The sequence below is a fragment of the Neobacillus bataviensis genome (genome assembly GCF_019969725.1).
In genome coordinates this window covers 57,672-156,096 of the sequence record NZ_JAHXYW010000013.1, presented here as the reverse complement: position 1 = coordinate 156,096, position 98,425 = coordinate 57,672, and the positions used below count along the sequence as shown (strand labels likewise).

General features: G+C 37.7%; 106 protein-coding genes and 2 riboswitches (1 of these 108 running past the window's edge). Of the genes, 32 read left to right on the top strand and 74 right to left on the bottom strand.

The annotated features are described in order from the left end of the window. On the top strand, positions 1-888 hold an 888-nt coding region (locus LC455_RS25505; protein WP_223595209.1), incomplete at its 5' end, for an IS3 family transposase. 52 nt (positions 889-940) lie between these two features. Here LC455_RS25505 and LC455_RS25500 read toward each other — a convergent pair. Together LC455_RS25500 and LC455_RS25495 are read right to left on the bottom strand one after the other, a co-directional pair. Beyond that, positions 941-1,213, bottom strand: coding sequence for a UPF0223 family protein (locus LC455_RS25500; RefSeq protein ID WP_223595207.1), 273 nt, complete (start codon positions 1,211-1,213; stop codon positions 941-943). A 38-nt stretch (positions 1,214-1,251) separates the two neighbouring features. After that, positions 1,252-2,211, bottom strand: a complete 960-nt coding sequence (locus LC455_RS25495; RefSeq protein ID WP_223595205.1) for an NAD(P)H-dependent flavin oxidoreductase — start codon at positions 2,209-2,211, stop codon at positions 1,252-1,254. A 184-nt stretch (positions 2,212-2,395) separates the two neighbouring features. Between LC455_RS25495 and LC455_RS25490 the strand changes: the two genes are divergently transcribed. Continuing rightward, the gene (locus LC455_RS25490) at positions 2,396-3,868 is read left to right on the top strand and encodes an aminotransferase class I/II-fold pyridoxal phosphate-dependent enzyme (RefSeq protein WP_223595204.1); all 1,473 of its coding nucleotides are present in this window, start codon (positions 2,396-2,398) and stop codon (positions 3,866-3,868) included. A 53-nt stretch (positions 3,869-3,921) separates the two neighbouring features. Here LC455_RS25490 and LC455_RS25485 read toward each other — a convergent pair whose 3' ends face one another. After that, complete coding sequence (locus LC455_RS25485) at positions 3,922-4,044, bottom strand: GapA-binding peptide SR1P (RefSeq protein ID WP_223595202.1); 123 nt, start codon at positions 4,042-4,044, stop codon at positions 3,922-3,924. Positions 4,045-4,210: 166 nt separating this feature from the next. Further along, positions 4,211-4,510 carry a DUF3055 domain-containing protein gene (locus tag LC455_RS25480; RefSeq protein WP_223595200.1) on the bottom strand — a complete coding sequence of 100 codons (300 nt, stop codon included), beginning with the start codon at positions 4,508-4,510 and terminating at the stop codon, positions 4,211-4,213. A 162-nt stretch (positions 4,511-4,672) separates the two neighbouring features. Between LC455_RS25480 and LC455_RS25475 the strand changes: the two genes are divergently transcribed. Continuing rightward, entirely contained in the window at positions 4,673-5,107 is a 435-nt protein-coding gene (locus LC455_RS25475) for a DUF1885 family protein (RefSeq protein WP_223595199.1), read from the top strand. 30 nt (positions 5,108-5,137) lie between these two features. Here the strand turns inward: LC455_RS25475 and LC455_RS25470 are convergent, their stop codons facing one another. The 6 genes from LC455_RS25470 to LC455_RS25445 all read right to left on the bottom strand — a co-directional run bounded on the left by LC455_RS25470 (position 5,138) and on the right by LC455_RS25445 (position 11,425). Further along, positions 5,138-5,380, bottom strand: a complete 243-nt coding sequence (locus tag LC455_RS25470; RefSeq protein WP_223595197.1) for a hypothetical protein — start codon at positions 5,378-5,380, stop codon at positions 5,138-5,140. Between the two features lie 99 nt (positions 5,381-5,479). Then, positions 5,480-6,895, bottom strand: coding sequence for a dihydrolipoyl dehydrogenase (lpdA, locus tag LC455_RS25465; RefSeq protein ID WP_223595196.1), 1,416 nt, complete (start codon positions 6,893-6,895; stop codon positions 5,480-5,482). Between the two features lie 3 nt (positions 6,896-6,898). Further along, positions 6,899-8,212 (bottom strand): dihydrolipoamide acetyltransferase family protein, encoded by a 1,314-nt coding sequence (locus tag LC455_RS25460; RefSeq protein WP_223595215.1) that lies wholly within the window; start codon positions 8,210-8,212, stop codon positions 6,899-6,901. Positions 8,213-8,289: 77 nt separating this feature from the next. Further along, a complete protein-coding gene (locus LC455_RS25455; RefSeq protein ID WP_223595195.1) occupies positions 8,290-9,267 on the bottom strand; it encodes an alpha-ketoacid dehydrogenase subunit beta in 978 nt (325 codons plus the stop codon). A gap of 3 nt (positions 9,268-9,270) precedes the next feature. Next, a complete protein-coding gene (pdhA, locus tag LC455_RS25450; RefSeq protein WP_223595194.1) occupies positions 9,271-10,386 on the bottom strand; it encodes a pyruvate dehydrogenase (acetyl-transferring) E1 component subunit alpha in 1,116 nt (371 codons plus the stop codon). 379 nt (positions 10,387-10,765) lie between these two features. Then, positions 10,766-11,425, bottom strand: a complete 660-nt coding sequence (locus tag LC455_RS25445) for a YkyA family protein (protein ID WP_223595193.1) — start codon at positions 11,423-11,425, stop codon at positions 10,766-10,768. A gap of 157 nt (positions 11,426-11,582) precedes the next feature. On the opposite strand from LC455_RS25445, the gene def reads away from it, so the two are divergent. Next, entirely contained in the window at positions 11,583-12,137 is a 555-nt protein-coding gene (def, locus tag LC455_RS25440) for a peptide deformylase (protein WP_223595192.1), read from the top strand. A gap of 26 nt (positions 12,138-12,163) precedes the next feature. On the opposite strand, the gene LC455_RS25435 is transcribed toward def, so the two are convergent. Together LC455_RS25435 and LC455_RS25430 are read right to left on the bottom strand one after the other, a co-directional pair. After that, positions 12,164-12,934 carry a Cof-type HAD-IIB family hydrolase gene (locus LC455_RS25435; protein ID WP_223595190.1) on the bottom strand — a complete coding sequence of 257 codons (771 nt, stop codon included), beginning with the start codon at positions 12,932-12,934 and terminating at the stop codon, positions 12,164-12,166. 26 nt (positions 12,935-12,960) lie between these two features. Next, entirely contained in the window at positions 12,961-13,857 is an 897-nt protein-coding gene (locus tag LC455_RS25430) for a DMT family transporter (RefSeq protein ID WP_223595188.1), read from the bottom strand. Positions 13,858-14,352: 495 nt separating this feature from the next. On the opposite strand from LC455_RS25430, the gene LC455_RS25425 reads away from it, so the two are divergent. Next, positions 14,353-14,562, top strand: coding sequence for a DNA-dependent RNA polymerase subunit epsilon (locus tag LC455_RS25425; RefSeq protein ID WP_223595187.1), 210 nt, complete (start codon positions 14,353-14,355; stop codon positions 14,560-14,562). A gap of 3 nt (positions 14,563-14,565) precedes the next feature. Continuing rightward, a complete protein-coding gene (rnjA, locus tag LC455_RS25420; protein WP_223595186.1) occupies positions 14,566-16,233 on the top strand; it encodes a ribonuclease J1 in 1,668 nt (555 codons plus the stop codon). Between the two features lie 42 nt (positions 16,234-16,275). Here rnjA and LC455_RS25415 read toward each other — a convergent pair whose 3' ends face one another. The 10 genes from LC455_RS25415 to LC455_RS25370 form a co-directional block, all read right to left on the bottom strand. Next, positions 16,276-16,935 carry a potassium channel family protein gene (locus LC455_RS25415; RefSeq protein ID WP_223595185.1) on the bottom strand — a complete coding sequence of 220 codons (660 nt, stop codon included), beginning with the start codon at positions 16,933-16,935 and terminating at the stop codon, positions 16,276-16,278. Between the two features lie 83 nt (positions 16,936-17,018). After that, positions 17,019-17,927, bottom strand: coding sequence for a DUF4349 domain-containing protein (locus tag LC455_RS25410; RefSeq protein ID WP_223595184.1), 909 nt, complete (start codon positions 17,925-17,927; stop codon positions 17,019-17,021). 111 nt (positions 17,928-18,038) lie between these two features. After that, the gene (locus tag LC455_RS25405) at positions 18,039-18,494 is read right to left on the bottom strand and encodes a TlpA family protein disulfide reductase (RefSeq protein ID WP_223595183.1); all 456 of its coding nucleotides are present in this window, start codon (positions 18,492-18,494) and stop codon (positions 18,039-18,041) included. 67 nt (positions 18,495-18,561) lie between these two features. After that, positions 18,562-19,110 (bottom strand): peroxiredoxin, encoded by a 549-nt coding sequence (locus tag LC455_RS25400; RefSeq protein WP_223595182.1) that lies wholly within the window; start codon positions 19,108-19,110, stop codon positions 18,562-18,564. A gap of 279 nt (positions 19,111-19,389) precedes the next feature. Then, on the bottom strand, positions 19,390-20,514 hold the full coding sequence (locus LC455_RS25395; protein ID WP_223595181.1) for an N-acetyldiaminopimelate deacetylase: 1,125 nt from the start codon (positions 20,512-20,514) through the stop codon (positions 19,390-19,392). A 57-nt stretch (positions 20,515-20,571) separates the two neighbouring features. After that, positions 20,572-21,282 (bottom strand): 2,3,4,5-tetrahydropyridine-2,6-dicarboxylate N-acetyltransferase, encoded by a 711-nt coding sequence (dapD, locus tag LC455_RS25390; protein ID WP_223595180.1) that lies wholly within the window; start codon positions 21,280-21,282, stop codon positions 20,572-20,574. A gap of 85 nt (positions 21,283-21,367) precedes the next feature. Beyond that, the gene (locus tag LC455_RS25385; RefSeq protein ID WP_223595213.1) at positions 21,368-22,246 is read right to left on the bottom strand and encodes a LysR family transcriptional regulator; all 879 of its coding nucleotides are present in this window, start codon (positions 22,244-22,246) and stop codon (positions 21,368-21,370) included. Between the two features lie 61 nt (positions 22,247-22,307). Further along, positions 22,308-22,760: a cyclic-di-AMP-binding protein CbpB gene (gene cbpB / locus LC455_RS25380; protein WP_223595179.1), complete on the bottom strand. Its 453-nt coding sequence runs from the start codon at positions 22,758-22,760 to the stop codon at positions 22,308-22,310. Between the two features lie 114 nt (positions 22,761-22,874). Further along, positions 22,875-23,111: a YkuJ family protein gene (locus tag LC455_RS25375; RefSeq protein WP_223595177.1), complete on the bottom strand. Its 237-nt coding sequence runs from the start codon at positions 23,109-23,111 to the stop codon at positions 22,875-22,877. A gap of 204 nt (positions 23,112-23,315) precedes the next feature. Continuing rightward, entirely contained in the window at positions 23,316-24,527 is a 1,212-nt protein-coding gene (locus tag LC455_RS25370; protein ID WP_223595175.1) for an EAL domain-containing protein, read from the bottom strand. Positions 24,528-24,673: 146 nt separating this feature from the next. Between LC455_RS25370 and LC455_RS25365 the strand changes: the two genes are divergently transcribed. The 4 genes from LC455_RS25365 (at position 24,674) to LC455_RS25350 (ending at position 28,464) form a co-directional block, all read left to right on the top strand. Next, positions 24,674-25,501: a C39 family peptidase gene (locus LC455_RS25365; protein WP_223595174.1), complete on the top strand. Its 828-nt coding sequence runs from the start codon at positions 24,674-24,676 to the stop codon at positions 25,499-25,501. Positions 25,502-25,656: 155 nt separating this feature from the next. Then, positions 25,657-26,532, top strand: coding sequence for a metallophosphoesterase (locus tag LC455_RS25360; RefSeq protein WP_223595172.1), 876 nt, complete (start codon positions 25,657-25,659; stop codon positions 26,530-26,532). Between the two features lie 283 nt (positions 26,533-26,815). Further along, the gene (locus tag LC455_RS25355; RefSeq protein WP_223595170.1) at positions 26,816-27,295 is read left to right on the top strand and encodes a YkyB family protein; all 480 of its coding nucleotides are present in this window, start codon (positions 26,816-26,818) and stop codon (positions 27,293-27,295) included. A 20-nt stretch (positions 27,296-27,315) separates the two neighbouring features. Next, positions 27,316-28,464, top strand: a complete 1,149-nt coding sequence (locus LC455_RS25350; RefSeq protein ID WP_223595168.1) for an aminotransferase A — start codon at positions 27,316-27,318, stop codon at positions 28,462-28,464. A gap of 40 nt (positions 28,465-28,504) precedes the next feature. On the opposite strand, the gene LC455_RS25345 is transcribed toward LC455_RS25350, so the two are convergent. The 14 genes from LC455_RS25345 to LC455_RS25280 all read right to left on the bottom strand — a co-directional run bounded on the left by LC455_RS25345 (position 28,505) and on the right by LC455_RS25280 (position 41,685). Further along, on the bottom strand, positions 28,505-28,684 hold the full coding sequence (locus tag LC455_RS25345) for a hypothetical protein (protein WP_223595167.1): 180 nt from the start codon (positions 28,682-28,684) through the stop codon (positions 28,505-28,507). A 63-nt stretch (positions 28,685-28,747) separates the two neighbouring features. Continuing rightward, positions 28,748-29,644: an NAD(P)-dependent oxidoreductase gene (locus tag LC455_RS25340; protein ID WP_223595165.1), complete on the bottom strand. Its 897-nt coding sequence runs from the start codon at positions 29,642-29,644 to the stop codon at positions 28,748-28,750. A 157-nt stretch (positions 29,645-29,801) separates the two neighbouring features. Beyond that, complete coding sequence (locus LC455_RS25335) at positions 29,802-30,275, bottom strand: hypothetical protein (protein ID WP_223595163.1); 474 nt, start codon at positions 30,273-30,275, stop codon at positions 29,802-29,804. A 90-nt stretch (positions 30,276-30,365) separates the two neighbouring features. Beyond that, entirely contained in the window at positions 30,366-31,151 is a 786-nt protein-coding gene (locus LC455_RS25330; protein WP_223595161.1) for an SDR family oxidoreductase, read from the bottom strand. 112 nt (positions 31,152-31,263) lie between these two features. Further along, positions 31,264-31,899, bottom strand: coding sequence for an FMN-dependent NADH-azoreductase (locus tag LC455_RS25325; protein ID WP_223595160.1), 636 nt, complete (start codon positions 31,897-31,899; stop codon positions 31,264-31,266). Between the two features lie 110 nt (positions 31,900-32,009). Then, positions 32,010-32,156 carry a hypothetical protein gene (locus tag LC455_RS25320; RefSeq protein WP_223595158.1) on the bottom strand — a complete coding sequence of 49 codons (147 nt, stop codon included), beginning with the start codon at positions 32,154-32,156 and terminating at the stop codon, positions 32,010-32,012. 269 nt (positions 32,157-32,425) lie between these two features. Further along, complete coding sequence (ptsP, locus tag LC455_RS25315; RefSeq protein WP_223595156.1) at positions 32,426-34,138, bottom strand: phosphoenolpyruvate--protein phosphotransferase; 1,713 nt, start codon at positions 34,136-34,138, stop codon at positions 32,426-32,428. Then, entirely contained in the window at positions 34,138-34,404 is a 267-nt protein-coding gene (locus LC455_RS25310) for a phosphocarrier protein HPr (protein ID WP_223595154.1), read from the bottom strand. The genes ptsP and LC455_RS25310 overlap by 1 nt, the downstream gene beginning before the upstream one ends. A 305-nt stretch (positions 34,405-34,709) precedes the next feature. After that, the gene (locus LC455_RS25305) at positions 34,710-36,407 is read right to left on the bottom strand and encodes a glycerol-3-phosphate dehydrogenase/oxidase (RefSeq protein WP_223595152.1); all 1,698 of its coding nucleotides are present in this window, start codon (positions 36,405-36,407) and stop codon (positions 34,710-34,712) included. A gap of 121 nt (positions 36,408-36,528) precedes the next feature. Beyond that, a complete protein-coding gene (gene glpK / locus LC455_RS25300) occupies positions 36,529-38,019 on the bottom strand; it encodes a glycerol kinase GlpK (RefSeq protein ID WP_223595151.1) in 1,491 nt (496 codons plus the stop codon). Between the two features lie 82 nt (positions 38,020-38,101). Further along, on the bottom strand, positions 38,102-39,295 hold the full coding sequence (locus tag LC455_RS25295; RefSeq protein WP_223595150.1) for a hypothetical protein: 1,194 nt from the start codon (positions 39,293-39,295) through the stop codon (positions 38,102-38,104). Positions 39,296-39,306: 11 nt separating this feature from the next. Continuing rightward, positions 39,307-40,500 (bottom strand): DUF58 domain-containing protein, encoded by a 1,194-nt coding sequence (locus LC455_RS25290; RefSeq protein WP_223595149.1) that lies wholly within the window; start codon positions 40,498-40,500, stop codon positions 39,307-39,309. After that, positions 40,497-41,447 (bottom strand): AAA family ATPase, encoded by a 951-nt coding sequence (locus tag LC455_RS25285; RefSeq protein WP_223595148.1) that lies wholly within the window; start codon positions 41,445-41,447, stop codon positions 40,497-40,499. Before LC455_RS25285 ends, LC455_RS25290 begins: the two co-directional genes overlap by 4 nt. A gap of 43 nt (positions 41,448-41,490) precedes the next feature. Then, a complete protein-coding gene (locus LC455_RS25280) occupies positions 41,491-41,685 on the bottom strand; it encodes a hypothetical protein (RefSeq protein WP_223595147.1) in 195 nt (64 codons plus the stop codon). A 229-nt stretch (positions 41,686-41,914) separates the two neighbouring features. Here LC455_RS25280 and LC455_RS25275 point away from each other — a divergent pair, with 229 nt between their 5' ends. Continuing rightward, positions 41,915-42,103, top strand: coding sequence for a YkvS family protein (locus LC455_RS25275; RefSeq protein WP_223595146.1), 189 nt, complete (start codon positions 41,915-41,917; stop codon positions 42,101-42,103). Between the two features lie 52 nt (positions 42,104-42,155). On the opposite strand, the gene LC455_RS25270 is transcribed toward LC455_RS25275, so the two are convergent. After that, positions 42,156-42,275, bottom strand: coding sequence for a DUF6254 family protein (locus tag LC455_RS25270; protein ID WP_223595145.1), 120 nt, complete (start codon positions 42,273-42,275; stop codon positions 42,156-42,158). A gap of 110 nt (positions 42,276-42,385) precedes the next feature. Here LC455_RS25270 and LC455_RS25265 point away from each other — a divergent pair, with 110 nt between their 5' ends. Continuing rightward, the gene (locus tag LC455_RS25265) at positions 42,386-43,000 is read left to right on the top strand and encodes a CPBP family intramembrane glutamic endopeptidase (protein ID WP_223595144.1); all 615 of its coding nucleotides are present in this window, start codon (positions 42,386-42,388) and stop codon (positions 42,998-43,000) included. Positions 43,001-43,030: 30 nt separating this feature from the next. Here LC455_RS25265 and LC455_RS25260 read toward each other — a convergent pair whose 3' ends face one another. Next, complete coding sequence (locus LC455_RS25260; RefSeq protein ID WP_223595143.1) at positions 43,031-44,080, bottom strand: YkvI family membrane protein; 1,050 nt, start codon at positions 44,078-44,080, stop codon at positions 43,031-43,033. 189 nt (positions 44,081-44,269) lie between these two features. Between LC455_RS25260 and LC455_RS25255 the strand changes: the two genes are divergently transcribed. Continuing rightward, positions 44,270-46,417, top strand: a complete 2,148-nt coding sequence (locus LC455_RS25255; RefSeq protein WP_223595141.1) for an ATP-dependent Clp protease ATP-binding subunit — start codon at positions 44,270-44,272, stop codon at positions 46,415-46,417. Positions 46,418-46,462: 45 nt separating this feature from the next. Here the strand turns inward: LC455_RS25255 and LC455_RS25250 are convergent, their stop codons facing one another. Continuing rightward, positions 46,463-48,157 carry a M3 family oligoendopeptidase gene (locus LC455_RS25250; RefSeq protein WP_223595139.1) on the bottom strand — a complete coding sequence of 565 codons (1,695 nt, stop codon included), beginning with the start codon at positions 48,155-48,157 and terminating at the stop codon, positions 46,463-46,465. A gap of 94 nt (positions 48,158-48,251) precedes the next feature. Further along, positions 48,252-48,692 (bottom strand): MarR family winged helix-turn-helix transcriptional regulator, encoded by a 441-nt coding sequence (locus tag LC455_RS25245; protein WP_223595137.1) that lies wholly within the window; start codon positions 48,690-48,692, stop codon positions 48,252-48,254. A gap of 130 nt (positions 48,693-48,822) precedes the next feature. Here LC455_RS25245 and LC455_RS25240 point away from each other — a divergent pair, with 130 nt between their 5' ends. Beyond that, entirely contained in the window at positions 48,823-50,331 is a 1,509-nt protein-coding gene (locus tag LC455_RS25240; RefSeq protein ID WP_223595135.1) for an ATP-binding protein, read from the top strand. Between the two features lie 31 nt (positions 50,332-50,362). On the opposite strand, the gene LC455_RS25235 is transcribed toward LC455_RS25240, so the two are convergent. After that, a complete protein-coding gene (locus LC455_RS25235) occupies positions 50,363-50,887 on the bottom strand; it encodes a hemerythrin domain-containing protein (protein ID WP_223595133.1) in 525 nt (174 codons plus the stop codon). A 226-nt stretch (positions 50,888-51,113) separates the two neighbouring features. Here LC455_RS25235 and LC455_RS25230 point away from each other — a divergent pair, with 226 nt between their 5' ends. Further along, positions 51,114-51,461, top strand: a complete 348-nt coding sequence (locus tag LC455_RS25230) for a hypothetical protein (protein WP_223595131.1) — start codon at positions 51,114-51,116, stop codon at positions 51,459-51,461. 134 nt (positions 51,462-51,595) lie between these two features. Here LC455_RS25230 and LC455_RS25225 read toward each other — a convergent pair whose 3' ends face one another. The 4 genes from LC455_RS25225 to LC455_RS25210 are packed head-to-tail and all read right to left on the bottom strand — an operon-like array spanning position 51,596 to position 55,061. Next, a complete protein-coding gene (locus tag LC455_RS25225; RefSeq protein ID WP_098526926.1) occupies positions 51,596-51,880 on the bottom strand; it encodes a ferredoxin family protein in 285 nt (94 codons plus the stop codon). Next, entirely contained in the window at positions 51,880-53,175 is a 1,296-nt protein-coding gene (locus LC455_RS25220) for an FAD-dependent oxidoreductase (RefSeq protein WP_263297903.1), read from the bottom strand. The genes LC455_RS25225 and LC455_RS25220 overlap by 1 nt, the downstream gene beginning before the upstream one ends. Next, a complete protein-coding gene (locus tag LC455_RS25215; protein WP_223595129.1) occupies positions 53,168-54,199 on the bottom strand; it encodes an electron transfer flavoprotein subunit alpha/FixB family protein in 1,032 nt (343 codons plus the stop codon). Before LC455_RS25215 ends, LC455_RS25220 begins: the two co-directional genes overlap by 8 nt. A gap of 37 nt (positions 54,200-54,236) precedes the next feature. Beyond that, positions 54,237-55,061: an electron transfer flavoprotein subunit beta/FixA family protein gene (locus tag LC455_RS25210; RefSeq protein ID WP_223595128.1), complete on the bottom strand. Its 825-nt coding sequence runs from the start codon at positions 55,059-55,061 to the stop codon at positions 54,237-54,239. Positions 55,062-55,447: 386 nt separating this feature from the next. Between LC455_RS25210 and LC455_RS25205 the strand changes: the two genes are divergently transcribed. Then, positions 55,448-56,179, top strand: a complete 732-nt coding sequence (locus LC455_RS25205) for a ZIP family metal transporter (RefSeq protein WP_223595127.1) — start codon at positions 55,448-55,450, stop codon at positions 56,177-56,179. A 12-nt stretch (positions 56,180-56,191) separates the two neighbouring features. Here the strand turns inward: LC455_RS25205 and LC455_RS31555 are convergent, their stop codons facing one another. The 6 genes from LC455_RS31555 to LC455_RS25175 all read right to left on the bottom strand — a co-directional run bounded on the left by LC455_RS31555 (position 56,192) and on the right by LC455_RS25175 (position 61,497). Then, complete coding sequence (locus tag LC455_RS31555; RefSeq protein WP_317851480.1) at positions 56,192-56,434, bottom strand: aspartyl-phosphate phosphatase Spo0E family protein; 243 nt, start codon at positions 56,432-56,434, stop codon at positions 56,192-56,194. A gap of 560 nt (positions 56,435-56,994) precedes the next feature. Beyond that, complete coding sequence (locus LC455_RS25195) at positions 56,995-57,528, bottom strand: 1,2-dihydroxy-3-keto-5-methylthiopentene dioxygenase (protein ID WP_223595126.1); 534 nt, start codon at positions 57,526-57,528, stop codon at positions 56,995-56,997. 23 nt (positions 57,529-57,551) lie between these two features. Continuing rightward, positions 57,552-58,181 (bottom strand): methylthioribulose 1-phosphate dehydratase, encoded by a 630-nt coding sequence (locus LC455_RS25190; protein ID WP_223595125.1) that lies wholly within the window; start codon positions 58,179-58,181, stop codon positions 57,552-57,554. Next, positions 58,175-58,846 carry a 2-hydroxy-3-keto-5-methylthiopentenyl-1-phosphate phosphatase gene (locus LC455_RS25185; protein ID WP_223595124.1) on the bottom strand — a complete coding sequence of 224 codons (672 nt, stop codon included), beginning with the start codon at positions 58,844-58,846 and terminating at the stop codon, positions 58,175-58,177. The genes LC455_RS25190 and LC455_RS25185 overlap by 7 nt, the downstream gene beginning before the upstream one ends. Continuing rightward, on the bottom strand, positions 58,847-60,058 hold the full coding sequence (mtnW, locus tag LC455_RS25180) for a 2,3-diketo-5-methylthiopentyl-1-phosphate enolase (RefSeq protein ID WP_223595123.1): 1,212 nt from the start codon (positions 60,056-60,058) through the stop codon (positions 58,847-58,849). 73 nt (positions 60,059-60,131) lie between these two features. Continuing rightward, positions 60,132-60,240: riboswitch (SAM riboswitch) on the bottom strand. A gap of 78 nt (positions 60,241-60,318) precedes the next feature. Beyond that, on the bottom strand, positions 60,319-61,497 hold the full coding sequence (locus LC455_RS25175; protein ID WP_223595121.1) for a pyridoxal phosphate-dependent aminotransferase: 1,179 nt from the start codon (positions 61,495-61,497) through the stop codon (positions 60,319-60,321). Between the two features lie 195 nt (positions 61,498-61,692). Beyond that, positions 61,693-61,848, top strand: a riboswitch (SAM riboswitch). A gap of 102 nt (positions 61,849-61,950) precedes the next feature. Between LC455_RS25175 and mtnK the strand changes: the two genes are divergently transcribed. Continuing rightward, positions 61,951-63,135 (top strand): S-methyl-5-thioribose kinase, encoded by a 1,185-nt coding sequence (mtnK, locus tag LC455_RS25170; protein ID WP_223595119.1) that lies wholly within the window; start codon positions 61,951-61,953, stop codon positions 63,133-63,135. A gap of 36 nt (positions 63,136-63,171) precedes the next feature. On the opposite strand, the gene LC455_RS25165 is transcribed toward mtnK, so the two are convergent. From LC455_RS25165 to LC455_RS25135, 7 genes are all read right to left on the bottom strand, one after another. Beyond that, positions 63,172-63,756 (bottom strand): metalloregulator ArsR/SmtB family transcription factor, encoded by a 585-nt coding sequence (locus LC455_RS25165; RefSeq protein WP_223595118.1) that lies wholly within the window; start codon positions 63,754-63,756, stop codon positions 63,172-63,174. A gap of 114 nt (positions 63,757-63,870) precedes the next feature. Next, a complete protein-coding gene (locus LC455_RS25160) occupies positions 63,871-66,165 on the bottom strand; it encodes a transketolase C-terminal domain-containing protein (RefSeq protein WP_223595116.1) in 2,295 nt (764 codons plus the stop codon). Beyond that, positions 66,165-67,178 carry a 2-oxoacid:acceptor oxidoreductase family protein gene (locus LC455_RS25155; RefSeq protein WP_223595115.1) on the bottom strand — a complete coding sequence of 338 codons (1,014 nt, stop codon included), beginning with the start codon at positions 67,176-67,178 and terminating at the stop codon, positions 66,165-66,167. Before LC455_RS25155 ends, LC455_RS25160 begins: the two co-directional genes overlap by 1 nt. Positions 67,179-67,505: 327 nt before the next feature. Then, positions 67,506-68,225 (bottom strand): LutC/YkgG family protein, encoded by a 720-nt coding sequence (locus tag LC455_RS25150; protein ID WP_223595113.1) that lies wholly within the window; start codon positions 68,223-68,225, stop codon positions 67,506-67,508. 2 nt (positions 68,226-68,227) lie between these two features. Continuing rightward, the gene (locus LC455_RS25145; protein WP_223595111.1) at positions 68,228-69,652 is read right to left on the bottom strand and encodes a LutB/LldF family L-lactate oxidation iron-sulfur protein; all 1,425 of its coding nucleotides are present in this window, start codon (positions 69,650-69,652) and stop codon (positions 68,228-68,230) included. 52 nt (positions 69,653-69,704) lie between these two features. Beyond that, the gene (locus tag LC455_RS25140; RefSeq protein WP_223595109.1) at positions 69,705-70,421 is read right to left on the bottom strand and encodes a (Fe-S)-binding protein; all 717 of its coding nucleotides are present in this window, start codon (positions 70,419-70,421) and stop codon (positions 69,705-69,707) included. Positions 70,422-70,619: 198 nt separating this feature from the next. Continuing rightward, a complete protein-coding gene (locus tag LC455_RS25135; protein WP_223595107.1) occupies positions 70,620-71,348 on the bottom strand; it encodes a FadR/GntR family transcriptional regulator in 729 nt (242 codons plus the stop codon). A gap of 316 nt (positions 71,349-71,664) precedes the next feature. Here LC455_RS25135 and LC455_RS25130 point away from each other — a divergent pair, with 316 nt between their 5' ends. After that, positions 71,665-73,359 carry an L-lactate permease gene (locus LC455_RS25130; RefSeq protein ID WP_223595106.1) on the top strand — a complete coding sequence of 565 codons (1,695 nt, stop codon included), beginning with the start codon at positions 71,665-71,667 and terminating at the stop codon, positions 73,357-73,359. 296 nt (positions 73,360-73,655) lie between these two features. Continuing rightward, the gene (locus LC455_RS25125; RefSeq protein WP_223595105.1) at positions 73,656-75,395 is read left to right on the top strand and encodes a B12-binding domain-containing radical SAM protein; all 1,740 of its coding nucleotides are present in this window, start codon (positions 73,656-73,658) and stop codon (positions 75,393-75,395) included. Between the two features lie 25 nt (positions 75,396-75,420). Here the strand turns inward: LC455_RS25125 and LC455_RS31550 are convergent, their stop codons facing one another. Both LC455_RS31550 and LC455_RS25120 read right to left on the bottom strand, forming a co-directional pair. Then, positions 75,421-75,555 carry a hypothetical protein gene (locus LC455_RS31550; RefSeq protein ID WP_263297902.1) on the bottom strand — a complete coding sequence of 45 codons (135 nt, stop codon included), beginning with the start codon at positions 75,553-75,555 and terminating at the stop codon, positions 75,421-75,423. A 1-nt stretch (position 75,556) separates the two neighbouring features. Beyond that, positions 75,557-75,718 carry a hypothetical protein gene (locus tag LC455_RS25120; protein ID WP_166257651.1) on the bottom strand — a complete coding sequence of 54 codons (162 nt, stop codon included), beginning with the start codon at positions 75,716-75,718 and terminating at the stop codon, positions 75,557-75,559. Between the two features lie 133 nt (positions 75,719-75,851). On the opposite strand from LC455_RS25120, the gene LC455_RS25115 reads away from it, so the two are divergent. From LC455_RS25115 to LC455_RS25095, 5 genes are all read left to right on the top strand, one after another. Then, a complete protein-coding gene (locus tag LC455_RS25115; RefSeq protein WP_223595104.1) occupies positions 75,852-76,193 on the top strand; it encodes a DUF3905 domain-containing protein in 342 nt (113 codons plus the stop codon). Positions 76,194-76,278: 85 nt separating this feature from the next. Then, positions 76,279-77,400, top strand: coding sequence for a CdaR family transcriptional regulator (locus LC455_RS25110; protein ID WP_223595103.1), 1,122 nt, complete (start codon positions 76,279-76,281; stop codon positions 77,398-77,400). Between the two features lie 104 nt (positions 77,401-77,504). Beyond that, positions 77,505-78,917: a glycolate oxidase subunit GlcD gene (gene glcD / locus LC455_RS25105; protein WP_223595102.1), complete on the top strand. Its 1,413-nt coding sequence runs from the start codon at positions 77,505-77,507 to the stop codon at positions 78,915-78,917. Continuing rightward, positions 78,914-80,239, top strand: coding sequence for a (Fe-S)-binding protein (locus tag LC455_RS25100; protein ID WP_223595101.1), 1,326 nt, complete (start codon positions 78,914-78,916; stop codon positions 80,237-80,239). The genes glcD and LC455_RS25100 overlap by 4 nt, the downstream gene beginning before the upstream one ends. A gap of 112 nt (positions 80,240-80,351) precedes the next feature. Next, on the top strand, positions 80,352-80,555 hold the full coding sequence (locus LC455_RS25095; protein ID WP_223595099.1) for an alpha/beta-type small acid-soluble spore protein: 204 nt from the start codon (positions 80,352-80,354) through the stop codon (positions 80,553-80,555). 44 nt (positions 80,556-80,599) lie between these two features. On the opposite strand, the gene LC455_RS25090 is transcribed toward LC455_RS25095, so the two are convergent. From LC455_RS25090 to LC455_RS25065, 6 genes are all read right to left on the bottom strand, one after another. Beyond that, positions 80,600-81,694, bottom strand: a complete 1,095-nt coding sequence (locus LC455_RS25090; protein WP_223595098.1) for an anti-sigma factor domain-containing protein — start codon at positions 81,692-81,694, stop codon at positions 80,600-80,602. Continuing rightward, a complete protein-coding gene (gene sigI / locus LC455_RS25085; protein WP_223595096.1) occupies positions 81,691-82,437 on the bottom strand; it encodes an RNA polymerase sigma factor SigI in 747 nt (248 codons plus the stop codon). Before sigI ends, LC455_RS25090 begins: the two co-directional genes overlap by 4 nt. Positions 82,438-82,681: 244 nt before the next feature. After that, positions 82,682-83,149 (bottom strand): hypothetical protein, encoded by a 468-nt coding sequence (locus LC455_RS25080; RefSeq protein ID WP_223595094.1) that lies wholly within the window; start codon positions 83,147-83,149, stop codon positions 82,682-82,684. Positions 83,150-83,255: 106 nt separating this feature from the next. Then, positions 83,256-84,794 (bottom strand): aldehyde dehydrogenase family protein, encoded by a 1,539-nt coding sequence (locus LC455_RS25075; RefSeq protein WP_223595093.1) that lies wholly within the window; start codon positions 84,792-84,794, stop codon positions 83,256-83,258. A 15-nt stretch (positions 84,795-84,809) separates the two neighbouring features. Continuing rightward, on the bottom strand, positions 84,810-85,907 hold the full coding sequence (locus LC455_RS25070) for an SDR family oxidoreductase (protein WP_223595091.1): 1,098 nt from the start codon (positions 85,905-85,907) through the stop codon (positions 84,810-84,812). A 138-nt stretch (positions 85,908-86,045) separates the two neighbouring features. After that, on the bottom strand, positions 86,046-87,626 hold the full coding sequence (locus LC455_RS25065) for a peptide chain release factor 3 (RefSeq protein ID WP_223595090.1): 1,581 nt from the start codon (positions 87,624-87,626) through the stop codon (positions 86,046-86,048). Positions 87,627-87,805: 179 nt separating this feature from the next. Here LC455_RS25065 and LC455_RS25060 point away from each other — a divergent pair, with 179 nt between their 5' ends. The 3 genes from LC455_RS25060 to LC455_RS25050 all read left to right on the top strand — a co-directional run bounded on the left by LC455_RS25060 (position 87,806) and on the right by LC455_RS25050 (position 90,465). After that, a complete protein-coding gene (locus LC455_RS25060; RefSeq protein WP_223595089.1) occupies positions 87,806-88,066 on the top strand; it encodes a hypothetical protein in 261 nt (86 codons plus the stop codon). Between the two features lie 125 nt (positions 88,067-88,191). Next, a complete protein-coding gene (locus LC455_RS25055; RefSeq protein ID WP_223595088.1) occupies positions 88,192-89,931 on the top strand; it encodes an AAA family ATPase in 1,740 nt (579 codons plus the stop codon). A gap of 111 nt (positions 89,932-90,042) precedes the next feature. Beyond that, a complete protein-coding gene (locus tag LC455_RS25050) occupies positions 90,043-90,465 on the top strand; it encodes a YkvA family protein (RefSeq protein ID WP_223595087.1) in 423 nt (140 codons plus the stop codon). Positions 90,466-90,493: 28 nt separating this feature from the next. Here the strand turns inward: LC455_RS25050 and LC455_RS25045 are convergent, their stop codons facing one another. Together LC455_RS25045 and LC455_RS25040 are read right to left on the bottom strand one after the other, a co-directional pair. Continuing rightward, complete coding sequence (locus LC455_RS25045) at positions 90,494-90,637, bottom strand: YjcZ family sporulation protein (RefSeq protein WP_440446426.1); 144 nt, start codon at positions 90,635-90,637, stop codon at positions 90,494-90,496. Positions 90,638-90,643: 6 nt separating this feature from the next. Then, positions 90,644-90,751, bottom strand: coding sequence for a YjcZ family sporulation protein (locus tag LC455_RS25040; RefSeq protein ID WP_223595085.1), 108 nt, complete (start codon positions 90,749-90,751; stop codon positions 90,644-90,646). Positions 90,752-90,965: 214 nt separating this feature from the next. Here LC455_RS25040 and LC455_RS25035 point away from each other — a divergent pair, with 214 nt between their 5' ends. After that, entirely contained in the window at positions 90,966-91,778 is an 813-nt protein-coding gene (locus LC455_RS25035; RefSeq protein WP_223595084.1) for a glycerophosphodiester phosphodiesterase, read from the top strand. Between the two features lie 39 nt (positions 91,779-91,817). Here LC455_RS25035 and LC455_RS25030 read toward each other — a convergent pair whose 3' ends face one another. Together LC455_RS25030 and LC455_RS25025 are read right to left on the bottom strand one after the other, a co-directional pair. Further along, entirely contained in the window at positions 91,818-92,648 is an 831-nt protein-coding gene (locus tag LC455_RS25030; protein WP_223595082.1) for an undecaprenyl-diphosphate phosphatase, read from the bottom strand. Positions 92,649-92,748: 100 nt separating this feature from the next. After that, positions 92,749-93,219 carry a response regulator transcription factor gene (locus LC455_RS25025; RefSeq protein ID WP_223595080.1) on the bottom strand — a complete coding sequence of 157 codons (471 nt, stop codon included), beginning with the start codon at positions 93,217-93,219 and terminating at the stop codon, positions 92,749-92,751. 125 nt (positions 93,220-93,344) lie between these two features. On the opposite strand from LC455_RS25025, the gene LC455_RS25020 reads away from it, so the two are divergent. From LC455_RS25020 to LC455_RS25010, 3 genes are read left to right on the top strand one after another with little or no spacing between them, the layout of a single operon-like run. Beyond that, the gene (locus LC455_RS25020) at positions 93,345-93,524 is read left to right on the top strand and encodes a hypothetical protein (protein WP_223595078.1); all 180 of its coding nucleotides are present in this window, start codon (positions 93,345-93,347) and stop codon (positions 93,522-93,524) included. A 41-nt stretch (positions 93,525-93,565) separates the two neighbouring features. Then, entirely contained in the window at positions 93,566-94,009 is a 444-nt protein-coding gene (locus LC455_RS25015; protein WP_223595076.1) for a DUF6114 domain-containing protein, read from the top strand. Positions 94,010-94,044: 35 nt separating this feature from the next. Next, a complete protein-coding gene (locus LC455_RS25010; protein ID WP_223595074.1) occupies positions 94,045-94,605 on the top strand; it encodes a hypothetical protein in 561 nt (186 codons plus the stop codon). 42 nt (positions 94,606-94,647) lie between these two features. On the opposite strand, the gene LC455_RS25005 is transcribed toward LC455_RS25010, so the two are convergent. The 3 genes from LC455_RS25005 to phaQ all read right to left on the bottom strand — a co-directional run bounded on the left by LC455_RS25005 (position 94,648) and on the right by phaQ (position 97,258). Continuing rightward, the gene (locus LC455_RS25005; protein WP_223595073.1) at positions 94,648-95,835 is read right to left on the bottom strand and encodes a coiled-coil domain-containing protein; all 1,188 of its coding nucleotides are present in this window, start codon (positions 95,833-95,835) and stop codon (positions 94,648-94,650) included. A gap of 408 nt (positions 95,836-96,243) precedes the next feature. Next, positions 96,244-96,840, bottom strand: a complete 597-nt coding sequence (locus tag LC455_RS25000; RefSeq protein WP_223595071.1) for a hypothetical protein — start codon at positions 96,838-96,840, stop codon at positions 96,244-96,246. Beyond that, positions 96,821-97,258 (bottom strand): poly-beta-hydroxybutyrate-responsive repressor, encoded by a 438-nt coding sequence (gene phaQ / locus LC455_RS24995; protein WP_223595070.1) that lies wholly within the window; start codon positions 97,256-97,258, stop codon positions 96,821-96,823. The genes LC455_RS25000 and phaQ overlap by 20 nt, the downstream gene beginning before the upstream one ends. Before the next feature lie 148 nt (positions 97,259-97,406). Between phaQ and LC455_RS24990 the strand changes: the two genes are divergently transcribed. Then, complete coding sequence (locus LC455_RS24990) at positions 97,407-98,189, top strand: alpha/beta fold hydrolase (RefSeq protein WP_223595068.1); 783 nt, start codon at positions 97,407-97,409, stop codon at positions 98,187-98,189. A 63-nt stretch (positions 98,190-98,252) separates the two neighbouring features. Here LC455_RS24990 and LC455_RS24985 read toward each other — a convergent pair whose 3' ends face one another. After that, positions 98,253-98,425, bottom strand: the 3' end of a protein-coding gene (locus tag LC455_RS24985; protein ID WP_223595066.1) for an alpha/beta fold hydrolase. The gene runs 907 nt beyond the window's last position; 173 of the gene's 1,080 nt are visible here — the last part of the coding sequence; its start codon lies off the right edge, out of view — the gene reads right to left on this strand; it ends in the stop codon at positions 98,253-98,255.

The window sequence follows — 98,425 nt, the reverse complement described above, 5'->3', positions numbered from 1 at the left end:
TTTAGTTCGAGAACAGGAAAAATTACAAACAAAATCAAAGCGCAAGTAATTTTTGAACTAAAGCATGAATTTGATGTAGTGGAAATAGTTAAAGTCGCAGACATTCCACGTAGTACGTACTATTACTGGGAAAAACGATTAAATAATGAAGATAAATATGCAAAGGTAAAAGAAGCGATTGTAGCTATTTATCATGAGCATAAAGGACGTTATGGTTACCGTCGTATCACAAAAGAATTGGAGAAAAAGAATATTTACCATGATCCCAAGACCATTAATCGAATAATGAATGAGATGGGCTTAAAATGTGAGGTCCGTTTGAAAAAGTACCGTTCATACCGTGGAACAATTGGAAAAGTAGCACCCAATATACTGAATCGCGATTTTAGCGCAGGTAACATGAATGAGAAATGGGTAACTGATGTTACAGAATTTCATTTATTTGGGGAAAAACGATATTTATCGCCTGTTTTAGATTTATGTAATGGAGAAATAATTGCTTACAAAGTTATGAACCGTCCTGTTTATTCTCTTGTTGGAGATATGCTTAATGAAGCAATAAAAAGAATAAAACCTGATGATGAAGTTATCCTCCATTCAGATCAAGGCTGGCATTATCAGATGAGTAAATATCAAAATAAATTAAAAGAACATGGTATACGACAGAGTATGTCCCGTAAGGGTAATTGTTTAGACAACGCAGTCATAGAAAATTTCTTTGGCTTATTAAAGTCTGAACTACTCTACTTACAAGAATTTGAGAGTATGGAGCATTTCGAACGAGAATTAGAAGAATATATTTATTATTACAATCACAAACGAATGAAGGCAAAATTAAAAGACCTAAGTCCAGTCGAATACCGGACTCAGGTCTTGAAAGCAGCCTAAACTTTTTGTCTAACTTTATTGGGTCAGTTCAAAATTCGGGAGCTTTTTCTTTTTACCTCATTAATATGCGTTCTCCAGATGAAGCGTCTTTTGCCTTTTTTATAGTACGGTATGAAGAATAGCCGCTTATTTCCTCAAATTCTCCACAAAGCGTTTTCTCCTGCGCTTTACTTGGGACAATTTCTTTAAAACGGCGGTAAATCCTCATTACCTCATCGCGTTCAATTCCTTTTTCATAAGCCCTCTCAATTGCTTCAAAAAAGTTAATGACATCAACGATTTCATCAGTTGTCCAGTTATAATCAATCGGGTATTGGTACTCCATTTCTTCACCTCTTACTAATCATTCAAGAGTATCATACCTTATTTTCCCCATTTGGCACGAATTTGTTTCGCATCGTTAATCATTCTCTCGAATAGTTCTGCTACTGTTGGTACATCTTTAATAAGGCCCATTACCTGTCCAGCCCATGCGAAGCCTTCATCAACAGTACCCTCGTATATGTACCGTTTATTAGCCAAACCACTAATAAAATCTTTTAACTGATCATAGTCACCCTTATTTTTTTCAATTTCAATGATTTTTTCAGTCCAGCTGTTTGCTATCGCCCGGGCAGGTGCGCCTAAAGAACGTTTAATAACCACCGTATCGGTTTCTGTTCCTGCTACTAGTGCTTGTTTATATACCTCATTTGCATGAACACATTCTTTTGTGGCAATAAACCTTGTTCCCATTTCAATTCCTTCAGCACCTAAACTTAGTGCTGCCATCAACCCTCTGCCATCACCTATTCCCCCTGAAGCAATAACCGGGATTGAAACACTATCAACAACTTGTGGAATTAGCACCATTGTACCGATATCGTCACGGCCAAGATGCCCTCCGCCCTCCTGACCCACTACCATGACTGCATCGGCTCCTAGTTCTTCTGCTTTAACTGCCTGTCTTCTTGCGGCCACGAGTACGAGTGTTTTTATTGATGTTCCTTTTAATTGTTCAAAAATAGGGGCTGGATTGCCGCCTGTCATCGAAACAACCGGTACTTCTTCATCAATGGCTACCTGCAGCATGTCAGAGAATGGCCTGCCGTGCTGACCAATGGCAAAATTAACACCAAAAGGATGATTAGTTAATTGTTTTACCTTCCTTATTTCTTCTCTCAGCTGCTCTGGATTAGCTAAAGACATCGCGGTTATTTGACCAAGGCCCCCGGCATTAGAAACTGCTGCTGCCAATTCGGAATAGGCTAAATAAGCAAGTCCCCCTTGAATAATGGGATAGCGAATGTTAAGAATATCAGTTACCCTTGTTTGCCACTTCAATTTAAATTCCTCCTAAAAAATTTCATGCTTTCTTATTTCGTTCTAAAAGGGTAATTTTCCTTTTAAAAAGGAAAACTAAACAATAAATCTATGCAATGTAAACGATTAGTGCTATAATGCTTTTGTTTTATGTTTATTAAATGAAAAAATGTGTATTTTTTTGATAAAGAGGTGTGGTTATAAATTGTCGCAAAATCAAACACCGTTATTCAGCGGGTTATTAAAGCATGCAAAAAGAAATCCGATTCAATTCCATATTCCTGGCCATAAAAAAGGGGCTGGAATTGATCCGGAATTTCGAAATTTTATCGGTGACAATGCCCTGTCTATTGACTTAATTAATATTGGACCGCTTGATGATTTGCATTCCCCAAAGGGGATGATTAAGGAGGCTCAAGATTTAGCCGCAAAAGCCTTTGGTGCCGATCATACTTTTTTCTCAGTGCAAGGCACGAGCGGAGCTATCATGACAATGGTTATGGCAGTATGTGGTCCTGGAGAAAAAATCATCGTACCAAGAAACGTCCATAAATCCGTCATGTCGGCTATCGTTTTTTCTGGAGCAATTCCTGTATTTATTCATCCAGAAATCGATATAGAACTAGGTATCTCCCATGGAATAACAACTGAGTCTGTTGAAAAGGCTCTCGAGCAGCACCCTGATGCAAAAGGGGTTCTTGTTATCAATCCGACCTACTTCGGCATCTCTGCTGATTTAAAGAAAATAGTTGAGATAGCCCATTCTTATAATGTTCCTGTCCTTGTTGATGAAGCACATGGCGTCCATATTCATTTCCATGATGATCTGCCGCTTTCTGCTATGCAGGCTGGTGCGGATATGGCAGCCACTAGTGTTCATAAGCTGGGCGGCTCAATGACGCAAAGCTCCATCCTAAATGTAAAAGAAGGTCTTGTTTCTGTTAAACATGTTCAATCCATTTTAAGCATGCTGACAACAACCTCAACATCCTATCTGTTGCTTGCTTCACTTGACGCAGCAAGAAAGCAGTTAGCAACGAAAGGAAAAGAATTAATTGATAGAACGATTAGGCTAGCCCAGTCAATCCGAAAAAGAATTAACGAAATTGACCATATATATTGCGTCGGCGAAGAAATATTAGGTTCAAAAGCCACCTATGATTTTGATCCGACTAAGTTGATTATTTCTGTTAAAGATTTAGGTTTAACCGGCTATGATGTTGAAAAATGGCTTAGAGAAAAACATAACATTGAAGTTGAATTATCAGACCTATACAATATCCTTTGCATCATTACATTAGGGGATACCGAGTATGAGGCAGATCTTCTAGTTACTGCCTTAAAAGATTTAGCTGAGGAATGCGCACACCGTGCAGAAAAAGTAGAACCCTTAGAAGTCTTGCTTCCTGAGATCCCTGTGCTTGCATTAACACCAAGAGATGCCTTTTATGCGGATACGGAAGTGATTCCATTTGCCGAATCTGAAGGAAGGATCATTGCGGAATTTGTCATGGTCTACCCACCTGGAATCCCAATTTTTATTCCTGGTGAAATCATTACAAAAGAAAACCTTTATTATATCACGAAAAACCTAGAAGTTGGCCTGCCTGTTCAAGGACCAGAAGATGATGAACTGAAAATGATTCACGTTATTAAAGAATATAAAGCCATAAAATAAAAAGACAGGATTCCAATGACGGAATCCTGTTTTAATTTTATAAAGACAATTATTTATACTTCTTCGTGGCTATGCTGGTCTTCGCAGCAATTGCACTTAGAATAAAGCACAGTTACTTTTTCATCTTCAAAATGATCAATTGTAGAGTTACATGTTTGGCATACTAGAGTACCCATCTGTCCAATCCCCTTTTCATTAATTGAATGACCAATATTTTGAAAGCGTTTAAATATCCCTTAAGACAATAATAATATATCACATTTAATTTTTCAAGCCTAATTTGTATGTCACATTTAAAAAATAAGCATAAAAAAAGACCCTTTTGGGCCTTTTTTTAAATCATTATTCATATTGAGTGACGAAGGGTGCAGCCGGTATTGCTTCTCTAAAGAATTCAGCCAAATCAGAAGCCTGTTGTTTGTCAGGGATACGGAATACGGTTTGAAGGTAATCAATATCTTCAATATCTTTGGGGTCGAGGAGAGTTGAACGGCCAGTTTGCATGCAGATGACAAGAGGTTTTCCGAAAAACATATTCGTGTAAATAATACCAAAGTCATAGCGGGTATGTTCAGTTGTAAAGCCGATAAACCTCACTTTTGCATTTTCGTGCTCATCATAGAGCTTATCAAATAACTCCATTTGACTCCTCCTTTTTATTTAAATATTTAGAATATTATTATAATTTATTTTTAGAAAAATGACAAGAAATCTTGACATTTTATTTGTAAGTGTTGTCATCACTTTTTGTTCAGTGCTAGAATAGAAGGGCATATATTAACGGACTAGTGAGGGGGAATGATGATGGCTGAAAATGCATTTATTAAGCTTGTGCCTTCATCTGCGAAACAAACTATATCTATTGAAGAGGTAAAGGAATTATTTCATTTTTATAAAGACATTACAGCTAAAACAGGTGATCAACTTAACTGGCAGTATGGAGAGTCTGCTTTCCCTTATGAAATTAAAGAAACCAATGAAGGAAAAGGCTCCTGGTTTTACTTATATTCTGACCATGACCGTTACCGAGCTATTTTATTGGGGATAGACAAAGAAACCATTCGAGAGGAAAATGGTCAAGAACGAGAACAATCTTACATACAAGTGACCCTGCCTGAACAATCCACCTTCGGAGATAAAGGGAAGGCTAATGAATTTTGTAAATTCCTCGCAAAGAAGTTACAAGGTGAACTGCATCTTTTTAATGAAAGAGTCATGTATTACTATCCAAGGAAATAAACAATGAAAGCACCCTTAAGGGGGCTTTTTTTAATGGATAAAAAGGGCCATTGTATAGTGAATGGAGGTATAAATAATTAAGCTTAAGGTTGTAATGAAAAGCGTTTTCCGAGCTGATCCAGTTAGTTGATTGCCTATTAAATAGGCTAAATAAAAAAATACAAAGAACATAATAACCTTATAAATTAATTGATCATGTTTTGATAACCATTCAATAAAGGTATATCCACTCCAAATGATAAATTGCAGCATCATGACAATATAGACCCTCATATTTATCACCACACAAAATACATTTATCTATATATTTATTCGCTAAAAAAAAATAAAGTCCTTTCCTTTATGACAAGGAAAAGGACTTTATTTATACTATTACTTCATAATATGGATTGGGCTACCTAGTGCAACCTCAGCTGCTTCCATTGTTATTTCACCAAGAGTTGGATGCGCATGAATGGTCATCGCAAGGTCTTCAGCAGTCATTCCTGCTTCAATTGCCAGACCAAGCTCGGCAATCATATCTGAGGCACTTGCACCAGCAATTTGTGCACCAATTACTAAACCGTCTTCTTTACGGGTAATTAATTTTAAGAAGCCATCACCGCTGTCAAGAGATAGGGCACGGCCATTTGCTGCAAATGGGAATTTAGCAGAAATCACTTCAATGCCTTCCTCTTTTGCCTGTGATTCTGTATATCCAACAGAAGCCAACTCTGGCTCAGAGAAAACAACGGCTGGAATTCCTAAATAATCAATTTCAGAAGGGTGGCCGGCAATCGCTTCAGCCGCAATTTTTGCTTCATAGGATGCCTTATGTGCTAGTTGAGGTCCAGCTACAACATCACCAATCGCATAGATATTACTAATATTTGTCCGGCATTGCTTGTCAATTTCAATAAGACCGCGGTCAGATAATTTTACACCAACTTGTTCAAGTCCCATTTCATCCGTGTTAGGACGACGCCCAACCATGACAAAAACGTAATCAGCTTCAATTTTCTTTTCTTCGCCTTTTGTTTCAAAAGTGACAACCACACCAGTTTCAGTTTCTTCTACACCCTTTGCTAACGCTTTTGTATAGAATTCCGCGCCTTTTTTCTTCATTGTGCGCTTAACAAGTGCTGCCATTTGCTTATCAAATGTGCCAAGTCCTAGAATTTCCTCAGCACCTTCTAGTATTGTTACTTGACTGCCAAAGTTTGCATAGGCTCCACCGAGTTCGATTCCAATGACACCGCCGCCAATGACAACGATTTTTTCAGGAATTTCATTTAAATTTAATGCACCTGTTGAATTAAGAACACGTTTTGAATATTTAAATGTTGGCAGCTCAATAGGACGGGATCCAGTTGCAATAATTGCATTCTTAAAGGTATATGTTTGAGCTGAATCATCATTAATTACCCTTAATGTATTACCATCAACAAAATACGCTTCACCACGTACAATGTCTACTTTATTACCTTTTAATAGTCCTTCTACACCGCCAGTTAACTTATTTACGATTCCAGCTTTAAATTCTTGAACCTTTGTAAAGTCAACTTTTACATTTTCAGCAGTAATACCAAAGCCTTCTGAATGTTTGGCTGTTTCATAACGATGTCCTGCAGCTATTAAAGCTTTAGAAGGAATACAACCTACATTCAGGCATACACCGCCGACATATTCTTTTTCAACTATCGTTACTTTTTGTCCCAGCTGGGCAGCACGAATTGCTGCAACATATCCACCAGGACCTGCTCCAATGACTATAGTATCTGTTTCAATTGGGAAATCTCCTACTACCATTTATTACGCCTCCATTAACAATAGTTCTGGATCGTTCAACAATCGCTTGATGTGATTTAATGCATTCTGTGCTGTTGCACCGTCAATCATACGGTGATCGAAACTTAATGAAAGTGCCAATACCGGAGCAGCGACAATTTCACCGTCTCTAACAATTGGTTTTTCAGCAATTCTGCCTACACCCAAAATCGCTACTTCAGGATGGTTGATTACCGGAGTAAACCATTGTCCTCCTGCAGAGCCAATATTGGAAATTGTACATGAAGCACCCTTCATTTCATTCGGTGCAAGCTTACCATCACGTGCTTTTGTAGCCAGTTCATTTATTTCATTAGAGATTGAGAAAACGGACTTTCGATCGGCATCTTTTACAACTGGAACTAATAAGCCTTTTTCTGTGTCGGCAGCAATTCCAATATTGTAGTAATGCTTATGAATAATTTCACTTGTTGCATCATCTAGAGATGTATTAAGCGCAGGGAACTCACGCAACGCACTTGTTAATGCTTTTACGATGTACGGCAAGAAAGTCAGCTTGATGCCTTTTGCAGCAGCAACTTCTTTGAATTTCTTACGATGTGACACAAGCTTTGTAACATCCACTTCATCCATTAGAGTTACGTGCGGAGCAGTATGCTTGGAATTCACCATTGCTTTGGCAATTGCTTTGCGGATTCCGCTCATTTTTTCACGAGTTTCAGGGTATTCTCCCTGTGGTACTGAAGCAGCTGCTTTTGGAGCTTCTGCTGCCTGAGATTCTTCTTGAACAGGAGCTACTGCGGCAGCTTGTGGTGCTGCTGCTGGTGCGCCGCCAGATAAGAATGCATCAATATCAGCTTTCATAATCCGGCCATTTTTTCCTGTTCCTGCAACTAAAGCAATTTCCACACCTTTATCGCGTGCATATTTTCGAACAGATGGCATCGCAATGATACGGCGGTTTGGATCAACTTCTGCCTGTGGCTGAGCAGGTACTGGTGCCTGAGCAGGAGCAGCTTCTGTCTTTGCTTCTGGGGCAGGTGCTGGTGCTGCAGGTGTTTCCGCCGGAGCAGGAGCTTCATCACCATGATCGCCCTTAAATTGTAAATTTTCATATCCTGGTGCATCAAAGGTTACAAGGACCTGCCCAACAGTTGCTACAGTTCCCTCTCCAACTAATACTTCTAAAACAGTTCCTTCTACGGGTGAAGGAATTTCAACGACTGCTTTGTCATTTTGGATTTCACAAAGAACATCATCTTCCTGAACTTTATCGCCTGGTTTGATGAACCATTTGACAATTTCACCTTCGTGAATACCCTCACCAATGTCAGGCATTTTAAATTGAAATGTGGTTGCGGTTGCGCTCACTTGGATTCATCCTCCTATTTTAATTAGATTTCTGTGGAAAAGAATTAGAATGATAATACTTTTTTCGCTGTCTCAATAACGTCTTTATAATTTGGCAGCCAAACAGATTCTGCTTGAGAGAAAGGATAAATCGTATCCGCTGCAGCAACACGTAATACAGGAGCTTCTAAACTTAAAATAGCTCGATCATTGATTTCGGCAACCACGTTTGCTGCTACCCCCGCTTGCTTTTGTGCTTCTTGAACTACAATTGCCCGTCCTGTTTTTTCAACTGACGCAATAATGGTGTCAATATCAAGAGGACTAATTGTTCTTAGGTCAATAACTTCGACGGAATGTCCCTCTTTTGCTAATTCATCCGCTGCCTTTAATGATTCATGAACCATAGCTCCGTAAGTAATAATGGATAGGTCAGTACCTTCACGCTTGACATCTGCTTTCCCAAGAGGAATAGTATATTCTTCTTCAGGAACCTCTTGGCGGAATGCACGATATAATTTTAAATGCTCAAGGAAAATAACTGGGTCATTATCACGGATGGCAGACAACAATAATCCTTTAGCATCATATGGTGTGGATGGAACAACGACTTTTAAACCAGGCGTTTGTGCCATTAAACCTTCTAAACTGTCTGAATGAAGCTCAGGTGTATGAACTCCCCCGCCAAATGGAGAACGAACAGTTATTGGCATATTATAGCGGCCGCCGGAACGGTAGCGCATACGAGACATTTGACCAGCAATGGAATCCATAACTTCAAAAACGAATCCAAAGAATTGAATTTCAGGGATTGGACGGAATCCAGTCAGCGCCAGACCAACCGCCAATCCTCCAATTCCCGATTCAGCAAGAGGAGTGTCAAACACACGGTCCTCTGTAAATTCTTTCTGTAAGCCTTCAGTTGCACGGAATACGCCGCCGTTTACACCAACGTCTTCACCGAAAACCAATGTATTTGGATCATTCCGAAGCTCTGTACGTAGTGCATCGGTAATAGCTTGAATCATTGTCATTTGAGCCATGACTTACTTCGACTCCTTTGCTTTATAGATTTCATACTGTTCTTTCAGGTTATAAGGCATTTCTTCAAACATGTTGGACATAAGGTCAGTAACCTTTTGCTTTGGTGCAGCATCCGCTTTTTTGATTGCCTCTTTAATATCATCTTTTGCTTGTTCGATTACTTGATTTTCCTTCTCTTCATTCCATAAACCTTTCTTTTCAAGAAACTTACGGAAACGTACTAAAGGATCTTTCTTTTCCCATTCATTATCAAGATCAGCCGTACGATAACGGGTAGGATCATCACCGGCCATAGTATGTGGGCCATATCTGTAAGTTAAAGTCTCGATTAACGTTGGCCCTTCTCCGTTGACCGCACGTTCACGTGCATCACGAACTGCTGCATAGACAGCTAATGGATCCATTCCGTCAACTTGAATGCCAGGGATACCTGCCGCAACCGCTTTTTGAGCAATTGTTTTTGCAGCTGATTGTTTTTCAACTGGAGTCGAAATCGCAAAACGATTATTTTGCACAATAAAAATCGCTGGTGCTTTAAACGCGCCTGCAAAGTTAATTCCTTCATAGAAATCCCCTTGAGAAGCACCGCCGTCACCAGTGTAGGTAATAGCAACAGCTTTCTTGCCGCTCTTTTTATACCCTAAGGCAACTCCTGCAGCTTGAATATACTGTGCACCAATAATAATTTGTGGTGATAGGACATTTACACCCTCAGGAATTTGGTTACCTTGGAAGTGTCCGCGTGAGAATAAAAATGCTTGATATAAAGGCAGTCCATGCCAAATTAATTGTGGTACATCACGGTACCCAGGTAATATAAAATCTTCTTTTTCAAGAGCGAATTGAGAAGCTAATTGTGATGCCTCCTGCCCTGCAGTTGGTGCATAAAATCCTAGTCTGCCTTGACGGTTTAAGGAAATTGAACGTTGATCTAGGATACGTGTATAAACCATACGGCGCATAAGTTCCTGAAGCTGGTCATCCGTTAGTTCCGGCATTGCTGCTTCGTTAACTACTTCGCCTTCTTCATTTAATATTTGAAGAGTTTCAAATTGATTTTCGACAGCCTCAAGTGCGTTCTTCGCATTGAGCTCTGCATTCTTAAGTTTTGAAGCCATTTGATCACATCTTCCTTTCTAATCAAAAGATAAAATAAAAATAAAATCCACTAAGTTAGATTACCCCAAAAACATGAATAAAAGCCTGATGTGTATTTGACATCATTTTTTTCATTCTCTAACATCTTATTCTGTATCAGTTTTTTATGTAACTACATTGATACAACAACTCAACCCATATTCGAGTTTACACCATTCATCTAAACGCGTCAAATCCTTTGCGTAATAATTTTTCACCATAAAGATAATACAAATTACAATCGTCCCAATCACCACTGTACTAATTTATTTTTATTTCTGTTATATAAAATTCCATCATTTTTAACCGTGTTATAATATAGAAAAAAATCGGCCCATGGCCGATTTTAAAGTTGAAATGTTATTTTTTTATTAATTCAGCCTTTTTATAAAAGGTAAGTTTCTTGTCATTATATTGTTCCGTTAACTTATTAAAACTTTCATTGGCCTCAAAAACTTTTTTATATGAATCATTTAGTTTTACTACCTGCCCTTCTAGATCCTCGAGCTGCAAGTTCTTATTCTTAAACATTTCATACAATTGCTGGTCATTTTTTAATGCCTCCGTATAGGCAGTGTTCAGCACATCATGGGCCTGATATCTTTTCATCATAATATCATAAAGTTCATTAGCTAATTTTTTTAGAGACGGTTCGTCAAGCTGTTCTTTAAAATCAGCTATTTTTTTAAATTCTTTTTCAGATTCCTTAATGCTTTTTGTTTCTTTTTCCATATGCTCTTGACGTTGAGCTGCGAGGTCCAGCGCTTCATCTGAAAGCTTAACAATCTCGTCATATTCCTTCATTCCAAGACCGATTATTTGGTCATATAATCCTTTTTCTTTCTTCTCTAATGTTACAAGTGGTTCTTGCTGCTCTTCAAATACCTTTTCTTTAGCTGCCACATTTTCTAGAGTTTCATACATTTTTTCGAGTGAAGACTTTTTATTATTACATCCAGTTAAAATTACGAAGGCTGCTAAAAAAAATAAAACTAACCTTTTTTTTCTGGTAAAAAACATTTATGAACCTCCTATCTATAACATTTCTTACTATATCTATACTTTGTTGGTTTGACAATATAAATAGATGTTTTGGTAAACAATTGTTAACATTTTATACATTGTTTGATAGACTATTGTTGCACTTAATTACATTTAAATTCAGGAGTGAATGTTCATGTTAACGATGGAGGATATCATTCGGGATGGCCATCCTACTCTTAGAAAAGTGGCTGCAGAAGTACATATGCCGCCATCAGAAGAGGATGCACAAATTTTACGAAGCTTATTAGAGTACGTAATGAACAGCCAAAATCCCGAAATCTCGTACCAATATGGCCTGCGTCCAGGAATTGGGTTAGCTGCCCCTCAGATTAATGTATCTAAACGGATGATTGCGGTCCATTTAACGGACGACAAGGGGGTTCTTTACAGTTATGCCTTGTTTAATCCGAAAATTATCAGTCACTCTGTAGAAATGGCTTATTTAACTTCAGGCGAAGGCTGTCTTTCTGTGGACGAAGCCATACCAGGTTATGTTCCTAGATATGCGCGAATCACTGTTAAAGGAATAAACCTTAATGGTGAAGAGATAAAGCTTCGTTTAAAAGGACTGCCTGCTATTTGCTTTCAACATGAAATTGATCATTTAAATGGTGTAATGTTTTATGATCATATTGATAAACAGGAACCGTTAAAAGAGATCCAAGGAGCAATCCCAATCGAAAGATAAAGAAACTCGCCATATGGCGAGTTTTTTTAAATGAGCTGTAATTCTTTTAGTCCATTCCAAATACCATTGTTGGAGACATCGGTTGTGATTAAGTCGGCATGTTGTTTTGCTTCTGGAACGCCATTGCCCATGGCTACACCTGTCCCTACTTCCTTCAGCATTTCTAAATCGTTTAAGCCATCGCCAAAAGCATATACATCCTTTAGTTCAAACCCTAGTTGATCAATCATTTTTTTAATGCCTTCTGCTTTTGAGCCGCCTTTTGGCAGGATATCAACAGAATAAGGATGCCATCTAATAAAATCAAAATTCGGGAAAGCATCTAAATATATATGTTCATCTTGGCTCTCACAAAAAAGGAGCGACTGATACAATTTTCGATTCACATAAAAATGCAAATCCTCTTCCGGATGTAAGAAATTTAGGCTTCCCAAGCTGGTTTCAATAAATGGATGATGTTTTACACTCGACTTCATCGTTTTTTCTGTCATAAATACTAAAGGGTGCTTATTGATCAGTGCTTTTTGATAGAGTTTTTCCATCCCGCTTTCATTCAATGGATTCTCGTATATCGCCTTTTTTTCAAAGACCACATATTGACCATTGAAGCTTACAAAGGAATCTATATCAAGCTCCTCGCGCAGCCCTTCGAACATGAATGGAGCTCTTCCTGTAGCAATTGCGACAAAAACTCCATTTTCCTTTAGTAATCGAATGGCATTTTTCGTGCTGATCGGAAGTTTCTTTTCATGATCAAGTAATGTCCCATCGATATCAAAAAAGACAATTTTTTTCATATTCCATATCTCCTTTAATCAAACACTTATGCTGCATGTGTCACATTTGATTTATCTTTTGGTTTGATAGAGGCAATATAAACGCCAATAAAAATTACTGCTAAGCCAATGATCATTGATAAGTGAATATTCTCTTTTAAAAGCATTGCTCCCCAAAAAACAGCAGAAATTGGTACTAGATAGGTAACAAGTGAAGCAAATTCAGGACTTCCCTTTTTAACCAGATAATAAAACAATAGATAGGCGATCCCTGAACCAAGTGCTCCTAGGCCAATAAAAGGGCCCACCGTCTCTATAGTAATAAAAGAAGAAATAAATCTTGGATTCGTAGACCAAACAATAATAAAGCTCATTATAGTGGAAATTAATAGCGTAAAGAATGAAGTTTCCAACACTGATAAATCGGTTAAATGTTTTTTGGTTAAGTGTGATGCCAATCCATAACAAAAGGTGGCACCGGTCATTAGCAATATCCCAGTTAAATTGCCTGAATAAAGCTCACCTAATTTGACATCAGATAAAATAAAAATCCCTATAAAACCAACGAAAATACCAATCCATTGACTTTTCCTTAACGAAGAAGAAAAGAAGATAAAACCAATAATTAATGTCCAAATCGGTGTTGTTGCATTAATAATTGAGGCCATACTGGAGGTGAGCTTCGTTTCACTTGAACAAATTAACAACCATGGAAGCACGTTATTGGTCATGGCAACCAGGATCAGCTTAAACCAAGGCAGTTTCTTAAGGATTATTTTTTTCTTTTGCAGGATAATGATAACAAAAAGTATAATCGTTCCAAAAAGGCAACGGCCAAATACTATTGAAATCGGCCCCAAAGAAGTTAATAGAACTTTTATAAATAAAAAGGATGTTCCCCAAATAATGCTTAATCCAATCAAAGCAGTATATAATTTCCCCATTCCCCTTAATTCCTTTTCCTTTTATCTCTTTTATTTATTCCTTTAAAACACTAAACCTTCTTCATGTAAATGTCAATTTGTTTCAACTTTAGCAATTCCATGTTTAACCATGAAAGAATCAGCATTTTCATCATATAATAATAGTAAAAAAACTATCATTTAAAAAAATTTCAATTATCTGCCATTGCTTGCTTTACTTTGGACAAGGAATGTTTAAAATAAGAATTAAGGAGATGATCCACTATGTTAAAGAAGCTAAGAAAAAAGCTTTTAAAACAGTGGAAAGATTTGCTGCGAAAAAAATCCATTGCCTAAATTTTTTTTGAGCCCTTCTAACTTGCGAAGGGCTCCTTCGTTATTGTAAATTGTAAAAACAGATTCTTTTTTTACATACTTTTCACATTAGCCCATTGTTTTCTTATGAAAATAAATGAAAAAGATGAAAATGTTTTATATAATAGAAAAAGTTATGATTTAGTGAGGAGCGATTTTGTTATGCTATTTAAAGTTTACTACCAGGAAAGCATTAAAGAAGTACCAGTCAGAGAGAATACAAAAACTCTCTATATTGAGGGAGAATCCGTACGTGACGTCCGTACAAAAATTGCCGACCGCGGCTATAATGTTGAATTTGTACAAGAAGTTAAAGGTGCCTATTTAGAATATGAAAAACAAAATGAAGACTTTAAAGTATTGGAGATATAATTTATGAAATTTGTTAAAAATGATCAAACTGCTGTTTTTGCCCTGGGAGGTTTAGGGGAAATTGGCAAAAACACATATGCAGTTCAATTCCAGGATGAGATTATTTTAATTGATGCTGGAATCAAATTCCCTGAGGATGAACTATTAGGTATTGATTATGTCATTCCTGATTATACCTATTTAGTTAAAAATGAAGAAAAAATTAAGGGGTTATTCGTTACACACGGGCACGAAGACCACATCGGCGGTATTCCTTATTTATTACGAGAAGTCAATATCCCTATTTATGGAGGAAAACTGGCACTCGGTTTAATAAAAAATAAATTAGAAGAGCATGGTTTATTAAGAAATGCCAAATTAATTGAGATAAAAGAAGATGATGTGATTAAGTTCCGAAAAACATCGGTGACATTTTTCCGAACTACCCACAGCATTCCTGACTCCTATGGTATTGTCGTTAAAACTCCTCCGGGTCAGATCGTTCATACGGGGGACTTTAAATTTGATTTTACTCCTGTGGGTGAACCTGCTAATTTAACGAAAATGGCTGAAATTGGAAAAGAAGGTGTACTTTGTCTACTTTCTGACAGTACAAATAGTGAAATTCCGGATTTTACGATGTCGGAGCGCAGGGTAGGAGAAAGCATTCACGATATTTTCCGAAAAGTCGATGGCCGAATTATTTTTGCAACGTTTGCATCAAATATTCATAGGCTGCAGCAAGTTGTAGAGGCAGCTGTGGAAAATGACAGAAAAGTAGCTGTATTTGGTCGAAGCATGGAAGCAGCCATTAATATAGGCCTTGAATTAGGATATATTAATGCACCAAAAGAAACATTTATTGAAGCTAATCAAATTAATCGCTTACCAGCTGACAAAGTTACTATTCTTTGTACCGGAAGCCAAGGTGAACCAATGGCAGCTCTATCAAGAATTGCAAATGGCACACACAGACAAATTCAAATAATACCTGGGGATACTGTTGTATTTTCGTCATCACCTATTCCTGGTAACACAATAAGTGTCAGCCGAACAATTAACATGTTGTATAGAGCCGGTGCGGACGTCATTCACGGAAAACTAAGTAATATTCATACCTCTGGACATGGTGGACAAGAGGAACAAAAATTGATGCTGCGGTTAATTAAACCTAAATTCTTTATGCCAATACACGGTGAATACCGGATGCAGCGCATGCACGCAAAACTTGCAGTGGACTGCGGTGTTGATGAGGAAAATTGCTTTATTATGGACAATGGCGAAGTACTAGCTCTTTCGGAAAACTCAGCACAGGTAGCCGGAAAAATTCCATCAGGATCTGTCTACATTGACGGCAGTGGTGTCGGGGATATTGGAAATATCGTCTTACGTGACCGACGAATTCTTTCTGAGGAAGGGTTAGTTGTTGTGGTTGTCAGCATAAATATGAAGGAATTCAAAATTGCTTCTGGACCAGACCTGATTTCTCGCGGCTTTGTTTATATGAGAGAATCTGGTGATTTAATCAATGATGCACAAAATTTAATTACAAAGCATTTAAATAAGGTTATGGAGCGAAAGACAAGCCAGTGGTCAGAAATTAAAAATGAAATTACTGATACGTTAGCACCTTTCCTTTATGAAAAAACAAAACGTCGCCCAATGATTTTACCTATCATTATGGAAGTTTAATATTAACAAAGCGGAAGCACCTTCTGGTGCTTCCGCTTTTCTTTATTCCAATACCTTTTTTTCAAACCTGCTGATGTCGTTAGTGTTTCCAATTACTATTAATACATCTCTAGTATGAATCGTTTCTTTCGCCTGTGGAGAAACAATGATTTCTTCACCTCTTTTTATCGCCACGATATTTAAACCATACTTTTTACGAACATCCAAATCCATGATTGTATTGCCGCCAAGTTTTCCATTTGCCACTATTTCAACAATACTATGGTCATCTGAGAGCTGGAGATAATCAACCACATTGCTGGATGACATATTAATAGCAATCCTTTTTCCCATATCTCTTTCAGGATGCACAACATGATCCGCCCCAATCTTTCGCAGAACCTTTTCATGATAATCATTTTGTGCTTTGGAGGTAATTTGCCCGACTCCTAATTCCTTTAAAATTAGCGTTGTTAAAATACTCGATTGAATATCATCGCCAATCGCTACAATCACATGATCAAAATTGCGAATCCCTAAACTCTTCAAGACGTTTTCATCTGTTGAATCTCCCACAACTGCATGGGAGGCAATCATGGAGTATTCATTAACACGCTCTTCATTAACATCAATTGCTAAAACTTCCATTCCCTCATCTGTCAGTGTACGGCAAATACTGCCCCCGAAACGGCCCAATCCAATGACCGCAAAGCTTTTCTTCACAAAAACTCCCCCAGCAAATACAATTTCTCTTATGCTCCCATTTTAGCATTGAAGATCATTTTAAATATAGTATAAAATACCGCTTAAACACCATTTCTATTTTTCCTCTTTCGATAAAATAGAAAAACTGCAAAACCTATAATAGCTAATATCACCAGAATCGGAAGGTTACCGATTATAAAGACAACTAAGCCAGACACCAAGCTTAATAACATGTTTGTACTTTTCATAAATTGCTTTTTCGTCATTTCCCATGTATTAAGTTTGTCTCTCTCAATATCGGGAACAATAACCTTATTTTCATATAGAGTGATCGTTACGGTTGAAAACGAAGTTTGATTTTCTAAAAATTTCATTTTCCCCTGGATTGTTTCTATTTCTTCCTGTACGGCGGCTAAATCGGCGGAGATTTTTAATAGATCCTCCGTTTTTGTTGCAGTTTTCATAAATGATAATAATCGTTCTTCTACGACCCGTTTAGATTTTAATCTGGATTCAAGATCGACATATTCCTCTGTTACATCCTGTCCCGTTATATTCCGCTGCAGAACTTCGGCAGCCTGCCCCTCTGCATCATGTAAAAAAGCCTGAAAATTCTTTTGCGGTATTCGGATGGTAATACTGCCGCTGACCTGCTCCTGCCCTTCTTTGGTTACATTAGATGAAGCAATATAGCCGCCATATGTTTCTGCTTTTTCTTCAAAGTTTTTGACCGTTTGTTCAAATTTTTTGACCCTTAGCTGCAAATCCGCTTGATAGATAACCATCTTGTTAGGAACTTCGAGTATTGATTTCTCCTTTAGAGCACTAGAATTATCTGTCTCACCAGAGTATATCGAGGACTTCTCCCCATTACTTGACTGCGCAGAATCCATTTTAGCCGTATTGTCCTTACTCATTTTCGCACCCTCATTACTACTTGAACTACACCCTGTAATACCAAGCATTAAAACAATGAAAAAAATAGGGAACACTTTTTTTACCTTTTTCAATCCAAGACACCCCTTTTTCTCTCTTTATAATTACGGACGATAAAATGATTACAAGGTTACAAAGAAGCAATAAAAAACTGCTCGCCTAGAGAGACGAACAGTTTTTATTATTTATTCCGTTTTTTCCAATTCATCCAAAACACGGTTTACACGCTTTTCTAGCATTTTCATGCCACTGCCGCCTGCTTGGAAATGACGAAGCTTTCCTTCACGGTCAAAAACATAGTAAGCTGGTACATACTGATTTTCAAATGCTTCTGTTAGTTTATGATCGCTGTCAACAAAAATAGGCTGGTTAATTCCATGCTCTGATGCCACTTGCTTGATTTCTTCTAAATTTAGATCGTTTTCCGATCTTGGCATATGAACTGCAACCACGTTTAATTTGTCTTTAAAATCATCTCGAAATTGGTTAACTTGAGGCATTGCCTCTTTACATAAATGACAGCTGATTGACCAAAAATGAATCAAAGTTGGTTTTTCACCAATTAATTCATCTCTAGTTACTTCACCGTTTAACCATTCTGTTGCACCTGCTAATTCTGGCATTGGTTCACGTAATTTCATCGATTTTCCTCCTATTAAAAAGACCTAACGCTTTTAAAGAGTTAGGTCTATCTTGTTTGATTAATAATTATACATTAAGTGTAGCTTGTCCAGGCTTCCAGTTAGCTGGGCAAAGACCGCCAGTTTGCAATGCTTGAAGAACGCGTAAAGTTTCATCTACATCACGGCCGATGTTGTTGTGGTTAACAACAGAGTACATTAATTCCCCTTCAGGGCTGATGATGAATAGTCCGCGAAGTGCAATACCTTCTTCTTCAATTAAAACTCCATAATCACGGGAAACAACATGATTTGTGTCAGCCGCTAATGGATATTTCAAATCGCCAAGGCCATTTTCTTTGCGATCTGTTTTAATCCATGCTAAGTGAGTATGAATTGTGTCAGTTGAAACACCGATAACCTCTGCATCAAGGTCTTCAAACTCATCGTAACGGTCAGATAGAGCTGTAATTTCAGTTGGACATACAAACGTGAAGTCCATTGGGTAGAAGAATAATACAGTCCATTTATCGTTTTTCATATTTTCTTCAAGGCTTACTTTTTTAAATTCTTTGTTTGGCATAACTGCATCCATTTCAAAGCGTGGAGCTTGCTTACCTACCATACGTTCTGGCATTTGAATCCCTCCAAAATAATCAATAATTAGTAATAGCAATTCTCATTTGCTATCCTTCTGACAGTTTTCATTATAGGACAAATCTAATTTTGAGTCAATATTAAATTATAATTAATTTAAATAAATACTAATTATCAATTATAACCTAATTTTCCCCTTAATAAGTTTCTCCCTAAAATGTCTAGAATAAACGACAATATGTAACAATATTCCTTTTATTCTCTATAATTTTACCATGATTATCCTTAGGAATAAAATAATAAGCATTTTCAAAACAGCTTACATATTATTACCTTTATACGTTAAAAAGCTTGTCATTACCTTAACGGCAACGTCAATTGCCTTTTCATCTGGATTTAGTTTGGCATGATGCAGACCAAATGGTGAATCGACACCGAGCCAAAACATCAATCCGGGAATTTCCTTGAGCATATACCCAAAATCCTCACCTGTCATTGCTTCCTTGCACTCAATTACCTGAATATCTGTTTCTTGTTGAATATAATTGATAAATTCCCTAGTTATGGTTTCTGTATTATAAACTTGATGGTACATTGAACCGTAATCAATCACAGCTTCACATTCGTAGCCTGCTTCAATTCCTCTTACCAATGCCTCAATGCGGTGCTTTACCTTCTTCATCGATTCCGGCGACAATGTGCGGATCGTCCCTTCAAGCCTTGCATTTTCAGCAATAATATTTTGTACGGTACCCCCGGTAATTTTACCAATCGTTATAACTGCACTATCTAAAGGGTCAACGTTTCTGGAAATGATGGTTTGCAATTGCGCAACTAGAGCGCAGGCAGCAATAACCATATCATTTGTTTCGTGCGGTCTTGCGGCGTGTCCACCCTTCCCCTTCAAATCAATGAACAATTCCGAAGTATTGGCAAATAATAAGCCTTCTTTTACTGCGATGGCGCCAACTGGATACTCTGGTGCAATATGAAGGGCAAAGATTAAATCCGGCATCCATGCCTGCATTTCTGCTGATTTCAACATTGGCTCAGCTCCGCCTGGCCCTTCTTCAGCAGGCTGGAAAATGAATAATAAATCATCATTGATTTGATTTTCGACAAAATAGGTAAGCACACCTAGAGCAATGGTCATATGGAAATCATGGCCGCACGCATGCATTCTTTCCTCATGGGTAGAAGAAAAAGGATAACCAGTTTTTTCTGCAATCGGTAAGCCATCAATATCCGTTCTATAGCCAATAGTTTTTTCAGGCATTAATCCATGAACTTTGACAAATAAACCTGTTTTCCATTTTTTAATGGACAGCCGCTCTTGGGGCAGCCCCTCTAAATAAGCCAATAAATAGGCCTGTGTCTTAAACTCTTGAAAACCCAGTTCAGGAATTTGATGAAGATCGCGGCGAATTTTGATTAATGAGTCCATCTAAGACTCTCCTTTCTATAAAAGAAGCGTGGAAAAGGCTCCACGCTTTTACATTTCTTATAGTTGACGCAACTCTTGCATGATCTCAGTTTTTGACTTTGTCTTTTCATCAATATCTTTAATTTTACGTGCTGGCATGCCGGCTACGACCGTATATGGTGCTACATCCTGAGTAACAACTGCTCCTGCAGCGACGACTGATCCTTGTCCGATTGTTACTCCTTCTAAAACAACCGCGTTCGCACCAATTAGAACGTCATCTTCAACGACTACTGGTTTTGCGGATGGCGGTTCAATAACGCCTGCTAAAACAGTGCCTGCGCCGATGTGACAGTTTTTCCCTACTGTTGCTCTTCCACCAAGGACAACTCCCATATCAATCATTGTTTTTTCGCCAATTACTGCACCAATATTAATGACGGCGCCCATCATAATAACGGCATTATCGCCAATTTCCACTTGATCACGGATGGTAACTCCTGGTTCAATACGAGCATTAATATGTTTGGTATCTAATAATGGAATAGCAGAATTGCGTCGGTCATTCTCAACTACAAAATCTTCAATTTTTCCTTTGTTTTCCTCAAGCACTTCACTAATTTCAGCCCATTCACCGAAAACAACACCAGTATTTCCATTAACAAATGCCTTGGCACTTGCCCCAAAATTGATTCCCTCTAATTCTCCCTTTAAATAAACCTTGACCGGAGTAGATTTTTTACTATTTTGAATAAAAGAAATAATTTCATGTGCATCCATCATTTTCATAAACTGTTTACCCCCTAATTGTCTGTACTAAAAAATAATTTACCAAACAAAGTAACTTAAAACAAGCAAAACAGCGTAATACTTCCTAAGATTCAGAAATATGTTCTTTAATGAGTTCGACAAAAGCCTGAACCTGTTTTAATTGGAAGGAAGACTCATACCCTAATAGCCAGGTATCCCGCTTTAGCGGTTCATTATTCTCATCTAAAAGGGGTATTTTAAAAATATCCCGTTCTGCTTTAGTTAACGTAATTCCAGGCAATATTGCATAACCAATTCCATTAAAGGCCATTTGTTTACAAGTCTCAATTTGGTCAACAAGCACTGTCCTTTTTGGCGAGGTTTTAAAGTTCCGCATCCACCAATCCTGAATTTCTTGATAATAATTCGAATCACTCTTAAATTGGATAAACGGCCGGTCAACTTCTAAAACTTGTTCCGGTCTAATAATTTCTCGATCAACCAAATAAAGTGGATCATCGAAGAGATGGACCTTAACCCCCTTCCAATCAGGGGTGCCGCGGATAATTCCAATATGTACCTGATCATCATATAAACATTTTAGAATTTCACTGCTCCAACCAGTAATAAGTGATATCTTTGCTTGTGGATACTTGTCAATAAATTTCTTTAATACTTGAGGAAGCCAGTTTTGACCCACGATAGAGGCTACAGCTATTTTTAAGGTACCTGACACCCCTGATTGCAGCGAATAAATCGTCTCGCGAACCTTTTCTTGCTTATTAAGAACGTCATTAACAAATTCAATAACATGTTCTCCAGCAGGAGTAAGGGCAAGACCTTTTTGCGAACGAATAAATAATTTTGTACCCCACTCTTTTTCGATTGTCTGTAATCGCTGTGAAAGGGCAGGCTGTGATACAAACAACCGTTCCGATGCTTTACGCATATTCATTTCCTGAGCTAAAACTGATAATAATTGATATTCCGATAATGAGGACATTCCTTCACCACCTTCAAAAATATCCAAAAAAATATGCCCCCATTTAGGGAGCCAGGTGCAATCATTTATCAATTTTTTTTAAGCGTTTTACCTGTTTATTTAATTGATTTAATACTGTGCTTCTTGGCAATATCCCTTCAAAAAAGCCATCGTCCGTCTCAACACATAAAAAAGGATGATTGACCAGTAAGTCCAAACATACACTAAGTGAGGCCGAAATTTTAACCCGTGGAATCAGCTTTTTCATAACTTCTTCTACGCGTTTTTTTTCAAGGGTTTCAAATTCAATTCTTTCTAGACCGAGGATAGAGTCCATGATAATTGGAGTGCTAATCAGCCCATGGAGCTTATAATGTGGGTCTAGAACCGGAATTGCAGTATAGCCGCTTTTTGTTAACACTAATAAGGCATGCTCGAGATTATTGCCAATTTGCACATGTGCCACCCGTTCGGATGGGATCATTAACTCTTTAATGGTTAATTCTAAAAATTCCCCACTGGGAAGACTAATCATCGCCGAAAACTCCTCAATGTATGTTTTTCTACAGACTTATTTTATCATAGTTTTCGGAGGTCTGTGTGAATTAAAATACCGATTCATTAGGAAAAGAAAGGAACCAATTGGTTCCTACTGAATTAAATCAAAAATTTCAATTGTGATCATATCAATATTATCAAATTGATATCGTTTAGGTTTTTCCTTTTCATTATAAACCTCTAATTCATACGTTACCGTTTTCGGATGAAATGTAACTTGACACTTTCTCTCTCCATTAACTTCGAAATAACGCTGAGCTGGCTCACCGCTGTTAGCTTGTTCCTGAAGATTTTTTAATCTGGTTAATATACCTTGAAGCTGTGACATTCGTTTAATCTCCTTTCAAACACAAACAAACTTCTACTTTTATATTTCACAATTGGCCTGTTTCTATCCTTATGGATTATTTACTTAAATAAATTCCATTTTTTCTTATGCCAATATTAAAAGAATAAAATAACTGATACTATTTGTCCAAGCAAAAATGAAAAAATTGACTATTTTTTTTAAAATGCCTATCCTGAACCTAAACTACAGTAATTGCTCGTGTTCAAATAAGTATTGGTATGAAATGTCGATAAACAAATAATCATCTCCGTTCATCGGATAGGAGAAGGTTCTAATATTCTCCCCTGTTTCAATATCACGATATAAATCGGATAAAATCCCTTTCCTTTCGTTTCTCATCTTGATAATATTTTCTAGAAAATATGGCCGCCAGCTCCAGTTTTTATTCTTGTATTCAGCTTGAACATTCCAGCCATTTTTTTCTTTAAAAATGTTTGCCGATTTTTGAAACCCATCTTCATCACAAATATACATACGAAAAGCAATATGATCCAGTTCTTTTACTAACGTTTGGAAAAGCTCTTTAAACCCTGCCTTTTTGTTTTTCATAACAATTTCTTGAACCATTGTATGGAAATATTCTGAAGCTAAATAAACACCCTCTAATTTTCTTTTTTCATAAGAAATAAAATCGTGAAACTTTTCTTTTAATCGGGATTTTAATAAATCTCTCTGAATGAATTCTGCTGCTGGGGGATATAAATAAAATCCTTGATAATAGCGTCCTCCGTTCTTCCAGGCAAACTGCAGCTGATAACTCATTTCAATATTTTCAAACAAAAGGGTTGCCCCAATTTTTCTTGCTAAAAGGGACAGGGTAAACAAAACATCATGGAAGTTCATTCCTGTTGCCGTAGATTTAAGAGGTTCTAAATTTATTTTTAAAATATCCGGCTCAAGTTGACCAATTCGCTCAAAATGATAACTTTCATTATCTATGCAAGAAACAGCAATTTTGATCCCATATGTCCGATAATATTGAAGCAGATGATCAAATTGATCGAGATTCCCAAGATATTTTCTGTCCGAAATTTCAAGAACAATCCTGCTTAAATTAAACCCTTTTTTTTCAAATTCTAAAAGCTCCTGCAAAAATGGCTCTCCATGACCATACATTAATAACTCGGCATTGCGATTCAAAAATATACTAATATCATCTTCAAGCTTTATGGCATTTTCAAGGGCTTTCCTAACTAACAGCAAATCAACCTCAAATTTATATTCATCAGGAATTTGATCATCTTGAAAAAAAGGTCCTAAGCTTATGATATTATCCCCGGTCTTATACCTTCCCAAAACTTTATAGGCAATGACCTGTTGTTCGTCCGCACTAAAAATAGGTTGGAAATAAGGAAAAACATGTTCAAGATCCGATAGAATTTCCAAGGCATCCATCGAAGTACCTCCAAAAAAAGATTTACACATAATACCATACGTTTACTTGCCCCAGCCCGTTCGTTCATTACCAAAAGGATACCATTATAGCTCAAAAGAAACAATCAAACAATATAGTTAAGCTAATTTCAAAGGGGGAAAAGTTTTTGAGAAAACTTTGCTTATTAGCCTCGATCCTTCCCATGTTTGGATGCAGCCACTATAATGATGATCCAGATGCCAGTTCAAATCTTATTCAAAACAAGCCCGCTTCAACATACCGAATGGAAGAAACGCCTAAAAACACTAACTACACCATAAACGATCTTACTGATCAGGTGATTTACGATAAAAAAATAACCAGCCAAGGCAGTCATGTTAGTACAACAGCCCATAAAAATTCTGCTATGCTTAATGTAATTCTAATTAGACAAAACCCGGAGCTGCGTTATGGCTGTGAAGTGACAAGCCTCGCCATGATGTTGAATTATGCGGGTGTCAAAACAAGCAAAATGGATTTGTACAGGCTGATTCAAAAGGATCCTGATCCGCTCATCAAATCTCCAAAGGGAGATATTTTGCGATGGGGCAATCCAGCAGATGGATTCGTTGGGGATATGACAGGAAGACGAGCTGGGTATGCTGTTTTTGATAAACCGATGATGGCATTGATTAACCAAAAGCTACCAGGCAGAGCTGTCAATTTGACCAATCAGCCATTTGATCGTGTATTAGAGCACGTTTCAAAAGGGTATCCTGTCGTTGTCTGGACAACTGGGGATTATCGCCTGCCTGACCGCTGGGAATCCTGGTATCACGGAAAACAATATATTAAAACTCCATTGGATTTACACGCCGTCGTCTTAGTTGGATTCGACTCTAATCATGTTTATTTAAATGACCCACTTTCAGGCAGGAAACAAGTTAGAGTAAATAAACAACAATTTATCGCTTCCTGGAAAGCACTGCAGAACCGTGCAGTGAGCTATCGTTAACAAAAGCAGCCCTGTGAGGCTGCTTTTTTCATGAATTTTTGTTCTCTTTTTCGAATAAAAATTAATAATATCCATTTCATTTTACTTGCAAAAAAATCAATTTTTATCGAAAATACATTTGGAAAGTAATTAAAAAGATAGGTTGGTAGAAAAAAATGCCTAAAAAACTAAAAAGGAGAACATTTCTGAAGCGAACATTTGGTTCCTTTCTAACCGTTCTCGGATTAAGTTCAGGGGGCTACTTTTATGCCAATCGTATTGAGCCCTCATTACTCGATATTCAACATCTTGAAATAAAACACCCGTTAATACCCAAAAGTTTTAACGGAATAAAAATCATCCAGTTCTCTGATACCCATCTAGGTTTTCATTATAACCTTACCCAATTTTCCAAACTTGTCGACAAGATCAATGATCTAAAGCCAGACATCATTTTTTTTACTGGCGATTTGATGGATGAACCAAATAAATATTCAGAAATTAATAAACTGATTCCCCTATTGGAATCATTGCGCTCTCCTCTTGGTAAATTCTGTATTTTTGGCAACCATGATCATGGAGGCTATGGTTCTGATATTTACCGAAATATTATGGAAGCAACCAATTTCACTGTTCTATTAAATGAATCGGCCCCAATCAAGTTAAAAGATCAAAGCAGGATTCATTTATTAGGAATTGATGATGCAATGTTAGGAAAACCGGATTTACCTTTGGCCTTAAAAAATGTACCGCAAGACCATTTTAAAATTTTATTATCCCATGCGCCTGACCTTGCTGATGACGCATCAAGGTATCCAATTCAATGGCAAATAAGCGGTCATAGCCATGGTGGACAAGTTAAAATACCTTTTATTGGAGCGCTTGTCATTCCTCCATTTGCCAAGAATTATCCTGAGGGTCTTTATTCAATTGGTGATCAAAATCCATTAACCCTATATGTTAATAGAGGAATCGGAACAACCCGTTTGCCTTTTCGGTTTATGGCAAAGCCAGAGCTAACAGTCTATACACTAAGACCTGAAACAACATAAACCTTATCCAATTTTTTAGATAAGGTTTTTTTATTTAAAAAAGCGATTTTCAAAATAATGTTTTTACAATCTCTTATTTCTATTTTACAATAAAATTAACTGAAAGAAAGCAATTTATTGAAAATAATGATTATTTTACTAAAGTTTTTCAAATCATACATAGTATAGCCAAAAACGAAAAGCATCTAAAATCTATTTAATAATAGAATCCATGCCATATTTTAATTTCGATTAATAAAAGGTATAATGGAAATGTTCGAAAAGATAGAAAGGAGAACATATTTTGAATCCCGATCAGAAATATCCCCAAAGAAATGGAAATCTAACCATCGATAACCTCGCTCAAGCAGTCTTTATTGTGAATCGCCATGCAAAGACAGCGACTAACCCCAAATTTTTATACAAATTAAAACAAGAATCGTTAAAAAAATTAATTCATGAAGGAAAAGCTAAAAAAGTAGGTCTTCATTTTTCTGAAAACCCAAGAAATAGTCAACAGCAATCCGACGTCCTTGTGGAATGCGGCAGATATACCTTCCATATTCCTCCTACTAAATTGGACTTTCATCAACTTCCGCACTTGGGTAAGTTAGATAATCATATTCGAAACCCAAAGGCAGTACTTTCACTTAATGCTGCAAAAGCATTATTGCAGTCCTATACAGGAATTTCCGAGGAAGGACCGCCTCCCTCAAATCAGCGAAAAAACCAACGCACCTATCAAAAACCGATATTCAAAAAATTAGGTGAAAGATATTCTTAATTGTGGAAGGACGAACATAAGTGGAGCATTTGATTAATCAACGAGTTAAAGAGATCGAGATTTCTGGAATTAGAAAATTCTTTAATATGGTATCCCATATAGATGACCTAATTTCTTTTACCATAGGCCAGCCTGATTTCCCCACCCCCGAGCATGTGAAACAAGCGGGAATAAATGCAATTGAAGAGGATTTTACCTCCTATACTCATAATGCAGGAACGATTGAATTAAGGAAGGCTGCCAGTGATTTTGTCGAAAAGAAATATTGTTTACATTACAAACCTGATTCAGAGGTAATCGTTACTATGGGGGCCAGTGAAGCAATTGACATCACCTTTAGATCCATTCTCACTGAGGGCACTGAAGTTATTTTACCTGGCCCGATTTATCCTGGTTATGAACCTATTATTCGGATGATGGGGGCAGTCCCTGTCCATGTAGACATTAGAGAAAATCAATTTCGGTTTACCCTAGAGATGATTAAACCCTTTATTACTGAAAAAACTCGCTGCATTGTCCTTCCATACCCATCAAACCCTACGGGCGTAAGTCTTTCAGAGATGGAGTTAAAGGAAATTGCCGACTTTTTAAGTGATAAGGAAATTTTTGTTCTAGCTGATGAAATTTACAGTGAGCTTACATTTGACCGCAGCCATAAATCAATTGCGAGCTTTCTAAAGGAAAAAACAATCGTCATAAATGGATTATCAAAATCTCACTCGATGACAGGGTGGAGAATTGGCTTTTTATTTGCACCAGAGTCCATTACCAAGCACATTCTAAAGGTTCATCAATATAATGTTTCCTGTGCAAACTCAATCGCCCAAAAAGCGGCTTTTGAAGCTTTAACTGTGGGAATTGATGATGCTCTATCTATGAAAAAAGAATATGAACAACGAAGGGACTATGTTTATAAGCGATTGACTAAAATGGGGCTTGAGGCCGTGAAGCCGGATGGCGCATTCTATTTCTTTGTCAAAATACCCGCTACCGTTCCATTGAATAGCTTTGATTTTGCTTTGGAACTTGTTCAAAAAACAAAAGTTGCCGTTGTTCCCGGCAGTGCATTTTCTGATTATGGGGAAGGTTACTTCCGTTTATCCTTTGCTTGTTCAATGGAAACATTAGAACTCGGACTTAACCGTATTGAAGAATATTTACAAAAATAAACGAAACCCTCACCATATTGAAGGTGAGGGTTTCGTTTTTTTATTGACCTTGATATTTCCCGTTGTTTTTAGGTGCTTTTTCTTTTTTAGCCTTATCCTTATGAATTTTATTTGTAGCTGCAGAACCGATTTCATGAGCAAATTCTTCATTTAACTTTGAAGAATCAAAACCCTTCTTGTTTTTTTGATCGGCATTATGCTTTTTTGTCCTTTTAGCCATAAAAAATACCTCCCATCAACTTTTCTATTATAGTTTTTTGAAGACAGGAGGAATTTATTCTAACTAGTTTTTCCAATATTTATAGAGTGCCTGGGTTCCTCTATTCTCTTCACCTTTTTCCGCCAATTGATCATAAAGTGATTTGGCTAGTGCTAGCCCTGGTACTTCCATTCCCATTTGTTCAGCTTCATCCAAGGCAATTTTCATATCTTTAATAAAATGCTTAATGTAAAAACCAGGTTCAAAATTCCCTTGTAGCATTCTTGGAGCAAGATTGCTTAATGACCAGCTGCCAGCTGCCCCAGTTGTTATACTTTTTAACACATTCTCCGGATTTAATCCCGCTTTTTCAGCATAAATAATGGCTTCACACACCCCAATCATATTTGACGCAATGGCAATTTGATTTGCCATTTTTGTGTGCTGCCCTGCGCCTGGATTTCCTTGATAAACTATATTGGTTCCCAGATGCTCAAGTAAGGGGCGGACCGCTTCAAAAGCTTCTTTTTCGCCGCCAGCCATAATGGAAAGCTTTGCTTCCCTAGCTCCTACATCCCCACCGGAGACAGGGGCGTCAATCGTATGTATCTTATGATTCTTAGCCTCTTTATAAATTTTAACAGCAAGAGACGGTGCAGAGGTGGTCATATCAATGAAATAGCTTCCGGGCTGGCCATGTCTAATTAAACCATCTTCACCAAGATATATTTCTTCTACATCTGTTGGGTAACCTACCATCGTAAAAATAACTGATGCCTTTTCCGCCATTTCCTTTGGTGAATCAGACCATACAGCTCCATTCTCTAATAATTCTGCTGCTTTTTCTTTGGTCCTGGAAAATACCAATAAAGGGTATCCAGCCTTTAATAAATGTCCGGCCATGCTTTTACCCATGACACCTGTTCCAATAAAACCAATAACCGTATTTTCTGGAGTCAGCAAACTGATCGTTCCTCTCATTTTTATTTTCCTTTATTTTAGCACTATCCTATTATTTTTGGGGGAATTTACAAAAAAAGGCCGAAACGTCTCAGTCGTTCCGGTCCTTTGTGCTCCATCTCCAAATTTATGCACATATTAATGTTGTCCAATAAATTGAAAAAAACTCATTATTCTTTTACAATTCTGATGAAAAATTTGTCAAGTAAACCCTGCCAAATACTTCCTTATCGTTGAATACCTCAATTGAAACGGCGTTATTTTGTTCAATCATATTTTTAAGTTCTTCAATATGTAAATCCTGTTGTAATGGTATGGGATCCATAAAAATATATTTTTCACTTTTGCCTTTTACTTCTAAATATTCTCCATTTAGTACTTGGTCTTCACCATAGATGATTTCCCTTTTTCCGATTGCAGCAGCTAATTTGTCATCGTGAATGGTTACTTTTACCTTATATAATTGGTGAGCTTCAAGGATTTCATTGTTAATCCTGAAACGAAATTGTAGTTCATTATTTTTCGTTAGCAGCGCATCCGCATAACGATTGACGATTAGTTCATTAGAAAATAAAATTCCACAACCGCTTAGTAGAAATGAACAAAAAATTCCTATAACCAAAACGACTAACCTTCGAGAATTCCTGCGCATCTGTAACACTCCTTTATATTTTTACCATAACCAAAAATAAGTGGTAATAAACGTAAAGAAAGGTTAATTAAGGAAACTAATCTTCTTCTGTTAAATTGCTTTTATCATGCCGCCGTCGACAATAAATGAACTGCCTGTCATATAGGAATTTGCGTCTGACAGCAGGAAGGCAGCCACATTGGCAAATTCTTCAGGTGTTCCATATCTTTTCAAAGGAATCCCCGCTTTAACCTGTAATTCAACGGTTTCCCGGTCCAATCCCAGCTTGTCTGCGTTTACTTGGTCAAGGTGCTTTACACGGTCAGTCGCAATTCGGCCGGGCGCAATTGTGTTAATAAGAATATCATAGGGAGCAAGCTCAGATGCAAGCGTTTTTGAAAGTCCAATAATCCCTGTCCTAAAAGTGTTTGAAAGTATTAATCCTGGTATTGGTTCCTTTATCGAAGAGGAAGCAATATTAAGAATTTTCCCTCCCTGTTGTTTTAAATATGGTAAAACTTCGCGGATCATTCTCACATAGGATAACAGATTTAATTCAAATGCTGCTTGCCATGCTTCATCGGTTAATTCCTCAAAAGAACCAGCTGGAGGTCCGCCAGCATTATTTACAAGTATATTTATTCCGCCAAAGGTTTCTGCGGTTACTGATACAAGCTGCTTAAGGTCAGCAGGTTTAGTAATATCAGCTTTTTGATAGGCGACTTTTCCAGTTCCAATAGATTCTAGTTCATAAGCTTTTTGTTTTAGTTTTTCATCTTCCCGGCCGGAAATCATCACATTGGCCCCTTCTCTTACAAGCCGCTCCGCAATTGCAAACCCTAATCCCTGACTTGATGCTGCGATTAGCGCTGTTTTACCATTTAAGTTCAATTCCATTTTCTCGTCCATCTCCTTCTTCAAATTCTATTTCTATTATACAAAAATTAAGTAGAAAAAGTTGGTAATGAAATTTGACAAAAAAATTAAGAGGCAGATAATCTGCCTCATTTTAAAAGGTATGTGCAAAATCTTTTGCGCGTGCTATTGCATTTTCTTTGATTTCTTGGGCTTTATCAGGCATCGCATTATGACCTTCGACAAAAAGCCCCTCAAGGGTTGGAACCCCAAAAAAGCTCATCATCACACTAATATAACGGTGTCCCATTTCCATTTGGGCTGCTGGCCCCTCAGAATAAAATCCACCACGTGCTTGTATATGCAAGGCTTTTTTATCTGTCAGCAAACCAATTGGACCATTTTCAGTATATTTAAAGGTTTTACCGGCAACGGCAACAGAATCCAAATAGGCTTTCATGACAGGAGGAAAAGAAAAGTTCCATAATGGTGTGACAAACACATATTTATCAGCTGCCACAAACTGTTCACTTAACTCACCAAGACGTCCTACCTTCGACTTTTCTTCAGCTGTCAGCTCATCAAACGCTTGGCCCGAGCGAAGCTTTCCCCATCCACTAAATACATCCGCATCAATATGAGGGATGTTTTCATTGTATAGATCTAAATGAATAACCTCATCGTTTGGATTAACCTGCTTGTAGCTCTCAATAAATGCTTTTCCTACTGCCATACTATACGACATTGTTTCATTATGAGGATGGGCTGTAATGTATAAAACCTGTGCCATTTTAATCACCTTTCTTTTTGCAGATATATGACATTTTAGTTTTAGTCAAAAAGCCCTAAAATAAACAAAAAGGATTTGCCACTTTGACAAATCCTTTTACTACTCTTTTATTATTCGTTTGTATCTAGTGAATAAGGATTGCGACCAATGCTTTTTCTCATTTCATCAGTCATTAGGAATGGTTCATTTACCACTGACTCATTTGCTGCCTGACTTGTTAGAGAACTGCCATCATAATGTACAGGTTTTTGTTCCATAATTCCTTTCACCTCCACTAATTCCTCACTTTTTAGCATTTGCACTTTTTAGTTATTTACTTATGTAATTCAGGCCTTTCTGACTATTATTATACCAAATATTTCACAAAATCGACATAATAATATGAATAAAAGAGTAGTAAAATTTACACAAAAAAGGGTCTGTTAATCTTCGCGCCTTCCGCTCCAATCAACAGTGTAAAAATCAAAAATGCCCTTTAACATAACCAAAAAAACCGACTATTTAAAGTCGGTTTTTTTTGTGTTTATTATTTTGTTGCCGCATTTACAGCATCAATTACCTGACTGGTTGTTTGCATGTTTAAAACTTCACTTGCAAGCTTTTCCATGTCAGTTTTCTTTAAATTCTTAATGAGAGAGCGAGCCTTTAATATGGAGGTTGCACTCATTGAGAATTCATCAAGACCAAGGCCTAATAGAACAGGTATTGCTGTTTCGTCGCCTGCCATTTCGCCGCACATACCTGCCCATTTTCCTTCAGCATGCGCTGCATCAATGACCATTTTTACTAAACGTAAAATTGATGGGCTATAGGGCTGATATAGGTATGAAACCCGTTGGTTCATGCGGTCTGCAGCCATCGTATATTGAATTAAATCGTTTGTTCCGATACTGAAGAAGTCAACTTCCTTTGCAAATTGATCAGCTAGTACTGCAGTAGATGGAATCTCTACCATAATCCCAAGCTCAATCTTATCTGCTACTTTTTGACCTTCAGAAAGAAGCTTTTGTTTCTCATCTTCAAGAATTGCCTTTGCTTCACGGAATTCATCCAATGTAGCAATCATTGGGAACATAATCTTCAGGTTTCCAAAGCTGCTTGCTCTTAAAAGAGCTCGAAGCTGGGTACGGAAAATCCCTTGTTCCTCCAAACATAAACGAATCGCACGGAAGCCTAAGAAAGGATTCATTTCCTTTGGTAACTCTAAATAAGGCAGTTCTTTATCCCCGCCGATATCTAAGGTTCGAACAACCACAGGTTTTCCTGCCATACCTTCTAAAACAGCTTTATACGCTTCAAACTGCTCTTCCTCTGTTGGAAGCTGCTCCCTGCCCATGTAAAGGAATTCGGTTCTGTATAATCCTACACCTTCGCCGCCATTTTCAATTACTCCTTTTAAATCATTTGGAGTTCCGATATTTGCAGCGAGTTCAACGTGCTGGTCATCAGCAGAAACGGTCGGCTCATTGACAAGTTTGGCCCATTCCGCTTTTTGAACTTCATAATCCTCATGTGTTTTTCGGTATTCAGCAACAAGCTCAGGTGTTGGGTTAATATGTACTTCCCCTTTGAGTCCATCGACAATAACTAAGTCGCCATTATTAATTTCCTCAGTAGCAGTTTTTGTACCAACAACAGCAGGAATTTCCATCGACCGAGCCATAATCGCGGAATGGGATGTACGGCCGCCAATATTAGTTGTAAAACCTTTGACAAATTGTCGATTCAATTGTGCTGTATCAGACGGTGTTAAATCTTCTGCGACAATGATTACTTCTTCGGCAATCATGCTCGGATTCACCAATTGAACACCTAGTAAATGCGCCAATACACGTTTTGTTACGTCCCGGATATCAGCAGCACGTTCCTTCATGTATTCATTATCCATTTGTTCAAACATCGTAACGAACATATCTGCCGTTTCTTTAAGAGCAGACTCTGCATTTACTTTTTCAGACTGAATTTTATCCTCGATTGGTGCATTAAGCTCAGGATCACTTAGGACAAGTAAATGCGCTTCAAAGATTGCGGCTTTATCTTCACCAAGGTCTACCTTTGCCCGGTCCCGAATTGCTTCTAGTTCAGACTTAGATTTAGACATAGCCTGACGGAATCGTTCAACCTCAGCGGAAGGATCGTCAATTGTTTTATTCTCAAAATTTAAATCCGGTTCAACCAGTCGGTATGCTTTTGCAATTGCAATACCGTTTGATGCTGCAATTCCATTTAAAAAAGTCATTATTCAGCCAATCCTTCTTTTTTCAATGTTTCTTCAAGGCTATTTAGAGCATCTGCAGCGTCTGAGCCCTCTGCTGAAATTTTAATGTCTGACCCTTGACCAATTCCTAAGGACATAACGCCCATAATAGATTTTAAATTAACAGTTTTGCCTTTGTATTCTAAATTGATTTCTGAATCAAATCTGCTTGCAGTTTGCACTAAAAGTGTTGCCGGTCTTGCATGAATTCCTGTTTCTGCTGTTACCTTAAATTGTTTTTCTGCCATTTAATATCAAACTCCTTTTAGTTTAAATGTAGTAAAATGATGCTTATGATAGCCTTTACAATATAATCCTTTTAGTCATTTTTCTTACAAATAGACCTGTAATATTTTCCCCTAAAAGGAACTTAAGTATGTAAGCTTTAAGCCTCATTTATAGTTAATAAATATTAATACAATTGCTAGAATAACATGTTCAAACACTACAGACAACTTATAAACTAAAATGTAAGCGCATTAAAAAATGACAATTTATTTTTTTTTACAAATTTCATAAAATAGACATAAAAAGCTGTCTTTCTAGACAGCTCTCATAATTTATTTCCATTTACTGCATGTGGATATTCTTCTTGCTCGTCAACAGGAATAACGGTATTTCTTAATGAATCATCTAAAGAGATTTGATATTTTTTCTTTTGGTCTTCTGTCCAGGAAAATTTGTCTGCCATATAGTCAATTACTTGGTTTTTCCACATTTCGACTAATCTAATATTAAATAAAATTGCGCTGCTTCTACGATTAAAAAAATCAATTGGTGTTGCTGCCATCTCGTCCTCAATTGCATAAACCAATTTGGCAAAAATATCTATTGGGAGTTTATATTTCAATAAATCTTCCTTGTTCTTTTTTAAAAGTTCATAAATAGAACTTATGTTTGAGCCGTACATTTTTGCTAACTGTTCTGCTTCCTTATGAGTTAATCCAGCTTCTTCTCCCTTGTTAATCTGATTACTTACAAATTCAGCAAATTTCTTTGTCCCCCCTACATTACCGCCTGAAATCGGTAAATATTTCGTTTGTGATGAAGGAAAGCTTCGATTTTCTTCAATTCGAAATTTTTCTGCCAGTAAATCAACAATGGTTTCTGCCATTTTTCGATATCCAGTTAATTTGCCTCCCGCAATGGTAATTAAACCCGAATGGGACTCCCAAATTTCATCCTTCCGGGAAATTTCTGAAGGGTCTTTCCCTTCTTCGTAAATAAGCGGTCGAACCCCTGCCCAGCTGGACTCAATGTCTTTTTCCGTAATTAGAACATCGGGGAACATATAATTGATTGCACAAATAATATAATTTCTATCACTAACTGTCATGGTAGGATTGACAGCATCTTCATTGTAGAAGGTATCTGTTGTTCCTACATAAGTTTTTTGGTCCCGTGGGATTGCAAAAACCATACGTCTATCTGGAGTATCAAAATAAATGGCTTGCTTCAAAGGAAATCGGGATTGGTCGATGACTAAATGGACCCCTTTTGATAGCTGCAGAGTTTTTCCTTTTTTTGATTTGTCCAACTCACGAATCGTATCAACCCACGGGCCTGCGGCATTAACAATTTTTTTCGCACGCACCTCATAGTTTTCTCCCGTTAACTGATCTTCGGCAAGAATACCAACCACTCTGCCATTTTCGTAAATAAGTTTTTTGGCTTTAGTATAATTTAATGCGATTGCTCCTTTTTCGACAGCCGCCTTCATGACTTCAATCGTTAAACGGGCATCATCTGTCCGGTATTCCACATAATAGCCCGCTCCTAATAAACCATCTTTTTTCACTAGAGGTTCCTTTGCTAACGTCTCTTCTTTGGATAGCATTGTGCGCCGTTCGGATTTCTTTACACCGGCCAAAAAGTCATATATCCATAACCCAATTGAAGTGCTAAATTTACCGAAGGTTCCTCCTGTGTGCATTGGAAGCAGCATCCACTCCGGTGTTGTTACGTGCGGTCCATTTTCAAAAAGAATAGCCCTCTCTTTTCCAACCTCGGCGACCATTTTCACTTCGAACTGTTTTAAATAACGCAGTCCGCCATGGACTAATTTAGTCGATCTGCTTGAAGTCCCAGCCGCAAAATCCTGCATTTCAACAAGTGCTGTACTCATCCCGCGGACTGCAGCATCAAAGGCAATACCAGCACCTGTGATTCCGCCGCCGATAATTAAAACGTCAAATTGGTCGTTTTTTAGCTTGTTAACAATTCCGTTACGAAATAAGTTTGAAAATTTCATTTGAAATCCCCCCTAAAAAGAGCCATATTATTAAATATGCAACAAGGCTTTAAGGTGAAATAAAAAGAGACCCCAAAAACCATTACCTTTAAGGATAGGTTTTTTGTGGTCTCCATGAGTTTTATTTAAAAGCGATTGCCGCATTAACTGCTTTTTTCCAGCCATGATACAACTTAGAGCGGGTTTCTTCGGTCATTGTCGCATTAAATTGCCGCTCTATCGCCCATTGCTTTGAAATTTCTTCTTGGTTTTTCCAATATCCTACGGCCAGCCCCGCTAAATAGGCAGCGCCCAAAGCAGTTGTTTCATTAATAATAGGTCTTTCAACTGGGACATTTAAAATATCACTTTGGAAATTCATTAAGAAATTATTTTTGACTGCCCCGCCATCGACTCTTAGTGTTTTCAGGTCAATACGGGAATCGGCCTCCATGGCAGATAAAACATCTTTTGTTTGATAGGCTAGTGATTCTAGCGTTGCCCGTACGAAATGTTCCTTTGAAGTTCCGCGTGTTAAACCAAAAACAGCCCCGCGAACCTCACTATCCCAGTATGGTGTACCCAATCCGACAAAGGCGGGAACAACATATACACCATCTGTAGATTCAACTTTTTCCGCATATCCTTCACTGTCCCTCGCGTCCTTCAACATTCTTAAGCCGTCACGAAGCCATTGAATTGCTGAACCTGCTACGAAGATGCTGCCCTCTAATGCGTATTCAATCTTACCATTGAAACCCCAAGCAATCGTTGTAAGTAATCCATGTTCCGATCGGACTGCTTTTTCACCTGTATTCATTAGCATAAAGCACCCAGTGCCATAAGTATTTTTCGCCATCCCTTTTTCAAAACATGCCTGACCGAATAATGCCGCCTGCTGATCGCCAGCAGCACCAGCAATAGGCACTTCCTTGCCAAAGAAATGATAATCTATTGTGTTGGCGTATATTTCTGAGGAAGGACGAACGTCAGGGAGCATTGATTTTGGTACTCCCAGGATTTCTAATAATTCTTCATCCCATTTAAGCTCATGAATATTAAACATTAATGTACGGGAAGCATTTGAATAATCAGTAATATGGGAACGTCCCCCAGAAAGCTTCCATATTAACCAAGTATCAATGGTACCAAACAATAGTTTCCCCTTATCGGCTTTCGCGCGCGCCCCTTCTACATGATCCAAAATCCATTTCACTTTTGTCCCAGAAAAGTAAGCATCAATCAGTAATCCTGTTTTTTCACGAAATAAAGAATCATAGCCTTTATCTTTGAGGGCATCACAAATTTCGCTAGTTTGTCTTGACTGCCAAACAATGGCATTGTACACTGGAATACCTGTTTCTTTATCCCAAACTACGGTTGTTTCTCTTTGGTTAGTGATTCCAATCCCTGCAATTTGGTCTGCTTTTATGCCCGATTCCGATAGCACCACGGCAATGACTGATAAAATAGACCCCCAGATTTCATTTGCATTATGCTCAACCCAGCCTGGTTTCGGAAAATGCTGCGTAAATTCCTTTTGTGCAGTATGGACAATTTCCCCGCTTTTATTAAAAAGAATGGCTCGAGAGCTGGTTGTTCCTTGGTCTAAAGATAAAATATACTTTTCCATTTATATTTCCCCCTAGAAAGCGCATTCACTAAATATTATAACAGAAGCAGGTAATATATTCTGATATTGCTTCGGCTCTTTATTATGCTTTCTTCCTATTTTTATGGATTTCTTTCAGTTTCTGCTTTATGAGGTGAATATCTTTTTTTATCATGTTTTGGTCATCCATTGAAGATAAAAGCCCCCCATATCGGACTTTCTCATAGATTTCGATTGTTTCATTTAATTCTCTTATGCCCACTCTATTAAACCATTCCTGTAAGTTTTCAAAAGGAAATCTTCCTAACTGAAGCTTTTGGGCAAATATCTCTAATTCAAATATTTCCTTTCTTATACTATCCTCTGGCGGTTTTTCCTTCTTACGTAGAAAAGATGTCAGTTTTCCCGAAAACACACCTTCAGAAACTTCTACTTTATTTGAGGGATTTCCTGAAAAAGTTTGTAATTTTAATTTTTTTTTATAAATGAAATAAATAATAAACCCTAGTAAAGCTAATATGAGAATGAGATACAATATATTTTCAGTCATACCAAATGTCTGTTCCTGATATTTACCTGAATCAAGCTCGATTTTGGTTCCTTTACTATTTGGTTTATACTCGTTATTTTCATATAAACTAAAAAGATATTGGAACATATTTAACAAAGGTTCTGCTATTTTGCTAAACGCAAAAATGAATAATTGTAAAATACCAAAGTAAGCTTTTTGGATATATTTCAGTAAAAAAGTAAATATAAGCCCTACTAAAGAAAGCCCGGCGAGAATTTTTATATAATATAATGCAAACCTCGTTTTATCCCCATGAATAGCATTCCATTTCTTAAAAAAATTAGCAGCAAGCACTAAAAAAACCTTAACAATAAGAAGAATGATAATTTGATTTTGATAAATATAGTGGCTCATTGCTGTGTAGATTATAGCAGCCATTCCGATAAAAAATGACAGGAGTAACATATGAACGTCTGAACGACTAGAAAAATCATCATATAAGATAATCCCGCGCCAAAAAATTAACACACCAATAAACATCCATAAAGAAATAGGCTGGCCTGTTTGATAGCCAGCCATTAACAATAATGGAAAAACCGTTAAAAAATAAATCCATTTTCCTTTATTTTGGTATTGATGCAGGAGAATAATAAAAAGGATTAAGCTTCCTAAACAGATTGGAAACAAAAAGAACAATGGAGGTAACTCTTCTTTATTAATAAAGTATAAAAATACTAAAAGCATTCCAAGCATTAATTCCAACGTAAAATGATAAGAAACAGCCACTACACGATTGATCATAAAAGCCTTCTCTCATTCCGATTTTCCAATCCTCTTAGAACACCTTGCTCATCTTCAATAAATAGTTCAAACAATCGGATCCCTCTTTTGCCCATATCAAATAACAATTTATTCGTTGTATCCTTCCGATTTCCTGCATGGATAAAGAATGGTTGTTCCGGTAGATGGTTTTTAAAGAACGATAGCATTTGGTCATATGGCATGCTAGTATTTTGCAGATTAATTGAAGAAAGTGTTTCTAAAACCTTTTGCAAATGCTCTTTACCTCCTCCTTTTGCAAGATATAGGAAAGGGGTGTTTCCAGCCGTTCGAACGTTAATGCATAAAGAATAGGGGATATTCCTTTTATAGGCGTAATAGGCAAACTCCGTTATACTACTAAGTAATTTTTCAAGGCTGCCTGTAATGGAATGACCATTGGAAACATTTAAGGCCATATTCCAACCTATTTCCGAAACGGTTTCATAGATTTTAGTTTGTAACGTTTGGCTTTTAGCACTGGCTTTCCAATGAACCTTGTTAAAGCTGTCTGATGGTACATAATCCCTTGTTCCGACCGGTCCGAGACGGTCCTCATAAAGTGATTGAGGTACAGCATTTGTCCCTTGAAGAATTGACATTTGCTCAGTTAAGCCCTTTACGGGTAATGGTTCCGGATAAACAATGGCCAGCTGTTTGAGAAAATACTTGGATTCCAAGACGGTTTCCCCAAAACCAAAAAGGCTGGGTATATGTATTTCAAGCTTGCGGATTTTTGCTATTCCTCTCATTTTCGCCGTAAAAGGGATCCTAATTTGTTTTGTCTTCTTCGTGTAAATGGAAAAAGGGACAGAAATTTCATACATAAAAAGATTGGATTCTATCTGGCTGCTCTCCGGTGCAACAAAGTGATCGAAGAAAACCTTTAACTCCCCTTTTAAAATGGGAAACCCGCCGTTTTGAATGGTTATTGTCCATTCGCTCTTTCCATTAATAAAAAGGCGTTTTTTTTCGGGTATATTATCTATGGAAACCCCTTCCCCAACTCTTTTTAAATAAAGCTGATTTGCAATGCTGACAGTTAAAAAAAAGACTGCTAAATATAAAACTAATTTTGACTGCATATAAAGGCTTACAAAGATTAATAAAATGGCTACCCCGTTTATACCCTGAATCTTCCGTTCTTCCACTAAATACTTGTTCCAAATCATCCATTAGCCCCCGCTTCAACTGGAACAGGAGTTGAATCAAGAATTTCCGTAATAATAGTTTCAGGTGTTTTGGTTAATGACCCTTCAATGGACAAGTAAATCCGATGACCTAACACAAATGGTGCTACTTGTTTCACATCCTCAGGGGTAACAAATGTACGGCCGTTTAACAATGCTTTTCCCTGTGATGCCCTCATTAAGGCTAAAGTTCCTCTTGGGCTCACGCCTAGTTCAATACTATTATTCTCTCTCGTTTTTCGAATAATTTTAAGCAAATAATCCTCCATTTCACTTGATAAATGGATATTTTTGATGGAATCCTTTAATTCTTCTATTTCTTCATTTGAAAAAACTTGTTCAATAGCGATAATTTCCTTATCGCCCCGATGAATGTGCATGATTCTTTTTTCATCTTCATAGACAGGGTAACCAATTTTTATTTTGATAAAGAACCGATCCATTTGCGCCACTGGCAATGCAAATGTTCCTTGTTGTGATTCGACTGGATTTTGTGTAGCAATGACCATGAAGGGTTCCGGTAATGGAACCGTTTCACCGTCGATTGTTACTTGTCTCTCTTCCATTACTTCTAATAAACTGGACTGCGTTCTTGGTGTTGCCCGATTTATTTCATCGGCTAATACGATATTTGCCTTTATTGGGCCAGGTCGCAATTCAAACTCTTGCACCTTCGGATTAAAAAATTGAATCCCAGTTACATCACTCGGTAAAACATCCGGGGTAAATTGAATTCGTGAAAATTCCCCGCCAATTGCAGTAGCGAAACTCTTAGCAAGCAATGTTTTACCAGTCCCGGGCACACTTTCAAGCAAAATATGCCCATTAAATAATAAAGATATGGCCATTAATTCTACCTCCATATCCTTTCCAACAATCACTTTGCTGATTTCATTTTTTAATTGAACTATTTTTTCAGTTAAAGCCATCCCTGTCTCCCCTAAAAAATCTCTGTATTTTTGAAGCTTCTGCTTAACTTCTTGGTTCTTTTAAATATTGATATAAAACATCGCCGCCTCTTTGGCCAATGCCGCGGAAATGTTTAAAATCTTTTCGTTTTACTAGGACTTGGCGAAATTCCATAAAATCTTCATTTTTGACGTAGTACTCAGACAAATCTCCTGTCATCAAGCGATCTAAAATTTCAGTAATCATTTCTTCACTCATTGCAAAATACACCACCCTTTATCTCTATCTATTTTATCGTATCTGGAATTGATTAAGTCAAATTGAGAGCGTTTTCTTTTCTTCTTTCAAATTTTCCTACATATAATCAAATACTTACAAAGAATTAACGAAATTGTCAAATAAAGGGCTTTACGAATTAAGAAAAGTAGTGCAAACTGTTATTTAAATGGATTTCATATAACGCTTTTAGGCAAAGGAGAGAGACTAAATGAAGAAAGCAGAAGTAGGGAATATTATTGAATTCCGTGGTGGCCTACAAGGAATAGTAGAAAAAGTAAATGAAAATTCTGTTATAGTCGACCTAACATATATGGATAATTACCGTGATTTAGAATTGGACCAACGTACTGTTGTCAATCATAAAAATTATAGAGTTGTAAAAGAAAGCGCTTTTTAATTTGATAGTTCAGTAGAAAAGGCAGTCTACCCACTGCCTTTTCTTTTTTGTACTATTTACTCTGCCCTGTTTCTTTCGATAATTGTTTTAATGATTTTACTTTTCCGTGAGGATTTTGATCCTGTTTTCTAACAGTCCATTCCCTCTCTTGCTGACTTTGCGATTTACTCATATCTCTCACTCCTTTCCTAATTATTTTTTTCAATTTTTTATGTTCTTATTAACGGAATTGGATAAAATGTTTAATGATAATAAATTTATTGAAGTTCAAAGGAGTTAACTATGATTAAGAACATCTTCATGGACATGCGCCTCGTGATTGGGATATTAATCGCCCATTTACTTATTCTCTTTTCTTTCCACGATAAAGCCATATTTTGGTATATCTTTTCTGGGTCTTTACTAATATTAATTGTTTATGCAATGTTTCAAGGAGATGTTGATGATAAAGCATCCTTTATTAAATATATCTTTTTTGGCGCCATATCCGGGCTTCTATTATATGTTGTTTTTTGGCTGGGTTATCACGCCCTTGAATTCTTACATCTTCCTTTTAAAAACGGATTGAATAAACTTTATAAATGGTTTGCCCCCTCCTTATTTTGGCAGTATCTGGCCCTGGTTTTCGTTGCTGCACCAGGCGAAGAATTTTTCTGGCGTGGATTTGTTCAAAAAAGATTATCGAAGCATTTAGGGGCGATTGTCAGTATATTAACTGCCTCATTATTGTATGCCTCGGTACATATTTATTCAGGGTCCTTTTTATTAGTGTTTGCCGCATTTATATCTGGATTTGTGTGGGGTTGCTTATATTTTTGGAAAAAAAGCATGCCACTAGTCATTGTATCCCATATCATTTTTGATATTATGATATTCATTATTTTTCCCCTCCAATAGGAAGACAGCTATTCAGTGTCGAATAGCTGTCTATTTTCTTTCATTTGCAGTAAATGGCTTCATCCAAAGTAATACAAAGAAGGTCATACAAATATAACCAAACAATGGATATAAATATGATAACAGCGTACTATAATTTACCAGACTTATGAGGTAGGAAATGGCAAAAATCCCCGTTACTGATCCAATTGTGGGAATATTCATATACTGTTTCAGCTGACGGTCAAGACCAAAGACATTTCCAATGACCGAAGTAAAAATTTCTCCATAGATAACGACCACAAAAATCCAATAAAAAAACGGGGCTAAATTTTTCATAATGATCGCCATCGGAATGTCATACAATTCCAGGTTTGGCAGCATAATCAACGTTAAATGGCTTGCTATTAATATAAGAGTTAGTGCAAGTCCACCAAGAATTCCTCCCCACTTAATCGTCCAATCATCTTTTATCTCAGTTGCTACTGGCACTAACACAGCCTGTGCTAACCCCAGATTCAAAGCCACATACGAAAATGGTGCCACGACACTCTTCCAGCCATCGTCAGCATGGGGAATAAATAAAAATTGTCCCAAAAAATGCGGCATTCGTAATGAATAAACCATTAATATTAAGCTGAAGGAAATCATTAGCGGTACAACAAATGTATTCACAGCAAAAAGACCCTTGGTGCCAATTAACATGACAATAAAGGAGAGAAATATCGTAAGAAATACCCCAACTGTTTTAGGAAGCCCCAGCTGCTCCTCAAATACTGCCCCAGCCCCTGCGAGCATAACTGCACTTACCCCAAGCAGCATCAATAGCATAAAAACATTGATGAGCCGGCTCGGCCATTTACCAAATAGGTATTCATTAAACTCCTGGTAGGATTTTGCCTCAATCTGAGCAGCCATTCGCATCATCTTAGAGCCAATTGCCACAAAGAAATACCCGCTCATTAATATACTTATAAAGCCAAAGAAACCAAATCGAGAAAAAAATTCTACGATTTCTTTTCCAGTGGCGAAACCTGCACCAACAACAGTCCCCACATAGACTGCTGCAATTTGAAAGGCTGCTGCCCAATTCCGCTTCACACCATCCCCCCCTTATCAACAATATATGTATGGAGGGACGAACTAAGACGAGCTTTTTCCTCGATTGTTAAGATTTACTATAAGCAAACGGCTTGAAAGTCAAAAATAGTCAGAGTATACTATGGTCATAAGGTCAAAGATAGTCAAAGTCAAATTGATAAAAGCTTAATAACAAGGAGGTTATTACTCATGCTTTGTCAACGATGCAATCAAAACAACGCAAACGTACAATTATCTCTTAATATTAATGGACAACGTAGGGATATGAAGCTCTGTCACGAATGTTATGCAACTGAGAAAAAAGCAATTGGAACCTTTGGGCCAAATATGAATGCTTTCCCTGGTTTCCCGTTTGAAGATTTGTTTACAGCGAAAGACTTCTCACAAAATGCAAATTCAAATGGTCAATTTGCGCCCCAAAGTACAAAAAAACATAACGGTTTTATTGATCAATTTGGAAGAAATTTAACGCAAATGGCTAAAGCCGGTTTAATTGACCCAGTAATCGGCCGTAATGACGAAGTGAAACGCGTGATTGAAATTTTAAACAGAAGAAATAAAAATAATCCTGTATTAATCGGGGAGCCCGGTGTTGGTAAAACGGCTATAGCTGAAGGTCTTGCCCTTAAGATTGCTGAGGGAAATGTACCAGGAAAATTACAAAATAAAGAGGTTTATTTACTTGATGTCGCTTCCCTTGTAGCTAATACAGGTATTCGTGGCCAATTCGAGGAACGAATGAAACAGCTAATTACAGAATTACAAGAAAGAAAAAATATTATCCTGTTTATTGATGAAATACATCTGCTAGTTGGCGCCGGTTCTGCTGAAGGATCAATGGATGCTGGCAACATATTAAAGCCTGCCCTTGCCCGAGGTGAGCTGCAAGTGGTCGGTGCTACAACATTAAAAGAATATCGTCAAATCGAAAAGGATTCCGCATTAGAGCGCCGCCTTCAGCCAGTCCATGTTCTTGAGCCTGATAAAGAAGCCGCTATTGAAATCCTAAAAGGAATCCAAAAGAAATACGAAGACTACCATGAAGTAACCTATACTAATGAAGCAATCCATGCTTGTGTCCAATTATCTCAGCGCTATATTCAAGACCGCTTTTTACCTGATAAAGCGATTGACTTAATGGATGAAGCGGGTTCAAAATTAAATCTTGCTTCTGATTACAAAAGCAACGACCAAATTGAAGCACGTCTAAAAGAGATTGCTGCTGAGAAAGAACATGCTTTAAAAAATGAAGATTATGAAACAGCAGCCAAGCTTCGTGATGAAGAAGCAAAACTAGAAAAGGCATTAAATTCAGCAGCAACTACAGAAAGACCCGTTGTCACTGTTTCAAATATTCAGGAAATCATCGAACAAAAAACGGGTATTCCTGTTGGAAAACTTCATGAAGATGAACAACTAAAGATGAAAAGATTAGAAGAAAACTTGAATCAAAAAGTCATAGGCCAAGAAAAAGCGGTTCTAAAGGTGGCAAAAGCAATTAGACGCAGCCGCGCTGGCTTAAAGTCAAAACATCGCCCAATTGGCTCTTTCCTATTTGTCGGTCCAACAGGAGTAGGTAAAACAGAATTAACTAAAACACTAGCCGAGGAATTATTCGGCACGAAGGATTCGATGATCCGCCTTGACATGAGTGAATACATGGAAAAACACAGTGTCTCAAAATTAATTGGTTCACCGCCTGGATATGTAGGTCATGATGAAGCAGGACAACTCACCGAAAAGGTTCGCAGGAATCCGTATAGTATCATTTTATTGGATGAAATCGAAAAGGCGCATCCGGATGTCCAGCATATGTTCCTGCAAATTCTTGAGGACGGCCGTTTAACAGACAGTCAGGGCAGAATTGTAAGCTTTAAAGACACAGTAATTATTATGACAAGTAATGCCGGAGTCGGCCACAAAACCGTTCATGTCGGCTTTGGAACAAATGAAGCGGTTGAAGAGGCAAGTGTTCTTGATTCACTTGGGAGCTTCTTTAAGCCTGAATTCTTGAATCGTTTTGACGGGATCATTGAATTTAATTCATTGGGAAGACCACACATTTTGACTATCGTTGAACTAATGATTAATGATTTACAAGAAACACTAAAAGACCAAAACATGGAATTAACAATTACCACTGAAGTTAAAGAAAAATTAGCTGAGTTGGGCTACCACCCTACTTTTGGCGCTCGTCCACTTCGTCGGGTCATTCAAGAACAGCTCGAGGATAAAATTGCAGATTATATTCTTGAACAGCCTGATGCGAAAAAGTTAATGGCAGTAATGGAAGGCGAGGAATTACGGGTTGTGTCAACAGTGGTTGCAGGTTCATAATACAAAAGCGAAGCCCTAATACGGCTTCGCTTTTTTAATGTAAAATTACAGCTTTTTATCTTCAATAGAATTTAACCATTTTTCAATCTCACTAATGACAGATTCAACGCAGCCGTTTTCAAATGGAGAAATTAAATGAGCAGCCTTGACAAGCTTTGTAAAGGACATGCTTCCGCCAAGCTTACAAAGGTTTACATAATCCTCCCAGGCTTCTTCTTGATTTTCTCTAGAACGCTTCCAGAATTGGAAAGCACAAATTTGTGCCAAAGTATAATCGATATAATAGAAAGGTGAATTATAAATATGACTCTGACGCTGCCAGAAGCCGCCCTTTTCTAAATAATCATTTCCATCATAATCTTTATGCGGTGTATATTTTTTCTCAATTTCTCGCCAAGCCTGCTTCCTTTCCTCTGGTGAAGCTGTCGGATTTTCATATACCCAATGCTGGAATTCATCCACTGAAACACCATATGGCAGGAATAATAATGCGTCACTTAAATGAGAAAACTTATACTTATCGGTATCTTCTTTAAAGAATAGCTCCATCCACGGCCAGGTGAAAAATTCCATACTCATCGAATGAATTTCACAAGCTTCATAGGTTGGCCAATAATATTCAGGTATTTCAAAATGACGGCTTGAATAAACCTGAAAAGCATGGCCGGCTTCATGTGTTAGAACATCAATATCCCCGGAGGTACCATTGAAATTAGAAAAAATAAACGGCGCCTTATAATTTTCTATATACGTGCAATAGCCCCCGCCTGCTTTTCCTTTCTTGGCAACAAGGTCCATTAAATTATTTTCCTGCATAAAGCTGAAAAATTCTCCTGTTTCTTTCGAAAGGTCTTCATACATTTTTTGCCCGTTTTCGATAATCCATTCCGGGCTTCCCTTTGGAGTTGCATTTCCTGTTTGATAAATGAAATTTTCATCATAATATTTTAATTGTTCAAGACCAAGACGCTCCTGCTGTCGTTTTTTCAATTTAGTAGCGATTGGAACAATAAAATCTTTCACTTGTTCACGGAAATTTGCAACCATCTCCGCGTTATAATCGGTTCTCATCATTCGATAATAACCAAGTTCAACAAAGTTCTTATAGCCAAGTGATTGGGCTATTTCTGTCCTTACCTTTACAAGATCATCAAAAATACGGTCTAATTCTGCTTCATGTTCAGCTAAAAAATTAAATTTCGCTCCATTGGCTTGTTTTCTCGTCTCTCGATCCGTAACTTGAGTAAACGGCTCCAGCTGAGCAAGTGTTCTTTCTTCCCCATCAAAAAAAATTTTTGCAGAAGCGATCAGCTTCGTATATTCAGTTGAAAGTCGATTTTCCTTCTGAAGGAGTGAAACAATTTCAGGTTTGAAAGTCTTAAGCTGGCCTTCAGCAAGTGCAAAAAGCTGTTTACCAAGTTTTTCTTCAAGCTCTGTACGGAATTTAGAATCCACTAATGATTGATAATACTTGGATACTAAACCTTCAACCTCAGGCTGAATTTCATCTATATAATCCTGTTCTGCCTTATAGTATTCGTCTTCCGTATCAATCGAATGGCGGATATAACAAAGATTGAACATCGTTCCCAGGTCATTTCTTAATTGATTAATATTGTTCATTTCCTTGATTTGGTCTTCGACAGACACAGCATTTTTGAAGCGTTCCAGCACAGTATCAAATTTTGCTGTTACTTCTTCTAAATTCGGACGAACATATGTATAATTTTCAAAACTCATTGAAACATCCCCTTTGTACTTGTTTTCAGCATTAATCAATTCGACACTATTCAATAATATTCCTTTATATAAAAAAAATACGGCCATAGCCGTATTAAAATTTCCCTGCAGGGATTCCTAATTTTTTCAAGAGTTCAATTGCTTGAAGCTTTTCTTCACCAGAAAGACTGGACATAAGCTTATCAATTTGCTGTGCATGCTCAGGAAAAATATCTTGAATAAATTTTTTCCCTTCATCTGTTATTTGTGCATACGTGACACGTCTGTCCTTTGGACAAGCAATTCTTTTCAGCAATCCTTTTTGTTCAAGTTTATCCACTACATAGGTAATGCTTCCGCTGGCAAGTAGAATTTTCCCGCCAATTTGCTGCATAGGCTGATCGCCTTTATGATAAAGAAGCTCTAAAACAGCAAATTCTGTTGGATTTAAACCGTTGGCATGTATAACCTTATTAACATGCTCATTTATAGCTTTATAGGCTCTTGAAAGAACAATAAATAATTTTAATGAAGTAGAAACTGCATCGTTTTCCATAGAAACTCATCCTTTTAAATTATCTCGATTTCAAAATTATTATAAAAAATTTTTGAGGTACTGTCAAATTCCCTTTTAATGGTATAATGATTTCGTTAAGAAAGATAACTGAATAAATTGAGGTACATTCATGAAAATTCGCAAAAGCAATTTACTTACTTATTTAATCGTTGTGGTTATACCAGTTTTTCTTTTATGTATATATTTTTATAATGATATATTAAAAGAAATTGATAGCAACAGAAAAGAGGATGCCAGTTGGATTGCCTCTATTTACCAGAAAAACTGGGACCAATTCATTAGTGAAACTGTGACTAGCTTAAACATATTGTCGCTTTCGGCTGAGGATAGTCTGCTCACACCACAGAAAATGGAACCGCTCCTCAATAAAGTGAATCAGAACGATCCAAGGTATGGTGGACTCTACTTACTTGATACGACTGGAAAAATCTTATCAGGTACGGTTCCATTGAGAAATGAAGCTGATTTTTCCAAATTGCACTTTATCCAAGAAGTAATCAAAACGAAGGATATTGTTATTTCTGAACATGAGGAAATCCTTAAAAATAACCAAAGAGTCATTGGGCTGGCAACACCAGTTCTTGATGAAGATCACAATTTAAAGGCCATTCTTGTTGCTGACCTTAGGATTGATTATATGAGGAACCTGATGAAGGTTCTTACTCCGGATACCAAACTTTATGTTGTAAATGGGGCCGAAAATCCCCTTCTTGAAATTAATGTGAAGCGAAAAGATATGATAGATGAAACAAACTGGGTCACTACACCAATGGATCGTTTGCCTTGGAGCATAAAAGTGAAAATGGCCGACCGAGATGGAAAACAGATTGTCAATGAAATGGGTGAAAATTTATTTTACATTCTTATCATCACACATATTCTCTTCATACTAATCAAATATATCTTGTTACGAATTCATACCGGTAGAGAAAGAAAACAAAATGAGCTTCAGAAGCTTGAATTAGTGGGTACATTGGCTGCTAGTACTGCACATGAAATCCGGAATCCGCTTACAGGAGTTAAAGGGCTAATACAACTACTAAGCGAAAAATATACGGAACCCGATGACCGCTATTATTTTAATGTGATTAACTCTGAGCTCAAACGAATTAATGAAATCGTCAGCGAGTTTTTAATCTTAGGTAAGCCGACGGCACAGCTTACCGATGAGGTAAATATAAATGAAATCCTACATGAACTGAGTCCATTAATTGTATCTGAAGCAAATTCTCATAATGTAGAGTGTGTATGGCATATTTCAGAGCAGCCGGTGATTGTAAAATGTGTAAAAGACCAAATTAAACAGGTAATCTTAAATATTACTAAAAATGCCTTAGAATCTTTTGAAAGCACTGGGACGCTTGAAATTATCCTACAACCCTTAGCAGATGTTTGCAAAATTGAAATCATTGATAATGGTAAGGGAATTCCGAAGGCTGAATTAGAAAAAATATTTCGTCCGTTTTATACCTCCAAAGAAACGGGGACTGGTCTTGGCCTCGTTATCTGCAAACGAATCATTAACTCTTTCGGTGGGACGATCGAGATAAACAGCACAGAAAAAATAGGCACTACGGTTGAAATAACATTGCCAATAGCAAAAGAAAAACGAGACTAATCCGTCTCGTTTTTTTGTCTTATTTGTCCCATTAGTTAATTTCTTTTATTTTACGGAATAATTCTAATTTTTCTTCATCAGAAAGCATTCTCTCGGCCATTGGGAAGAGTACATTTTCTTCTTTCGCAAAATGATCTGTTAAAATGAAGTATGCGTTTTGTATTAGTTCGGCCAATGTTTTCATTTCAGAAAATGTTGACGGCACGTTTAACGATTTTTCAAGAAATGCTTTAATATTTGCTTTCGCCTGATCATGCTCATATTCCATTACCGCAATTGGACCGGATGTCGTACCAATATAAGCACCCATCATCGGAAAAAGAACCCCTTCTTCCCTTTCTGAATGAGGATCTAGTGCTGCTTTAAATTCATTTACTTTCGTTATTAATTCATTAAAATTCATTTCAAGCTCTATTTCTTGATCAATTTTTTGCGTTAAGGTATATAATCCCTCTAATTGTGCTAATAATGGGGGATGCTCACCTTTTAATTGTTTAAGTCCTTCACTTAATTCAGCCTGCGGCATTCCTCCGAAAGCACTTATACACCCACTCATAATTTCTTTCACCTCTAACTTTTTTATTGCCTTAAGTATAAAAAGAAATAACCCTTTATGTAGTGACTGGGGTCACATCTAATAATTTTTTCAAGTTGGTCCGTCATTTATTTGTCGATTTTATGAAAACGCTTTATATTTTTTAAAAATTTTAACATTTATCACTCAAAAAACGTTAATAGTTTCATATAATATAGTTAAGACAAATAAAGGAGGGCAAAATCCCATGAAAACGCCAAATTATCACGATTTTTACGAAAAGGCATTAATCCCAATTGGTTTGAATGACCTTAACTTCCTAAAGGATACGGAAGCACATTGCCCTGTTTCTCCCCCAACTCACTGGCTTATTGCCGTAGAAGGAGTGCAGCTGGCACAGCAAAAGATCTATTATCATTGGAAAGTAAGTGTTTATCCTGCTGACTGCGAAGGGGATTTCAATTGGAAAACGCCTTATTATTGTTCTGCAAACATGGAGTCCATCGACTCTGCGATAGCTTTTGCCAGCTCACTCGTAAGTTCGAGCAAAAGAGATGAACTTACCTCCTCCACGAAACTAGAGAAAATCAGCTAATCCTCATAAAAATTTTTCTTCAGCTTCACCTTCTTTTTATCCCTACTTGTGAAATAACATACATATAGTGTTTTTCTAAATCTTTTCAAAATAAAAAAGTGCTGTTTGCAATGATTGCATACAGCACTTTTTTATTAGGCTAAACGGAAGACAATACCGTGTCCGCCCTTTGGATATTCCCATTTAATATTCTGGTATGGACAGCCGATCCGGCAGCTGCCGCACTCATGGCAGCCTTCATAGCCCACTTGCATCCTAGTCCCTTCCCATTTATATACCTCTGCGGGGCAAAAGACGGTACAAATTTTATCAGGGCATTTCGTCATGCAAATATCATGATCAAGTACGGTCAAATGAGATTTCGTGTCACACTTAAAACGGAGAAGATACTGTTTTTCTTCGATATTTTTAGTTGACATTATTTTACCGCCTTCCATGCTCGATAAATATCTTGAATTACCCGAAGCGTTCCTCTTTCTGATGTCACACTCTTCATGATTTGTTTCTGTTTATCGCGTTTTGGTGTTCCATCTACGGTAAAGAATTTGCTCATTGCTTTGTTCATCATTGGTACATATTCTTTGAAGTATTGCGGATATTTTTCAAATGTGTGGGCAGCGTCTTTGTATTTCTCTAAATCTTTAATGATAAAACTATCATAAAGCTTCTCACGATAAAGATTTAAACTGGCTTCAGAATAGTCTCCTCGATGTTTAGCCTCGATAATGGATTCAGCTGCTAGTAATCCTGAATGCATCGCCATGTTCGAACCTTCACGATGGATGGCATTAACAAGCTGTGCTGCATCACCTATAACAATAACACCATTACCTGCCACCTTTGGTACAGAACGATAACCACCCTCAGGAATAAGATGTGCAAGATATTCTGCTGATTCACCACCGCTAATCAATGGTTTCACCATTGGATGATTTTTCAGGTAATCAAGCAGCTCATATGGCTTCATTTTCGCATTAATCATACTTGAGAGGGTCGTACCTACTCCAATATTTAAGCTCTCTTTATTGGTATAAAGAAATGCAGTTCCAAGGTTCCCCTTAGTGGAGTCACCAAATATTTCAATCGTACAGCCTTGATTATCTTCTAAATTAAAACGGTCATTAATTTTTTCTTTTGGCAGATTAATAACTTCCATAACTGTTAAAGCTACTTCATCAGGACGGAACTCTTTATGGAACCCCAACTGTTTGGATAACAGCGAGTTTACACCATCCGCAAGTACAACGACATCGGCGTAGACCTCTCCATTCGGACGGTCGGTGCGAACTCCGATCACCTTCCCATTTTCAACAATACATTCGGTTACAACGGTTTCGTTGATAAGCAGTGCACCTGCTTCTACTGCCTTTCCAGCAAACCATTGGTCAAATTGGGCCCGAAGTACGGTAAAGTTGTTATAGGGCTCTACTGCCCATTCAAGGCCTTTATAGCCGAAGGAAACAACAGATTCCTTATCCATCATCCAAAAGCGCTGTTCAATTACCGGCCTTTCAAGCGGTGCTTCCTTCCAAAATTCAGGGATGAGCTCTTCCATTTGCTTACGATATAATACTCCGCCCATGACGTTTTTAGCTCCTGGGTATTCCCCTCTTTCAATTAGCAAAACATTTAAGCCGCTTTTTGCACAAGTATAGGCGCAAGAAGTACCCGCTGGACCTGCTCCGACAACGATAACATCAAATTTTTCAGACATAGACCATTTCACCGCCTTTTTCCGCTTTAAGCTTCTTAAATTGTGCGATTAGTTTAGGGACAATTTCCATTGCGTCCCCAACAATCCCATAGGTTGCAACATCAAATATCGGTGCATTTGGATCCTTATTGATAGCGATGATAAACTCAGAATTTTTCATACCAACCACATGTTGAATGGCCCCTGATATTCCGATTGCAAAATAAATTTTTGGTGTAACCGTTTCCCCTGTTTGACCAACCTGCTGTTCGTGCCTTAGCCATCCGGCTTCAACCACGTCACGTGTACCGCCAACACTTGCACCTATCGTGTCAGCTAATTCATGTATGAGCTGGAAATTTTGCAATTCCCCCATTCCTTTTCCGCCGCAGACGATAACATGTGCATCGGCTAAATTGGCCTTTTTTGTTACATCATTCACAATTCGAAGGACTTTTGTCCTAATGTCTTCTTCTTCGACGGAAATTTTCTCTTCGATAATTTTACCAAGTCTGCTTGATTCTGGCTCTAATGCCTTCATGACCTTAGGCCTCACTGTTGCCATTTGTGGGCGATGCTTTTTACAAAGAATGGTTGCCATAATATTACCGCCAAACGCTGGCCGGCTTGCTTCTAGTAATCTGCTATCAATATCCACATCCAGCATGGTAGTATCTGCGGTTAAACCGGTGCTTAAGTCAGTTGCTACCGCGCTTGCTAAGTCTTTACCGTTTGGTGTAGCGCCATAAAGAATGATTTCAGGCTTATATTTTTTAGCTAAGTGCATAACACCTTTCATATATGACTCTGTTCGGTAATGTTTCAAGACTGGATGGTCAATAAGATAAACGATGTCTGCACCGTAAGCTATAACCTCCTTTGCTAAAGGCTTAACTTCATGGCCAAGCAGGAATCCCTCCAATGGAACTTGCAATTTATCAGCAAGCTTTCGCCCGGCACCAAGCAGTTCAAGTGATACACCTTCAATTTTTTCGTCATTTTGTTCAATAAATACCCAGACACCACGATAATCGTCCAGATTCATGTAAACCCCTCCCTGCGGCAAAAAGATTTAGTCTTTGTTATTTAGATGGTTGTAATGTAAACAGGTCTTTTTTCTCCATCAATACTTCCATGAGCTGGCTAACTTGATTATCAACTGAACCTTCAAGTTTTTTTCCACCTTCAGGTCGTGGGGGTGTAAACATTTTTCCAACGATTGTTGGAGAACCCTTCAGTCCCAGCTGTGCCCGGTCAACATTTTCTAGGTCACTAACTGCCCAAATAATTGGCTCATACTTAGCTGCTTCAATCATGTTAGGCATTGGCGAATATTCGATATCATTAATTTCCTTTTCAACTGTTAACAGGCAAGGAAGCTGCGACTGAATTAATTCATAACCGTTTGTCAGTTTCCGTTTTATCAAAACAGTTTTTTCCTTCTGATTGACCTCTGAAACTTCTATTACATTTGTTACAGGCGGGATATCCATTCTTCTGGCAATCCCGGGCCCAACTTGTCCTGTATCACCATCGATAGCATGTTTACCACAAATAATCATATCTACAGGGTGATCCTTGTTGATTCTCTCTAATGCTTTTGATAAGGCGTAACTGGTCGCCAGCGTATCTGCTCCTGCAAAGGCACGGTCAGTAATTAAATACCCTCTATCTGCACCTATTTCAATGCTCTTTTTTATCACAGCAGTTGCTTGAGGCGGCCCCATTGACAACACTGAAATCGAACCACCAGTTATTTCCTTAATTTTCACAGCTTCTTGAACCGCATGTGCATCGTATGGGTTTAAGATTGCCGGGGCACTGCGCCGGTCGAGTGTGTTTGTTTTTGGATTAATTTTAATGATTTTTGTATCGGGTACTTGTTTGACACATACGACAATGTGCATGTAGGACTTTCCCTCCTCCATATAGTCTAAGAATATTGAAAGCGTTTGCCTTCTTTGGTTATTAAAAATGCTTTTATTAACGATATATGTATCGAAATATAAGCATATTACCCAAGTTTGATAGTTTTCTTTTTTTTCCGTAATTGTTTAAACTAAATTTTAAAGACATATGGACAGTTTTCTAAGGAGCCATAACAAAAGTAGATTGAAGAATTATAGATGCAGCAATGTATGTAGTGAGTCATGATGTAAGTGTTTATTACAAAATAGTACTAATTTAACTATAAGAAATATTGAGATATAAACAATGATAAAAATCACAGTAACTGTCTAATATTGTAGAAATAAATGTTTTCTTTTTTATGGGATTTTGTCAGGAGGATTTTATGTTTGAAGTTATTTTTGGCAGCGTTCTTTCAGCCTTATCCACCGGGGCTGGGGCCTTGGTGATTTTATTTATTCATGATTCCATTACACATCGCTGGAAGGATGTTTTACTAGCTTTTAGTGCGGGAATAATGATGGCAGCCTCAACTATTGGCCTTATACCCGAGGCATTAAAATATGGCGGCTATTTGGAGCTTTTTATTGGAGTTTGCTTGGGGGTTGGGGCTTTAACCATATTGGAGAAGAATATTCCACATATTGATCTGGAGCATAATCAAAAAGGAATTCAATTTGATGAAAAGGCTCTTTTAATCATTTCGGCGATTACACTTCATAATATACCTGAAGGTTTATCAGTTGGCGTAAGCTACGCCTCTCAGGAAAGAGATACCGGGAATTTGATTGCATTGGCAATTGAGGCCCAAAATGCGCCCGAAGGCCTCCTTGTCGCATTATTTTTAATCAATCAGCGAATTAGTAAACTGAAGGCCTTCATTATAGCAACCTTAACAGGTGCCATTGAAATTGTTACTTCCTTATTAGGATATTTATTGACTTCTATTGTTAAGGGGCTTGTCCCATATGGTTTATCATTTGCCGCAGGAGCGATGCTTTTTATTATCTATAAAGAATTAATACCAGAAAGCCATGGAGATGGAAATGAGCGGGTTTCAACTTATGCTTTTATCGTGGGGATGCTTCTCATGGTATTCATTATTGATATTTTTTAAAATAAAGATTCTTTATACTAATACTCTTGGCCAAATCATGATCATTTGTTGAAAGGCAAATTTAACCTCTTCATTTGGCCTTGGAGCTTTTCCCATGATTTTTTGATACTCATTGATCAATTCATCAAGTTCCTGGCTGTATTTTATTGTTTCTTCACTAGTAAATCCCTGTGTATTGGCACTATTTATCATTAATTCCCTTTTTGCTTTGATCTCCTCAATCATGTCAGATTGATTATTACTATACTTGTACAATGTTATCCCCCTGCCTCTTACATTCTTACTGTAAACTGCTAAAAAAGTAGATTACTTGAGAATTATGACAAGAATTTTTATAAAAGTAAATACATTCGCAAAAGTAGACAAAACATTCTATATATCTTGCTATTCGACATGATTCTTGTTTGATTTCTCTTTATTTCGACATTTTTCTTTATGAATGGCCGGTCCGATAATTCAGTTTATTCAAAAAGTTCAAAGTGACTTTTATCTATTTTTTTAACATTTCCTATTTATTTAATTATGAAAGGGCTTTCATTATTTTATTAAGATATTTTTTAGTACAAAATTCCTATTTTATTTCAAGACTCTGTTAAACTTGGTTGTTGATTTGCGCTCCAGGCGCTTCGCTTTCCGCGGGCGTGCCGGCGAGCCTCCTCGGCGCTTTGGCGCCTGCGGGGTCTCCCCTGCCCCGTACTCCCGCAGGAGTCTTCGTGCCTTCCGCTCCAATCAACAGGGTTAAAAATCAACAATGCCCTTTAACATAGCCTATTTCAAAAAAAACTGGCTTTTCGCTGCAGCCAGTTTTTTTATTATTATTGATTTACTTCTAACTTTTCATAAATCGGCACCCAGCCTTCAGTTGTCACAAAGATACGTACCGCGACAACTTTACGGTCTGCCTCTAAAGTAAAATAATGTCTTGTATTTTCGGGAACTGAAATCAAGTCTCCTGGATTCAAATGGACCTCAAAAAATTCACCATCTTTTCCTTGGATGACAAACACACCATGTCCGCTAACAATGAAACGAACCTCATCATCTGTATGATGATGCTCGTTCTTAAAGTTTGTCAGCAATACATCCAAATTAGGTGTATGTTCTGATAAGGAGATGACATCCTGTGCTTTATAGCCTCTTCTCTTGGAAATGTCAGCAATTTCTCCGGCAAAGGTATTTAATATTTCTTCTTTTTCTTCATCACTTAATAAATACTTTTCTACTAGTGATGCAGGAAGTTTGCTAATGTCCCAATTTTCATAAATTACTTCCTGCGACGCAAGAAAGCTGGAAACCTCCTCATGCTCCTGAAGTTGATCCTGTTTGTTTTGAAAAGTAATATACGCCATTTTTCATCTCTCCCTTTAGAGTATTAAACGACTTTAATTAATTGATTGGGTTTATGTTCTAGCAACCGTAATTGATAGCGAAACAAGAATTCTGAGGCTTCGAGTATTTTTTTTGCTTCAAATGCGTTTCTTCCCCAAACTGTAATGCCATGGTTTCGGATTAAGACCGCGCCTGTATCGCCCGAAACATGTTCGGAAAATTTATTTGCAAGTGTTGGGATATGGGCATAATTACGAATAATCGGTATTTTCAGGACAGCATCCTCTTCCCATTTATCAAATGCCTTTATCAGTTCTTGCCCTTTAAAGGTTACTTCGCCAATGTCACCATATACTTCTGAAATGACATTATTATCAATCGTATGGACATGCAGACTACAGCCTGCATTTGTCATACGGTATATCTCGACATGAAGCAAGGTTTCAGCTGAAGGCTTTAAATGGGTTTCTTCAACTGCTTCGCCAAATTCGTCAACGAGAATGAAATCCTCGTCTGTTCGCTTGCGCTTATCTTTCCCACTTGCTGTTACCAAAAATTGAAGCGGGTGATCACTCACTTTAATCGCCAGGTTTCCACTTGTCCCCATAAACCAATCCCGCTCAGCCAATTCATCCTTTATATCAGCTAATTCATTCCATCTTTCCTTTAGCATGATCGTTCACCCACCTCAATTCTCTTTTTTATCTCCTCAATACAATCATAGAATGTATGAAATTCCCGGTGGTTTATCCCCCACTCTAGGCATTTCTCCTGTAACAAATCTCTTGCCAATACGAAGTCGGCATGCTTTGCAGCTTCAAGATCCGTTACGGAGTCTCCAATGACAATCTTAAAGCTATTTTTATGATTCAAATGGCGAATGATGCTCGGTTTACAGCAGCCGCAATCATTTTTACATAAAGGATCACAGGAATGCGGCCAAAGAATCCGAATACCTGATTCAGAAAAATTAGATTCGTTGCAATAAATTTCTGTAAATGGCCCATAATCAGCTAGAATTGGATAAACAAAGAAGTCGATTCCACCGCTTACAATATAAAAGGGAATTCCTTCCTCATGTGCAAACGCAACAAACTCTTTGAAACCTGAACGAATTTTCGCATTTTCAATCGCAAATTTTGTTATTTCATCTTTTCTATTACTTGGTAACAGAGAAAATAACTTTCCTACACCATTCTTAATTGAAATCTGACGGGAGAAAATCTGATCTTTAATTTCCTCCCACCCTGGAGGTGCATATTTTTTCATGATGGCAATGATATTATCACTTTCCGTTATCGTCCCATCAAAATCGCAGTAAATAACAGGCCGGGCCATTTATGCTGTCACCTCTGCATTCCCCCATAACTGCAATGCCTTTTTGAGTTCAGGGAACTGTTCAGCGCCTTGGGCTAGCAGGTTCCCTTGGAGGTTTGTTTCGATTGCCTGACGGAATGCTAAGCCGCCGCCACGGGCACCATCTGGATGTCCATGGACGCCGCCGCCTGCGTTAATGACTGAATTGATTCCAAAGTCCCGAATTAATAATGGAACGAGTCCTGGGTGAATTCCAGCGGAAGGAACCGGGAATGCCTTTAGGAAGGTATCCGCCTTCGTTAATTCACTGGCAATCGCGAGTGCAGAGTTTTTTTCCAATGCTACTGTTCCATATGGAGATGGAAACAATGATAAATCTGCACCTGCATACCTTAGCAGCTTACCAAGCAGCAAGGAATGGGAAAATCCATATTCAAGCGATGATGTTAAAGCCCCGCTGACTGCCGGATGGGCCATAAGCGGAAGGCCAATTTCATCGTCCTCTCTTAATTCTTGAAGAACATCGAGCCCATAGGAAAACACATTAAAAAGTAAAAGGTCTGCTCCTAGTTCCGCTGCCTTTCTTGCTTTATCCCTTAGCTGAGAAGTTCTGCCTGTCAAATTAACAGCGTAAAGCGTTCTATGTCCCGTCTTGTCATAAACCTCTTTTAATACCTCTTTACCTGCAGCGATTCTTTTTTCAAATGGTGTTAGTTCATTTTCAAAAAGAATTTCGTCATCTTTAACAAGATCAACACCACCAAGTGCCTGCTGCTTTAGCTGTTCAGCTAAAAAGGAAAGATCTTTACCAAGCACTCCTTTAAAGATGCTCATTAAAAGCGGTCTATCATATACGTTTAATTTCCCTCTAATCCCCTCAATCCCAAATTTCGGACCTGGGAATAACCTCTTTAATTTTTCGTCAAAATCCAAATCAAGTAATTTTATTTTCCCATCCAAAGAAAGTTTTCCAAAAACAGTTGTTAAAATCGCCGGGATATCATTTGAAAAATTAAGAGTCGGATAGGCAATTCTAATCAAGGATTGATTTTCTCTTTCAGAGTGAACTCCCTCGATTGAAACGACCCTTCCTTTATGCTTTCGTAATTGGTTTTGTTCGAGTTCGGGCAAATTTGTCCATGAACCCACTGTGAGTCCCAGGGCAATTTCCTCTGCTTTTTTGTCTGGATTTTTTTCATCATGCAGTAAATATGTAGCGATTAATTCAGACATTATTACACTTCCTTTCGTAAAAACATAAAAAAACCTCTTCGAAAAGAAGAGGTTAGCGTTACAAACTAACATCTTCTCATCTATCAGCTGTTCGCTGCAAGATTTAGCACCGTGCTTAAAAATGGTTTAAGTCGGTTGCCGGGCTTCATTGGGCTAGTCCCTCCGCCTGCTCTTGATAAGAAAACGATTCGTAATATTAATTATTTTCATATTAGTTAACTTTAGTTTGGATTATCCCAAGAAAGAATTAAAATGTCAACCTATTTTTCAAAAATTTCTAAACAACTAATTCTTCTGACAGCTTCCCTTAGCCGCTCCTCAGAAGATAAAAGTCCAACACGGACAAAACCTTCTCCATATTGACCAAAGCCAATACCTGGGGCGACCATGATATGTACTTGTTCGAGAAGAATATTAGCGAATTCCTCTGACGTTAGACCATTGGGGACCTTTAACCATGCAAAAAAGGATCCTTTAGGAGCTGTAACATCCCAGCCTAACGACCGCAAGCCGTCAATTAGGACATTCCTTCTTCGCTCATAAAGCTGATTTAATTCCTTCACACATTCTTGTGAGGCAGTTAACGCTTCAGCTGCAGCCTCCTGGACAGCACCAAATAAACTAACATAAAGATGATCCTGCAAAAGCTCTATTGCCGAAATAACACTTTCATTTCCAACAGCAAATCCTACGCGCCAGCCGGCCATATTATAGGATTTGGAAAGTGTATAAATTTCGATACCCACATCTTTTGCCCCTTCCACCTGCAGGAAGCTGATTGGTTTTTTTCCGTCAAAACCTATTGCCCCGTAGGCAAAGTCATGGACAACGCAAATATCATTTTTACTGGCAAGCTTGACTGTATCCTCAAAGAATTCGGTTGTGGCAGTTGCTCCTGTTGGATTATTAGGATAATTGAGGAACATTAATTTAGCCTTAGATAAAATTTCCGGTGACATTTCCTGATAATCTGGTAAGAAATGATTCTTCTCTCTTAATGGCATTATTGCCATTTCAGCTTGGGCCAGGGCGACACCAGACCAATAATCGGGATAGCCGGGATCTGGAACCAGAATAGTATCACCAGGATTTAATAAGCACTGAGGTATTTCTACCAGGCCTGCTTTGCCGCCAAAAAGAATGGCGACCTCTTTTTTGGGATCAATGGTAACTCCATATTCCCTCAAATAAAATTCCGCGGCAGCCTGTTTTAAATATTTATGTCCTTGAAAGGGCGAATATTTATGGTTGACGGGATTGGCTGCTGCTTCCTGAAGCTTGGCAACAATATGCCCGGGTGTTGGCTGATCAGGATTACCCTGTCCTAAATTAATGACATCATAGCCTTGTTCAAGATATTGATCCACCTTTTTAACAAGGGAGGCAAAAAATTGTTTTGGCAGACTGTTTAAAAGATTTGATGGCGGAAATTGTTTCAATACTCTCACCTGCTCTAACTATTTCATTTTTGGTTTGAAATTCTAGTCACAAATGATATAACTTTTATATTTACTTGTAAAGTAAATACTCCGAACTTTTCAGTGACAATAAAAATAATTTTCAAAAAATATTGACACTAATCTTTTTATCCTGTTATAGTACTTATCAGATTAATAAATTTTAAAATTCAGATACTCTTATCACGAGCTGGCTGAGGGATTTGGCCCTTTGAAGCCCAGCAACCGACCATAATCCCATTGTAAAAATGGGGCGAATTTTTCGCCGGGGAAAACCCGAATAAGGCACGGTGCTAATTCCAACAGAAGGATTGTCTTTCTGAAAGATAAGAGGTGCGACAGACATGAATGTCTTCAGAGCCTCTTTCAAAAAAGAAAGAGGCTTTTTTGTGCCCCCATCCACAACCTAGCCTCCGAAAAAAGGAGAATAAAATAATGAGTCTATTAAAACAACAAACCTATCAACCATTAACCGAAGCCGCTGCCATTGAGCTAGCATTACGCTTAAATCTAGTTACTGATAATGCGGATCTCACTTGTAAGGAAATTGGTGATGGCAACTTAAACCTTGTTTTTCATATTGTCGATAAACAGCATGATAAAAGCATTATTATCAAACAAGCTCTTCCTTACGCAAAGGTGGTTGGGGAAAGCTGGCCTCTTACCCTAAAAAGAGCCAAGATTGAAGCAGACGCCTTAAAAATTTTTGGCCAAATGGCTCCTGATTATGTACCCAGGGTTTATCACACAGATGATATACTCGCAGTAACAGTCATGGAGGATTTATCTCATCTTTTGATTGCGAGAACAGGCTTTATCGAAGGAAGAACCTACCCCTTAATATCACAGCATCTTGGAGAGTATCTCGCCAATACTTTATTTTTTACCTCAGATTATGGTTTAGGTCCTGCTGTTAAGAAAGAAAGGGTACAGCAGTTTATCAATCCTGAACTGTGCAAAATTACAGAGGATTTAATCTTCACCGACCCATTTTATGATGCAGAGACAAATAATTTTGAAGCTGAATTAAGGCCAGCTGTTGAAGAACTTTGGCACGATGAAGAATTGAAGCATCATGTTAATATTTTGAAAAAAAACTTTTTAACTGATGCAGAAGTTCTTCTTCATGGCGACCTCCATACTGGAAGTGTTTTTGCGAATGATTGGGAAACAAAAGTTATTGACCCTGAATTTGCCTTCTATGGTCCTGCCGGATTTGATATCGGCCAAGTATTTGGCAACCTTCTCTTCCAGGTCATTGTGAACGATAAAAACCGTGATATCTTTATCAAGCATATTGAAACAGTCTGGAATGTTTTTGAAAGTCAATTTTCTCATTTGTGGGAACGAGAGAATAAGGAACCTTTAGCAAAAACATCGGCATTCTTGAAATATAATTTATCTAAATTTTTCGAAGACTCTATTGGTTTTGCCGGCTGTGAATTAATTAGAAGAACCATCGGTCTTGCACATGTTGCCGATTTGGATTCAATTGAAAATAAAGAAATACGAATAGCGGCAAAACAAAAGACATTGGAACTTGGTAAAACCCTTATTAAACTTCGAAACGAAATCAAAAACCTGCAAGAATTTATCCATGTAGTTAAAACGGTAATTTAGAAATGAAAAGGCAATCCGAAGCTTCGGATTGCTTTTTCATTCGGGCTTCGCCCACATTTCTTCAGGATTTAGCTCATATATTCCATTTTCCCGATACATATAATGATTAATTATAAATTCCCGGCGAATGGTTGCATAATCCTCGTGAAATTGTTTAATAAACTCATTTATTTCTTTTTCTTCATATTTCTTTCCTTTTTTTAACCCTTGTACCATATGCTCAAACACGATTAATTTCTTTTTCCGCTGTGAAGGAATATTTTTTAATTTTCCGTCTTTAGTATAGAAATTCTCGATTATTTTTTGCCTTTCAAGACTATCTTCCACCATATTTTCCAGCTCCTCCCCCCTTTTATCCAATAGCTGCGAGAGTACTTCTGCCTGCTGTTTGATTAAAGAACTATTTAAATAAAAGTAAATCGTATTTTTATCTCTTCTTTCATAAACCAGATGAACCTCTCTTAATTTCTTTAAGTGATGGGTAATTGTTGGTGCGGTTAAGCCAAGCTTGCCTGCAATTGCCTGACCGTGCAGAGGTCCTTTTGCTAGAAGTGAAACAATTCTAACCCTTGTTGGGTCGCCCATCGTTTTATAGAACTCGACTAAGCGATTTAGCTGCATCAAAGATCACACCTTTTCTATATTTGATAATCATCTAATTAGAAATATATCGAATTTATTGAATACTGTCAAACAAATAAACCACTTCCTGATTTTAGGAAGTGGTCTATTATATCATAACATTGGGTTATCATTCTTAGCTTTCAGGCGCTGCCATCTCTTTTCAACTTCTGCTTCAAATTCTTCTAATAATGGTTTATTTTCTTCATTAAGAAGATGCTTGGTTTTACCCATGTATTTCAACCAGTCAGAAAGTGGAATCCGTTTGTTCTTATCTTCGGGATTGTAGGTAATCGTCGTAATTCCTTGTTCCACCTCATAAAGCGGGAAGAAGCAAGAATCAACGGCTGCTTCGACAATTTTTGTACCGTATCGGTCATCTGATTTCCAGTTAAGCGGGCATGTGATGAGTATTTTCCCGTAAACAGTGCCAACATTTTGAGCATACCACTGGGCCTTTGCACCTTTTTTCACTAAATCCTGCGGGAATGCCTCTGATCCTGTAAACACATAAGGAATGTTGGTTGCCGCCATAATTTGTGCGGTATCCTTATGATGGAATGCTTTTCCACGCTGGGCTTTACCAACACCAGAAGTACTAGTCATATGTCCAATTGGAGTGGAATAAGACATTTGCGAACCAGTATTCATATACCCTTCATTATCATACTCAAGCATGATTAGTTTATGTCCACGAAGCGCTGTACCAATTGCTGCCCCCATACCAATGTCCATACCGCCATCACCCGTAATCATGACAAAGGTAGCATCGTCTGATACATTAATTTCCCCGCGTCGTTTTAATTCCATGAACGCTTCTAGCGTACCTGATAGAGTTGCTGCACCGTTTTGGAAAAGATTGTGTATCATCGTTTGCTTATGTGATGTGCTTGGATAACCCGTTGTCGTTACATAAGCACAGCCCGTTTGGAATAGAGTAACAATATCACCCTCAATTCCTTTAAAGAAAAGTTCTAATCCAGCAAAGATTCCGCAGCCTGGACATGCCCCGTGACCAGATGCAATCCGTTTTGGCTTCCCGGTAAGAGCCCTTAGTGGAGGAATTTTCACCTTTAATTTATTGGTCTCTTCATCCATTTTGACATCGATTAAACCTGTTTTAAATACATCTCCATGTTGAGGCAAAATGACAGGCTTAAGAATTTTATCAGGGTTGCCTGGAATATGGCCATAGTAATCAAACGGTTTTTCAGCATATCCTTTTTCCATCGCGTCGATCGCCATATCAAAGAAAGCCTGGGCATCACTTGCATAGAAATCCTTACCGCCAAGACCGAAAACACGGCTTAAAACGATTGTTTTATTGTTCTTGTCATCTTGAAGCGCTGATTTCACTTCGTGTGTTAAGTTTGGCCCATTTGCGCCGTATGAATCAGCTCGTTCACCCACTAATAATGTTTTTACATTCTTAAGGGCTTCGCGAATCACCTTCGCAGGGAATGGTCGAATAATATTCGGGCTGATGACACCAGCCTTAATTCCTTTTTCTCGAAGTTGATCGACAACATCCTTGGCGGACTCTGCAGCGGAGTTTAAGAGGAATAATGCCACATCTGCATCTTCCATTTTATATAAATCCAGTACAGGATATTCTCTACCTGAAAGTTTTGAATATTCAGCAGCAACTTCTTTAAATACCTTACCAGCATTGTATATTGCTTCAGATTGCTGGAAGTGATTGTTGATGAAATCATCACCGCTCATATGTGCCCCAATTGTTACTGGCTTGCTTAGATCCCTGACAAAATTGTAATCAGTTGGACATTCACCAACAAATTGCTGCACAACACGACGATCCTTAAAGAATTCAACTCTGCGCTTTTGATGGGATGTAAAGAATCCGTCATAAGCTACAATAACGGGTAGACGTACTTTTGAGTGTTCGGCAATCTTTAATGCCATAATATTCATATCATAAACTGCTTGCGGCGTTTTAGCCGTTAAAATCACCCAGCCAGTATTCAATGCATAATAAAGATCGGAGTGATCACCGCGAATATCAAGCGGCCCGCTGACTGCACGAGTAACTAAATTCATAACCATAGGGAAACGAGTACCTGATTGGACCGGCATTTGTTCAAGCATGTATAAAAAACCATTGGCACTTGTTGCATTAATAACCCGGGCTCCTGTCACAGCAGCACCGTAACAAATACCGGCAGAACCGTGTTCTCCATCAGCAGGAATCAGCTTAATATCATGCTCGCCGCGCGTTTTCATCTGGTCTAAGAATTGGGCGACCTCTGTTGAAGGGGTAATTGGGAAGTATCCCATAATATGGTAATTAATTTGTGCTGCCGCCATGGCAGCCATTTCATTACCTGACTCAAATGTAGAAATCTGTTCTGCGGTCCCTTGTGTAGTTAACTTATCTTCTAAAATGGCCATTAGAGAATCCCCCCTGCAATATAAGGAAAGTTTTGCTTTACGCGGTTTTCGTCTGCATATCCAAGCATTTCGCGAAGGTCACCAAGGGCATCTGTTGGACATGCTTCCACACATTTTAAGCAGCCTTTACAATATTGATAGTCAATTCCTTTAAGAAACATTTGCTTTCTGCCGCGCTTATCTTCTCCTTCATCCCAGACAAAACAAAAATCAGGACAAACATTATCACAGGCAGCACAATGAATGCATTTTTCTTGTTGGAACTCTGGAAGAAATCCTTGTCGTGAACCGCTTAAATCTTTAAAAATACTATTTGCTTGCGCAACTATAACCCCGCCAATTTCCTGAGTCATGTAACCAAGCTGTGGAAGCGGACGTGTGAAGGCCTTGCCTTCAGCTCCTTCCGGCACTTCATATTTTTTAAATTGAACTTCATTATAGCCACGGTCAAATGTTCGAATATTGGGTTCAACTAAATGAGGATATTTCTTAGTAAATGTTTTCCGAATCACATCTCTCATTGAATCAGGATCAAGAAATTCGCAAATACGATATAATGCACCTAGCATCGCTGTATTGACCTTTGTTTTTTCCTCTACAGCAATAGATAAAGCATCTACAATGGCAAGTGTGCCATATTCTAGCTGTAAATCCGTTTTAACATCATCAAATTCTCTTGCTGTGTTTACTAAAACGATTCCACCAGCATTCAATCCGCTGACAACATTAACCGTTCTATATAAAGCTTCATGGAAAACACCCACTACATGAGGCTGTTCGATTGGGCTATGATCTCTAATTTCGACATCGGGATCACAAAAACGGATAAAACTCTTAACAGGGGACCCCTTCTTTTCAGATCCATATGATGAAAAATTGGAACCTTTTAAACCAAGACTTAAAACGCCAGCTTCCGCTAACATTTTTCCAGCTAGGTTTGCACCCAGCCCGCCGATTGATTCAAGACGGATTTCAAAAAATCCTAATTCATTTTTCTTTGGTAAAATAGACATAATGTCCCTCCCATTTTAGAAATGCTGCAGCGCCTAGGCGCTGCAGCTAGACAATTATTTCGTTCAAAAATTTAACAAGAAAAAGACATAAAAAATTAACTTCCCCAAAAGTTATTGTATAGCATCACTTATTTTTTAGCTGTGACAAAAGTCAAACATAGAAGAAAAAATTTTATAACACATTTATTCATTTCACCCAAACCGTTAATGTGTATGACTTGAAAAGGTTTACCTTTTTATACAACAGGGAAATTTTTGTATTATAACAGTGTTTTATTTCCAAAAAAGGACTGCCTTTAGAATGTAAAGGCAGTCCTTTATTAAAAATTATAAATCATTAATGACAATATAAGATGCTTTAATGGGACCATGTACTCCAACGACAAGATTTAACTCAATATCTGCTGAATTACTTGGTCCAGTTATAAAATTGATGCATGATGCCACATGTCCAGTTTTCTGATGAATTTCACGCATCTTTTGTGCTGCTTGGGTCATACGGGGAACTAAACTGCTTTTCGGAATTAAGGCAATATAGGTCGCCGGTAAAAAACTGATCGTTCTTCCTTTATTCTCATCACTAAACAAAACAACCGTTCCAGATTCGGCTAATGTTATTTCACTGATAGTAATACCCACATTCGCCTGTTCCGCTTTGGCGATGTTTTCTTCCTCTTTTTTATAATCCCATTCGTATACATCAATGCACTGCTTAGGCCAGTCCTTTTTCATCAGCTGATCTAGCCCCCACTTAGAAAAACGAGCATCTTTCCAAGCCACAATCGGTCCCCCGCCATAGGAGGTTACAACTTCATCAAGAGTTGCAGGTAATTCCTCTAGGTTAGTTGTGTATAGCTTCGTATGAATTTTTTTACACTGCTCTGTCAAGACTTCTAACAATTCATCCTGTGACGCATCCTTTAAAACCTCCTGCTGCGGCTGGAATGCCCATTGGGGCCTTTCTACCAAACCGATAATTCGCGGACGGTCAAGGCGGCTGGCAATTTGATTTAAAAATTTCTCCCGATTTTGTATCATGCCTGACATTTTCACTTACCACCCTTTTCGCGATTTTTAAACCAATCTCTAAATCTTTCTTTATTTGGAGCCGGAAATTCTCGAATTTCCGTCCATGCCTTCAGGGGACCGGGACCTTTTGAGATTTTATCTCCTACGGTGAACGGATTCATGGCTGCCGGTGCCATTTTAGTACCAAGCTTATACAATGTCGGAGAGGCCGCTCCTAAGCCGAATGCTTTCATCGCAAGCTTTTCAGATATTGGAGCTTTCCCTTCTTTTTCAACTATGATTTCCCTGTGTTTATGAAGAAGATTGTGTAACGGTATTTTTACAGGACAAACCTCCGTACAAGCCCCACAAAGTGTGGAGGCATAAGGTAATTCTTTATATTCGTCATATCCCCCAAGCAATGGAGATAAAACAGCTCCAATCGGACCGGAATAAATGGAACCATATGAATGGCCCCCTACATGACGATAAACTGGGCAGACATTAATACACGCTGCACAGCGGATACATTGCAAGACTGCCTGGAATTCTCCACCTAAAATATTGGAACGGCCATTATCGACGATGACGAGGTGAAATTCCTCCGGACCGTCAACGTCTAATTCCTCTCTTGGTCCTGTTAAAACCGTAATATAACTCGTCAATTTTTGGCCTACCGCGCTTCTTGTTAAGAGGCTGACGAGAACCTCCATTTCTTCAAATGTAGGAACAATTCTTTCCATTCCCATGACAGTAATCTGCGTTTTTGGTAATGCTGTTACTAAATCAGCATTCCCTTCATTTGTTACTAAACTAAAAGAACCCGTTTCTGCAACAGCAAAGTTACAGCCCGTTATTCCGATATCGGCTGACAAGTATTCCTTACGAAGCATTTCACGTGCATGTGCGGCCAGTTCTTCTGGCTTCGATGTTTTTGTATAACCTAATTTTTCTTTGAATACATCGCGAATTTGCTCTTTATTTTTATGCAGTGCTGGAACTACTATATGGGATGGCGGGTCATGGTCATCGACTTGAAGAATGTATTCCCCAAGGTCCGTTTCAATAACCTCACATCCCTCTTGCTCCAGTACTGCATTTAAACTAATTTCTTCGGTGACCATCGATTTAGATTTAACGATTTTTTTTGCGTTTTTCTTTTGAACAATGCCGCGAATATACTCATTGGCCTCTTCTTTTGTCTGAGCGAAAAAAACATGGCCGCCCCGTTTTGCGACATTCTCGCTTAATTGTTCTAAATAATAATCTAAATGCTTTAGTACATGCTGTCGGATTTCTTCACCATGTGAACGCCAATCTTCCCAGTTTCCCAGTTCCTCAGTTGCTACCCGTCTTTTTATACCCATTCCATCCTGTGCACCAGCTACCGCACCACGCATAAAGGAATTATGAATTCCTTTATCAACACGTTCCTTAAATTGATCCGTGCCAATCTTCATTGCCATTTGAATACTCCTCCACCCTTCAATTTAATTCACATTCTCTCAAACTTTTGATTTACAGGCTATTTAATACTTCTGCTATATGCAACACCTTGATTGGCTTCCCTTTTCTTTCAATTCGGCCGCCAATATTCATAAGACAGCCTGCATCTGCACCGATTAAATACTCAGCCTCGGTTTCTTCTACATGCCGCACCTTTTCATCGACCATTTGCTCGGATATTTGCGCCATTTTAACTGAAAAGGTTCCTCCAAAGCCGCAGCATTGTTCCTTGCCTGGCAATTCTGTAAACTTTATCCCTTTAACATTTTTTAAAAGAATCATAGGTGCCTCTTTTACACCTAATAATCTCGTCATATGACATGAAGTATGGTAAGTTACACTCGCTTCAAATTTTGCACCGACATCTTCTATTTTTAAAACTTCAACAATAAATTGTGTTAACTCAAATGTCTTTTCAGCCAATTTTTTTGCTTTTGGTTCCCAGTCAGGGTCACCTTTAAAAATATGAGGATATTCATGGAACATTAATGCGCATGATCCGGAAGGAGACACGACGTATTCCGCATCCATAAATGTTTCGATCATTCGTTTCATAGCTTCCTTTGATTCTTTAACATAACCGCTATTATATGCTGGCTGTCCACAGCAGACCTGTGATTCCGGAAATTGAATTTCACATCCCAGCCTTTCAAGTAATTCTACTGTCGCTTTACCTACATTGCTTTGAAATAAGTCAACTAAACAAGTCGCAAAAAGAGTAACCTTCATGTGTTTCTCCCCTTCTTATTATCTAATATATTGGGCGCCACCGTACACCTGATTAACCGGTCATCTGATGACTGATAAAAAAAAGAATGTTCAAATTTTATAATTATCATATTACTATAAAATTGCTAAACATAGAAAGGGCTTTCAGAAAACTTTTATAAAAAAAACGATTCTAACAATTAGAACCGTTTTTTAAACTTAAATTGATAAATTATTATACTGGAGATACTTTTGTAGGATTTCTTCAACGTTTTCAAGGTGCTTAAACATCGATTGTTTAGCTCCGTCCTCGTTTTCGTCCCTTATAGCCTCATAAATAGCCACGTGCTCCTCATATAACCGTTCTAAAGTTGTCTGCTTAGAATATAACCAAACCCTTCTCGTCTCTTTCATTGTTTCACCCATTAAATCGGAAACATGGTTCATTAGGCTAAGTAAAAGCGGGTTTTGCGATGCTTCTGCGATGGCTAAATGGAACTGCAGATCTGCTTTCTCACCAAGTTCTTCATTCCCTTGGGCCTCGCTCATATCTTTCAATGCGCTCACCATATTCTTAAGGTGGTGATCTGTTCTCTTTTTCGCGGCTGCCCCTGCTGTACCGACTTCAATAATCTTTCGTACCTCTAAAAGATGGGTGATATCATCCTTATTCATTAAAATTGCAGTTGATAACGGGAAGGTAATTTGGTCTGTTTCAAACTCTTTTATATATGTTCCTTCCCCCTGCTTCATTTCAATTAGACCCATCGCCCTTAATGACGTTAACGCCTCGCGAATTGCAGAACGACCAACTTGGAAGTTTTCCGCGAGCTGTTGAACAGAATCCAGCTTATCACCAGGCTTTAACTCTCCTGTTCGAATCATTTCATATATAGCTTCAGCAACTTCTTCATATATTTTTTTGGGTTTTATTTTTTTATATTTCATCTAAGACATCCCCTAACAAACAATCAACATGTAACTATTATCATACATTTTTTTCAAACAAAGTGCACCCAAACTAATTCTTAACAGGCGGAGTTTTAATTCATTTTCTGTTTTATTTATTTTCAATTTATAAAAATTTTTTAAATTTTCTATTGAATTTTATTAAAATTGTCCCTTATAATTCTTTACAGAGAGAAACATCGAGTCATCTGATGACCGAATCATCATTTGAAAGCGTTTGCTAACAAAACATTAAGAGAGGAGCTCTTTTTTTTGTAAAAAAACTATTTCAAGCAAATTCGGGGGGATTACGCTAATGACATTTACACAAAATTTTACCGCTGTGGGAGACAATCTCGCACTTTCCGCAATTGTTGCACTTATTCCAATCCTTTATTTCTTCTGGGCTTTAGCTGTAAAACGGATGAAAGGCCATATAGCTGGTCTATCTACACTAGCTATTGCTTTATTGGTTGCGATCATCGCATATAAAATGCCAGCGAGCATGGCATTTATGTCAGCAACTCAAGGAGCTATTTATGGTATTTTGCCAATCGGCTGGATTATTATTACTTCCGTATTTTTATATAAACTAACTGTAAAAACAGGTCAGTTTGATATAATAAGAAATTCAGTATTATCGATCACGGAAGACCGCCGATTACAGGCGTTATTGGTTGCATTTTCATTTGGAGCATTTCTTGAGGGGGCTGCAGGGTTCGGTGCGCCGGTTGCCATTTCAGCTGCTTTATTAGTTGGGTTAGGCTTCAATCCTTTATATGCTGCCGGACTTTGCCTGATTGCGAACACTGCACCAGTTGCTTTTGGTGCAATTGGAATTCCGATTATTGCTGTTGAGGGTCCAACTGGGGTTCCGGCAATCGAAATTTCGAAAATGGTCGGACGCCAATTACCATTCTTATCCGTTTTTATTCCATTTTATCTCGTTTTCATCATGACAGGCTTCAAAAAATCCATGGAAGTTTTACCAGCCATTTTAGTGTCAGGGGTTACCTTTGCCCTAACCCAGTATTTAACTTCTAATTTTATTGGACCAGAACTTCCGGATATTTTATCAGCTCTTGTCTCTTTATTTGCTTTAGCGATTTTTTTAAAATTTTGGAAACCGAAAAATACTTACCGATTCGCAGCAGAGCAGGAATTGGCTGCAACTTCTACAGCCCGAAAGCTTCACAGCAATCAGGAACACTATTCCGGAGGACAAATTTTCAAAGCTTGGTCTCCATTCCTTGTATTAACTGGGATTATCTCTGTTTGGGGAATCCCAACTATTAAGCTTGCATTAACGGGCCATTATGAAGGAACAAATGCTATTTTAAAAGCGATTAATTCCATTGGCCACGCTCTGACATTTATGCCGGAAGTATCACTACTAAACAATAAAATTCTAAATAGTGCAGGTGCTCCTATCTCTGCTGTTTATAAGCTTGAAGTACTTGGAGCAGCTGGAACTGCCATATTAATTGCATGTATCATAACCAAATTCATTGTCGGCATCTCATGGAAAAACTGGGCTATTACTTTTGGCGAAACACTTAATGAGTTGAAATATCCAGTTCTCACAATTGGTTCAGTCGTCGGGTTTGCATATGTTACTAATGCATCAGGAATGAGCACAACTCTTGGTATGTCGCTTGCCAAAACAGGCTCACTCCTGTTTCCATTCTTCTCGCCTTTCCTTGGCTGGCTGGGAGTATTTATTACTGGTTCTGATACATCCGCAAACTTATTATTTGGTAACCTGCAAAAGATTACAGCAACCTCCATTGGTATGGACCCTGTATTAGCCATTGCAGCCAACTCTTCTGGGGGAGTAACCGGAAAAATGATTTCGCCTCAATCCATTGCAGTTGCCTGTGCCGCTGTAGGACTTGCCGGAAAGGAATCAGATTTATTCCGCTTTACCGTTAAACACAGCTTCATCCTGGTCATACTAGTAGGAATCATGACCTTCTTACAGAGTCATGTACTGTCGTTTATGATTCCGTAATTGAAATCCATGCTTAAGACCCACGCTTAACAAGCGTGGGTCTTTTTCCATGGTTTGCTTCTATCATTTTTGTTTAAAATAGACTATAATAAAATATTGTTTTATTTAAGCAAAGGCTATTTTCGCAAAGATTATTGTTTTTTGTATAAGTTCAGCAATCCGTATAACTAGATTCTTCGTGGCATCTTTTCGTAAGAACATTTACGAAAATTGCCTGGGAACTTCGTAAATGGTCCTTAATAAGTTCCAAAAGCAACAAAGTTTACGAAAAGAGCCTTAGCAAAAGGAGTATTTTTATGAAGGTTATTTGCTCTACCTTAAATGCCAAGTATATTCATACAAACCTAGCAATCCGCTATTTGAAAGCCTTTGCTTCGCCTGAGTATGACATACAAATTAAAGAATACACAATAAAAGACCCAATTATGAACATTGTCTCAGACCTTTATCAACAAAAACCGTCTGTAATTGGTTTCAGCTGTTACATTTGGAATATTGAAGAAACGCTTAAAGTTGTCAATATGATTAAAAAAATAGATCCTTCTATTACAATCGTCTTAGGGGGTCCTGAAGTTACTTACGATACGATTCATTGGATGGAAAACTATCCAGAGATTGATTTTATTGTGATTGGTGAAGGTGAACAAACGTTTAAACAGCTGCTAACAGAATTAGAGACGAGTCAAAATTTATTGAATGTCCATGGTGTTGCCTACCGTGAAAATGGTCACGTGAAGTGCACACCACAACGAAATAAGCTTGTTTTGAAGGAACTGCCATCACCATACCGATTCACTGAGGATATTCCCCATTTGGGCAAGCGGGTTACTTATATTGAGACAAGCCGCGGGTGTCCATTTAGCTGCCAATTCTGTTTGTCTTCTATTGAGGTTGGCGTCCGCTATTTTGACCGCGAAAAAATAAAAGAAGATATCCGTTATTTAATGACAAACGGTGCAAAGACGATTAAATTTGTTGACCGTACCTTTAATATCAGCAGAAGCTATGCTATGGATATGTTTCGATTCCTCATTGATGAACACCTCCCAGGGACGGTATTCCAGTTTGAAATTACAGCTGATATCATGCGCCCTGAGGTTATCGAATTTTTAAATCAAGAGGCACCTGAAGGCTTGTTCCGTTTTGAAATCGGTGTCCAATCAACCAATGATTATACTAACGAGATTGTTATGCGGAAGCAGAATTTTGCAAAGCTGACCAGAACCGTTACCTTGGTTAAAGAAGGCGGAAAAATTGATCAACATCTTGATTTAATTGCTGGGCTTCCGGAAGAAGACTATGCCTCTTTCCGCAAAACCTTTAACGATGTTTTCGAAATGAGACCGGAAGAATTGCAATTAGGGTTTTTAAAAATGCTGCGTGGCACAGGGGTCCGTCTTCGAGCTGATGAGCATCAATATGTATATATGGATCATTCACCGTATGAAATCCTAAGCAATAATGTTCTTTCCTTTGACGATATCGTAAGGATTAAACAAGTAGAAGATGTCCTCGAGAAGTATTGGAATGACCACCGTATGGATCACACGGTTGAATATTTGGTAACGAAGGTTTTCCCTTCACCATTTGATTTCTTTCAAGAATTCGGATCCTACTGGGACCAGAAAGGCTGGTCAAGAATTGGCCATCAGCTTGAAGATTTATTCCGCCGCCTCTATTCCTTTTTGGAGCATAAATCGATAGAAAAACTAGATGTGGCAGCTGGTCTTATGAAGTATGATTACCTAAAACATCATAAGTACAAGCCGAGAAAACCGTGGTGGGACGCTAGCTTTAATAAAAATGAACGGACACAAGTGTATAAACAAATCGCTGAAAATCCTTCTTTATTGGGAGAAGCTTTTATTAAGCTGGAACTTAATGAAAAGGAATTATATAAGCATACAATGCTTGAAGAGCTTTCTTTTGATTTATCAAGTTATATAGCAACGGGTGAGATAAAAAATGTTCCTTCCTATCTATTGGCCTATTTCGATCCAACCAATAATCGGACACTTATATTTCCCTATAGATGAAATAAAAAAGCCGGGAATTCCCGGCTTATTTTTCTTTCCTTGCCCCTTTTTGCTTAAATATCTTTTTTATTTCATATAGCTTAACCCCATTAACATCGCCAATTTCCATACTGAAATCCTCTGTCGGAATACGTGGGGGGATTTTTCGACGCCCTGCCATTTTAGCTTCTTCCTTTTTTTCCTAGTTTTGAATTCCGGTTTTGAAATCGAATAGCATTGTTATTATCAGTGAACTCCGCTGAGAATTCACTTTCCTGGACATTTTTGTGCGGGGTTTTCGTATATTTTTCCACTGCATCAAATTCCGCTTTACGCTTCGCCATTGTGTAACTCCTCCTAATCAGTAATCGTACATATATAGTTTTTTCATTTATGAATTAATCATTCGTTTCCTTTTTTTTCATTCATAAAATTATCCTGTTGAAAGAAAATAAGAAAAAATGGAGTGGTGAAAAAATGACAAAAGAAAAAGAAGAAAATGTAACCATTAACGAAACTATGCCCCACCAAATTAACGCCCCCAGTTTTGAAGGTACTGGTATTAAAATGGAGGCTCCCTTCACTAATGAACATGGCGTAGTCATCGGAGACAGCCTTTATGCGTCTGAAAACTCGCCATTGGAAAACTGGTCAAAAGAAACCGATCCTGCCATTATGTCAGGGGACCAGTGGGTTCATCCCACCAATGATATTGGCTGGAATACTGCCGAAAACCGTGAGCTTCTTGAAAGCAAAAAAAAGCCAAAAGGCTATCCATTTATGCATCCTTCCAAAGATGTCAGCCATGGAAGCGACTGAATGTAAGAAACTCTGGGACTATGCCTCCCAGAGTTTTTTATTTGCATGATATAATAAATAGATAGTTTTTTGAGGGGGACAAATCATGCTATTACCTGAACTCGCTGAGAAAATTGTAAAAGAAGTGAGAAAGTTAATTGGCGAGGATATTATCGTCGTGAATACTGAAGGGTATATCATTGCAAGTACAGACCTTGAACGTTTAGGAACCTTTCACGAAGGGGCGCTTAATGCTTCTCAAAATAAGAGAAAGCTGATTATTACAAAAGAAGATCAAACCAAACTTATCGGTGTAAAAGCAGGTATTAACTTCCCGATTTTTTTCCAAAATGACGTAATTGGTGTAATCGGTATTACGGGAGACCCAGCAAAAGTGACGCCTTTCGGAGAAATCATTCGAAAAATGACCGAGCTTTTAATCAGTGAAAATTATTATGCAGAGCAATTTGATTGGCATTCCCGTGCTCTGGAATCTTTTGTCATGGATTGGATCCAAGCCAAAGAGTGGAATGATGCTTTTATGAATCGCGCAAAACTGCTTAACATCGATATGGAAATAATAAGATCTGCAGTAATCATTGAATTTTCTGGACTTACCTCCCCTATAACCCGGGAAGCATGGTCCTCGATTTTTGAAAGGTTTCAGAAAAATGATCAGGAAGTTGTTGCCCGTTCAGGAAATGATCGAATCATTCTGTTAATCAATTGCACAAACGGTATCTCTCGAGAAAGGATAGAAAAGCGCTTAAAACAGTTTTTTCATTTTTTATTAGATCGTTTTAACATTCATGCGATTGCTGGTGTCGGCCAGCCAGCGGACCCAAAAGAAATCAGGGTCTCCTACTCTCAAGCTGAAAGATCTTTAAAAATTGTAAAATCACCTAGCAGTATTGCATTTGATGAGGACCTAACCCTGGAGATGCTATTAGAAGAAATCAGTCAAAAAACAAAAGCGGATTTTATAAAGCGGACGCTTGGACCTTTGACCCTGGAAAATGAACTTATGGCAACCATCAAAGAATTATTTAATCAAAATCATTCATTAAAAAATACAGCAAAAAATTTACATATCCACATCAATACCCTCCATTACCGTTTGAAAAAGGCGGAAGAGTTAACCGGATTAAATCCTAATAATATCCATGATTTATTAACCATGTATCTCGCAACCCTCCTTTTAGGTGAACAAACAAAAATCAACCATTAAATTGATATTTTTTTAGATGTTTATCCATAGCAGGCAAATGCCTGTTTTTTTTATACTTATATTAGTTAACTTTGTAAGCACGTTCACTTAAAAGGAGGAACATTATGCTTTCGAGTATTGTAAAAGAAAAAATAGTCTCTGTTGTAACCAGTGAAAACTTTGATGACAGCAAGGTTGAAAGACTTTCCTACTCCTATGATTCAACGCCCAACTTTCAATCCCTTCCCGATGCGGTTGTTAGTCCAAGAAATAGTCAAGAGGTAGCTGAAATCATAAAAATCTGTAATGAGTATAAAATCCCCATTGTCCCGCGAGGATCAGGTACTAATCTTTGTGGAGGTACATGCCCAACAGAAGGTGGAATCGTAATTCTTTTTAAACATATGAACAATATTTTAGAAATTGATGAAGATAACTTAACTGTAACGGTTCAACCAGGAGTTATTACCCTTGAAATGACTAATGCTGTAGAAGCAAAAGGTCTTTTTTTTCCACCAGACCCAGGCTCCATGAAGATTTCCACGATTGGCGGCAATATCAACGAGAACTCAGGCGGGCTCCGTGGACTTAAATATGGAGTCACACGGGATTATGTTATTGGACTGGAAGTTGTTGTTCCTAACGGTGATATTATTCGCACAGGCGGAAAACTGGCTAAGGATGTAGCAGGTTATGACCTTACTCGTCTCATGGTTGGATCTGAAGGGACTCTTGGCATTATTACAGAAGCGACTTTAAAGCTTATTCCCATGCCGGAAACTAAAAAAACCATGCTGGCCTTATATCAGGATCTTGAAGCTGCAGCCAAATCAGTTTCGAAAATTATCGCTAATAAAATTATCCCGACAACACTTGAGTTTCTGGATCAGCCCACTTTAAAGGTAGTTGAAGCATTTGCGCAAATCGGCCTGCCGACAGATGTGCAAGCTGTTTTATTAATTGAGCAGGACGGCCCACCTGAAGTAGTAAACCGAGATTTAGAAAGAATGGCTGAGATTTGTAAACAGGAAAAAGCAGTCTCTGTACAAGTAGCGGCAACTGAAGTAGAAGCGGAAGCGTTACGAACAGCACGACGTACTGCCCTATCCGCTTTAGCCCGTTTAAAACCGACAACGATTCTTGAGGATGCAACCGTTCCAAGGTCAGAAATAGCGAAAATGGTAAACGCCATAAATGAAATTGCCCAAAAATATCAGCTCGATATATGTACTTTTGGACATGCTGGTGATGGAAACCTCCATCCAACCTGCCCAACAGATTCCCGCAATCATGAGGAAATGGAAAGAGTAGAAATGGCTTTTGCTGAAATATTTGAAAAGGCTATCGAATTTGGCGGCACCATTACGGGTGAACATGGTGTTGGTGTCATGAAGGCGCCATACCTTGAACTAAAACTTGGTAAAGAAGGAATTGCTGTCATGAAAGCAATCAAACAAGCATTGGATCCTAATAATATTATGAATCCTGGCAAAGTTTTTGCAAAAGACAGCAGGAAGCGCGTGGTGGTTGGGAAATGACAACAGTGAAAGAAAAAGAAATCCTTCAAGAAAAATTTAAGGATCAAATGAATGAAGATGAGCTACTAAATTGTATGCGGTGTGGATTTTGCTTACCTTCATGCCCGACCTATATAGAATCTGGCTATAAAGAATCTCACTCACCAAGGGGAAGAATTGCCTTAATGAAAGCTGTTGTAGATGGATTAATTGAACCGGATGAGGACTTTGAACGCTCACTCGAACTCTGCCTCGGCTGTAGAGCCTGCGAACCAGTTTGTCCTTCCGGTGTAAAATATGGACATTTATTAGAAGATGCACGGGATATCATCAATCAAAACAAAAAATTTTCCATGCCAGCTAGAATAGTCCGAAAAACGGTATTTGAAAGCTTGTTTCCTCATCCAAATCGAATGAAAAATTTAGCTGGCTTAATTGGATTTTATCAACGCTCCGGTATTCAAACGATTGCCAGAAAAATTGGCTTTTTAGGATTATTGCCGGAAAATTTAGTAACAATGGAAAAGGTGCTCCCGAAAGTGCCGACGATGAAGGAAATGAAAAATCGTCCAGACTACTTGCCCTCAATCGGTACACAAAAGCATCGCGTGGCATTCTTTAGCGGCTGCTTAATGGATACAATGTTTATGAAAACAAATGATGCTACATGCAAATTATTACAAATAGCGGGATGCGAAATTGTCATCCCTCTAAATCAAACCTGCTGTGGTGCCCTTCATGGACATAGCGGAGAAAAACAATCTGCAAAGGATTTAGCCAAAAGAAATATTAAAGCATTTGAAGAATTGAATGTTGACTATATTATTACAAATGCTGGCGGATGCGGTGCCTTCTTAATTGACTATGATCATTTATTAAAGGATGATCCTGAATGGAGTGCCCGTGCAAAAATATTCGTCGAAAAAATTCAAGACATATCAGAAATTTTAGTGTCGGTTGGTTTTCATCAAAAAGTAAAATTAGAACTTCCTAAGCAAGTTATTACCTACCAAGATTCATGTCACCTGAGAAATGTCATGAAAACCGCTTCTGCCCCTAGAAGACTGTTAAAGTCCATAAAAGGGGTTGAATATGTGGAAATGAAAGATGCGGATCGCTGCTGTGGGTCTGCTGGAATTTATAATATAATCGAATCGGAAATGTCAATGAAGATGCTGGATAATAAAATGATTCAAGCGAAAAATACTCAGGCCGCATCAATTGTCACTGCAAACCCTGGCTGCTTATTACAAATGAAGCTTGGAATCGAACGTGAAGGACTCTCGGTTAAGATGAGAGGAATCCATATTGTTGACCTTTTATTAGAAGCAATAAATGATTAAAATTAACAAGTATTCCATACCCGAAAAACATTACCACTCATGAAAACAAGGAAGCAAATAAATAATATTGCTACAGAGATAAAATCTCTGGAGAAAAAAGGAGTTGAATGAGATGGCTAATAGCAGCAATAAATTATTAGTACCCGGAATTGAGCAGTACTTGGATCAGGTCAAATATGAAATTGCCCAGGAATTTGGAGTTCATTTAGGTTCAGATACAGTTTCAAGAGCCAATGGTTCTGTTGGCGGCGAAATTACAAAAAGACTTGTTCAACAAGCTCAGGCCCAATTATCAGGTAATTTAACAAACCAATAATTTCATACCATGGAAAAAAGTCCGGGTTTCACCCGGACTTTTATTTATTTAATCAAGCCATTTAAATTTACTTCAAGATTTACTTTATGATCTTTTAAATTTACATCAAGATTACCATTTTGATCATCTAAATTTACATTAAGGTGAACTTTGGCATTTTCATTCTTTTTTTCATTATTTTTGATTTTATTTTTTTGAGACGGGTTTTCCTTTTGAACCGATTGTTTTCTTGTCTGCCCGTAATTCTGCTTTATTTTTTCCTCTTCTATCTTTTTTAATTGTCCAGGAGGAATTGAGTTACCGCCAACCCGATTATTTTTATTTTCTGTACCCTTGTTATCAATTATAGTATTTTCGGTTTGCTTTTTCATTTGACCAGACGGCTCTGTTTTTTCTGTTTTTTCTGACTGCGTTGGAGGGACAGATTTATTAATTTCTTTATTAATTACATTTGCTTTCGCTTTTTCTTTGACTTTGTTGGTCAAGCTTTTCCCTGTTGTTAATCCTTGATTATGTGCTTTTTCCCAATCTTCTTTTGTTCCTGTAAGAACCTTTAGCTTATATTGTTGTCTTTTAACAGTTGATTTAATTTCCTTGATATTTTTTTGAAGTTTTTCCTCTGCATCCTTTTCCAGTTGTTTGGTCCGTACAGTTGAGAGGATAATGTTTTCATTATGATTCAAGTATCCTTCGTTTTTCATTTCGGCTAGAATTGCTTCAGTTAAGTCAGAAACATTTTGTTTTTTCCAATCTTCCAGCTCTGAAATAACCTTTTTTCCTTCTTTATTAAATCCAGTTAATTTAACAACCTGCATTTTTTTATTGACACCAAGCTCAATGCTCGGATTTACATCTATAGACATATAAGCATAAGCTTTATTATTTTGGTACATTGGGATAATTGTCCCACCAAGGATAATAACGAACGCCATTGCTGCAGCCCATACAGATTTTTGTCTTAAAAAATTTTTTACTCCATGAAATGATTGATTAGTTCTACTACTTTCAATGGGAAAAAAATGTATTTCCTCCCCGATTGAATATGACTGGTCTTGCTTTCGGGCACGCAAAAATTCACCTTCAGGGGTTAAAAGTGTTAGAAATCCGTTATCAATTTTCATTACAATTCCCTTTTTCATTCCTCTAGCACCCCCTTTAAATAATCTTTTAAATAAACATAATCACTCGATAAAATCAGAGCAATCGCAATAATGTATTTTCGATTTCGTTCAATCGTCTTTCTGCTGACATTTACCAATTTTTCCAGTTGCTTAATAGGAAGACGTTTTTTTTCAAATAACAAATCCTTCATTTCCTGATTCTCAATCAGCATTTTCGCTGCATAAATGGCGTTTTTCCGCGCATCGGCATGCTTTGGAGAATTCTCAACCAAATCGCTGAAACTTAAATCAAATGTCGTTAATAAGGTTTGAAATTGTATAATTTCATCTTTCCTGAGCTGTTCATCATTTTTTTTATGAAAATCATCAAGAGAAAGTTCATTTACAATCACAGTACCAGGTGACTCTTCTTCATTTGATGCATTAGTTAAGTCAAAACTAATATGTTGGTTTTTAGTCTGTTTACGGATATAATCAATGACTCTTCTTTTGATTATGACTTCAGAAAAGCTTAATAGCGAGCTTCCACGATCGGGTGAATATTTTTCAATTGCTTCATTAAATGCAATAAGACCAATACTAAATTCATCATCGGATTCATATATATATCGTCTGCATACGGAAGATACTGTTTTTGCAATAAAAGGTTTATAGGCATCGATTATTTCATTAATTAAAGATTTATCACCTTGTTGAATTAAGGCGACCGTTTCTTCTAACGTTCTTTTTTTCTTTTTGGTCATAAACAATAAACTTAGCATTTGCTCACCTCTATTCGACCAATTATAACATATGAATGTTACTTTGGACTTTATGTGGGCAAAGCATTTTCGAAAAAGATATACCCCAAGAACGGCTATCTTTTCCTGTTTATTATTTAATAAAAATTTGCGATCGCTATTTTCATTAAATAGTTACGTTGCATATGAAGGTGTTTCTGGGGGTTATAGGAAAATTTTTTTTCCCAATAAAAAAGCATCAAACCAATACATGATTTGAAGCTTTTTATTGCTTATGGAATTTAATAGCGAACAAAAATTTTATTAAGAAGCCAATTAGCAGCCCTGGGATTAAAAATAACATGGGTAAAAAAACGGGTCCAGGATGCACTTGAAATATTGAGATTTTTGGGGATAACATCAATCCAACAGTAACAAAATAGGCACCGAATACAAACGGTAAATAGGAGTGTTTCTCATTTTCAGGCATGGCCGAACGATAGCCATCCCACAGGGAAAACATATAAACACATGGGTAAAACATGAGCCATTGATAATTGGTGACCGACTCAGCTTTTTCTATTTCGCCTAAGAAACTGAACATAATGGCTTGATTAAAATGGCTATTCACATTCATGATAAATTCTAACGCAACAAACAATATTCCTTTAATATACTGTCCCATTAACAGCTGGCTAAATCCTGGGAAAGCAATATTCCATAACACTGTTTCCAATTTATTCATCTTTTTCATGGTACGATCCCGCTTCTTCTAGACATAATTTAAAATTCCTAACACTTTAATTTAGCTTATCCAGTCTAGTGCTAAAATAACGGTTGACCATTGAAATTTCCCAAGTTTAACTTTTTTTTAAAATACTTAAATAACTTTTGGCAAATTGCAGCCAATTTCGTTTGGCTTTAAAATAACTCTTAAAAAGAGTGAGAAACATTGGGTACTTGTCTTCATAGGGGTACCAATGAATTTCACTCTTCTTCCGTCCATGGTCCTCAACAATTGATTTTTCATGGCAAAAGATTCTCAAACCAGCATCTCCATGATATCTGCCTATGCCGCTTTGCTTTGTACCTCCAAACGGGAGACCATGATTGGCAACTGAAATGATGGCATCATTTATTACCACTGCCCCCGAAATAAGCTTCGAGGCTACTCTGCGTGCTTTTTGAATATCTCTTGTCCAAACGCTTGCATTTAATCCGTAAACTGTATCGTTTGAAAGCCTAATTGCCTCTTCCTCTGTTTCAAAAGGAATGATAGGGAGAATAGGTCCAAACGACTCTTCTTGAATAATTTTCATCTGGTGATTGACGTGTGTTACCACCGTCAATGGCAAGAACATCCCATTTTGCCATTCCTCAGGAGGGACTCCAGTTTCCAGGACAGCCCCATTGCCCAGGGCATCCTCCAGCTGATCCTTTACAATTTGAACTTGTGCCGGAAACGTCATTGAGCCTACATCTGCATTTCGATCCGTTCCTTGTCGAAGTGCTGAAATTTCCTTTTTCAATAAAGAAATGAATTTCGAATATACCTCTTTTTCTACATATAATCTTTCTGCACTCATACAAACTTGACCGCTATTGGTAAAAGCAGCCCATACAGCCCCTTTTGCTGCTCTCTCCAAATGAGCGTCCTTAAATACTATCATCGGATCCTTGCCGCCAAGTTCAAGAGTCGTTGGAATCAATTCCTTGGCGGCAACTTCCTGAATGATTTTTCCCGTTCTGACAGATCCCGTAAAAAAGATATAATCCGGCCTGCCTTTTGTAAATGCCGATCCAACCTCTTTTCCCCCATGAGCTACTTGGACGACTCCCTCTGGAAATCCGGCTTTACGAAATAAATCCTCAATGCATTTCCCTACCAGCGGAGTAACTTCTGATGGTTTTAATATCACTGTATTCCCTGATGCAAGTGCACTAATCATGGGTACCATCGCAAGCTGTAAAGGATAATTCCATGGTGAAATCACGAGTACGATTCCTCGTGGCATATATTCAATATAGGACCTTTTGCCAATTAATAATATCGGAGTTGTGACTTTCTTTCGATTTAAGATATTTTCTGCATGCTTGCAAATATGATCAATGCTATCCAAAGTTGGCATAATATCTGCGATAAGAGCCTCCGTTACAACCTTACCGGAATCAGCAGCAATAATGTCTGCCACTACTTCCATCTCTTCAACCATTATTTCTTTCAGTTTTTTTAAATACTTTAGCCGTTCCCCTATTTGCAGCTTACTCCATAATTGAAAAGCAGTCCGCCCTTTATGATAAATAAAGCCTACTTGACTTGCAGGAGTTTCCTCAATCTCTCCTATTTGCTTACCTGTTGCAGGGGCAATAACTTTTAGTTTTTCATGAGCCACATCCATGAACCTTCACCCTTTTTATAAGATATTTATATGATAGCTTGGGTTATCTTTTTGCCTTAAATAAAAGCTTGCCATTGGTTTAATTCCTTCTCTAAAATCGGGGCATATGATTCCGGAATCCTTTAAATCATTTTGTGCTTGGGTGTTATCAAAATTGCCCATCCAAGTAAAATAATCTAAAGCTTCTTTTTCTACACCAAGATATTTCCTTAATGGTTTTATAGATAGTAACCATTTACCAAGAGTTAAAGGGATCGATCCTTTTGGCTTTTTATTCAGAAGTTCTTGCATAATAATTTCATATAACTCTGATGCACGATAAGGTCTGGGATCCGTTAAATGATATGTTTTACCCGCAGCCTTTTCTAAGAAGCTGAGATACGCAGTTGCTTGTATAATATAGTCGACAGGGACAAGATTGACAAATGCTTCACCTTTTCCTAAGCGCGGGATAATAGGTAAAAATTTTAACCGCTCTAAAAAGTTCATGATAAAATAAGGTCCGTCAAATTTAATTGTCTCCCCCGTATGAGAATGACCTTTGACAATACCCGGGCGGATAATTGTGACTGGTACATCTTTTTTTATTCCTTCTACCAATACTTCAGCTTCAAATTTCGTTTCTTCATAATGATTTTTAAAGCGTGCAGGCCTGATTAGTTCCGTTTCATACAGAGTACCCTCTCGTACTCCAACGACATAGGCAGTACTAAAATAGGTATATCTTTCTAGATTAAGCAGCCCTCTTATCCATTCATTAACATTTGCTGTCCCGTAAACGTTTACTTTATAAGCAATATCTCGTGGAACTGCCAGGTCATAAATAGCAGCTAAATGGAAAACATGGGTTATCTTTTCCTTTAAATTTACCAGTTCTTCAGGATTATTCAACAATTCAGGTCTTGTAATGTCTCCCTCGATTATTGTGAAAGAAGTATCTGGAAGTCCAAGTTCTGATAGAATCGTTTTTCGTTCAGTTTCTGCTTTATCGGCCATACCAGGCAGCACTAGTGCGAAAACCTGCCCCTGTAAATTGTTTTTCTTCCATACTTCCCGAATTAGTTGATTACAAATGAAGCCTGGAAAACCCGTGAAAAAATACCCTTTTTCCAATTTATCTCCCCCTAGAAAATTATCGATAATTATTTTTATTGTAAATTCTTCCAAAAAGCTCCGTCTATAGGTAATTAGTTTGAATTTTCATAATATTCGACAGAGTAAAAACGGCGGGATATTTCCCGCCTTTGTCGTTTATTCATGTTGATCCATTGGATTATAAAGCTTAACATTTGGATTTTTTTCTTGGAACCATCTGAGGGCAAAATCGTTTTCGAATAAAAACACATAATGATCGTAACGGTCCTTAACCAGCAGGCTTCGCGAACTTGAAAGGTTTTCATCTACTTCATTATTTTCCACCCAACGAGCAATCTTAGAACCGATACGCTCCATTAAAACCTCAGCATTATATTCATTTCTCATCCTATGTTCAAATACTTCAAACTGAAGCTGGCCAACTGCCCCTAATAAATACTCCTCCATCCTTACGGATTTAAACAGCTGAATAGCACCTTCTTGAACGAGCTGTTGTATTCCTTTATAGAAGGATTTTTGCTTCATGACGTTCTTAGCAGAAACCTTCACGTATAATTCCGGAGTAAACTGAGGCAATCTTTCATATTGAAAATCGTCTTTACCAGTGGTAAGGGTATCACCAATTTGGTAAGTACCGGTGTCATACAGACCGATAATATCGCCGCTGACTGCTTCGTCTACCGTATTTCGTTCTTCTGCCATAAACGAAGTGGATTGGGAAAGCTTTAATTGTTTACCTAATCTTGGTATATTAACCGTCATCCCGCGTTCAAATTTTCCTGAACAAACGCGAATAAATGCAATTCGGTCCCGATGGGCAGGATTCATATTGGCTTGAATTTTAAAAACAAAGCCAGAAAACTGTTCTCCCAATGGATCGATTTCACCAGCAGATGAATTTCTAGCCTTCGGAGGTGGAGCAAACTTTAGGTAGGACTCCAGGAAGGTCTGAACTCCAAAATTCGTTAACGCACTTCCAAAGAAAACAGGTGTTAACGTACCTGCTGCTACTTTGTCCGCCGAAAAGTCATTCCCAGCTTCATTCAAGAGCATAATCTCATCTAATGTTTGATCATAAAGACCTGAGCTTTTTATTGGATGATCGCCTTCAATTTCACCCTCATCATTTAAAGGGATAAATCGTTCTTCTTCACTTACCCGGAATTGCTCAACACGATTATTAAAACGGTCATAAATACCGAGGAATTCTTTCCCCATGCCAATAGGCCAGTTCATAGGATAGGACTCTATTCCGAGAACCTCTTCAAGTTCGGCCAGCAATTCAAGCGGTGCTTTCCCTTGCCGGTCTAGTTTATTCATAAATGTAAAAATCGGTATGCCTCGCATACGGCACACTTTAAAAAGCTTGAGTGTTTGTTCCTCAATCCCTTTTGCTGAGTCGACAATCATTACTGCACTATCAACAGCCATTAAAGTTCTGTACGTATCTTCACTGAAATCTTGGTGTCCTGGTGTATCCAAAATATTAACGCGGAATCCGTTATAATCAAATTGCATCACACTGGAGGTGACGGAAATTCCCCGCTGCTTTTCAATTTCCATCCAGTCACTTGTTGCAAATTTCCCTGTTTTCTTCGCCTTTACAGTCCCTGCATCACGAATCGCTCCGCCAAATAATAATAACTTTTCCGTTAGTGTTGTTTTTCCGGCATCTGGGTGGGAGATAATCGCAAATGTCCGGCGTGACAATACTTCTTGTTTAAAATTGTTACCCATCTTGTCTTCCTCTCTTTTGACAATGAAAATTTTTGTCCATAACTTCAATCTTATCAGAGAAATCGTTACCTTTGCAATAATTCAATTTAGTACATGAAGTATTTCTTTTATCGAATAACCGAAAAGACTATAATGTAATTATGTTCTTTTAATTAGATAAAAATAGCTTAGGAGGCATTATGGATATCACGAAGATTGACCAGCCAACCTTAGATTTAATGACAAAGGCTTTTGCAATTGTCCTTGAGCAAAATAAGGTGTCTTATAAAAAAATTGGGATTGTTGAAGAAGGCGATCAGCTATTATTTTTGTATGAAGGAAAAGACGAAAAAGTTCATGTTTTCAAATGGAGCAAAGCATCCAGTGTCGGCGTTAGTATCGGAGTACTTGCCCAAAGCGTTTTAATGCCGATACTCCCTCATCTCCGTTTATTATCATAACATCCATAACACACCAGTCATTTAATAATAATGGCTGGTGTGTTTTTTCCCACCGATTTCCACATCCATTTTTCTGGAAATACCTTTATAATAGAGAAGTACTCTGTTAAAGGAGATGAGGGTTAATGAATGAAAGCAAAAGAAAAGTTTCTAAGTTCATTCCGTTGTTCGCAGCGTTTATTATAGTTATTTCCGGCATTATTTGGTTTGTCCAAAGCACGAAAAATGAAGTGTCTATCCCATTTTCATCTGTAGAAAAAACGATTCAAGCACAAAAGGGAAAAACAGTTTCCCTAACGGAACAAGCAGATGGCAGCATATATATTAAAGCTGGGGAAGCGGAATTTGTTTCCCATGTTCCGCCAAATAGTCAAATGGTCGACAAACTTGTTGAAAAATATAATATTAAATACTCCTATTCAACTAGCAGCCGCTACGGAAAATGGATTATGGGCGGAGTTGTTTTACTATTAGCAGGTGCAGCTTTTACTTTGCAAAAAGCAAAAGGCGGATTTGGTCTTACAAACTCCATGAAAAACAGTGTTGCCAAGTCAAGACCTTTGCCATCTATTACTCTAGAAGATATAGGCGGTCTTGGCGAGGAAATGAAGGAAGAGATTCTTCAGACGCTCACAACCTTAAAAGAACCTGAGCGTGCTATTAAATTAGGAATTAAACCGCCAAAAGGCATCCTTTTATACGGACCTCCAGGTACAGGTAAAACTCTGCTTGCTCAGGCGATTGCCCGTGAATTAAATGCTTCATTTTTTTCTGCAAGCGGCTCTGCCTTTAATGAATTGTTTGTTGGTGTTGGTGCAAGCCGAGTTCGTTCCTTATTCCAAACAGCAAGAAAACAAAGTCCAGCTGTTATTTTCATTGACGAAGTGGATGCACTTGCCGGCAAACGTAAAGCACATGGCGGTGAGGAAGCAGAAAAAACACTTACTGAACTTCTTGTTCAGCTTGATGGCGGTCATTCCAATGATGGGATTTTATTTATTGCTGCTACCAACAGAAAGGATATGCTTGATGAAGCCTTCCTGCGTCCTGGCCGAATTGATTTCTCCTTTCATGTTTCGCTCCCTGATACGAAAGGAAGAAGAGAAATCATTAATATTCATACGAAAGGAAAAGCGCTTGCAGAAGATATCCTTGCTTCACTGGATGAATTAGCGGAAAGTACATCCGGCTTTTCTGGAGCAGAACTTCAATCTTTGTTTGAAACTGCCAGCAGACGGGCAGTGCGAAACGGTCAAGATATGATTCAAAAGGGTGATCTGGATTATGCACTTGACCGAACCATTTTAGGAAGCACGTCCCGCTCTTTACAAGATCTAGATACAAAACGGCGAGTTGCGATTCACGAAGCAGGACATGCTATAGTTGCCTCATTAACAAAGCCGGGTTCTGTAAGAAAAGCGACGATTATTCCTCGCGGAGAGGCTCTTGGATATGTCGCGCCAATTCCAAAAGAGCTTCATTTATCAACAACGAGTGACTTATTAGACCGCGTAGCTATGATTTTAGCTGGCGGGGTAGCAGAAAGAATGTTTCTTGGTGAACATAGTATTGGCGTTAGTGGTGATGTTCATCAGGCAAAACAGATTATTGAGCAAATGGTCGATACTGGTATGCTCCAGAACGGATTTACCTTAACCTTTAATAAACAGGATAAAGAAGCTAAAATGCAAGAACTGTTTGAAAAAGGCTTAGAAAAAGCTGAAAGCTTAATAAATGGCCATCAATATCAGTATCAGATATTAGTCAATGCCTTATTAAAAAAAGAAACATTAGATGGCTTTGAGGTAGAAGAAATTGTTGGAAACCATTCAAACCATCACACTGAAAACGTAGTATTAGCATAAGATTGAAAACAGGTGCGGTGATGCACCTGTTTTTTCAATTTCATTATGAATAATGTTTTTTTATTTTGGAGGCAAACTAATGGGGGAAACTCCTTAAAGGAAGTGAAAAGTATGTTCGGGAAAAAAGAAGCATTGGAATTAGAGCAGAATAAATATCGGATCGAAGCAGAAGAATATTTGAACAAACCAGAAAAAACGGAGGGGCTTTTGAACAAAGCAATAAAAAAAGCCAATCAACGGAAAGGAAACCTTGGTGAAGCGTGGGAGAAGCTGCAATTACTGATTGAAATGATAAAAGCCTATTCAAAAGGTGACTACAAAAATATATCTAATGCTACTATTTTGACTTGTTTAGGGGCCATCCTATATTTTATTTCACCAATTGATTTGGTCCCAGATTTTATTGTTGGTCTTGGAATTATGGATGATGCTGCAGTAATTGGCTACACCATAAAAAAGTTAGGAACAGAGATTGAAGAGTTCAAAAAATGGAAAAAGTTCTCTCAAGTTGCAAAAGAAAACCCGTTTGATTAAATCAAACGGGTTAGTACAAAGTCCTCTATTACCATCTAAAGCAAGCCGCACCTACAATGATTAAAAGGATGAATAAAACAACGATTAACGCGAAACCGCCGCCATATCCAAAGCCACAGCCGCCATAGCCGTAACCTCCATAGCCATATCCAAACATTATATTACCTCCCATTTTCTATTAATAGAATCCTCCGTAACCCCAAGAAGCCCCAATTATAATTAACAAAATAAATAAAACGACTAGTAGGGCAAATCCGCCGCCGTATCCACCTGCTGCACCAGACATTTACATTACCTCCTTTTCTTAATTCCATATATCCTATTCACCTAGATAAAAATGTGCGATAGACACTTATCCATATAACCCAGAATTGAAAAAAAAGAATAAGCCCATTCTAATCAAAATAATTGGGTATTTGTCCTGAAATAATATTCAAATTTGACAAATAAAGCGGTTTTCCTTAATATGTTCACAACTAATTATGGATTGGAGCAAAAACTTGAGAAATGTTGTAACCATTTTCATGTTGATTTTTTTGACTTCATTTCGCCTAATCAATCGTTTAACTAAGCGCCCCCAAGGTCAAGCCCCATTAAAAATTGGTCATCGAGGTGCAGCTGGGTACTGTCCTGAAAATACCTTTTCCTCTTTTAACAAAGCTTTAGAACTAGGTGTCGATTTCCTTGAAATTGATATACAGATGACAAAGGATGGAGAATTGATCATCATTCATGATCCGACAGTAAACAGGACTACAAATGGCAAAGGGAAAGTAAAAGATTTAACTTTAAAGGAAATACATGAGCTGGATGCTGGCAGTTGGTTTCATCCGCGCTTTGCAGGTGAAAAGGTTCCAACCTTCAGTGAATTCTTAGATAAATACGCTGGTGTTACAGGATTGCTCATTGAATTAAAGAAACCTTCATTATATCCTCAAATCGAAGAAAAAGTAGCAAATGAACTGATAAAAAGAGGGCTTGCTTCTGAAGAAAATAAACAACAAATTATTATTCAATCGTTTGACAAAATTTCGTTAAAACGTATCCATCATTTGCTGCCTTCAGTGCCAATTGGTGTTTTGATTAAAAATACAGTTGTAAATGGACTCTCAACAAATGAATTAATTGGTTTTTCCAGTTTTGTTTCCTATGTAAATCCAAAAATTACCATGCTAAACAAGCGTCTATTAAAAAGAATTCAACGCCATGGATTTAAAACAATTATTTGGACTGTTAAAAAGAAAAGCGATGTAAAACTGTTAAGACATTTTGATATTAATGGGATTGTAAGTGATTACCCTGATTACATTTAAAAAGAAAAGGCAGCTCCATTACGGATGCTGCCAAATTTTTTAAAAGAAAACAATATAAATAATGAGTGCTAATACAATTCTGTAAATTGCGAATGGCAAAAGCTTTATTTTATTAATAAGTTTTAAGAAAAATCGAATCGATAGTAAGGCAAATATAAAAGCACTTATGAATCCAGCAATAAAAAACGGCAGAGTATCCATCGTCATATATTGCCAGTTTTTCAGTAAGGAAAGGAAACTTGCACCTGCCATAATCGGCACTGCCATGATAAAGGTAAAATCAGCAGCAGCGCGGTGGCTCATTCCCAAAAGTACACCACCTGATATAGTGGATCCTGAACGTGAGAATCCCGGCCATAAAGAGAAGCATTGAAAAATACCAACTGCTATTGCCTGTCCATATGTGATTTGATCTACAGTTTGCGTTTTAGGCTTCTTCGGTCCGATAATATCAGCAAGGATCATAAACACAGCGCCAATTACGAGGCCAATTAAAACAGTTTTAGTAGAGAATAGGTGTTCGTCGATATAATCATTAAACAAAACCCCTAGAACACCTGCAGGAATTAACCCTACTATAACCTGAGATAATTTAAGCCGTCCTTGACTTGGATTTTTATGCTTAATAAATCTCCCTAATCCTAACATTTCAATAAATCGGTCTTTAAAGGTAACCACAACTGCTAATATCGAACCAAGTTGAATAACTACCTTAAAGGTATTAGCGCCGTGCTTTGTTAAAAACGCTTCTGACTTTAGCCACATATCATCGACAATAATCATATGGCCTGTTGACGAAACAGGAGCAAATTCAGTTACTCCTTCCACCAGCCCTAAAATAATTGCTTTTAAGATCATAAGTAAATCCATGTAGTGAAATCTCCTAACTATTTGTTCCAAAATAATTATTTCAATGAACTTTCCTATTTTACTCATTTTCCAACTTGATAGCAAGAAGAATATTATTCAATTAACCCATTCGAATCGCTTTCACCGCAACTTCAGTCCTATTTTGTGCATTTAGCCTTTTCATAATATTTGAAATATAGTCTCTTACTGTAAATGCGCTCAAATAAAGCTTTAAGGCTGCCTCTGCTGTTGAAGCACCATCTGCCAAAAGCTTAATAATTTCCGTTTCTCTCGGAGACAAGGTAACCGAACTTTTTTCAGATAAATTTGGTTGTTTAATTTCGGCTTGGATAAATTTAGATAACAATTCACCAGAGCTTTGACCAAATTTCATTAATGCTGGATAAAGACTTGTATCTACCGTAAAATGATTTCCTGGACCTTGGTCTAATACAACCCCTCCAATTATTTTTCCTTCCTCCGGAACATAGATAGGAACAATAATTAAGGAAGACAGTTCAAACTTCTTTACATATTTTTCAGGGAGATCTTTTTCGGCAACAGGTATATAAATTGGCTGGAAATTTTTCATTTCGTGCCCTTGTGATTTAAGTTTAACAATACTTTCATTAAGAACTGGGATATTGGTAATTTTCTCAGCGATTACTTTAACTTCCTCATTATTTAATTGATGGCGGAGATGCTGAATTTACAAATATGAAAATGAAAGAAACTTATGTTGCAGATAAAGACCCTATAACACAAGCCGCCACAGGCTTCACTCAAAGCGCGAACACCATTACTATTAATAATGGTGAATTGAAAACCTTGTATTTATGGCAGGATAAAGTTTCTTTATCCAATATGAAGGTGTATTTTGAAATTCCAAGCAACTAAAAAAATATCAACATAGAAAATTTGAGTAAGGATGATAAAAAATGAACTCTACTTATTCAAAACGCGAGAGGTTTAAAAAATGGAGATCAAGGCGCCCTTTTTGGGGGGCAACCTTGTGCATCCTTTCAGGAATAATCATTTTATATGTTCCAGCACAACTTTATGAACTAGCTGCAACCCCAGGAAATATTTTGTTTGCAGGCTTCTTCTTAGGGGGCCTAACATTGTTATTAGGGGTGCTAGGGCATATTATGCCAAAACTTTCAACACTTCTCGGAGTTTTAGCGATTTTCTCTTCTGTTTTATCGATTTTGGGGGCATTGGGCGGTTTATTACTTGGAACAATTCTTGGCATTGTTGGCGGTTCAATGCTTATAGCCTGGAAGCCTGAGCTTGGGACTAGTGAGGCAATCCATCAGCCAAATGAAAATAAATTTGCCGAAGTAGAGGTTGCTTCGGGTAAAGAAACAATTTCAGAACAATAGTGCATCCAACGGATTAGATAAGAATGGTGATGTCATTGACATGTAGAAGTAATGCTTATAAGTTTGTAATCATATTTTTCCTAATAATTGGCGGGCTCTTGATTCCTAATAAGGTCAGTTTTGCCAGTAATTCAACGATTATTGGATTTATTATTGAAGCAACACAAATGGATGGTACTATGAGTGTCCCATCGATGATAGCTGGTGATACATCCCAACAAAAGGATCTGCCAATGCTCGAAATAAAATTCAAAAATCTTACAGCAGAAGGCTTAACCATTAAAAAATTAGTTAAAACTCCAAATGGGATTGTAACGCTTGACATGACTCTAAATGAAACAGTTCATTTTGATAATCTTAGCGTAAGTGTTACAAACGCTGTATTTACTGAGAATTATCTTCCTGATAACGGAAATATCGGACTCAAAAATGTTAAATTATTGTCACATAAAATTACTACAGGAAACTCAAACCTACCTCAATTTAAGTTAAGCAACGATGAAGGAGGTCAAGTCGAGTTAGAGCCAAAAGCCGAAGCAGAACTAATCCAAGTGCAAACCGTACTTGAAGGGCTACTAAGCTTAAAACAGCCATAATAAAGAAGCGATGCCATTTATGGATCGCTTCTTTTCTTTGATTTAGTCATTAATAACTCTCATTACACGTCCATTAAATTTCTTTGCGTAGTACCCTGAACTCAAATCAGCAATAGCAATACCGGTAGAACTTTGTGAACCAATAAATTTTCCGTCACCAAGATAAATGCCAACATGGCCGTCAATTTTATAAGTATCAAAAAATACCATGTCCCCGGGGCGTGCATCACTATACGGAACTCTTGTACCTGTATTTTTTAAAATATCTGTGTGTGCGCCTACTTTAATCCCTGCCTGAGCAAATGCCCAAGATACAAATGCAGAGCAATCGAATCTGCCATTGGCTATATCGGCCGCATTCCTGCCGCCTCCAAAAACATAAACTGAGTTTCCAATATATTTTTCTCCGGCATGGATAACTATATTGATTGCTTCATTTGGTGATATTGGTATTGAAAAATTCACACTTGAAGGATCAGAAGAAAAGGATCCCGTTGCCAATAAGTCAGTTTCTTTTACAGCTAAATTACTATCCTGTTGCTGCAAATTTGCCTTTTCATTGAGTTTTTCCTGTTCCTTTAATTTTAGCTCTTCCTTTAAAGCGTCATTCTGCTGTTTTTGTTCTAAAATAAGGGCCTGCATACCCTCAAGCTCGGTTTTTAAACTATTTAGGTCAGCAAGTTTCTCTTCTACAGTCAATTGTTTCCTTTCGACATCAATCTGATCCTCTTTATGCTGCCTAACAAGATCTTGATCTGCTTCCACAATGGTTGCCACTGCTCCCAATCTGTCTACAAAATCCCTGAAACTCGAGGAACCTAGGAACACATCTATGTAACTTACCTTTCCACCACTTTCTTGAAAAGAGAGGGCTCGCTTTTTTATTATTTCATTACGTTTGTCTATTCTTCCTTTTATGCTAGAAACCTCTTTCACTAACTCTTCTACTTCCTTCTTTGAAGCGATTACTTTTGCTTCGGTCTGGACGATCATATTATTATTATCAATAATTGCCTGATCAACTCTTTCGATTTGTTCTGTCAGCTTTGTAAGTTCATCTTGAACCTTAGTAATTTCCTCATTCGTTTTGTTCAGTTCATTTTGGATTCCTGATCTTTGATTCTGAATACTATTTATCCCCTCTGCCTTAACATCCGACCCCGGCATTACACTAAAGCTACCAAGTAAAAAAATTAGCGCAGCACTAAATGGCATTAGTTTTTTATGCAAATCTGTTCCCCTGCCCTCTAAAAAAGATTCAAAATATCTAGTGTTATAGAAATTTATCTTTGAAGACTAGAAAAAAACTGCCAATTTCTACTTCGTTTCTCATTATCTATGTAATGTAATATCCAATCTAACTATTGGTCTATATGTATGTGAGACTATAAGCATGGATAATACCCAATATCATCCTATTTCATCTATATTAGAAGTATAACATCATATTTTGGCAAATAAGTATTTTTAATATTACAATTTTATTTCAACTTGGAATTTTTGGGTATTAACAAATTTTATTAAATAAATAAAAAACCACAATCCCTTGATTTGGCTAGAGATTGTGGCTTTCAATGTTTTAAGTAGTTATGATTGCGTCTCAATGTTGGATACTTCTCCTTTTATTTTTGAAAGACTTTACTGTGTTTTTACCAGTTCTCTAAAACTATTCTTTCCACGTTCTACAAGATTAAAATGAGTATTTCTTGCAAGTTTAACATAGTCCTTTCGAACTTGGAGCCACGCATTACGCCTTTCCCTTGCATATGAGACACTAGCTTCAGCACTTTTTTCTAAATTATCCTCTAATTGGTCCACAACATAAATGAAAGATTTAATTGGGGTTAGCGCGAGTTTCTCTAACTGTCCAGTAACCTCTTTCAATTGTGCTTTTAAGTCTTCACGGTCGTTATTGGTTACAGCTTCCTCTTTGACAGCCTCTTTACGGGAATTGATTTGATGCAACAGCTCAGTTGTCAATTCTTTATTGGTCTTTTTTGATTGATCGTACATTTTTGCAATGGATTTTCTGTATTGCTTATTGAATTTGATGACTTCTTTCAATGCATTAATATAGGCATCCTCACGGTTTTCGCGAGCCTTTTCTGCGCGTTCCTGAGACTGCTCATATTGGTCCCAAAATGTTTTTACAAAAGAACCCAAAGCTACTGATTCCTCTGCTAATGGCAGCTCTTTTTCTTCCACAGCTGCTGCTTCATTTTTCTTCTGTGCCATTGTTCTTCCTCCTCCTGCTATTATTTTCTTTCTCTATTGGATCCTTCTTTTGAAACGAAGGGAGATAGAGCTCAAAGAAACTGGTATACATTTTGAAAAATTGATCCAAAAGCGATTGATATGTTTCTAACTGATTCGCATAGCCTTTTAAGTATGTAACACCAGCTTTTGTTATTGAATATCTTCTCTTAGCAGGACCTGTTCCTGTTGTATCCCATTCTGAAGATACAAGCTCGTCCTTTTCCAGTTGTCTTAGGAGCCTATATAAATTCCCCTGATCAAGTGTCTTAAACCCGAATGCCTCTAGCTTCTGGCTTAGTTCATACCCGTGAAGAGAAACCTTGCTAAGAAGCAATAAAATAAATGGCATAACAAAGTTTTTTGATGGATTAACAGTTTGTTTATCTTGGTTTACCATATCTTTATCACCTCACCTATGTGTATTTTACACCTATAAGTAATATTTTGTCAATCTTGTAAATAAATATTATTAAAACTTGAATTTAATTGTTTACAATTTACTAAACAGGGTTATAAACTTATTAAAAATGATAAGGTGGTGTAAAATGGAAGAAGCAAAATTTAGTAAATCTGGTGTTCCATATATGCATTTTGGCAGCGGGCAACCATTGGTCCTGATTCATGGTCTGGGTGAAGTTAAAGAAGGATGGCATAATCAATTTGAACTAGCCGACCAATTTGAGTTGATTATTCCAGACTTACGCGGCCATGGAGAATGTACCAAAACAGAGGGAATTACTATTCAAAATTTTGCTGCTGACGTCATTGGCTTACTTAAAGAATTAGAAATTGAAAACGCCCACATTCTTGGTCTATCAATGGGTGGAGCAGTTGCACAGGAAATCTACCGCCAGGAACCCTCCCTAGTCCGTTCTCTCGTGTTGATAAGCACATTCCATTATTTCCCTAAAAAACTTAAAAGCATATTATTTGAAAATCGGAAAGCAAAGTTTGAATCCCTATCCTCATCAGGCAGTCAAATTGAATATTTAGCACATATGGCCCTTTACTCTTGGAATCAAGGTATTATGGAAAATTTCAGCCACATTTTCCGGCCAAAACATCAGATTTTCATTGATTCTTTGAAGACCTGTTTCGAAGTAAATAATCTTTCCTTGTTACCTAAGATACAGGTACCCACCCTAATTATCGGCTCTCAATTTGATTCCGTTTTACCTGTTTGGATTCAAGCATGTATGCATAAGTTAATTCCTCATTCTAAGTTTATCATAATGAGGAATACCGGTCATCTTGCTAAACTGGAAGTAAAGAACCGGTTTAATAGTCTTCTTAGGAATTTCCTTACCCAGCAAAACCATGCTGCTTAAAAAAGATAAGCGGGTAGGATAAAATTCCTTTCCCGCTTATAATTTATTCGTAAAATATAAAAATTATACAAGTACCTCTTGAATTTCCTGTGAACGAGCCGAAAGCCATTTGTCCCAAATTTCAGCGAACATTCCTGTCAATGCTAGTGAAACATGTCCACCTTCATAAACCTCATAAGTTTTATCCTCACTTGAAACAAGGTCCATTACTGGAAGGCTTTGCTGCTCTAAGACAA

Coding starts and splice junctions, on each gene's coding strand:
- LC455_RS25500 (WP_223595207.1), bottom strand. CDS start 1,213: ATGGAGTACCAATACCCGATTGATTATAACTGGACAACTGATGAAATC.
- LC455_RS25485 (WP_223595202.1), bottom strand. CDS start 4,044: ATGGGTACTCTAGTATGCCAAACATGTAACTCTACAATTGATCATTTT.
- LC455_RS25480 (WP_223595200.1), bottom strand. CDS start 4,510: ATGGAGTTATTTGATAAGCTCTATGATGAGCACGAAAATGCAAAAGTG.
- LC455_RS25475 (WP_223595199.1), top strand. CDS start 4,673: ATGGCTGAAAATGCATTTATTAAGCTTGTGCCTTCATCTGCGAAACAA.
- LC455_RS25470 (WP_223595197.1), bottom strand. CDS start 5,380: ATGAGGGTCTATATTGTCATGATGCTGCAATTTATCATTTGGAGTGGA.
- lpdA (WP_223595196.1), bottom strand. CDS start 6,895: ATGGTAGTAGGAGATTTCCCAATTGAAACAGATACTATAGTCATTGGA.
- LC455_RS25460 (WP_223595215.1), bottom strand. CDS start 8,212: ATGCCTGACATTGGTGAGGGTATTCACGAAGGTGAAATTGTCAAATGG.
- LC455_RS25455 (WP_223595195.1), bottom strand. CDS start 9,267: ATGGCTCAAATGACAATGATTCAAGCTATTACCGATGCACTACGTACA.
- pdhA (WP_223595194.1), bottom strand. CDS start 10,386: ATGGCTTCAAAACTTAAGAATGCAGAGCTCAATGCGAAGAACGCACTT.
- LC455_RS25445 (WP_223595193.1), bottom strand. CDS start 11,425: ATGTTTTTTACCAGAAAAAAAAGGTTAGTTTTATTTTTTTTAGCAGCC.
- def (WP_223595192.1), top strand. CDS start 11,583: ATGTTAACGATGGAGGATATCATTCGGGATGGCCATCCTACTCTTAGA.
- LC455_RS25435 (WP_223595190.1), bottom strand. CDS start 12,934: ATGAAAAAAATTGTCTTTTTTGATATCGATGGGACATTACTTGATCAT.
- LC455_RS25430 (WP_223595188.1), bottom strand. CDS start 13,857: ATGGGGAAATTATATACTGCTTTGATTGGATTAAGCATTATTTGGGGA.
- LC455_RS25425 (WP_223595187.1), top strand. CDS start 14,353: ATGCTATTTAAAGTTTACTACCAGGAAAGCATTAAAGAAGTACCAGTC.
- rnjA (WP_223595186.1), top strand. CDS start 14,566: ATGAAATTTGTTAAAAATGATCAAACTGCTGTTTTTGCCCTGGGAGGT.
- LC455_RS25405 (WP_223595183.1), bottom strand. CDS start 18,494: ATGAAATTACGTGAACCAATGCCAGAATTAGCAGGTGCAACAGAATGG.
- LC455_RS25400 (WP_223595182.1), bottom strand. CDS start 19,110: ATGCCAGAACGTATGGTAGGTAAGCAAGCTCCACGCTTTGAAATGGAT.
- LC455_RS25395 (WP_223595181.1), bottom strand. CDS start 20,514: ATGGACTCATTAATCAAAATTCGCCGCGATCTTCATCAAATTCCTGAA.
- dapD (WP_223595180.1), bottom strand. CDS start 21,282: ATGAAAATGATGGATGCACATGAAATTATTTCTTTTATTCAAAATAGT.
- LC455_RS25385 (WP_223595213.1), bottom strand. CDS start 22,246: ATGTCCTCATTATCGGAATATCAATTATTATCAGTTTTAGCTCAGGAA.
- cbpB (WP_223595179.1), bottom strand. CDS start 22,760: ATGATTAGTCTTCCCAGTGGGGAATTTTTAGAATTAACCATTAAAGAG.
- LC455_RS25375 (WP_223595177.1), bottom strand. CDS start 23,111: ATGTCACAGCTTCAAGGTATATTAACCAGATTAAAAAATCTTCAGGAA.
- LC455_RS25370 (WP_223595175.1), bottom strand. CDS start 24,527: ATGGATGCCTTGGAAATTCTATCGGATCTTGAACATGTTTTTCCTTAT.
- LC455_RS25360 (WP_223595172.1), top strand. CDS start 25,657: ATGCCTAAAAAACTAAAAAGGAGAACATTTCTGAAGCGAACATTTGGT.
- LC455_RS25345 (WP_223595167.1), bottom strand. CDS start 28,684: ATGGCTAAAAGGACAAAAAAGCATAATGCCGATCAAAAAAACAAGAAG.
- LC455_RS25340 (WP_223595165.1), bottom strand. CDS start 29,644: ATGAGAGGAACGATCAGTTTGCTGACTCCAGAAAATACGGTTATTGGT.
- LC455_RS25335 (WP_223595163.1), bottom strand. CDS start 30,275: ATGCGCAGGAATTCTCGAAGGTTAGTCGTTTTGGTTATAGGAATTTTT.
- LC455_RS25330 (WP_223595161.1), bottom strand. CDS start 31,151: ATGGAATTGAACTTAAATGGTAAAACAGCGCTAATCGCAGCATCAAGT.
- LC455_RS25325 (WP_223595160.1), bottom strand. CDS start 31,899: ATGGCACAGGTTTTATACATTACAGCCCATCCTCATAATGAAACAATG.
- LC455_RS25320 (WP_223595158.1), bottom strand. CDS start 32,156: ATGGAACAAAAACCTGTACATTATGATGGCAGTTCTCTAACAAGTCAG.
- ptsP (WP_223595156.1), bottom strand. CDS start 34,138: ATGACTTTTTTAAATGGAATTGCAGCATCAAACGGTATTGCAATTGCA.
- LC455_RS25310 (WP_223595154.1), bottom strand. CDS start 34,404: ATGGCAGAAAAACAATTTAAGGTAACAGCAGAAACAGGAATTCATGCA.
- LC455_RS25305 (WP_223595152.1), bottom strand. CDS start 36,407: ATGAAATTTTCAAACTTATTTCGTAACGGAATTGTTAACAAGCTAAAA.
- glpK (WP_223595151.1), bottom strand. CDS start 38,019: ATGGAAAAGTATATTTTATCTTTAGACCAAGGAACAACCAGCTCTCGA.
- LC455_RS25290 (WP_223595149.1), bottom strand. CDS start 40,500: ATGATTTGGAACAAGTATTTAGTGGAAGAACGGAAGATTCAGGGTATA.
- LC455_RS25285 (WP_223595148.1), bottom strand. CDS start 41,447: ATGGCTTTAACTGAAAAAATAGTTCAATTAAAAAATGAAATCAGCAAA.
- LC455_RS25280 (WP_223595147.1), bottom strand. CDS start 41,685: ATGAGTGAAGAAATGATTACTGAAATTTTAGATCGCTTGATGACAGGA.
- LC455_RS25275 (WP_223595146.1), top strand. CDS start 41,915: ATGAAGAAAGCAGAAGTAGGGAATATTATTGAATTCCGTGGTGGCCTA.
- LC455_RS25270 (WP_223595145.1), bottom strand. CDS start 42,275: ATGAGTAAATCGCAAAGTCAGCAAGAGAGGGAATGGACTGTTAGAAAA.
- LC455_RS25265 (WP_223595144.1), top strand. CDS start 42,386: ATGATTAAGAACATCTTCATGGACATGCGCCTCGTGATTGGGATATTA.
- LC455_RS25255 (WP_223595141.1), top strand. CDS start 44,270: ATGCTTTGTCAACGATGCAATCAAAACAACGCAAACGTACAATTATCT.
- LC455_RS25250 (WP_223595139.1), bottom strand. CDS start 48,157: ATGAGTTTTGAAAATTATACATATGTTCGTCCGAATTTAGAAGAAGTA.
- LC455_RS25245 (WP_223595137.1), bottom strand. CDS start 48,692: ATGGAAAACGATGCAGTTTCTACTTCATTAAAATTATTTATTGTTCTT.
- LC455_RS25240 (WP_223595135.1), top strand. CDS start 48,823: ATGAAAATTCGCAAAAGCAATTTACTTACTTATTTAATCGTTGTGGTT.
- LC455_RS25235 (WP_223595133.1), bottom strand. CDS start 50,887: ATGAGTGGGTGTATAAGTGCTTTCGGAGGAATGCCGCAGGCTGAATTA.
- LC455_RS25230 (WP_223595131.1), top strand. CDS start 51,114: ATGAAAACGCCAAATTATCACGATTTTTACGAAAAGGCATTAATCCCA.
- LC455_RS25225 (WP_098526926.1), bottom strand. CDS start 51,880: ATGTCAACTAAAAATATCGAAGAAAAACAGTATCTTCTCCGTTTTAAG.
- LC455_RS25220 (WP_263297903.1), bottom strand. CDS start 53,175: ATGTCTGAAAAATTTGATGTTATCGTTGTCGGAGCAGGTCCAGCGGGT.
- LC455_RS25215 (WP_223595129.1), bottom strand. CDS start 54,199: ATGAATCTGGACGATTATCGTGGTGTCTGGGTATTTATTGAACAAAAT.
- LC455_RS25210 (WP_223595128.1), bottom strand. CDS start 55,061: ATGCACATTGTCGTATGTGTCAAACAAGTACCCGATACAAAAATCATT.
- LC455_RS25205 (WP_223595127.1), top strand. CDS start 55,448: ATGTTTGAAGTTATTTTTGGCAGCGTTCTTTCAGCCTTATCCACCGGG.
- LC455_RS25195 (WP_223595126.1), bottom strand. CDS start 57,528: ATGGCGTATATTACTTTTCAAAACAAACAGGATCAACTTCAGGAGCAT.
- LC455_RS25190 (WP_223595125.1), bottom strand. CDS start 58,181: ATGCTAAAGGAAAGATGGAATGAATTAGCTGATATAAAGGATGAATTG.
- LC455_RS25185 (WP_223595124.1), bottom strand. CDS start 58,846: ATGGCCCGGCCTGTTATTTACTGCGATTTTGATGGGACGATAACGGAA.
- mtnW (WP_223595123.1), bottom strand. CDS start 60,058: ATGTCTGAATTAATCGCTACATATTTACTGCATGATGAAAAAAATCCA.
- mtnK (WP_223595119.1), top strand. CDS start 61,951: ATGAGTCTATTAAAACAACAAACCTATCAACCATTAACCGAAGCCGCT.
- LC455_RS25165 (WP_223595118.1), bottom strand. CDS start 63,756: ATGCAGCTAAATCGCTTAGTCGAGTTCTATAAAACGATGGGCGACCCA.
- LC455_RS25160 (WP_223595116.1), bottom strand. CDS start 66,165: ATGGCCATTTTAGAAGATAAGTTAACTACACAAGGGACCGCAGAACAG.
- LC455_RS25155 (WP_223595115.1), bottom strand. CDS start 67,178: ATGTCTATTTTACCAAAGAAAAATGAATTAGGATTTTTTGAAATCCGT.
- LC455_RS25150 (WP_223595113.1), bottom strand. CDS start 68,225: ATGTCAGGCATGATACAAAATCGGGAGAAATTTTTAAATCAAATTGCC.
- LC455_RS25145 (WP_223595111.1), bottom strand. CDS start 69,652: ATGGCAATGAAGATTGGCACGGATCAATTTAAGGAACGTGTTGATAAA.
- LC455_RS25140 (WP_223595109.1), bottom strand. CDS start 70,421: ATGAAGGTTACTCTTTTTGCGACTTGTTTAGTTGACTTATTTCAAAGC.
- LC455_RS25135 (WP_223595107.1), bottom strand. CDS start 71,348: ATGAAATATAAAAAAATAAAACCCAAAAAAATATATGAAGAAGTTGCT.
- LC455_RS25130 (WP_223595106.1), top strand. CDS start 71,665: ATGACATTTACACAAAATTTTACCGCTGTGGGAGACAATCTCGCACTT.
- LC455_RS25125 (WP_223595105.1), top strand. CDS start 73,656: ATGAAGGTTATTTGCTCTACCTTAAATGCCAAGTATATTCATACAAAC.
- LC455_RS31550 (WP_263297902.1), bottom strand. CDS start 75,555: ATGGCAGGGCGTCGAAAAATCCCCCCACGTATTCCGACAGAGGATTTC.
- LC455_RS25120 (WP_166257651.1), bottom strand. CDS start 75,718: ATGGCGAAGCGTAAAGCGGAATTTGATGCAGTGGAAAAATATACGAAA.
- LC455_RS25115 (WP_223595104.1), top strand. CDS start 75,852: ATGACAAAAGAAAAAGAAGAAAATGTAACCATTAACGAAACTATGCCC.
- LC455_RS25110 (WP_223595103.1), top strand. CDS start 76,279: ATGCTATTACCTGAACTCGCTGAGAAAATTGTAAAAGAAGTGAGAAAG.
- glcD (WP_223595102.1), top strand. CDS start 77,505: ATGCTTTCGAGTATTGTAAAAGAAAAAATAGTCTCTGTTGTAACCAGT.
- LC455_RS25100 (WP_223595101.1), top strand. CDS start 78,914: ATGACAACAGTGAAAGAAAAAGAAATCCTTCAAGAAAAATTTAAGGAT.
- LC455_RS25095 (WP_223595099.1), top strand. CDS start 80,352: ATGGCTAATAGCAGCAATAAATTATTAGTACCCGGAATTGAGCAGTAC.
- LC455_RS25090 (WP_223595098.1), bottom strand. CDS start 81,694: ATGAAAAAGGGAATTGTAATGAAAATTGATAACGGATTTCTAACACTT.
- sigI (WP_223595096.1), bottom strand. CDS start 82,437: ATGCTAAGTTTATTGTTTATGACCAAAAAGAAAAAAAGAACGTTAGAA.
- LC455_RS25080 (WP_223595094.1), bottom strand. CDS start 83,149: ATGAAAAAGATGAATAAATTGGAAACAGTGTTATGGAATATTGCTTTC.
- LC455_RS25075 (WP_223595093.1), bottom strand. CDS start 84,794: ATGGATGTGGCTCATGAAAAACTAAAAGTTATTGCCCCTGCAACAGGT.
- LC455_RS25065 (WP_223595090.1), bottom strand. CDS start 87,626: ATGGGTAACAATTTTAAACAAGAAGTATTGTCACGCCGGACATTTGCG.
- LC455_RS25060 (WP_223595089.1), top strand. CDS start 87,806: ATGGATATCACGAAGATTGACCAGCCAACCTTAGATTTAATGACAAAG.
- LC455_RS25055 (WP_223595088.1), top strand. CDS start 88,192: ATGAATGAAAGCAAAAGAAAAGTTTCTAAGTTCATTCCGTTGTTCGCA.
- LC455_RS25050 (WP_223595087.1), top strand. CDS start 90,043: ATGTTCGGGAAAAAAGAAGCATTGGAATTAGAGCAGAATAAATATCGG.
- LC455_RS25045 (WP_440446426.1), bottom strand. CDS start 90,637: ATGGGAGGTAATATAATGTTTGGATATGGCTATGGAGGTTACGGCTAT.
- LC455_RS25040 (WP_223595085.1), bottom strand. CDS start 90,751: ATGTCTGGTGCAGCAGGTGGATACGGCGGCGGATTTGCCCTACTAGTC.
- LC455_RS25030 (WP_223595082.1), bottom strand. CDS start 92,648: ATGGATTTACTTATGATCTTAAAAGCAATTATTTTAGGGCTGGTGGAA.
- LC455_RS25025 (WP_223595080.1), bottom strand. CDS start 93,219: ATGAAAAATTTCCAGCCAATTTATATACCTGTTGCCGAAAAAGATCTC.
- LC455_RS25020 (WP_223595078.1), top strand. CDS start 93,345: ATGAAAATGAAAGAAACTTATGTTGCAGATAAAGACCCTATAACACAA.
- LC455_RS25015 (WP_223595076.1), top strand. CDS start 93,566: ATGAACTCTACTTATTCAAAACGCGAGAGGTTTAAAAAATGGAGATCA.
- LC455_RS25000 (WP_223595071.1), bottom strand. CDS start 96,840: ATGGCACAGAAGAAAAATGAAGCAGCAGCTGTGGAAGAAAAAGAGCTG.
- phaQ (WP_223595070.1), bottom strand. CDS start 97,258: ATGGTAAACCAAGATAAACAAACTGTTAATCCATCAAAAAACTTTGTT.
- LC455_RS24990 (WP_223595068.1), top strand. CDS start 97,407: ATGGAAGAAGCAAAATTTAGTAAATCTGGTGTTCCATATATGCATTTT.